General features: G+C 63.5%; 113 protein-coding genes, 1 tRNA gene and 1 pseudogene (2 of these 115 cut by a window edge). 11 read left to right on the top strand and 104 right to left on the bottom strand.

Annotation, left to right across the window (positions count from 1 at the left end):
* On the top strand, positions 1–16 hold the final stretch of the coding sequence (locus GX515_10035; protein HHY33328.1) for a hypothetical protein. 353 nt of this gene lie to the left of the window's left edge; 16 of the gene's 369 nt are visible here — the last part of the coding sequence; its start codon lies off the left edge, out of view; it ends in the stop codon at positions 14–16.
* A 241-nt stretch (positions 17–257) separates the two neighbouring features.
* Here GX515_10035 and lexA read toward each other — a convergent pair whose 3' ends face one another.
* Positions 258–884: a transcriptional repressor LexA gene (gene lexA, locus GX515_10040; protein ID HHY33329.1), complete on the bottom strand. Its 627-nt coding sequence runs from the start codon at positions 882–884 to the stop codon at positions 258–260.
* A gap of 297 nt (positions 885–1,181) precedes the next feature.
* Between lexA and GX515_10045 the strand changes: the two genes are divergently transcribed.
* Positions 1,182–1,598, top strand: coding sequence for a LysM peptidoglycan-binding domain-containing protein (locus tag GX515_10045; GenBank protein ID HHY33330.1), 417 nt, complete (start codon positions 1,182–1,184; stop codon positions 1,596–1,598).
* A 273-nt stretch (positions 1,599–1,871) separates the two neighbouring features.
* On the opposite strand, the gene GX515_10050 is transcribed toward GX515_10045, so the two are convergent.
* The 7 genes from GX515_10050 to GX515_10080 all read right to left on the bottom strand — a co-directional run bounded on the left by GX515_10050 (position 1,872) and on the right by GX515_10080 (position 10,077).
* On the bottom strand, positions 1,872–3,122 hold the full coding sequence (locus GX515_10050) for a hypothetical protein (protein ID HHY33331.1): 1,251 nt from the start codon (positions 3,120–3,122) through the stop codon (positions 1,872–1,874).
* The gene (locus tag GX515_10055) at positions 3,113–3,340 is read right to left on the bottom strand and encodes a zinc ribbon domain-containing protein (protein HHY33332.1); all 228 of its coding nucleotides are present in this window, start codon (positions 3,338–3,340) and stop codon (positions 3,113–3,115) included. Before GX515_10055 ends, GX515_10050 begins: the two co-directional genes overlap by 10 nt.
* A gap of 224 nt (positions 3,341–3,564) precedes the next feature.
* Complete coding sequence (locus GX515_10060; GenBank protein HHY33333.1) at positions 3,565–4,929, bottom strand: tetratricopeptide repeat protein; 1,365 nt, start codon at positions 4,927–4,929, stop codon at positions 3,565–3,567.
* 222 nt (positions 4,930–5,151) lie between these two features.
* Positions 5,152–5,964: a DUF72 domain-containing protein gene (locus GX515_10065; protein ID HHY33334.1), complete on the bottom strand. Its 813-nt coding sequence runs from the start codon at positions 5,962–5,964 to the stop codon at positions 5,152–5,154.
* 8 nt (positions 5,965–5,972) lie between these two features.
* Complete coding sequence (gene dinB / locus GX515_10070) at positions 5,973–7,208, bottom strand: DNA polymerase IV (GenBank protein HHY33335.1); 1,236 nt, start codon at positions 7,206–7,208, stop codon at positions 5,973–5,975.
* 22 nt (positions 7,209–7,230) lie between these two features.
* The gene (locus tag GX515_10075; protein ID HHY33336.1) at positions 7,231–9,294 is read right to left on the bottom strand and encodes a DUF4910 domain-containing protein; all 2,064 of its coding nucleotides are present in this window, start codon (positions 9,292–9,294) and stop codon (positions 7,231–7,233) included.
* 195 nt (positions 9,295–9,489) lie between these two features.
* The gene (locus tag GX515_10080; GenBank protein HHY33337.1) at positions 9,490–10,077 is read right to left on the bottom strand and encodes a phosphate propanoyltransferase; all 588 of its coding nucleotides are present in this window, start codon (positions 10,075–10,077) and stop codon (positions 9,490–9,492) included.
* A 414-nt stretch (positions 10,078–10,491) separates the two neighbouring features.
* On the opposite strand from GX515_10080, the gene GX515_10085 reads away from it, so the two are divergent.
* Positions 10,492–10,567, top strand: a tRNA-Trp gene (locus GX515_10085).
* A gap of 117 nt (positions 10,568–10,684) precedes the next feature.
* On the opposite strand, the gene GX515_10090 is transcribed toward GX515_10085, so the two are convergent.
* From GX515_10090 to GX515_10135, 10 genes are all read right to left on the bottom strand, one after another.
* On the bottom strand, positions 10,685–11,947 hold the full coding sequence (locus GX515_10090) for a phage major capsid protein (protein HHY33338.1): 1,263 nt from the start codon (positions 11,945–11,947) through the stop codon (positions 10,685–10,687).
* The gene (locus tag GX515_10095; protein ID HHY33339.1) at positions 11,940–12,107 is read right to left on the bottom strand and encodes a hypothetical protein; all 168 of its coding nucleotides are present in this window, start codon (positions 12,105–12,107) and stop codon (positions 11,940–11,942) included. Before GX515_10095 ends, GX515_10090 begins: the two co-directional genes overlap by 8 nt.
* Positions 12,108–12,283: 176 nt before the next feature.
* Positions 12,284–12,472, bottom strand: coding sequence for a hypothetical protein (locus tag GX515_10100; protein ID HHY33340.1), 189 nt, complete (start codon positions 12,470–12,472; stop codon positions 12,284–12,286).
* Positions 12,469–12,717 (bottom strand): hypothetical protein, encoded by a 249-nt coding sequence (locus GX515_10105; GenBank protein HHY33341.1) that lies wholly within the window; start codon positions 12,715–12,717, stop codon positions 12,469–12,471. The genes GX515_10100 and GX515_10105 overlap by 4 nt, the downstream gene beginning before the upstream one ends.
* Positions 12,718–12,944: 227 nt before the next feature.
* On the bottom strand, positions 12,945–13,187 hold the full coding sequence (locus tag GX515_10110; protein HHY33342.1) for a hypothetical protein: 243 nt from the start codon (positions 13,185–13,187) through the stop codon (positions 12,945–12,947).
* 276 nt (positions 13,188–13,463) lie between these two features.
* A complete protein-coding gene (locus tag GX515_10115; protein ID HHY33343.1) occupies positions 13,464–13,670 on the bottom strand; it encodes a hypothetical protein in 207 nt (68 codons plus the stop codon).
* Between the two features lie 100 nt (positions 13,671–13,770).
* Positions 13,771–14,121, bottom strand: coding sequence for a hypothetical protein (locus GX515_10120; protein HHY33344.1), 351 nt, complete (start codon positions 14,119–14,121; stop codon positions 13,771–13,773).
* On the bottom strand, positions 14,118–15,641 hold the full coding sequence (locus GX515_10125) for a hypothetical protein (GenBank protein HHY33345.1): 1,524 nt from the start codon (positions 15,639–15,641) through the stop codon (positions 14,118–14,120). Before GX515_10125 ends, GX515_10120 begins: the two co-directional genes overlap by 4 nt.
* Positions 15,642–15,683: 42 nt before the next feature.
* On the bottom strand, positions 15,684–15,887 hold the full coding sequence (locus tag GX515_10130; protein HHY33346.1) for a helix-turn-helix domain-containing protein: 204 nt from the start codon (positions 15,885–15,887) through the stop codon (positions 15,684–15,686).
* Positions 15,880–16,086, bottom strand: coding sequence for a helix-turn-helix transcriptional regulator (locus GX515_10135; protein ID HHY33347.1), 207 nt, complete (start codon positions 16,084–16,086; stop codon positions 15,880–15,882). The genes GX515_10130 and GX515_10135 overlap by 8 nt, the downstream gene beginning before the upstream one ends.
* A gap of 115 nt (positions 16,087–16,201) precedes the next feature.
* On the opposite strand from GX515_10135, the gene GX515_10140 reads away from it, so the two are divergent.
* From GX515_10140 to GX515_10150, 3 genes are read left to right on the top strand one after another with little or no spacing between them, the layout of a single operon-like run.
* The gene (locus GX515_10140) at positions 16,202–17,134 is read left to right on the top strand and encodes a hypothetical protein (protein HHY33348.1); all 933 of its coding nucleotides are present in this window, start codon (positions 16,202–16,204) and stop codon (positions 17,132–17,134) included.
* Between the two features lie 44 nt (positions 17,135–17,178).
* On the top strand, positions 17,179–17,445 hold the full coding sequence (locus GX515_10145) for a hypothetical protein (protein ID HHY33349.1): 267 nt from the start codon (positions 17,179–17,181) through the stop codon (positions 17,443–17,445).
* Positions 17,432–18,619 (top strand): site-specific integrase, encoded by a 1,188-nt coding sequence (locus GX515_10150; GenBank protein HHY33350.1) that lies wholly within the window; start codon positions 17,432–17,434, stop codon positions 18,617–18,619. Before GX515_10145 ends, GX515_10150 begins: the two co-directional genes overlap by 14 nt.
* A gap of 227 nt (positions 18,620–18,846) precedes the next feature.
* On the opposite strand, the gene GX515_10155 is transcribed toward GX515_10150, so the two are convergent.
* Complete coding sequence (locus tag GX515_10155) at positions 18,847–19,425, bottom strand: DUF3006 domain-containing protein (GenBank protein HHY33351.1); 579 nt, start codon at positions 19,423–19,425, stop codon at positions 18,847–18,849.
* A gap of 277 nt (positions 19,426–19,702) precedes the next feature.
* Here GX515_10155 and GX515_10160 point away from each other — a divergent pair, with 277 nt between their 5' ends.
* Positions 19,703–20,341, top strand: a complete 639-nt coding sequence (locus tag GX515_10160) for a histidine phosphatase family protein (protein ID HHY33352.1) — start codon at positions 19,703–19,705, stop codon at positions 20,339–20,341.
* 47 nt (positions 20,342–20,388) lie between these two features.
* On the opposite strand, the gene GX515_10165 is transcribed toward GX515_10160, so the two are convergent.
* From GX515_10165 to nrdR, 34 genes and pseudogenes are all read right to left on the bottom strand, one after another.
* Positions 20,389–21,045: an HAD-IA family hydrolase gene (locus GX515_10165; GenBank protein HHY33353.1), complete on the bottom strand. Its 657-nt coding sequence runs from the start codon at positions 21,043–21,045 to the stop codon at positions 20,389–20,391.
* Positions 21,046–21,094: 49 nt separating this feature from the next.
* On the bottom strand, positions 21,095–22,267 hold the full coding sequence (locus GX515_10170; GenBank protein ID HHY33354.1) for a class I SAM-dependent rRNA methyltransferase: 1,173 nt from the start codon (positions 22,265–22,267) through the stop codon (positions 21,095–21,097).
* 40 nt (positions 22,268–22,307) lie between these two features.
* Entirely contained in the window at positions 22,308–23,135 is an 828-nt protein-coding gene (locus GX515_10175; protein ID HHY33355.1) for a 3-keto-5-aminohexanoate cleavage protein, read from the bottom strand.
* Positions 23,122–23,523 carry a 3-aminobutyryl-CoA ammonia lyase gene (locus tag GX515_10180; GenBank protein ID HHY33356.1) on the bottom strand — a complete coding sequence of 134 codons (402 nt, stop codon included), beginning with the start codon at positions 23,521–23,523 and terminating at the stop codon, positions 23,122–23,124. The genes GX515_10175 and GX515_10180 overlap by 14 nt, the downstream gene beginning before the upstream one ends.
* A gap of 92 nt (positions 23,524–23,615) precedes the next feature.
* Positions 23,616–24,518: a hypothetical protein gene (locus tag GX515_10185; protein HHY33357.1), complete on the bottom strand. Its 903-nt coding sequence runs from the start codon at positions 24,516–24,518 to the stop codon at positions 23,616–23,618.
* A complete protein-coding gene (locus tag GX515_10190; protein HHY33358.1) occupies positions 24,428–26,110 on the bottom strand; it encodes a D-lysine 5,6-aminomutase subunit alpha in 1,683 nt (560 codons plus the stop codon). Before GX515_10190 ends, GX515_10185 begins: the two co-directional genes overlap by 91 nt.
* Positions 26,110–27,255, bottom strand: a complete 1,146-nt coding sequence (locus tag GX515_10195; GenBank protein HHY33359.1) for a hypothetical protein — start codon at positions 27,253–27,255, stop codon at positions 26,110–26,112. The genes GX515_10190 and GX515_10195 overlap by 1 nt, the downstream gene beginning before the upstream one ends.
* A gap of 5 nt (positions 27,256–27,260) precedes the next feature.
* A complete protein-coding gene (gene ablA / locus GX515_10200; protein ID HHY33360.1) occupies positions 27,261–28,532 on the bottom strand; it encodes a lysine 2,3-aminomutase in 1,272 nt (423 codons plus the stop codon).
* A 27-nt stretch (positions 28,533–28,559) separates the two neighbouring features.
* Positions 28,560–29,600: an L-erythro-3,5-diaminohexanoate dehydrogenase gene (locus GX515_10205; GenBank protein ID HHY33361.1), complete on the bottom strand. Its 1,041-nt coding sequence runs from the start codon at positions 29,598–29,600 to the stop codon at positions 28,560–28,562.
* A gap of 899 nt (positions 29,601–30,499) precedes the next feature.
* Entirely contained in the window at positions 30,500–31,786 is a 1,287-nt protein-coding gene (purD, locus tag GX515_10210; protein ID HHY33362.1) for a phosphoribosylamine--glycine ligase, read from the bottom strand.
* Positions 31,787–32,188: 402 nt separating this feature from the next.
* Positions 32,189–33,838 (bottom strand): bifunctional phosphoribosylaminoimidazolecarboxamide formyltransferase/IMP cyclohydrolase, encoded by a 1,650-nt coding sequence (gene purH, locus GX515_10215; protein HHY33363.1) that lies wholly within the window; start codon positions 33,836–33,838, stop codon positions 32,189–32,191.
* Positions 33,839–33,949: 111 nt separating this feature from the next.
* The gene (locus GX515_10220) at positions 33,950–34,540 is read right to left on the bottom strand and encodes a phosphoribosylglycinamide formyltransferase (GenBank protein HHY33364.1); all 591 of its coding nucleotides are present in this window, start codon (positions 34,538–34,540) and stop codon (positions 33,950–33,952) included.
* A gap of 19 nt (positions 34,541–34,559) precedes the next feature.
* Positions 34,560–35,600, bottom strand: a complete 1,041-nt coding sequence (locus GX515_10225) for a phosphoribosylformylglycinamidine cyclo-ligase (protein ID HHY33365.1) — start codon at positions 35,598–35,600, stop codon at positions 34,560–34,562.
* A gap of 96 nt (positions 35,601–35,696) precedes the next feature.
* Positions 35,697–37,100: pseudogene (locus tag GX515_10230) on the bottom strand (amidophosphoribosyltransferase).
* Between the two features lie 32 nt (positions 37,101–37,132).
* Positions 37,133–39,439, bottom strand: coding sequence for a phosphoribosylformylglycinamidine synthase subunit PurL (gene purL / locus GX515_10235; protein HHY33366.1), 2,307 nt, complete (start codon positions 39,437–39,439; stop codon positions 37,133–37,135).
* A complete protein-coding gene (gene purQ, locus GX515_10240; protein HHY33367.1) occupies positions 39,432–40,136 on the bottom strand; it encodes a phosphoribosylformylglycinamidine synthase subunit PurQ in 705 nt (234 codons plus the stop codon). The genes purL and purQ overlap by 8 nt, the downstream gene beginning before the upstream one ends.
* Complete coding sequence (purS, locus tag GX515_10245) at positions 40,133–40,441, bottom strand: phosphoribosylformylglycinamidine synthase subunit PurS (protein HHY33368.1); 309 nt, start codon at positions 40,439–40,441, stop codon at positions 40,133–40,135. Before purS ends, purQ begins: the two co-directional genes overlap by 4 nt.
* Positions 40,405–41,172 carry a phosphoribosylaminoimidazolesuccinocarboxamide synthase gene (locus tag GX515_10250; GenBank protein ID HHY33369.1) on the bottom strand — a complete coding sequence of 256 codons (768 nt, stop codon included), beginning with the start codon at positions 41,170–41,172 and terminating at the stop codon, positions 40,405–40,407. Before GX515_10250 ends, purS begins: the two co-directional genes overlap by 37 nt.
* Before the next feature lie 112 nt (positions 41,173–41,284).
* On the bottom strand, positions 41,285–41,833 hold the full coding sequence (gene purE, locus GX515_10255) for a 5-(carboxyamino)imidazole ribonucleotide mutase (protein HHY33370.1): 549 nt from the start codon (positions 41,831–41,833) through the stop codon (positions 41,285–41,287).
* Positions 41,834–42,152: 319 nt separating this feature from the next.
* Positions 42,153–43,103 (bottom strand): RluA family pseudouridine synthase, encoded by a 951-nt coding sequence (locus GX515_10260; GenBank protein HHY33371.1) that lies wholly within the window; start codon positions 43,101–43,103, stop codon positions 42,153–42,155.
* Position 43,104: 1 nt separating this feature from the next.
* Positions 43,105–43,884: a prolipoprotein diacylglyceryl transferase gene (lgt, locus tag GX515_10265; protein HHY33372.1), complete on the bottom strand. Its 780-nt coding sequence runs from the start codon at positions 43,882–43,884 to the stop codon at positions 43,105–43,107.
* Positions 43,881–44,357 carry a signal peptidase II gene (lspA, locus tag GX515_10270; GenBank protein HHY33373.1) on the bottom strand — a complete coding sequence of 159 codons (477 nt, stop codon included), beginning with the start codon at positions 44,355–44,357 and terminating at the stop codon, positions 43,881–43,883. The genes lgt and lspA overlap by 4 nt, the downstream gene beginning before the upstream one ends.
* 87 nt (positions 44,358–44,444) lie before the next feature.
* Positions 44,445–45,116 (bottom strand): conjugal transfer protein TraR, encoded by a 672-nt coding sequence (locus GX515_10275; GenBank protein HHY33374.1) that lies wholly within the window; start codon positions 45,114–45,116, stop codon positions 44,445–44,447.
* Positions 45,117–45,205: 89 nt separating this feature from the next.
* Positions 45,206–45,532 carry a hypothetical protein gene (locus tag GX515_10280; protein HHY33375.1) on the bottom strand — a complete coding sequence of 109 codons (327 nt, stop codon included), beginning with the start codon at positions 45,530–45,532 and terminating at the stop codon, positions 45,206–45,208.
* 75 nt (positions 45,533–45,607) lie between these two features.
* Positions 45,608–45,889, bottom strand: a complete 282-nt coding sequence (locus tag GX515_10285) for a DUF167 domain-containing protein (protein ID HHY33376.1) — start codon at positions 45,887–45,889, stop codon at positions 45,608–45,610.
* Positions 45,890–45,940: 51 nt separating this feature from the next.
* Entirely contained in the window at positions 45,941–46,264 is a 324-nt protein-coding gene (locus tag GX515_10290) for a CopG family transcriptional regulator (GenBank protein ID HHY33377.1), read from the bottom strand.
* Positions 46,265–46,278: 14 nt separating this feature from the next.
* Positions 46,279–46,620, bottom strand: a complete 342-nt coding sequence (locus GX515_10295) for a hypothetical protein (GenBank protein ID HHY33378.1) — start codon at positions 46,618–46,620, stop codon at positions 46,279–46,281.
* A 32-nt stretch (positions 46,621–46,652) separates the two neighbouring features.
* Positions 46,653–47,123 carry a cell division protein SepF gene (locus GX515_10300; protein HHY33379.1) on the bottom strand — a complete coding sequence of 157 codons (471 nt, stop codon included), beginning with the start codon at positions 47,121–47,123 and terminating at the stop codon, positions 46,653–46,655.
* Complete coding sequence (locus GX515_10305) at positions 47,120–47,821, bottom strand: YggS family pyridoxal phosphate-dependent enzyme (protein ID HHY33380.1); 702 nt, start codon at positions 47,819–47,821, stop codon at positions 47,120–47,122. The genes GX515_10300 and GX515_10305 overlap by 4 nt, the downstream gene beginning before the upstream one ends.
* Before the next feature lie 90 nt (positions 47,822–47,911).
* The gene (locus GX515_10310) at positions 47,912–49,210 is read right to left on the bottom strand and encodes a hypothetical protein (protein HHY33381.1); all 1,299 of its coding nucleotides are present in this window, start codon (positions 49,208–49,210) and stop codon (positions 47,912–47,914) included.
* A gap of 314 nt (positions 49,211–49,524) precedes the next feature.
* Entirely contained in the window at positions 49,525–50,334 is an 810-nt protein-coding gene (pgeF, locus tag GX515_10315) for a peptidoglycan editing factor PgeF (GenBank protein ID HHY33382.1), read from the bottom strand.
* A 346-nt stretch (positions 50,335–50,680) separates the two neighbouring features.
* A complete protein-coding gene (nrdG, locus tag GX515_10320; protein HHY33383.1) occupies positions 50,681–51,220 on the bottom strand; it encodes an anaerobic ribonucleoside-triphosphate reductase activating protein in 540 nt (179 codons plus the stop codon).
* A gap of 327 nt (positions 51,221–51,547) precedes the next feature.
* Positions 51,548–53,563, bottom strand: a complete 2,016-nt coding sequence (nrdD, locus tag GX515_10325) for an anaerobic ribonucleoside-triphosphate reductase (protein ID HHY33384.1) — start codon at positions 53,561–53,563, stop codon at positions 51,548–51,550.
* A 177-nt stretch (positions 53,564–53,740) separates the two neighbouring features.
* Complete coding sequence (gene nrdR / locus GX515_10330; GenBank protein HHY33385.1) at positions 53,741–54,196, bottom strand: transcriptional repressor NrdR; 456 nt, start codon at positions 54,194–54,196, stop codon at positions 53,741–53,743.
* Between the two features lie 446 nt (positions 54,197–54,642).
* Between nrdR and sigG the strand changes: the two genes are divergently transcribed.
* From sigG to GX515_10345, 3 genes are all read left to right on the top strand, one after another.
* Positions 54,643–55,413, top strand: a complete 771-nt coding sequence (sigG, locus tag GX515_10335; GenBank protein HHY33386.1) for an RNA polymerase sporulation sigma factor SigG — start codon at positions 54,643–54,645, stop codon at positions 55,411–55,413.
* A 60-nt stretch (positions 55,414–55,473) separates the two neighbouring features.
* Positions 55,474–56,319, top strand: coding sequence for a stage II sporulation protein R (gene spoIIR / locus GX515_10340; protein HHY33387.1), 846 nt, complete (start codon positions 55,474–55,476; stop codon positions 56,317–56,319).
* Positions 56,320–56,541: 222 nt separating this feature from the next.
* Positions 56,542–56,802, top strand: a complete 261-nt coding sequence (locus tag GX515_10345) for a YlmC/YmxH family sporulation protein (protein HHY33388.1) — start codon at positions 56,542–56,544, stop codon at positions 56,800–56,802.
* Between the two features lie 196 nt (positions 56,803–56,998).
* Here the strand turns inward: GX515_10345 and GX515_10350 are convergent, their stop codons facing one another.
* From GX515_10350 to corA, 43 genes are all read right to left on the bottom strand, one after another.
* Complete coding sequence (locus tag GX515_10350; GenBank protein ID HHY33389.1) at positions 56,999–58,390, bottom strand: radical SAM protein; 1,392 nt, start codon at positions 58,388–58,390, stop codon at positions 56,999–57,001.
* A 238-nt stretch (positions 58,391–58,628) separates the two neighbouring features.
* A complete protein-coding gene (locus tag GX515_10355; GenBank protein ID HHY33390.1) occupies positions 58,629–59,333 on the bottom strand; it encodes a hypothetical protein in 705 nt (234 codons plus the stop codon).
* A 218-nt stretch (positions 59,334–59,551) separates the two neighbouring features.
* Positions 59,552–60,280: an RNA polymerase sporulation sigma factor SigE gene (gene sigE, locus GX515_10360; protein ID HHY33391.1), complete on the bottom strand. Its 729-nt coding sequence runs from the start codon at positions 60,278–60,280 to the stop codon at positions 59,552–59,554.
* A 93-nt stretch (positions 60,281–60,373) separates the two neighbouring features.
* A complete protein-coding gene (locus GX515_10365; protein HHY33392.1) occupies positions 60,374–61,252 on the bottom strand; it encodes a sigma-E processing peptidase SpoIIGA in 879 nt (292 codons plus the stop codon).
* Positions 61,253–61,826: 574 nt separating this feature from the next.
* Complete coding sequence (gene ftsZ / locus GX515_10370) at positions 61,827–62,888, bottom strand: cell division protein FtsZ (GenBank protein ID HHY33393.1); 1,062 nt, start codon at positions 62,886–62,888, stop codon at positions 61,827–61,829.
* 329 nt (positions 62,889–63,217) lie between these two features.
* Positions 63,218–64,528 (bottom strand): cell division protein FtsA, encoded by a 1,311-nt coding sequence (gene ftsA / locus GX515_10375; GenBank protein ID HHY33394.1) that lies wholly within the window; start codon positions 64,526–64,528, stop codon positions 63,218–63,220.
* Positions 64,529–64,771: 243 nt separating this feature from the next.
* Complete coding sequence (locus tag GX515_10380; protein HHY33395.1) at positions 64,772–65,143, bottom strand: small basic family protein; 372 nt, start codon at positions 65,141–65,143, stop codon at positions 64,772–64,774.
* Positions 65,140–65,862: a DUF881 domain-containing protein gene (locus tag GX515_10385; protein HHY33396.1), complete on the bottom strand. Its 723-nt coding sequence runs from the start codon at positions 65,860–65,862 to the stop codon at positions 65,140–65,142. The genes GX515_10380 and GX515_10385 overlap by 4 nt, the downstream gene beginning before the upstream one ends.
* A gap of 79 nt (positions 65,863–65,941) precedes the next feature.
* Positions 65,942–66,748 carry an FtsQ-type POTRA domain-containing protein gene (locus GX515_10390; GenBank protein HHY33397.1) on the bottom strand — a complete coding sequence of 269 codons (807 nt, stop codon included), beginning with the start codon at positions 66,746–66,748 and terminating at the stop codon, positions 65,942–65,944.
* A 27-nt stretch (positions 66,749–66,775) separates the two neighbouring features.
* Positions 66,776–68,134 carry a UDP-N-acetylglucosamine 1-carboxyvinyltransferase gene (gene murA / locus GX515_10395; GenBank protein ID HHY33398.1) on the bottom strand — a complete coding sequence of 453 codons (1,359 nt, stop codon included), beginning with the start codon at positions 68,132–68,134 and terminating at the stop codon, positions 66,776–66,778.
* Positions 68,073–68,984, bottom strand: a complete 912-nt coding sequence (murB, locus tag GX515_10400) for a UDP-N-acetylmuramate dehydrogenase (GenBank protein ID HHY33399.1) — start codon at positions 68,982–68,984, stop codon at positions 68,073–68,075. Before murB ends, murA begins: the two co-directional genes overlap by 62 nt.
* Positions 68,981–70,372, bottom strand: coding sequence for a UDP-N-acetylmuramate--L-alanine ligase (locus GX515_10405; protein HHY33400.1), 1,392 nt, complete (start codon positions 70,370–70,372; stop codon positions 68,981–68,983). Before GX515_10405 ends, murB begins: the two co-directional genes overlap by 4 nt.
* Before the next feature lie 334 nt (positions 70,373–70,706).
* A complete protein-coding gene (gene murG, locus GX515_10410) occupies positions 70,707–71,849 on the bottom strand; it encodes an undecaprenyldiphospho-muramoylpentapeptide beta-N-acetylglucosaminyltransferase (protein ID HHY33401.1) in 1,143 nt (380 codons plus the stop codon).
* A 5-nt stretch (positions 71,850–71,854) separates the two neighbouring features.
* Positions 71,855–72,973 (bottom strand): stage V sporulation protein E, encoded by a 1,119-nt coding sequence (spoVE, locus tag GX515_10415; GenBank protein HHY33402.1) that lies wholly within the window; start codon positions 72,971–72,973, stop codon positions 71,855–71,857.
* Positions 72,974–73,039: 66 nt separating this feature from the next.
* The gene (locus GX515_10420) at positions 73,040–73,993 is read right to left on the bottom strand and encodes a phospho-N-acetylmuramoyl-pentapeptide-transferase (GenBank protein ID HHY33403.1); all 954 of its coding nucleotides are present in this window, start codon (positions 73,991–73,993) and stop codon (positions 73,040–73,042) included.
* Position 73,994: 1 nt separating this feature from the next.
* On the bottom strand, positions 73,995–75,446 hold the full coding sequence (locus GX515_10425; GenBank protein ID HHY33404.1) for a UDP-N-acetylmuramoyl-tripeptide--D-alanyl-D-alanine ligase: 1,452 nt from the start codon (positions 75,444–75,446) through the stop codon (positions 73,995–73,997).
* A complete protein-coding gene (locus GX515_10430) occupies positions 75,427–76,938 on the bottom strand; it encodes a UDP-N-acetylmuramoyl-L-alanyl-D-glutamate--2,6-diaminopimelate ligase (GenBank protein HHY33405.1) in 1,512 nt (503 codons plus the stop codon). The genes GX515_10425 and GX515_10430 overlap by 20 nt, the downstream gene beginning before the upstream one ends.
* 96 nt (positions 76,939–77,034) lie before the next feature.
* Positions 77,035–79,134, bottom strand: a complete 2,100-nt coding sequence (locus tag GX515_10435) for a stage V sporulation protein D (protein HHY33406.1) — start codon at positions 79,132–79,134, stop codon at positions 77,035–77,037.
* 264 nt (positions 79,135–79,398) lie between these two features.
* The gene (locus GX515_10440) at positions 79,399–80,004 is read right to left on the bottom strand and encodes a hypothetical protein (GenBank protein HHY33407.1); all 606 of its coding nucleotides are present in this window, start codon (positions 80,002–80,004) and stop codon (positions 79,399–79,401) included.
* Between the two features lie 22 nt (positions 80,005–80,026).
* Positions 80,027–80,893: a 16S rRNA (cytosine(1402)-N(4))-methyltransferase RsmH gene (rsmH, locus tag GX515_10445; protein HHY33408.1), complete on the bottom strand. Its 867-nt coding sequence runs from the start codon at positions 80,891–80,893 to the stop codon at positions 80,027–80,029.
* A 59-nt stretch (positions 80,894–80,952) separates the two neighbouring features.
* Complete coding sequence (gene mraZ, locus GX515_10450; GenBank protein HHY33409.1) at positions 80,953–81,387, bottom strand: division/cell wall cluster transcriptional repressor MraZ; 435 nt, start codon at positions 81,385–81,387, stop codon at positions 80,953–80,955.
* Positions 81,388–81,825: 438 nt separating this feature from the next.
* Positions 81,826–82,371, bottom strand: a complete 546-nt coding sequence (locus GX515_10455) for a GNAT family N-acetyltransferase (protein ID HHY33410.1) — start codon at positions 82,369–82,371, stop codon at positions 81,826–81,828.
* Between the two features lie 192 nt (positions 82,372–82,563).
* A complete protein-coding gene (locus GX515_10460) occupies positions 82,564–82,824 on the bottom strand; it encodes a stage V sporulation protein S (protein ID HHY33411.1) in 261 nt (86 codons plus the stop codon).
* 145 nt (positions 82,825–82,969) lie between these two features.
* Positions 82,970–83,761, bottom strand: a complete 792-nt coding sequence (locus tag GX515_10465; GenBank protein ID HHY33412.1) for a TIGR00282 family metallophosphoesterase — start codon at positions 83,759–83,761, stop codon at positions 82,970–82,972.
* Complete coding sequence (locus GX515_10470) at positions 83,758–84,327, bottom strand: hypothetical protein (GenBank protein HHY33413.1); 570 nt, start codon at positions 84,325–84,327, stop codon at positions 83,758–83,760. Before GX515_10470 ends, GX515_10465 begins: the two co-directional genes overlap by 4 nt.
* Before the next feature lie 130 nt (positions 84,328–84,457).
* Positions 84,458–85,993 (bottom strand): ribonuclease Y, encoded by a 1,536-nt coding sequence (gene rny / locus GX515_10475; GenBank protein HHY33414.1) that lies wholly within the window; start codon positions 85,991–85,993, stop codon positions 84,458–84,460.
* A gap of 235 nt (positions 85,994–86,228) precedes the next feature.
* Positions 86,229–86,789: a regulatory protein RecX gene (locus tag GX515_10480; protein HHY33415.1), complete on the bottom strand. Its 561-nt coding sequence runs from the start codon at positions 86,787–86,789 to the stop codon at positions 86,229–86,231.
* 455 nt (positions 86,790–87,244) lie between these two features.
* Positions 87,245–88,276, bottom strand: a complete 1,032-nt coding sequence (recA, locus tag GX515_10485) for a recombinase RecA (GenBank protein HHY33416.1) — start codon at positions 88,274–88,276, stop codon at positions 87,245–87,247.
* A gap of 633 nt (positions 88,277–88,909) precedes the next feature.
* Entirely contained in the window at positions 88,910–89,476 is a 567-nt protein-coding gene (gene thpR / locus GX515_10490; protein HHY33417.1) for an RNA 2',3'-cyclic phosphodiesterase, read from the bottom strand.
* A gap of 85 nt (positions 89,477–89,561) precedes the next feature.
* Entirely contained in the window at positions 89,562–91,013 is a 1,452-nt protein-coding gene (locus GX515_10495; protein HHY33418.1) for a metallophosphoesterase, read from the bottom strand.
* Between the two features lie 119 nt (positions 91,014–91,132).
* Positions 91,133–92,383: a competence/damage-inducible protein A gene (locus tag GX515_10500; protein ID HHY33419.1), complete on the bottom strand. Its 1,251-nt coding sequence runs from the start codon at positions 92,381–92,383 to the stop codon at positions 91,133–91,135.
* 254 nt (positions 92,384–92,637) lie between these two features.
* Complete coding sequence (locus tag GX515_10505) at positions 92,638–94,164, bottom strand: AAA family ATPase (GenBank protein HHY33420.1); 1,527 nt, start codon at positions 94,162–94,164, stop codon at positions 92,638–92,640.
* A gap of 194 nt (positions 94,165–94,358) precedes the next feature.
* Positions 94,359–94,967 (bottom strand): hypothetical protein, encoded by a 609-nt coding sequence (locus GX515_10510; GenBank protein ID HHY33421.1) that lies wholly within the window; start codon positions 94,965–94,967, stop codon positions 94,359–94,361.
* A gap of 310 nt (positions 94,968–95,277) precedes the next feature.
* Positions 95,278–95,946, bottom strand: a complete 669-nt coding sequence (locus tag GX515_10515) for a ribulose-phosphate 3-epimerase (protein ID HHY33422.1) — start codon at positions 95,944–95,946, stop codon at positions 95,278–95,280.
* Complete coding sequence (gene rsgA, locus GX515_10520) at positions 95,940–96,830, bottom strand: ribosome small subunit-dependent GTPase A (protein ID HHY33423.1); 891 nt, start codon at positions 96,828–96,830, stop codon at positions 95,940–95,942. The genes GX515_10515 and rsgA overlap by 7 nt, the downstream gene beginning before the upstream one ends.
* 14 nt (positions 96,831–96,844) lie before the next feature.
* Positions 96,845–98,797, bottom strand: a complete 1,953-nt coding sequence (gene pknB / locus GX515_10525; protein HHY33424.1) for a Stk1 family PASTA domain-containing Ser/Thr kinase — start codon at positions 98,795–98,797, stop codon at positions 96,845–96,847.
* Positions 98,798–98,816: 19 nt separating this feature from the next.
* Positions 98,817–100,241, bottom strand: coding sequence for a hypothetical protein (locus GX515_10530; GenBank protein HHY33425.1), 1,425 nt, complete (start codon positions 100,239–100,241; stop codon positions 98,817–98,819).
* Positions 100,231–101,559 (bottom strand): FtsW/RodA/SpoVE family cell cycle protein, encoded by a 1,329-nt coding sequence (locus GX515_10535; GenBank protein HHY33426.1) that lies wholly within the window; start codon positions 101,557–101,559, stop codon positions 100,231–100,233. The genes GX515_10530 and GX515_10535 overlap by 11 nt, the downstream gene beginning before the upstream one ends.
* On the bottom strand, positions 101,556–102,272 hold the full coding sequence (locus tag GX515_10540) for a Stp1/IreP family PP2C-type Ser/Thr phosphatase (protein HHY33427.1): 717 nt from the start codon (positions 102,270–102,272) through the stop codon (positions 101,556–101,558). The genes GX515_10535 and GX515_10540 overlap by 4 nt, the downstream gene beginning before the upstream one ends.
* On the bottom strand, positions 102,269–102,706 hold the full coding sequence (locus GX515_10545; protein HHY33428.1) for an FHA domain-containing protein: 438 nt from the start codon (positions 102,704–102,706) through the stop codon (positions 102,269–102,271). Before GX515_10545 ends, GX515_10540 begins: the two co-directional genes overlap by 4 nt.
* 5 nt (positions 102,707–102,711) lie before the next feature.
* Positions 102,712–103,482: a DUF3662 domain-containing protein gene (locus GX515_10550; GenBank protein ID HHY33429.1), complete on the bottom strand. Its 771-nt coding sequence runs from the start codon at positions 103,480–103,482 to the stop codon at positions 102,712–102,714.
* A gap of 103 nt (positions 103,483–103,585) precedes the next feature.
* On the bottom strand, positions 103,586–104,671 hold the full coding sequence (rlmN, locus tag GX515_10555; protein ID HHY33430.1) for a 23S rRNA (adenine(2503)-C(2))-methyltransferase RlmN: 1,086 nt from the start codon (positions 104,669–104,671) through the stop codon (positions 103,586–103,588).
* Positions 104,646–105,626, bottom strand: coding sequence for a magnesium/cobalt transporter CorA (gene corA, locus GX515_10560; GenBank protein ID HHY33431.1), 981 nt, complete (start codon positions 105,624–105,626; stop codon positions 104,646–104,648). Before corA ends, rlmN begins: the two co-directional genes overlap by 26 nt.
* 373 nt (positions 105,627–105,999) lie before the next feature.
* Between corA and GX515_10565 the strand changes: the two genes are divergently transcribed.
* Positions 106,000–106,617 carry a histidine phosphatase family protein gene (locus tag GX515_10565; GenBank protein ID HHY33432.1) on the top strand — a complete coding sequence of 206 codons (618 nt, stop codon included), beginning with the start codon at positions 106,000–106,002 and terminating at the stop codon, positions 106,615–106,617.
* 5 nt (positions 106,618–106,622) lie between these two features.
* Here GX515_10565 and GX515_10570 read toward each other — a convergent pair whose 3' ends face one another.
* The 8 genes from GX515_10570 to GX515_10605 form a co-directional block, all read right to left on the bottom strand.
* Positions 106,623–107,822, bottom strand: coding sequence for a hypothetical protein (locus GX515_10570; GenBank protein HHY33433.1), 1,200 nt, complete (start codon positions 107,820–107,822; stop codon positions 106,623–106,625).
* Positions 107,823–107,893: 71 nt separating this feature from the next.
* Positions 107,894–109,945: a cellulosome anchor protein gene (locus GX515_10575; GenBank protein ID HHY33434.1), complete on the bottom strand. Its 2,052-nt coding sequence runs from the start codon at positions 109,943–109,945 to the stop codon at positions 107,894–107,896.
* Between the two features lie 18 nt (positions 109,946–109,963).
* On the bottom strand, positions 109,964–111,052 hold the full coding sequence (locus tag GX515_10580; GenBank protein HHY33435.1) for a TonB family protein: 1,089 nt from the start codon (positions 111,050–111,052) through the stop codon (positions 109,964–109,966).
* Positions 111,053–111,107: 55 nt separating this feature from the next.
* Positions 111,108–111,521 carry a biopolymer transporter ExbD gene (locus GX515_10585; GenBank protein HHY33436.1) on the bottom strand — a complete coding sequence of 138 codons (414 nt, stop codon included), beginning with the start codon at positions 111,519–111,521 and terminating at the stop codon, positions 111,108–111,110.
* Positions 111,496–112,134 (bottom strand): MotA/TolQ/ExbB proton channel family protein, encoded by a 639-nt coding sequence (locus GX515_10590; protein HHY33437.1) that lies wholly within the window; start codon positions 112,132–112,134, stop codon positions 111,496–111,498. The genes GX515_10585 and GX515_10590 overlap by 26 nt, the downstream gene beginning before the upstream one ends.
* A 223-nt stretch (positions 112,135–112,357) precedes the next feature.
* A complete protein-coding gene (locus GX515_10595) occupies positions 112,358–113,302 on the bottom strand; it encodes an ABC transporter permease (GenBank protein HHY33438.1) in 945 nt (314 codons plus the stop codon).
* Positions 113,292–114,428: an ABC transporter permease gene (locus tag GX515_10600; GenBank protein HHY33439.1), complete on the bottom strand. Its 1,137-nt coding sequence runs from the start codon at positions 114,426–114,428 to the stop codon at positions 113,292–113,294. The genes GX515_10595 and GX515_10600 overlap by 11 nt, the downstream gene beginning before the upstream one ends.
* Positions 114,379–115,343, bottom strand: partial view of an ABC transporter ATP-binding protein gene (locus tag GX515_10605; protein HHY33440.1) — the 3' portion only. 652 nt of this gene lie beyond the right edge of the window; only the last 965 of its 1,617 coding nucleotides appear in the window; its start codon lies beyond the right edge, outside the window; the stop codon is at positions 114,379–114,381. The genes GX515_10600 and GX515_10605 overlap by 50 nt, the downstream gene beginning before the upstream one ends.

Genomic DNA, 115,343 nt, shown 5'->3' on the forward strand with positions numbered 1-115,343 from the left:
CGGAGGAACCTTGTGATCACGGCGGGGTCACGACCGGCCATCTACGGCGTCTGCACTATAAGGCAGTGTAAGTGCGTGTCGGAGCCGGGCCCGAAGGTGGGAGCGAACCGGAGGACCGCAGAGGACCGCACCGGATTCCGAAGCCGAAAGCGGCACACGCCAGGCACACACCGGGCACAACCCGCCGGACGGCCCGCTGGTCGGCACGCACTGGGCCTTCTTGACGAATGTTCTTGGCGAATCTTCATGAGGATCAATCAGTGTATCCGCCTCACAAGCCCGACTACCTTGCCGAGGATCGCCACATCCCTGACTATGATCGGATCCATGAACCTATTCTCCGGCTGCAAGCGAACCCTGCCTGCTTCCTTGAAAAACCTCTTGACCGTGGCCTCGTCGTCTAGGAGAGCGACGACTATGTCGCCGTTTTCGGCCGTGTCCTGCTGCCTCACGATGACGAGGTCATCGTTTAGGATCCCGGCTTCGATCATGCTCTCTCCGCGCACCTTCAACATGAACAGGCTGCCTTGCTCGCCGAAGTCTTTGGGAAGAGGGAAGTAGTCTTCGATGTTCTGCACTGCCAGTATGGGTTGGCCGGCCGTCACTCGACCAACGACTGGCACCGCGAGAGCCGACCCGCGGTGCAGGGCGCCCGACGCGGGCAGGACTTCGATGGCCCGAGGCTTGGTTGGATCTCGCCGTATGTAGCCCTTTTTCTCCAACTGCGACAGATGGCCGTGAACCGTGGACGTGGACTTAAGCCCCACTGCCTGCCCTATCTCGCGGACCGACGGCGGGTACCCACGGAGCTCCATCTGCTTGGTGATGAAGTCGAGGATCTGCTGCTGCCGACGGGAGATTGCCACGGATTTCCTGCGCGGCATCGTCCAAAACACCTCGCTCTCGGGTCCAAGCCCTCACGCTTTCCGAGTCGGATTATACCATACGCTACCTCCATCCGCAAACGGTTGTTCGTTGTTCGACGTCGCCCATGCCGACTTACTCCGCCGTGTCGCGGGCTGTCCCAGGTAACAAGCCCAAGCGGGGTGCTGCCCGCCATCCCGTGGGATGCGCCCCGCTTGGCCCTCTTGACACAAACATATGTTCGTGCTATGATGACGCTGCCAGTACGAACATATGTTTCCCTAATATGCGAAACGTGAGGCCAGGGGGGACTATTCATGAGGAGAGCCGACGTGTCATCGTGGAGAGCGTCGTCGAGGGCGCACGCAAATGCGGAAATCGGCATCGTGCTTGCGTGTATGGTGGCAATGGTCTGCGCCGTGGGCATCACTTTCGGTGCCGGCCGACCCGCCCGCGTAGCGTCGTCGGTACCGTCGCGCGAGGTCGTTGAAGTGGTGGTCGCCCCGGGTGATACCCTTTGGAGCATCGCCAGAGACCACGTGGGAAAGGAAGTCGATATCCGCGCCGCCGTAAGTGACATCATGGCTCGGAACCACCTGTCAAGCGCGACGCTTCGGCCCGGCCAGGTGCTCATGGTCCAGGTGGACGTGGTGGCGGATGGTGATGGCAAGCGTCCAGGTGATGACTGGGCCTCACGTGACGAAACGGTCGCCACGGCGGGATACGCAAGGTAACCGAGGCAGCCTCGATCTCGACTCGAGGTCGGGGCTGCACCTTTCACGGCGTCCCGGTAGTACCCTCGCAGTACCTCGACACCTCATCGGACCGTTCTCGCCCGCCAAAACCTTTGGATCGCATAATATATCTTATGTCAACTAGCTAGGGAAGAAAGCACTGACTGACGCATGTCACGGCCAGACTCCCCACCCCCGCCCTTCAGCCGCAAACAGTATACCCCCCTGCCGCCCTCTTCCGGAAACGATTCGGGAACGAGACTAAGGCTCAGATCACCGCGCCAATTGTCCCGTACTTTCCGTAATCCTAGGACTCCTAGGCCCCGGCTCAGTTCCGCCTGCGAGCGCCTTCTCTAGGGCCATCTTGGCCTCGCGCCGGACGAGGTCGTCCGTTTCCGCGGCCAGAGCCTTCTCCAGAAGACGCGCCGCGGCCCTTCCGCCGATCTCGCCGATGGCCCACGCCGCATGCGCTCGGACAGGCACGTGCGGATGTTGGAGCGCGAGCCCGAGCGGCGCGAGGAGCACAGGGTCCTTTGTATTGCCCGCTGCGATGGCCGCGTCGGCCACGATGCGGTTTTCCCTGGAGTAATTGGGACCAATGACCTCCGCCATCCGTGCAAGCCTCGCCCTACGCCCGCCAGCGTCGTCCCCCAGGATGCCCGCAAGGGAGAATATCTCGGCGTCCTCATCCGGCGGGGCCACGGCGTTCTTTACAGCCACCGCGTTCCGCGGGCAACAGCGCTGGCAAGCATCACAGCCCAGGATGCTGGTTCCGTACGCCCTGCGGAGCTCGATCGGAACGACCCGACCGGAGTTCATGTACGCACGGACGCACCGCGAAACGTCCAGTGCTCCGCCCGGTTGTATCGCGCCCGTGGGACAAGCCCGCACGCACGCAACGCAGCCACCGCACTCGCATGTTGTCGCCGGCGTCAACGCCTCCTGCTCTGCGTCGCTTGCGAGAGGCACATCTATGACGATCACCTGAAGGCTTATGAAAGAGCCCGATTCCTGGCGGTAAATGAGGGAGTTCTTTCCGTACGACCCAAGCCCCGCCCGCACTGCAAGGGCCTTGCTCGGAAGCCGAGGCTGGAGGACCGCACGCACCCCGGCCCGTTCTAGTGCGGCTGCAAGATGCTGTGCGGCCTCACGCGCCTCCGGATAGGCGCGGTAGTAGGCCGAGTACCCCGCCATGCCGTTCGGCAGAGGAAGCGCGTAAGGCTTGAACGGCCGCGCCAAGACCAGAATCGAGGCGGCCGAAGGCATGATACCTTTCGGCTCCCCTACGAGGCTCCTGAAGTATCTTTCATACTGCTCAGGCGAGATCATACCCGCGCGGACGCGCCGCCGGACCTCGCTATCCCATTCCGGCAGTGGGCTCGCGCCCGTCACGCCCAACCCAGTGAAACCGAGCTCAGCGGCCTTTTCCACTAAAGCGCAGCGGAGCCGGCGCTCCCGGCCACCAGCAGCGGGCTGGCCCAGCGGGCCACCGGCCACCCTGCCGCCGACCGCGGTCAGTGACATGTGCTACACGTCCCGCCGCTGCATGAGGAACAGCCGCCGCCCGACGACGAAGCTGTGCTCTTGAAGCCAGATCCCCCATTATACCCGAACGTCGACATGAGCCTCTTGACATTGCCGGCGCCGCAGTTCGGGCACTTCACCTCAGCGTGCGCGCTGCCCATGATGAGCTCCTCAAACTTGGTGCCGCATTTCGTGCACACGAACTCATAGATAGCCACAGCGTGAACTCCTCCGTTCTTGACGAGACTCAAGGGAACTCCAAGGTTTGAAGCTTCCCCTCTCCCCTTCCCTCCCCCGTTGGAAGGGATACTCCCAGGGGTATTATACAACCCCGCCCTCCTGACGTCAAAGCCTTTCGCGCGACGGCCTCGCCGCGCAAGCAAGGACCGCACGAGGCGCGCAACTCGAAACAAGCGGGCCCGCACGCCCACGGGATCGGGACCTAGCCCCGTCTGAGCCTCGCAAGTTCCTGACGCAGCATGGAGTTGAATGGGTCTATCTCCAAGGCCTTCTGCACCTCCTGTATAGCCTCAGCTTTCATGCCCTTGGCCTCGTACACCATCGCAAGATGGTAGTGCGCCGTTGCAAGGCTCTTCTCTGGGAAGTCCGACGGGAACAGCAGCGCCCGGCGGATGGTCCTCTCGGCATCGTCCAGACGCTCCTGCTTGAAATACGCCCATCCCAAGCTGTCCATGTATACCGGATTCGCAGGCTCCCCATCTACGGCCTTTTCTAGGAGAGCGACGGCGCGCTTAAGGTCCCTCTTCGTGTCCGCCAGGATGAAGCCCAAGTTGTTGCAGGCTGGAAGGTAGTTCGGGTTCTGCGCAAGCACCTTCTCCAACTCTTGGATGGCCTTGTCTGCGTTCCCGGAGAGCCAGTACGACAGCCCCAGGTCGCACCTGGCCTCGGTGTTCTCCGGATCGAGCTCGAGCACCCTCTCGTACGCCCGAATGGCCTGCTCATACTTCCTGCGATCGAACGCCGATTGCGCCTCTTTCAGCTTCGCGCGCATCTCCTCCGCTTCCTTCAGCACGAACAGGTCGTCCTTCACGCCTGTGTTGAGCTTGATGTCGCGGAGCACCTGGTCTACGCGCCCACGCGCCGACGAAAGCTCTACCTTGGTCGGGAGGAACACGCCCTTGTCCACCTGGGTCATGGTGATCTCCCCCCGCCTATCCCCGCGGAGGTCGGTAACGGTGAGTGTGTACGACTTCCAGTCGCCCTTCTCACCTTCTTGGATCGTTCCGAGGCGCAGGAGAGTCGGCTCTCCCAAGATAGCGCTGGTCTGGGCCTGAAGGATGAGGAATTTCATGTTGTCGATCCACACGGTGTCGGGCTCCGCCCCCGGGGACTTCCGATCCTGCACGCTGAGGACGTACGCCACCCTGTCGCGTATGTTCGCCCTTTCGGACACTCGCACGTCGTACGCATCAGCGATGCTATCCCTCGTGAACCTCAGCATGTAGCTGAGGGTCTCCAGGCCAGCCACGGACATCGAGTCGTATGCCTTCCAATGCCCATCTTTCGGCACCACGACGCCTGCGCCTTTCGCAAGGATCACGCGCGTCCCCTCGTTGGAGGACGGCGCAAGATACGTGATGTGATACTTGTCCGGCCTCTTGAACACGACCTGCATGGTGACGGTTTCCTCAACGCCGCCCCGGTTGTACACAGACTCCAGAACGCACGTGAGGTCTCGCACCCTAGCGTTCGCGCTCTGAATCTGCTTGAGCACATCCTGGGTGTTGATGGACTCGTCTGCAGCGTGCCCCGCGCCCGAGATCGCGAGGACGAAGAGAGCGAGCACACCAACCGTCCTTGCCAACCGCCTACAACAAACAAGCGCATCCGACACAGCTTCCCATCCCCCAACTCCGTCGACTTGTGACTTGTTCCCGTGCGGACCCTGCTTCGGTTTTCACCACGGCACCACTTCGCCAGGCTGCACGCCCGTCCTCTAGAAACGAGCGAGCGTGCCACCTTGTTCCGTCCGGACGTCCGCGCCAGGACGACGGGCCCGGAGCTGGCCTTAGCCTTCAGCGGGACGCCCGAAATCCAGCTTCATCATGCCTTGGAGCATCCGCGCATTCTCAGCGGCCTGCCCGGCATGGCAATTGTTGAAAAGCACGTAGGTCTTCGCGGCCCGCGCGTCCAAGGCTTTGATCCTCGGCACCCATTCCGCCAGTTCAGCCTCGGTGTACAAGTAATTGTAACGCTCCCACCCCTGCGTGTGGTTCCACCATTTTTCGGCGTTCCTTCCATGGAATCTCACATAAGCGATATCCGCGGTCACCTCGGCGACCGGGGGCACCAGTCCCCGCAGCCTCGGTTCGTCCACACAACAGAACCCGAGCCCTTCAGCGCGAAGGAGTTCGAAGGTCTCGGGTCTCACCCACTCGCTGTTGCGAAACTCCACGACTACGGCTATGTCTTTCAGGCGCTCCCTGAAGCGTCTGACATAGTCAGCGTTTTCCGGAGTCCTTTTGAAACCCCACGGGAATTGCGCCAAAACACACCCGAGGTTGCCACGGGTCGTCATGGGCTTGATTGCCTCCATGAACGCCCGGAAGACGTCGCTCTTGTCTTCCCCGGCCGCAGGCTCCTTGAACTCGTGAGTCATCCCCTTGTGAGCTTTCACACAGAACTCAAATCCCTCGGGGACCTTGCGCGCGAGCCCTTCCATGGTCCGGACCGACGGCATCTGGTAATACGTGAAATCCAACTCGACGCAGGGGAAAAGCCCCGCATAGAATTTGAGCATTTCGCCGTCCTTGATATCATCCGGGTAGAAGACACCTTTCCAGTCCTTGTAGCTGAACCCGGCCGTGCCGATGAGCACCATAAGCCGACTCACCCTCCCTGTTTTGACCCGTCAGCGTCGACTTGCCCCGACCGCCTCCTGGACGTGGGGTTCCCGCGCACACGCGCAGGCCTCGTGACGTCAATGAGGCTCGCCCTGGTGATGGCATGCTCGCCGAACCTATCCCTCACCCTGTCCAGGGCGCAAACGAGGCTTCTCCGTCGCTCCCCTCTCGACGGAGGCTCGAAGAGCGCGAGCTGACACGTATAATCGCTCGCCGCTGCAAGCCCCGACGCCGACACGCCTATGAGGCGGACTTTCCTTGATCGTGCCCAGTTGTCGCGGAGAAGCTCGACGGCTGCCATGTAGATGTCCTGGTCATAGCAGGTGAATCCGCTCAACGTGCGCGACCTCGTGATGGTGGTGAAGTCCGAATACCTCAGCTTGAGAGTGACGGTCCTCGCCACAAGCTCATGCTTGCGCAGCCTCCTCGCGACCTGGTCTGCTAGGGAGAGAAGGTGTCTCACTAGTGCCTCCTCGTCAGCGCAGTCCTCGACAAGAGTCACCTCTCGACCAAGGGACTTCGGCCTTTCGTTGATACCGGGGTCCACGGGGCTGTCGTCGATTCCGTTCGCCACGTCATGGAGGACGCGCCCCATGACGCCGAACCTCGCGACAAGCACGTCCACGGGCGACTGCGCAAGGGCGCCTGCCGTGGTGATCCCCATGGACTCCAAAGCCGCCGCGGTCCTCTCGCCCACCCCGTACAGCCTGCCGACAGGCAGGGGCCAGATGACCCTCGGCACGTCCGCGGCCGTGATGACCGTGAGCCCATCCGGTTTACGCATGTCCGAGGCCATCTTCGCAAGGAACTTGTTGGGCGCCACGCCCACGGAGCACGTGAGCCCGAACTCCTGCCGGACCTCCTGCTTGATCTTGCGCGCTATGACGCGCGCGTCGCCGTGCAGCCGTTCGCACCCTCTCACGTCGAGAAATGCCTCGTCGATGGAAAACGGCTCAACAACCGGGGTGTACCGCCGATACACCTCGAGCAGGCGCCGCGAGACGGCCGCGTAGTCTTGCAGACGGCTTGACAGGAACACCCCGTGAGGACAGAGTCGCTTTGCTTCCGCGACAGGCATGGCCGACCGCACACCGAACGAACGGGCCTCGTACGACGCCGTGGACACCACCCCTCTGCCGTCAGGGTCCCCGCACACGATGACGGGCTTCCCGCGAAGCTCGGGGTGGGCTTGCTGCTCAACCGCGGCGAAGAACGCGTCCATGTCTATGTGGATGACCCTCAGATCACTTCCTGCGTACGAGCCCTGCTCTCTCAAGGTCGTCCACGAATCCCTTCAGGTCGTCGAGGGTGAACCCCGCGAACTCCGCGGACACCAAGGCCGCGATCCTCCCCAGAGTTCGCTTGCCGTCCATGTAGTTCACGGCCTCGATGAGCTTGAGCTGGAAATCCGGGTCCTCCCTCTGCCTTTCTTCATACTGCTTGCGACGCTTCTCACCAACCCTGTCGTACAGGTACGCCGGGTCCAGCGGGCCTTTGAAGAGTCGCACGTACACAGCCCCGCTCGCTGCCTCATCGTCATCCGTGCGAGCTAGCTGCTCGCGGCGACCGCTCTGCCAGCCTGTGAGCTTGCCTTCCTCGGAAGCTTCGCGGAAAGCTCCGGCGAAGAGCTCGACCTTTGCGCGAGCCGCCCTCGCCGTCGCGCGAATGCCGCTCTTCAGAGTCCGCGCCATCTCGCGCACGCGCGAGGCGTCCCCGGCCGGCACCAGCTTCACCACGCCGTCAACTGCCGCGAGCTCTCTGTCGACCATGACCTCAAGACGCTGCTCGAGAGCCTTCGCGATATCAACCCGCCTCGCCGGCTCGCGGCACATCGCAGCAGCCTCGCATGATGCCCTGGCGGCGCTGGCGATCCTGTCCCTCGCACCCGCATCAACCAGGTTCAGGGCGAATTGTGCGGCCGCGGCGTCGGCCGCCGCAAACGTCAGCGCGATCGACGATGCCACGAGTCCGATGCGCAGAAGCTCCTCAGGGTCGAGTCGCTCGACCGTATCCATATTCGAGTGGTAATACCGGTCCGGCCAATGCCCCAGATACACGCACGGCACCTTGAACGACGAGTCAACGAGGATGTAATGGTCTGACCCAGCCGTGAACCCAGTCACGTTGTAGTGCCAGTCGCGAGTCACCTGGCTCCCCTCATACATCTTGCCGCGCAAGGCCACCATCTCCATGTAGAACGCCGCCACGTCGTTCACGGCCGACGGGAGGCTCCAGGGCGTCGGCACGAGGTTGGCGCAGGACATGGTATCGCGGGACTCGCCCACCATGTCGAGGTTCACACCCGCCTTGACCTTCCTCGCCCAGCCCGGATGGCGGTCCAGATACGCCATCGTTCCGAACATCTCTGGGACGAACATGAACCTCACGCCGAGACGAGGCCGAGCCAGTCTCCCTTCTGCGATCCCTTGAGACAGCGCCCTTGCTATCTCCATGGCCAGCCCGCAGCCGCTGGCGTTGTCGTTCGCGCCCGGCTTGGGGTGGCAGAGGTGGGCGATGATGAGGACCTCACCGTCGTCAGTGCCTTCGCCGGCCTCACCTGGGATAAGCCCGGTTACGACATGCATCTCGCCGGGGAAGAGCCGCGCCTCGACGCTTGCCTTGACCCGCACAGGCCCGCTTTTCAAGAGCGACCTCAGCTCCTCGGCCTGTCGATGCGACAGCGAAAACCCCAATGCCATCCTGCCGATGTCCTCGTGCGTCACTGGAAAGCTTGCATAGTTCACAGCGTCAGGAAGGTCATACCGCGTCCTGCCGATGGACGAGTCTTCGTGCACCATGTGGTCGCTGAGCACGCCCACGGCACCCCGGCGCCTGACAGCGTTCAGGAACGCCGACCGAGCGGCCCCAGAGGTAAGGACGAGTTTCCTCGCGACGCTGCGGGTTACATACACGTCCTCGGACTCCCCGTCGCCGATATCTACGACGTCAAGCACAACTCCCTCTGGGGGCGTGGAAGTGCTGCCGAATATCAGGCACATTGGCTCCGTTTCAAAATCACAGATGGGGCGTTCCTCGGGATACACGAGGGAGAGCGTGGCGCGGACAGGTTCCCACGCCGGGGGTGGCGTCCAGGTTCCGTATGTCTTCTTCCCATCGATGGGGTACCTTTCGATGGTGACACGGTCGATCCCCCAGCTCATAAGCTTCTCCCGGATGTACTGGGCAGCCCGCAAGTAGTCAGACGAGCCCTTTGCCCTGTGAAACCTCGCGATCTCAGATGCATAGACAAGCGCGCGCTTTCCTGACAGCTCGCGCCTCAATGATCGAACGAGCTCAGAACCAACCATGGCACGTTTGCTGCCCGTCTCATGACCTGGGGAGACCAGCTCAGCACTCCGCGCTAGCGCCGCGCGGAGCCGCCCATCGACGGGCATCCCCCTTTCATTGGGACTTTACAATGAGCGCGCGGAACGACCTGACGCGCCCGGATCGACCATCCCGAAAAGCCAGGTATCAAAGGCCGGAAGCGCCCCGGGCGCCATTCACTGCGTAGCCTTGAGGAGCGTTACGAAATCGCCCTGTTTCAAGCCTGCCGCGTTTGCTTCGTCGGTATCAATGTGCATGTCGAGGGCGAAGTCCCCTCTCACGCGCACGACGACTTCATCGAAAACGAGCGCCCTCGGGCCTTCCGTGCGGACCGCCACGATCTCGCCGTCGCTCACGCCATACTCCTTCGCAAGGTCCGGCGTGAAGTGAATGTGCCGCTTAGCGACTATGACGCCCTCGTCCACCTTGACCGGGCCGTTGGGGCCGACTATCACGATGCCGGGGGTGCCCGCAAGATCTCCCGACTCCCTCACAGGGGCATCTATGCCCAGGGCGTAACAGTCGGTGCGAGAGATCTCGACCTGGGTCGCCTTCCGCACGGGACCGAGAATGCGGACTTTCTGGATGACTCCCTTCGGCCCGACAAGCGTCACGGTCTCGTTTGCCGCGAACTGCCCGGGCTGGGAGAGTTCCTTAAAACACGTGAGACTATACCCGGATCCGAAAAGGGCCTCAAGGTCCTTCTGGCTGACATGCACGTGTCTTCCTGAAACGCCAACTGGGATCTTTCTAGCTTCGCTCATAGCGCCAACCCCTCCAAGAATGTCGGATTACAGCCTGTTGCGCCCACGTGGGTGATTCTGAGTGCATCGCCACAAGTTCACGCTACCTGGTCAAGACGCAAGCCCTGTCCGGGATTGCAGCCCTTGCCTTCCGGTGCGTTCGTGCCTTCGTTCGACCTCGCGAGCCTGTCCAGGCCGTATGCGTACTCGCCAATACGTTCTCCGAATACGCGTGATTTCCTCCTGCTAAGAAGGGAGCGGCTCGCCGCGTTCCGCTGGCACGGCGAGCTGTACCACCACGCCAGCACGCCTGGTGCCGATGAATGTGCGCGGACAGATGAACCGGGCCGGGCCGGCCGGCATCGTTGACAAAGCCGCAAGCGTCTGATAGAATCGACTTGGGCGAAAGCCTGAACTGAACACTGTGAGGCGCGCAGGGGAGTAGCTCAATGGGTAGAGCGGCGGTCTCCAAAACCGTAGGTTGCGGGTTCAAGTCCTGTCTCCCCTGCCAGTATTCTCAAGGGTTTCAGGGTTCACGAGGAGACAGCAAAAAGCGGTTTGACAGCAAAATGACAGCAAAACGAGAAGGGGGCCCGGCAACCGCCGAGCCCCCCGATGCTCTCCCGCCTTAGACGCCCGGCACGATGCCGGTCACCTTCACGATATGGGTTGGCCGTCCCACCGCCACATCTGCCCGGAAGCGCGCGCGGATCAGCACTTGCCCGCGCGCCCAGGCGTCGCCAGCCTCGTAGCTCGCCTGAATGGTCACAGGCAGGCGCAGCCCCAGGAAGACATTCGAGAAGTCGCCCACCAGCGCCAGGGAAGCATTGGTGGCGGTCCCCACCGTCAGGTTCGTCGGCAGGGCGCTCGTCGTCAGCTTGCGGAGGTTCTGCCACGAGACAGGCGGCGTCAAGGGTTGGCCTGTTGTGTCGGTCAGCCGGTCAATGGCGCCCATGTCCCGAGGGTGCAGGATGGCCGCAACCGCCTGCCCGTTGTTCTCAGCAATCTTCTGCACGGCCTCGGAGAACGGTGCGTAGGACGTGATGGCGCCGCCGTTCGCGCCGAGACTTACCTCCAGAACGCCCGGCGTGCTGGCAACGCCCAAGGGCTCTTCTCCAGCGCCACTGCCCAACAGAATCGCCTTGTCCAGCGCGAGCCCGGCGGCGGCGGCGATGGCGTTTTCAACGGCCTGTCCCGCGAGGGTCGAATCTTCCAGGAGCTCCAGCGACATCCGCACGAGCACCATCCACGTCTTAGCCGTGAGTACCCGGGCACCGAAGGCCGTGGTGCTGTCCTCGCCTATCGCCTCGTTCTCGGCCTTCCAGCCGCCGGTCGGGTCGGCCTCTAGCGAGGGAATAGTCAGCGTCTTTGACTCCATCGGGACGGTCCTGACGCCCGCTTGAATCGCGACGGCGTTCGCCCGCGCCAGGTCAAGCACGAAAGCCGCGAGCTCGTCTGGGACGGTGAACCCGCCGGCAGAATCCGGCGTCGTCCCGAGGGCCGCCCGCACGTCGCGGGGGATGGTGCGCCAGTCACCTACAGCCATGGCGCGCACCAGTTGCCCGAAGGCATGCCGCTGTTCGTCCAGGCTCGCGCCAATCTCGGTCCGCCCAGTCGCCCGCACCCAAGCGGTCAGCTTATCCTGGGGAGCGAGCACCGCCACGCGAGCCCCGTCCCCGAAGTCAGCGCCCCCGGCGATACGGTAGCCAGTCAGGGGCTTCTGCTTCTCCTTGGCCACCTCGGCCTCAAGGTCGGCAATCTGCTTGCGAAGGTTCCGAACGTCGGCCATAATCGCCTCGGCCGTCTCCACGTCTCGAAGCTCCAGGGCCGCCTTGGCAGCCCGCTCGGCCTCGGCAAGTCTGGCGTGCAAGTCCCGCAGTTCTCTAGTCATCTTCGTATCCCTCCATGAATTCTTCGGCCAGGCGGCGCAGGCGCTTGAGTTTCAGGTATTCCTGCTCCTCCTCGGGAGTAATGTTGCGCCGCTCCGCCTGAGCACGGTCAAGTATTGCTTCCTGCTCGGCGGCTATCGCCGCCGGTGTCCACTTCGGCATGTCTGTCCTCCTAGAACGACAAAAACCCGGCCTGCCCGCGTCTACCGCGAGCTGGTCCGGGCCTCCACCGGCCTTGGGACCTGAGAACGCCTCCACCGGCGCTCCCGGCCTGTTCGCTTTTTCAACATGGGCCGCTCCACCGCTAGCCCGTGAATATTCTACCATGCCTGCCATCGCTATTCAACCTCCACCCACTCGCCGCCGCGCGCGAGGCGCTTCTGCTTTCGCCGCTCCCGGCGCTCCTCGGCCTTCGCCTGCTTCACCAGCTCGTCAGCTTGCCTGCGTTCATCCTCTGTCATAGGACGCCCCGAGTCTAGGACGCCCTTCACGAAACGCCGCCACTGAGTCCACGCGCCCCCGGTCATAGCCCGATGCCCTCCTCCGGCGGCAAGAATGCGTTCTCCGGGAGCCCGAGCCGCCGCGCACGCTCCTTGGCCTCCTCCCGGGCGGCCACGCGCCGCTCCATCTCATCCGCGAGCTCCCTGGCGAGACGGAACAGCACCTTGGCCGTGCTGGGTTCCTCCCGCGAGAGATAGCCCGGCGCGAGCAGGCGGACAATCTGATTACCTACTGCGTTGAGCTCATCGAAGCTCAGATCATCGAGTCGCATTTTAAGCCCTCCTCTTCTCGGTTTGTTCAAAAAGGGAAATTTGCGCGCGCGGGGGCGCGCGCCCGGTCCAGGGAAACGGCCTAGAATATTTTTGAAATACCCCCTAGCGAAAACCTACGACGTCACGTAGCACCCGGCAAAGTGGGGTAAAACATCCGATTTTGCCCCATTTTTGCCGCGTAAGTGGGGACAAGCGAGGTTCCTTGCCCCATCTGTGCTACGCGCCGTCAGTGAAGAAGGTCCAGCGCCGCAAGGACGTCCGCGAGAATCGCCCGGGCCGTCTCCGCGTCCTCGCTCTCGCGCATGGCCTCGACGTCCAGGGTGACGGTCTTCCCGGGGCGGGTCCTCCCCTCGCCGTCCTCCCAGTCCGGGAGGCTCACCTGCAACCTCCCGGCCTTCGGGAACCACCTCAGCACGTTCTTGCCGCTCGCCGCCACGATAGGCTTCTCATTCTCCCAGTACCGATTCATGCTTACCGCCTCCTATCTCCCGGCCTCGGCGCCCTCGGGCCGGGTGAACGCCGCCACGGGCTTCTGTGGGGCGCTCGCCACGCGGCGGCGGGTCCTCCTGTCGCGCCAGGATGCCCTGCAAGCTCGGGTCACCCCCTCGCGCGCGATCCCGTTCCGGGGTTTTCGGAGGCGCGCGCCCGGTCCCGGCGGCCTGCGTCGGCTTGCGCGGTAGGGGGGTGCAAGCGTTACCTCAATCTGCCGCGCCAGGATGCCCTACAAGGGGGCTTTCGCACCTGCTCAGGTATCATCCCCTGTCCCGCCCGTTTCTCGCGGCTCCCGGGGCCTCCTGCGGGCCTCCTCGCGGGCTTCCCGCACCCGGGCTCTCAGCACAGCCTTCCCCCGCTCAAGCGCCCGCGTCCAAATCTCGCGGTCGTGGGCAAGCAGGCTCAGAAACTCGGCCTCCGTCAGGACCATAACGCACCTCGGCAAGCGAACCTCGATCATGCGCTCACCCCCAGACAACCGGGATTCCACCAGCACCGCCAGCGCCTGCCGCAGGCCGGACAGCGATACAGCGCGAGGAGGCAGCGAGGACAGGCGTCGGCTAGTTGGCGTCGCATACGCAATGCACCTCCTCGAACGCGCGTCCGGCCTCCTGCGAGGACCACCTTGCCACGATGCGCCCAGTGTCGGGCGGGCAGCACCTCGCGCACGTCCACGGACCGTAAGCGATGCTCTGCCAGAACAGGGTCCCGCCGCACCGGTCGCACACCGGAGGCGGGAGGTCCGGCGCAGGCCGCAACAGGCGCACCAGCTCAGTCTTGCGCCCGATTAGCGCGGCCTTCAGCTCAGGCCTGAGCACTCCTGCTGGAGCCTCCACGCGGAGCTTGTCCCCGACGAGGGATACACGAGCACCTAGGGAACGGAGGCGGTCGAGGACGGCCTCGGGAGTCATACCTCGAACACCTCCCGGTCGCCGGTCTTGCGGTCGGAGTGAAGGAAGTGAACCTTAGTGAACCTTTTTTCCGGTTTTTCTTCTTGTACTGTACTCTCGCGAGAAATATGGGAAATTGGTTCACTATCGTTCACTTGGTTCACTAACCCGATGCCGTACCACCAGAAGGGTCCCCCTGTGCTCCTGCGCCGCTCGAACCCGCGTTCCGCTAATCGCATGCCGAAGTTGCGCTGTGCTAACGGCCTTTCACCGTTCGCCTCGCACCACTCCACGTATGCCCTGTAGAGGTCCCCCGCTCTGGCCTTCGCGAGAGGGTTCACGGTGCAGCATTCCTCCAGGAAGTGCGCGAGAACGTCCATTTCGGCGCGATATGCCCCGGTCGCCTCGCGTACCTCGTCCGGCACTCCAAGACCGTGTTTCTGCCAGTCTAGGCACCCGCGCACAGCCCAGGCGAGAATGCCGGACAGCTCGGCCTCAAAACGGGCCATAAGTTCCCGCCTCGGGAGGCGTTCACCCTCGGGTATCCGCACGTCGAACGGGATAAGGCGAATGCGGTCCCAGATCGCGGCGTCCGTCCCTCGGATAACCGGCCTGTGATTCGTCCCAAGCCATAGCTTGAATTCCGGCTTGAATTCGAACCACTCGGCGCGCATGAACCGCGCCGTGATGGTGTCGCCTCCCGTGAGGTCCTTAATCTTCGCCTCAGCGAGCCTCCGGCCTTCCTCGGCCTCGGAGGCGTAGACGAACCGCGCACCCCTGAGCCTCGCTACGTCGTTCGGCACACCGTCCCGGTCACGCGCAAGGAGTGTGTCGGTTGTGGTCCTCGCTGCATAGTCGCCGAGGAGCAGTGCCACAGTCTCAAGGAACGTCGTCTTGCCATTTGCGCCGGTCCCGTAGAGGATGAAGCAAACCCGCTCGTCTGTGCAGCCGGTCAGGGAATACCCCACGGCGCGCTGGAGGAACGTCACCAGGTCCACGCGGCCTGCCATGATCCGGTCGAGGAAGGCGCACCATTGCGGGCAGGTGGCATTCGGGTCATAGACGACCGGCGCGAGCCTCGTGAGCAGGTCTCGCGGGTCATGCGGCCTCAACTCGCCTGTGCGCAGGTCAAGAGTCCCGTTCTGGCAGTTGAGCAGCCACGGGTCCCTATCCAGCTCCTCCGGGAGGACGGGAATCCCCGGCTCGGTCTTGAGGAGTTCCACCATCGCACGGATTTTCTGCGCCGCCTCGCTCCTCAATGCATGTTTCGCGAGGTCCTTTCGGCGCCGGTCGTCTTCCTCTGAAGCGGCCTCAAGGTACATGCGCCTAACAGTATCCTTCGCACGAGCCTGCACTTCGCCGGCCAGATCCTCCTTCCACCGCCTTCCATCCCAGACGAACCAACGCTGGAAGGGATGGCAGTAGCGCAGGTCGGGGCCGTGAGCTATCAGGAAGCGCCGCGCGTTTCCGAGGTCCGTCGTGTGCAAGTCCTCAAAAGGGTTGTGGAAACCTTCCTGCTGTGCTAACCTGGAAGTGGCCATGCTGAACCTCCTTCCGGAACCCCGGCGCGAGCCGGGCCTTTTCTACGCCTCGCCGTTCCGCGCCCGCTCCCACCGGGCCGTCTGCTCCTCGATCCAGCGCCGCAACCACGACGCCGGAATGCGGCAGGTCCGCCCCAAGCGAATGGTCGGGATCTCCCCACGGTTAATGGCCTCATAAAGGAAACTCCGGCTGTACCCGCACATTTGGGCCGCCTCGGTGACGGTCAAAAGCAACTTCTCAGGCATGGTCCCGCTCATCGTCGTCGCCCTCCAAATCCTCCACGGCGACGCCCAGGGCCGCCGCAAGCCTCTCCAACTGCGAGTGATACGGTTTCGCATACCCGCGCTCGAAAGCACTTATCAGCTGAGGATGCAGCCCCGCCAGGTACGCCAACTGCGTCTGCGTCATGCGGCGCGCCTGCCGCAGCTCACGCAACTTCCGCATGTTCTGTCGCCCCCCTTGACGGAATTTGCTTCTCGCGTTAAGTTTAAATCAGGGACACACGGGGTCCGAGTATCTTAGCGCGTGATTATCGCGTGATGCGTGGAGGCGTACCAGATTGGAGCTGATTCCTGGGCAATTTGAGTTCTTGTGGGACGTTCCGGACCGAGGCTTCGTGTGGGATGACGCCGCCGAGCTGCTTCCGGGCACCACGGGGAAGCCAGCGCCCGGCCAGCGCCGCCTTGCACCGCCGTATCTCGTCCAGCACCCAGAGACAACTTCCCGCCTGCGCCGTCGGCCGCTAGAGGATGGAACACTATTCTTGGAGTTTGCGTCTCTCGAACCCACTCCGGAGGCTATTCTCAAGTTCGCCAACAAGCATGGCTTCTTGGGCCTCACGGTTGCGCTTATGCCTGCAAACGGACGATCCGAGTTACGCTTAGGAGAAAGTCTCGCGGCCTGGGTTGCAGCGATAGAGGACATGCACGCCTACGTTCAGGTATGGGAAATGCTACAGCGTCGCGATGCGGGAGGGCTCGGGCAGTTTATCGTGTGGAGCCCCGACGGTAGCGGGGTCACGTTCTATGCAGGCGGTCTCGAAGACGTTCCGAGGGACCGTGGGGGCCTGCCCAGACACCCGTTCTACCATATCGCGCACAAGTATGAGTTCGCGGATCATCTCGCGAAGTGGAGGCTCGGAGACGTAATAGAACCCGCGCGGCTCCTGCTTGTGCGTGTGGTCAGCGAACGCCTCAACGGGCAAGCCTCGCCGCGCCTGCTCCTCAGCCGAAAAGGGAACGGGTTCGCGGGCTTCGTCATGCCAACGAACCTCTACAGTGCTATGTGGGTCCAGTTCTACCGTGCCATTTTGGGTGAAGCGCGGTATCGCCGATGCGAGATTTGCGGCCAATGGATGGACGTTACGTACTCCCGGCGGGATAAACGGCAACACACGGAATGCGGGTGGCGGGTGCGAGGACGACGGCGCAACGAAAAGAAACGCAAAGCACGGCAAGCATTGCAAGACACGGGAGGCACAGACAGGCCATAGCGCCGCGGGCCACGATAGGGGGCCGGGCGAAAGGAGAATGAACAGTGGGAGAGGCGATGGTTCTGGCACTGAGTCTGAACGATTCTAACCCTGGAATGCGGAGACTAATCATTGTCCGAGAGGGGGCAAACGGGCTCGAAATTCATGAGCGGCGCGTGTCTCGCGATAGCGATCCGCTACGGAGGCAGAGGGAAGAGGCGAGGGTCGCCTGTAAGCGCCATGACGATCCACTGTGGGGCGAGCTTGAAGACATATTCAGGGACGTTCCCGCAGCCCTAAGCCTGGAGGCGAAAGCCAATGTCGAAGCGTAGGGGTCACGGGGAGGGTTCCATCTACCAGCGTAAGGACGGGCGATGGTGCGCCACCGTCACCGTGGGCAGGGATGCCACCGGCAAGCCTAAGCGGAGGTACATTTACGGGCGCACAAGGAAGGAGGTCCAGGAACAGCTAACGAAGCTCCTTGCCGACGCGCAAGGCGGCCTGCCGATTGACGTGACAAAGCAGACGGTCGGGCAGTTCCTGCTGCACTGGCTGAATGACACCGTCCGGGGCTCTCGGGCGCCGAAGACGTACCTTCGGTACGAAAGCACGATCAATACCCACCTCATCCCCGCCCTGAGCAACATCCCCCTGGCGAAGCTCGCTCCACAACACCTTCTGCGCCTCTACAGGGAGCTACAGGACGCCGGCGGGCACGACAAGGCGCACAAGTGCCATGCGACCTTGCACTGTGCCCTGAGCACAGCCGTCAAGTTGGGGCTTATTCCTCGCAACCCTGCCGACCTTGTTGACGCCCCGAGGGTCGAGCGAAAGGAAATGCGGGTCCTCACACCCGAGGAGACCGCCAGGCTCTTTGATGCCGCCCGGGGCGATAGATACTATGCCTTATACGTCCTCGCGGCCACATGCGGCCTGCGCCTGGGTGAATTGCTCGGCCTGAAATGGCAGGACATCGACTTCGACGCAGGAACCCTCCAGGTGCAGAGGCAGCTTCAGTGGATTACGGGAGCAGGGCCGACGTTTAAGGAGCCGAAAACCAAAGGCTCCCGCCGCACAATCTACCTCCCCCGTCTCGCGATTGACGCCCTGAAGGAGCACCGCAAGCGGCAGGCCGCCGAAAGGCTCAAACTGGGCGAAGTATGGCAGGCTCAGGACCTCGTGTTCCCCTCCGAGATAGGAACGCCCGCTAATCCATCAAACATCTATAAGTGGTCCTGGCACCCGATTCTTGAGAAGGCAGGATTGCCCCGAATCAGAATTCACGATCTGAGGCATACCGCCGCGAGCCTCCTGCTCCTCGCGAACGAGAATCCCCGCGTGGTGCAGGAGCTACTTGGGCACTCGGATATATCGACCACGCTCGGGATATATAGCCATATCCTGCCCTCGATGAAGCAACGGGTCGCGGCCACGATGGACAGAATCCTTTCCCCTCAGCCCGAACAGCGCAGGGTCCGAGGGTCGGATGAACCTACGGTTATTTGACCAATGCTCGTTTCTGACAGCAAAACTGACAGCAATCGGAGAAGAAAAACGTGCATCTGGGTGGAAATGGTAGACATAACGCCCAGCTAGAAGGACGGTAAGGACGACTATGGACGGTTCGGAATGGTCTCCAAAACCGTAGGTTGCGGGTTCAAGTCCTGTCTCCCCTGCCAGAAAAGGTTTAGCCCCGCGAGAATTCGCGGGGTTTTTCTATTATGCCGCTGCTCCTAAGGTCGCGTCGCGGCTTCAAGGCTTGCGACGTTCCTTGCGCGGGCATCTTTGAGTCTACGGATGAGCGCCTCCGTGCGAGCGATCCGCGCGCGCGTTTCGCCGGGGCGGACGGTCGTCGCGAAGTAGAGCACCGCACCCTCGTTGCTTCCGCGAGGAAGCAGGTACAGGGGCATTACTACCTCCGAAAGGCTCTCCGCGTCACCGCCCGGAGTGGAAGCACCCTGCGTTTCATCAAAGGGGATCACCACGGCTTTATCCGCCTCCACACGATCAACGACACCAGTCCAGCACGCGCGCAGATCCTCGCTTCCATCATCCGCCGCGCCATGGATAATCCTCTCAAGGAGAACGCCGAGGCTGCCCACCACCAGCGTGACGACTATGGCTGTCGCCACGAGCCCCAGCCAAGCCCCTGGAGGGATCGTTTCCTGCTGCCGTGCCTGCCATGCGGGACCTCGGCCGGCCCGGGCACGCCTGCGCTTCATGAGCTCATCGCGTTCGTTCGGCATGTTCTCCACCCCAGTCGTCGCGGGCGCTCGCGCTCCAGCCCGCTCGCATGCCTTTGTTTTCTCCATGCGCCACCAGCGATCCTACGATGTAGTCCCATGTTCATCCTTTAGTTGGAGCACAACAAGTTGGAGCGTACGGGACACGCCCCCGGCCCGGGGACGAGCCAAGCCGCACGGCGCCGTCCAGCTAGGTCGTTGGCCCGGTTAGCGTAAGGTCTCTGTTGGTAAGTATAGGATGAATGAAGAAGAGAGGCCTCAGGCAGTTGGCTGGATGCCTGTTGCCTTGCCGCGCAGTCCTTGGTAGAATGAATGAGGCTACGGCTGGGAAGGAGACCGTCACGGCGTGAATATCATCCTCATCCGTCATGGCCAAACGAGGTGGAACAAAGAGGAAGTATTCCGGGGCAGGGCTGACATCCCCCTCGACAAGACCGGACTCGCTCAGGCTGAGGCGACCGCCAGAGCCCTGGCGCGGGTTGAGATCGCGGCGGTCTACTCGAGTCCTCTCGCAAGGGCGCACGAGACGGCTCGCATCATAGCAGGCCCCCACGGGCTTGACGTGCAGCTCGTCGACGGATTCACTGATATCGACTGCGGCGCGTGGGAGGGGCTACCCGTGCAAGAGGCCCGATCCCGCTATCCGCGCATGTTTGAGGCGTGGCAAAAGGCCCCTCACACCGTCACTTTCCCGGGAGGCGAAAGCCTCGACATCGTCTCGGCGAGAGCCTGGACGGCTCTCGAGCAGATCGCAGCCGACAGGACAAATGACGAGGCTGTCGTCGTCGTATCCCACCGAGTCGTCAACAAGCTCATCCTTCTTAAGGCGCTGGGCCTCGCGAGCTCGGCCTTCTGGAAGATCCGCCAAGACACCTGTTGCTTGAATATCATCGAGCACGGGCCGGGCGGGTACGTGCTTCGGCTGCTCAACGACAGGTGCCATCTCGTCGGGGGCCCGATCCCTGGCCCGACCCTGGATTTCTGAACCTGCTCAAGCAAGACCTCGCCGCCGTCATCACTCGCCATTCAGTTCTACGCCGTGCGCTTCGCAACCACCGGCAGTATCCCACGCAAATCCTCCACGATTGCGACGGGGCCGAAAGGCGCGAACTCCTCACGGCGGGTCAAGCCGTGGAGCACTGCGCAGAAGCGAACGCCCGCACGCCGCGCAGCCTCAGCGTCAACGAGGCTGTCGCCTGCGAAGAGCGTCTCGCCCGGTTCCACGTGGAGCACGGACATCGCCCTGAGAAGCGAATCAGGCGCAGGTTTGTGACGGGCCACGTCCTCCGCGCCGATTATGACGTCAAACGCCTCAAGCATGGCCTCCTTCTCGAGGATCCGCTCTATCCTGCGTCGGAGCTTGGTTGATACTATTCCCGTCACCACGCCCGCAGCCTTCAGGGTTTCGACGGTCCCCGCCACTTCGCCGTACATCTTGGTGCCTTCCACCATGACGTCCTCGGCCTTCTCCATGAAGAGAGCGGCAAGCGCAGCCTGGTCATAGCCCGGCGCGAGGATTCGGAACATCTCGGGAAGCGTCAGGCCCACGGTTCGCAGGACCTCGCGTTCGCCGCGCAACGGAGCGCCGACCGCACTCAACGCGTAGCGGACGCACTTCACGACCGGGTCCGACGAATCCGCAAGCGTGAAGTCAAAATCGAAAAGAACGCACCGGAACCTGGGAGACAAAGCCACACCTCCATAGCGGTCGCCCTCAACGCGACGCCCCACCTCGGGACTAGCTCACCCTGACGATCGCGCACTTGAGGTAATGGGTTTCCTCTACGCCCAGCATGATCGGGTGGTCCCTGGCCTGAGCCCGCAGCTCCACTAGCCTCGCCTCCCTGCCCGCGTCGGCCGCGGCGTCAGCGAGCATCGCGACAAACGCCTCCGGCCTCATATGGTATGAACACGAGCACGTCACGAGGATGCCCGAGGGCGCGAGGATCTTCATGGCGCGGAGGTTTACTTCCTTGTAGCCCCTGTATGCAGCCTCTACCGCGTGCTTGCCGGGTGCAAAGGCAGGAGGATCGACGATGACAAGGTCGAAGCGTTCGCCCTCGCTATCGAGCCGCCTCAGCACGTCGAAGGCGTTTCCCTCCACAAAAGAGACCCTGTCGGCGAATCCGTTCTTCTCGGCGTTCAGTCTCGCCACCTCGAGTGCGGACGCCGACGAATCAACCCCTACCACTTCACGCGCGCCGAAGGCCGCGGCATGAAGGGCGAAGCCCCCGGTGTAGCAGAATGCATCCAGCACTCGAGCACCGTCGCACCATGGCGCGATGGCCCTGTGGTTTTCCCGCTGGTCAAGGAAAAGGCCGGTCTTCTGCCCCAGTGCGACGTCCACCCAGAAACTCAGGCCGTTTTCCTGAGCCCAGAACGCCGTCGGAAACTGCCCGCTGACGAACCCCGACCTTTGACCGAGGCCTTCGAGCTCCCTCACTCGGGAGTCGTTGCGCTCGTATATCTTGCTCGTTCCCAGCAGGTCGCGGAGCGCGGCCACGATCATGTCCATCCTGACATCCATGCCAAGCGCGAGGGTCTGAACCACGCACACGTCTTCATACCTGTCCACGATGAGGGACGATAACATGTCCCCGTCGCTGAACACCACGCGATGGCACGGCGCCTCCGCGCCTATGGCCCTTCGGTAGTCGCGTGCAGCCGCAATTCGCCTGTAGAAAAACGTCTCATCGATGTTCTGCTCTTCCCAGGACAACACCCTCACGGTGATGCTGGATGCGGGGTTTATGAAGCCCCGGCCGAGGAACCTCTTCTTGTAGTCGACCACGTCCACTATGTCGCCTGGCGCCTGCTCTCCAACGATCGCATCGATCTCGCCAGCGTAAACCCACGGGTGCCGCGCCCGAGCGCGGCCGTCCCTTCCCCGTTTCAACACCACGTACGCCATCTGAGGTTGTCATCTCTTTCGCCTCGGGCCGGGCAGAGGATCATCCCCCCGGCGCGATTCCCAACATTTCTCTAGTTTCGGCAGGGGTCGCGATTTCCCTTCCGACCTCGCGTGCGATGCGGGCCACGCGCGCCACGAGTTGCGCGTTGCTTTGCGCCAGGACCCCCCTGGAATAGTATACATTGTCCTCGAACCCAACCCTCACGTGGCCGCCCATCACAATGGCCAGCACCGCGAGAGGGAGCTCGGCCTTGCCCACGCCCGCAACCTGCCACATGGCCCCTGGAGGTATCTGCCGCACGAGGTGCATCAGGTTATCCACGGTTCCCGGGATGCCTCCAGGCACCCCCATGACGAAATCGAAATAGAAGGGCTCCTTGAGAAGCCCTCGCCTCGCAAGCCTGAGGGCGTTGGCCACCATTCCGACGTCGAATACCTCGAGCTCCGGCTTTATGCCGAGCTCGGCCATTTTCACGGCAAACGCCTCTATGAGGGCGGGCGGGTTCTCGAAAACCCCGTCCCCGAAGTTCACCGTGCCGCACGTGAGCGTCGCCATCTCCGGGACCAGGGCCAGCGGGCGGAGCCTCTCTTCAGGCGGGGTGCCCACTGCGCCGCCAGTTGACACCTGCACTATGCAATCGCATCTCTCATGGATGAGGCGAATGGTCTCGCGGAACACCTGAACGTCCTGGGTAGGCCTCCCCTCACCGTCCCGCACGTGGAGGTGGATGATGGACGCCCCCGCCTCACGCGCCTCGGCCGCCGCCCGGGCGATCTCATCGGGCGTGAGCGGAAGGTTGGGATTGTCCTCCCTGGTGGTCTCGGCACCCGTGAGCGCCGCTGTTATTATGAGCTTATCGGCCGCCATTCCCGCCCCTCCTGCGCTGTCTGTCCTTCGGGACGACGCACGTCCCGCTCGCGCGCAGCACCAGCACCGGCTCGGAGAGAACCTCCGCGGCTGACGAATCCTGCGCAAGCGACGCGATGACCTTGTGGATCGTGAACTCCATCTTGCGCGAGGTGTTTCCAACGGCCGTTATGCGTCCTCTCGCCTCGAGGTAATCGCCGGCGTACACAGGCACGAGAAACTCAACGTTGTCGTATGCACGAAACAGCCCTTCATCACCGTCGTGCCGGATCAGGAGCTCTGTCGCCACATCGCCCAGGAGCTGCATGAGTCGCCCACCATCAACTATTCCCCCACCGTAGTGGCTGTCTTGTTGGCTCATCCTTACTCTTATTAGGGACTCCTCCATCCCGATCCCCCCAACCCCTCTAAGTGGTCGCCTCGCGAGCACGCCGGGCCCGCACATCGCACCTCCCCCCGGCCGGGGCACGCACCTGTTCGTCATGTTCCTTCGGAGCATGGCCCTTCGGAGGGCGTCCACGTGCCCATGCGTCTCGCGAGCTCCTGAGCTATGAACGCACCGACGTGCGACGGGACCGTGCCCGGTCCGAACCCCGCGTCGTATCCAAGCTCCACAGCGAGCTCGTGGCTTATCCGCGGGCCTCCCACTATGAGCAACACCCTGCCGCGCAGGCCCTCGGCCTCGACAAGCTCGGCCAGGTGTGTCAAGTTGTCTATGTGAATGTTCCTCTGGGTCACCACCTGCGAGACCAGGATCGCGTCCGCGCCAACCTCGATAGCCTTGGCGACCAGCGCCTCGTTGGGTACCTGACTGCCGAGGTTGTACGCCTCGAACCACGGGTAACGCTCCAGCCCGTACTCGCCCGCATATCCCTTCATGTTGATGATCGCATCGATGCCCACAGTGTGGGCGTCGGTGCCAGTGCACGCCGCAACAACGACGATCTTTCTGCCAATGCGTGTCTTTATGAAGTCGTTTATCTCGTCGAAGGTCATGTGTTTCATGTTCACCTTCGGAACCTCGATCGTGGTGAGGTCCACCGAATGAACGCATCTGCCGTATATCACGAAGAACGTGAAGCTGCCGGCGATGTCGTGGCTGTACACAACCCGGACGTCGTCAAGGCCCATCTTCTCGCACAGCAATTGGGCTGCCCTGGTGGCCTCGGGCCCGCACGAGACCGGCAACGTGAAGCTCATCTGAATCCACCCGTCGTCGATGGTATCGCCGTACGGCCGAACCCTGCTCCGATCCACCTTAACCGTCGACACCGCCACCCAGACCTCCCTTCTCACAGAGTAAGAGCGCCAGGCCCAGACGCCATTCTTGCAGCAACTCCCGCCCCCGCCTCGGGGTCGAAGGCGCCACCAGACGCCGGGCATGCGGCGGCACGCCAAAGTTTGGGCGCGAAGCTCGGGGACGACAGCTCCTTCATGAAAAGGTCTGGGAACGGGTTATAGTAGCCATCTCGCTTTCTCACGACCCCGTCGAGGCCACGCCCACCGTGCGGATCCCTCTTCACTCCCGCGAACATGCCTTGCGATATGGCGGACATGAGGCCGATCTCCGCAACTTGCTCCAGCATGGCCACGGCCTTTGTCAACACCTCGTTGGCACGCTGCTCCATCTTCCCGCCCGGCCTATAGGAGATCTCATGCCCGAGATGCCGGGCGTTGTTCATGACGTATCTCGCGTTCTCGATAGCAAGGTACCTGTCCTGCAGAAACGGGGTGTGTATGTGCTCGGTCAAGACGCCCACAAGCTGGATGGTCTGGCCCGAGATGACGCCCGCCAGGTTGAACATGGCGTCCATGAGGTGTCCTTTGAAGATGTTCCCAGTCATGTGCTTGGTGGGCGGCATGTACTTCAGGGGTGCATGGGGGAAAATGGCTCGCGCCATCTCAGCCTGGGCGAGCTCATAGAGGAACCCATCCTGCATATCGGGGTTCATCTGGAAGGCGTGTCCTAGCCCAATCTGCCCGGGCCGGAGGCCGGACCGCAACGCAAGCTCCTCGTTGATGAACTGCGACGCGAGGACCGTGTGAGCGTGCTCGTAAGCGTCCGCCGTCGTGAGGTAGTTGTCCTCGCCGGTGTTGATCACCACCCCGGCATACGCGTTTATCATCCTCGAGAATCGCTGATCAATGAAGGTGCGGCGCATGTTGATGTCGCGAAAGAGTATCCCGTACATCGCGTCGTTGAGCATCATGTCGAGGCGCTCCATGGCCCCGATGGCGGCTATCTCGGGCATGCACAGCCCGGAGCAGTAGTTCACCAGGCGTATGTACCTGCCACATTCGCGGCTTACCTCGTCGAGAGCCTCACGCATTATCCGGAAGTTTGCCTGCGTTGCGTACGTTCCGCCGTAACCCTCCGTGGTTGGCCCATAGGGCACGTAGTCGAGCAGGCTCTGAGCCGTGCTACGGATCACCGCGATTATGTCCGCACCGCACTTCGCGGCGGCGGTCGCCTGTGTTACGTCCTCGTATATGTTGCCGGTAGCGACGATCACGTATATGTACGGAGGCTCGGCCGTATCGAGCTCCTCTATCAGGCGCTCGCGCTCGAGACGCCTGCCCTTGATGTACGCGCACATCCGCGAGGCCTCGGTCTCCACCGCCTCTCGCACGGCGCTTTCGTCGGCGGCGTGGATCCGCTCCAACTCAAGCTCTCCGCGGGCGATCCTATGCGCGATCGCGGCGGCGGACTGGCCCTCGTGCACCATCGCCGACCCGATCCAGTACGCGATCCCATCGCCAAGGAGCCCGGCCGCCTGGGCGCGTTCCACTATCACATTGGGAAGCGGGACCCCTGCCTCGTCCACGCCGTTCAGCCCGAGCAGCCGGAGAACGGTCCTCTCGATTGTCGTGGTGGTGTTGGCCGCGATCTCGGGCTCTATGCCGTCCGCGATCTGCCTCGCGGCCCGTCTTGCGCGTTCGACGAGGGATGTATCCACGTTGATCCTGGTGGCGATCACGCTACTCCCCCCTCACCTGGCAACTTCACGTCCTCGCTCGCCCTGGCCAGCTCTACGCGACTTCTGCTGGCCGCGACGGCGGTTTGAGGAAGGTTCCGCGAAATCCCTGCCACAACGTCGAAGACCGGCACAGGCGCGACGGCAAGTGCCGTGCCGTCCACGAAACCCTCGGGGTCGAAAAGGCGGCCGTCGGGCGCAGCGGGGTTCGTGGTCACCGCCACAAGCTTGATAGGATGAATCACGGCGAGCCTTCCCCCGGCGGACCTGAAACGCTCGATGTCCCCGGGCTCGGCAAGGATCTTCGTGGCATCGCGGACCACCACAGTGAGCCGGGTCGCACGGTGCCCTCTTAGAAGCGCTCTCAGGAGTCCGCCTGCGAGCGCGCCGCCTATCACGATCGCGTCGTGGTCCTGCGTGACCATGCCAGCCACCTCATGCGCCCGGAGAAGCACGCTCGGCACGCGCAAACGGGTGAGCGAGCCATCCCGGCGGACCAGCACCACGTCGGCCCGGGAGAGGGAGTCGCGGAGCACGCGCGCGGCCGCTTCGCTGCTCCAAGCCGGCGTCATAAGCACCCGCGCCGCTACGGCCGTACGGCGGACCACCTTGGGCATGGTCTCGGCGGCTGCGGCGCCAGTGGCAAGCACCGTCGCCTCAACCAGCGAAGGCGCGCACGAGAACCTCCTCCCAGCAGCGCCATCCAGCGCGACGAAACTCGCGCCGAGCTCGCGCATGAGAGCAACGGCCTCTCGCGCCGCCGCTGCGCTGTTTCCACCGCCCACCTCGACAGTGCCCGGCGCAAGGGTCCTGTACACGACCAGCCGGCCCAGTGCCGATGAATGACGGGTCACACCAACACGCTCTATCGGCGTCCGTGTCTTCGCCGCAAGGCGCTCGGCGGTTGCGAAGAGCGCTCCCGCTGGTAGTCGTATCGGCGGCTTCGGCTGCATCGTCACGGCATCCACGTCCTCGCCGTCCCGACCTGCGGAAGCCACCCCCACGGGTATCCCCCTCGCGGCGAGCCCGTCGAGTATCGCCCCGAGCGTCACGGTCTTGCCGCAGTTCTTCGCCATGCCAACCACGGCCACGCTCCTGCCCGCTGCAAGGACGACATCGGCAATGCCGGGATTCGGCCCTGCCACGACATTCACCTCCCCTTGTCGGTCTCTCGCGCTCTCTTCCGCGCGTGTCTCTCAAGGTCTTTCGGCTCCATGCTCACGGCCTTGCTTTCGAGGAGCCCCGCGACCCCGACGGGCCTCCGCTCCACCTCCTTGCAGAGCGAGCATGTGCCGCACGAGCTTTCGTAGCTTTCCGGCTCGTTGTACACGCTGATGACGCCCTCGTAATTGCGAAGCACGACCTTGTGTTCGCCCTGTGAGATAAGGTACTGAGGCCCGACGGGGATCTTGCCCCCGCCGCCCGGCGCGTCCACGACGAAGGTGGGCACCGCGAATCCCGATGTATGGCCCCGAAGGTACTCGATGATCTCGATGCCCTTCGCCACCGGCGTCCTGAAATGACCCAGCCCCATCGAGAGATCGCACTGGTAAATGTAGTAGGGACGGACCCTCATCTTCACAAGCTCGTGCACAAGCTTCTTCATTACGTAAGGGCAGTCGTTCACCCCGCGGAGCAACACCGACTGGTTGCCCAGGGGAATCCCCGCGTCCGCCAGCATCTCGCACGCCTTTCTTGACTCAGGCGTGATCTCTTTCGGGTGGTTGAAGTGAGTGTTCACCCATAGGGGGTGGTACTTCCTCAACATGGCGCAAAGCTCAGGCGTGATCCGTTGCGGGAGGACCACAGGGGTCCTCGTTCCGATACGGATCACCTCCACGTGCTCGATGGATCTCAACGCCTTGAGCACATATTCGAGGGCGTCGTCGTCAAGCACCAGCGGGTCGCCGCCCGACACCAACACGTCCCGCACCTCCGGGGTCCTCCGGATGTAATCGATGGCCCGGTCGATGTCGTCCCTCGTCACGTGGGCATCGGCGTGCCCGGCCAGCCGGCGCCTGGTGCAGTGCCGGCAGTACATGGAGCAGAAATTCGTCACCAAGAAAAGCACCCTGTCCGGGTACCTGTGCGTGAGGTACGGCACAGGCGAGTCCACATCCTCGTGCAATGGGTCAACCATGTCGTACGGCGTGGTGCGCAGCTCTAGCGCAGTCGGCACCCCCTGTCTCCTCACGGGGCAATGTGGATCGTCGGGCGACATCAGGCTCACGTAGTACGGTGTGATCGCCATGCGAAAGCGTTCCAGACACCGTGTCGCGCCCTCTTCTTCCTCGGGGGTGAGGTTTAGGGCTTTTTTGAGGGTCTCCACGTCGGTGACCCTGTTTCTTACCTGCCAGCGCCAGTCGTTCCAATCGGCGCTGCTGACATCCTTCCATAGCGGGATGTCGCGGAAGTGTCTCATCTGCGCCGCCATCTCCTTCGGCGGCCGTCAACCGGCCGCCCATCTTTTCAGGAACATCTCCATCAGGACCGGGCACTCACGGAGCGTGGCCAGGGCTATCTCAGCGTGTCCCTCCGTGTACCCGTTTCCAATGATCATCGTCACGTCCTTGCCGATCCCTTCGGCACCGAGCGCGGCAGCGGTAAAACTCGTCGCCATGCTGAAGAAATACACGATCCCCTTGTCGCGCGTCGCCATGATGGACGCCATCTCGGTGCCCGGGATGTTCACGCAGTTGATCGTAATGTCGGCAAGCCTGCCCGAGGTGAGCTCGCTCACCTTCTCGAACACTTCCAACGGGCGCGTCGCGTCCGCCGCAAAAGCATGGTCCGCGAGGCCCGATTCGACCACGCGATCGAGGCTCTTTTGACTGTGAGCAAGCCCAAGGACCCTCCCCGTCACCCCCGCACGCTTCCTCGCCTCGAAAAGGCATAGTAGACCCGACTTCCCGCCCGCACCGACGACCAGCACCGTGTCCCCAGGCTTCACGAGCTTCGCGGTTTGAGCTGGTGCCCCGGCAACGTCGAGCACCGCGAGGGCAAGAGAAGGGGGCATGTCGGACGGGAGCACCGTCCAGACGCCGCTCTCAAACAGAATGGCCTGACCCCGGATCCTCACTTGATCCGTGTCCTTGCGTATCTCGAGGATCTCCTCGATCACAAGAGGTGTCAGCGAGAGCGAAACCAGGCTAGCTATACGTTCGCCGGGTTTCAAGTCAACCCTTCCCACAAGCTCCCGGCCGACCTCGCGGACGGTGCCGGTGAACATCCCGCCTGAGCCGGTCGCGGGATTGTGGTGTTTCCCCCGCTCCCTCACGATGTCCAGCATGATTCGCTTCATCTCGTCCTCGTCGCCCCCGGCCTGTTGCTGGATCTGTGTAAAGCTGGCCGCATCTATGTTCAGCATGTCGACGTCGACGAGGATCTCATTGTCGTAGAGCACCATTGTGTTGTCGATCTTCCAGGCCGCCTGTGGCAGCACCCCTTTCGGCTCGATCACGCGATGGGTCCCGTATTTGCATCCCTTCACGACGTTCACCCCCGCACATCACGGCTTCCGCGCGCGACCGGACGAATCGGAGGGGCGAACTGGAGCCTGCCCTCCGCGACGCCCCGAGGCCGTGTCGCGACCTTCCTCGCGCCCTGAGCACGCGGCCCCCAGGTGCTGGCAACGGCCGGCACCCAACAACTCACTATTATAAGCAAAGTGCGTGCCGTACGCACGCACGAACTGCGGGAGAAAACCGTATTGGGGGCGTGGTTTCCCACACGGTGCACGTGGATTGTGAAGGGTGCAGGGCGCCCATGTTTCGGCACCCGCCCGGTATTCAGCGGCCGCACGCGCTGTCATGGAGGGCTGGTGAGCGCCCCGAGGTGCCGTCGCCACGAGGCGCGAAGCGAATTCACGAGATTCTGGGGATAGACATGGCACACCAGTTATGGTAAAATGCAGCTATCATGGCCGCGACGCTCCCTCGGTTCTCCGGCGGTGCAGGTGTGCGGCCTAGAGGTAGAGAGGCCCGGTTCGGGCCGGGCCGGCCGATGTGGCTGCCTGGTGCCCGGCAGCGATATCAACGGGTTTTGTGGGTCATCTCAGTCTTGCGGGCCTTGGATGTTCCGTGCGCGTGAACGCCCTTCACCTGGGCTTTTTGAGACGAGGATTCCCGCCCGCGTGGAGTGCCCCGGGGTTTGGTGGCTTCGACAGCTAAAACCTCCCTGGCTTCCTCTGTTTCCTTCGCCGCGCGGGCGGGTTTGACTGGTTCTTGCGCTTGCCAAGTGTCGCCAACCATGATCTAACCATCTCCGTGCATGACATTCCCGCGTCTATCATGCCCGCCGGAGACTGCGACAATCCGTGCTCGGCGGCAGGCCGCTGTCGGCGCCAAGTCGCAGCGCGAAAGCCCAGGATTCCCACGTCCACGCGGTTCGTCAGGCCAGGCCGATGTCCCTGCGGTACCACATCCCACGGAACTTCACATGCCGCACGCCTTCGTACGCGCGAGCGCTGGCCTCCCGAACGGTCCCGGCGGTGGCCACGACGTTCATCACGCGTCCACCTGAGCTCACCAAGCGGCCATCGGCGTCGTATTTCGTGCCGGCGTGAAACAGAAGGAGTCCCTCGGCCCAGGCGGCCTCCTCATCCATGTAGATCCGGTCGCCCACAGCCGGCTGGGCCGGATACCCTTCGGATGCCACGACTAGGCACACGCTCGCCCCTTCACGCCATCGCACCGCCACCGACGCCGGCCCGAACCCGAAAGCATCTCCCTCAACGGCGGCTTCTATGATGTCCACGAGGTCGGATTCCATCATGGGAAGAACGGCTTGGGTCTCCGGGTCCCCAAGCCTCGCGTTGAACTCGAGCACCTTCGGCCCAGACGACGTAAGCATGAGCCCGGCGTAGAGGACTCCTACGTATCTGCGGCCTTCCTCAGCCAGGCCCCGCACAGCTGGCTCGATGATCTCCGCCATGATCCTTGACTCCAGGGGCCCGCTGGACTCCGGAGCAGGGGCTATTGCCCCCATTCCACCCGTGTTGGGGCCGACGTCGCCGTCGCCGGCGCGTTTGTGATCCCTCGCGGGCATGAGCGGGACCGCGGTCCTGCCGTCCGTGACCGCGAAGAAGCTCATCTCTCGCCCGGTGAGGAGTTCTTCCACCACGATGCCCCGACCCGACTTCAGCGATGCCACGGCTCGGACGGCATGTTCGGCCTCATCAGGCGTTGTTCCGACGATGACCCCTTTGCCGGCCGCGAGCCCGTCCGCCTTCACGACAACGGGCGCACCGTGCCGCCGGACGAAGTCGACGGCCGCGTCCTCGTCGAGGAAGATGCGGTAGTCTGCGGTGGGGATCCCATTCCTCTTCATGAACTCCTTCGCCCAGGCTTTGCTGGACTCAATCTCAGCGGCTAGGCGCGTGGGCCCGAATACGGCCAGCCCAAGCCGGGTGAACTCGTCCGCGAGCCCCATTGCGAGAGGAGCCTCCGGCCCAACCACGGTGATGTCCACGCGCCTGTCCAGGGCGAATCTCGAAAGCTCCGCGACGTCGGTCGCGGCTATGGGCACGCACGAGGCGAGCCTCGCTATCCCGGGGTTGCCAGGCGCGGCGTAAACCTCCGCGACCCGGGGGCTTGAGGCGAGTTTCCACACGAGCGCGTGCTCCCTTCCTCCCTGCCCGACAACGAGCACGCGAAGACCATCACGCTTCAATTCCATCACCCCATTGATGAGTCTTGCGGGCGCCGAGACCAGAATGCCTACCCGTAAGCCAGGATGCGCCGCATATCGCTCCTGCGGGGCCTGGGTTGCCGCACGGCAGGCGCCGGTGATGGGCCGCTTTCGGCGCCTAGCGCGCCTCGGGCCCTCGCCCCTCTCACACACAGGAGCGGCAACCATTCGCGCATCCCTGGCTAAGTATGTCGCCAAAAGTTCGCGCTACTTTTCGGCGGAGGGGTCTTGCCCAGGGTTGCCGGTGCTTGCACAACGGGGCATGGAGAATTCGGCTCTCTTAAGCGCCGAATTCGAACGAGGCGCGCCGCAAGCGCGCCGTCCCCGGAGGGCAACACCGGCAACCCTCGCGCCGTCAAGAAAGGAGACGAAAACTTATGGCGCCGCACATTAGTGCCTGAAATGCCGGACGCCGGTGAATACCATGGCGATCCCGTGCTCGTTGGCGGCAGCTATGCACTCCTCGTCCCTGACAGACCCGCCGGGCTGGACGATGGCCGTCACGCCAGCCTTCGCAGCCTCGTCGATGCCGTCCCGGAACGGGAAGAAGGCATCGGACGCCAGAACAGCGCCTCGGGCGTTCGGCCCGGCATGCTCCGCAGCTATCCTCACGGAGCCGACGCGGTTCATCTGGCCCGCCCCGACCCCGACCGTGGCATCGTCCTTCCACAGCACGATGGCATTGGATTTGACGTGCTTCGCGACGCGCATTGCGTGGAGGAGCCATCTTGCCTCTTGAACGCTTGGCCTTCTCGCCGTCACCACGCGAACATCGCGGTCCGCGTCGCCGTCGGCACCGTCCGCCTCCTGGGCGAGGAAGCCTCCGTCCACCCAGCGCACGTCCATTCCCTTCGCGGCGACGCTCAAGGGATCATCCCCCGCGGGATCATCCCTCGGGATCACGAGCACCCGCATGTTGCGCTTCGTGGCGAGGATGCGGAGCGCATCGTCCTCCACGCCCCAGGCGAGAACGACCTCCACGAACGTCTCCACGAGCTTGCTGGCCACTTCCTCGGTGAGGGTCCCGCCGAGGCCCACCACGCTCCCGAAGGCGGATACGCTGTCAGCCTCGCGAGCCTTCACGTACGCGGTTGCGAGGTCATCCCCCACCGCCACGCCGCAAGGATTGGTGTGCTTTATGACCACGGCGACTGGTTCCTTGAATTCCTTCATGATCCTGAGCGCCGCGTCGGCGTCGAGGATGTTGTTGAACGAAAGCGGTTTGCCCTGCACCTGTCGGGCGCCGGCAAGGCCTCTCCTCCCCCACCTCGCCGTCCCCAGGCCCTCGACAGCATAGAAAGCCGCCCTCTGATGAGGGTTCTCACCGTAACGCAGATCGAGCACTTTCGTGCCCCGCACCCACAAGCGCTCGCCGAACGGGCCGTCGTCCGAACCGGCCGCCCGGCTCAGGAACTCCGCTATGGCGTGGTCGTACTCAGCCGTGTGCCGGAAGGCCTCAGCAGCGAGGCGCGTCCGTGTGGCATGCGATACCTCCCCAAGACGCTCGAGTTCGGATATGACCTCCGCATACCTCGCGGGGTTGGTCACGACCGTGACGCGCTCGAAGTTCTTGGCTGCCGCCCTCACCATGGTCGGGCCACCGATATCGATGTTCTCAACGGCCTCCTCGAGGGTGACACCCGGCCTTGCCACAGTCTGCGTGAACGGGTAAAGGTTCACCGCCACGAGGTCGATGAACGCGATGCCCAGTTGCCGGAGTTCCTCCTCGTGCTGGGGCGTCCGCCGCGCGAGGATCCCGGCGTGCACCGCGGGGTGAAGGGTCTTCACACGGCCTCCGAGGATCTCAGGGAAGCCTGTCAGGTCCGACACCTTCCTTACGGGGACTCCGGCCTCTTGCAGAACGGCCGCGGTGCCCCCAGTGGACACGATCTCGTAGCCGAGCCGCGAGAGCGCGCCCGCGAACTCTACCACGCCTGTCTTGTCGTAAACGCTGATGATCGCCCTACGCACTTCCAATTCGTCCACCTCCTTGTGATGCAGGACCGGTGTTGAGGACGCATCAGAGATTGCCCGCCCCATTTCCACTTTCCGTTACTTGCCAGGCAGCCGGTGTTGCACTCGGAGACGACGCCCGAGGCGGCGCGTCCCGGCAGAAGCCGGACCAGACGCACGGGGTGAGCCCGCGCAGGCTCACCGCTCTTCCACCAAGACCCTCCTCCCCTCAAGTCTCACCCGCCCCTCTGCAAGAGCCCGAATGCACTCCACGAGGAGGTCGTGCTCTTGCTCAAGGATTCGGGCGGAGAGCGACTCGGGAGTGTCGTCTGGCATCACCGGGACAACTCGTTGGCCCAGTATCGGCCCTGTATCCACGCCTTCATCCACGAAGTGCACCGTGCAACCGCTGTATTTCACCCCATACTCCAGCGCCTGGCGTTGAGCTTCCAGGCCGCGGAACGCTGGGAGCAACGACGGGTGTATGTTGATCACCCGGCCCGGAAACGCTTCGAGAAACGTCCTGCCGAGGACCCTCATGAAACCCGCCAGGACCACCAGGTCCGGTCCGAACTCGGCTACCGCACGGACGAGAGCCTCCTCGAACGCCGCACGCGAGGCAAAGGCGTCGCGCTTGACGACCGCGGCCGGTATCCCGTGGGAGGCTGCCCTCCCGAGGACAGGCGCGTCGGGATTGTCGCACACGACGCCCACCACTCGGGCGTTCAACCTCCCGCGTTCGGCGGCGTCCACTATGGCCTGAAAGTTGGATCCCCGGCCTGAAGCCATCACTACGACGCTGAACCCGTCACGCGTCAACGAAAGTCACCTCCCCGTTCCCCGGAACGACCTCTCCCACGACATAACACCGCTCGCCCGCCGCCTCCAGGATCTGCACAGCCCGCGCGACGTCCCCTGGCTTCACGGCGACGATGAACCCGATGCCCATGTTGAACGTCCTCGCCATCTCTCGCTCTTCCACATTCCCGAGCCTCTGGATCAATCTGAAAACGGGCGGAACGGGCCACGACCCGCGCCTGAGCCTCAGGCCCAGGCCGGGCGGGAGCATGCGCGGAGGATTGTCGATGAGTCCCCCTCCGGTTATGTGAGCCATGCCGCATATACGAACCTTGGCTGCAAGGTCCAATATGGACCGCACGTAAATCCTGGTTGGCTCGAGGAGCTCCTCCCAGAGCCGACGTCTCACGCCTTCCGGCTCGTCATTGAGACCGAGCCCGGCGATGTCGAAGAGGACGTGCCGCGCGAGGGAGAACCCGTTGCTGTGGAGGCCAGACGAGGCAAGGCCTATAAGGGCGTCCCCGGGCTCGATTCGCGTGCCGTCCACGAGCTGGCTTCGACTCACAAGTCCCACCGCGAATCCCGCCACGTCGAAATCGCCTTCACCGTAAAACCCAGGCATCTCGGCGGTCTCCCCTCCGAGCAACGCGCATCCCGCTTGCCTGCACCCCTCCGCCATCCCGGACACTATGGTCGCGACCTTCTCCGGGTCTATTCTGGACTGGGCGAGGTAATCAAGGAAAAAGAGCGGCCTCGCCCCGCACGTGAGCACGTCGTTCACGCACATGGCCACAGCGTCGATGCCTATCGTATCGAGCTTCCCGGCCTCGATCGCGACGCGCAGCTTCGTCCCAACTCCGTCGGCGCCCGCCACGAGCAGGAGGTCCCCTGCGGGCGAGCCAGCCTCACCCAGCTTGTACACCCCGCCGAACCCACCGATTCCGCCGACCACACCCTCATCGAATGTGGAGGCAACCGCATCCCGGATGAGCTCCACAGCCCTCGCGCCCCGGTCAATGTCAACGCCCGCGCCCGCGTATGTTGCACGCAGGACAGGGCCCGCACTCGCTGCAGCGACGGGGCGTGCAGCCTCACCCCACGCGCCAGCGCCCGTCTCAAGCGTAGTCGCAGTGACACCAGGCGCACCCCTTTCGACAGGCACCGGGTAATCGCCGTCGAAGCACGCGAGGCACAGTCCCAGCTCTTCCCGGCGCGTCGCGCCCGCAGCACGCTTCATGGCCTCCAGCAGCCCCTCGCGGCTCAGGTAATGTAAGGTGTCAGCCCCCGTCAAGGCCAGCACGAACTCCTCACCACCCGACGCCGCAAGCCGATCGCCACGCCTGGACGTATCGATGCCGTAGAAACAGGGATACATCACGGGGGGCGAGGCCACGAGCAGGCCCACGCTCCTCGCACCGGCTTCGCGCAGGAGCCTCACCAGCCGCGCGCTGGTGGTGCCCCGAACGATCGAGTCGTCCACCAGCACGACACGCTTGCCCTCCACGAGCCGGCGCACGGCGTTGAGCTTGAGCCGCACGCCAAGGCTCCTCTCGCCCTGGGTTGGTTGGATGAACGTGCGGCCCAGGTATCTGTTCTTGACGAGGCCGTACTCAAACGGTATGCCGCTTTCCCTAGCGAACCCCAGTCCAGCCGCAACTCCAGACTCGGGCACGGGCACCACCACGTCAGCGTCCAGCCTGTGTTCCTCTGCAAGCACGCGTCCCATCTCGTACCTGGCCTCATTCACGTTCACGCCATCGATCACGCTGTCTGGCCTTGCGAAGTAGATGTACTCGAACACGCACGTGGTGCGCCTCGTTATCACCGGGCCGTGCACCGATCTCACGCCGTTCGCGTCGATGAGCACGATCTCCCCCGGTTCCACCTCGCGCATGAGGTCGGCTCCGATCACATCTAAGGCGCACGACTCCGACGCGAGCGCAAAGCCGCCCGAGGGCAGCACGCCCAGGCAAAGCGGTCTGAACCCGTGCGGATCGCGCATCCCCATGAGCATCGTCTCCGTCATCAACACGACTGAATAGGCGCCCTCCAAGTCGATCATGCACTTGAGGAGGGCGTCCGCCAGGTCGTTCTGGGAGTATCTGGCTAGGAGACACCCGATGACCTCAGTGTCCACGGTGGTCTGGAAGACCGACCCCGACATGCCGAGGGTCTTCCTCAGCGCGTCCGCGTTGACCACGTTTCCGTTGTGCGCGAGGGCCAGGTCCCCCCAGGGATAGTGGAACACGAGCGGTTGAGCGTCGGTTATGCCGGCCGAACCGGCAGTTGAGTAGCGCACGTGTCCGATGGCGAGGGTGCCCTTCATACGTTCGCCGACCCCACCTCCGAAGACCTCGGACACGAGCCCCATGGCTTTGTGGAGACGTATGCCCGTCCCCGCCCCGGACGACACCGCCATTCCCGCGCTTTCCTGCCCTCTGTGCTGAAGCGCCTGCAGCCCGTAGTACACAAACTCCGAGGCACTTAGCCCCCCCGCCGTCATCACGCCGATGACGCCGCACTTCTCCCGCCACCCAAAAGGCCGACCCATCGGATCCGGACCCATCGGACCCGGCACGAGATCTAGGATCCCATGGCCCATGCTATCGCCCCCCGGTACACTCTCGCGAGCTCTTGTACTGGGATGTCCACGAGCGTGCGGGCCCCTCGCCTTGCGCGGCTCGACTGAGGGCCCGTGCACTCGTCCCGCCCCCCGTCCCGCCCCTCGTCCCGCCGATCATCCTCGATGACAAGACGCGTTCCGCCTACCTCGCCGAGCACCGTCACAGGCACGTCGCGGCTATCCGCCATCGCGAGCACGTCGGTCAGCGCAGCCGGCGGAAAGGATACCAACATCCTGGCCCCGGACTCGCTGAAGAGGAACCGGTCCGCACGCAGACTGCCAGGCAGCCTCACGCGCGCTCCGATCCCGTCACCATCGCGCCCCAGGATGCACGCCTCGGAGAGCGCGACGGCGAGACCGCCCTCGGACAGGTCATGGCACGAGGAAAGGAGGCCTCTGCGGATGAGGGAGATCGATAGCTGAATCAGGGCGCGCTCCGCATCGAGGCGCACGGCGGGCACAGGCCCTCCCTCGATCCCGTGTACCTCGGCTAGGTACGCGGTCGCTCCGATCTCGTCGTACGTCAGCCCGAGAACCGCCACGGTGTCTCCCTCGTGCTTGAAGCCGGGGGTCGTCAGGTAAGCCAGGTCCTCGATGAGGCCGACCATCCCGACTACGGGCGTCGGGTAAACCGCCACCGCGGGCGACCCGGGCTTCGCCGACTCGTTGTAAAAGCTCACGTTTCCGCCGGTCACCGGGATCTCAAGCGCCCGCGCCGCCTCCGCCATGCCTTCGACCGCCCTCTTGAACTGCCAGAAGACCTCGGGCTTCTCGGGGTTGCCGAAATTCAGGCAGTCGGTGATCCCCACAGGCTCCGCCCCCATTGCGGCGACGTTTCGCGCGGCCTCAGCCACGGCGTGGGCGGCACCCGCCCAAGGGTCGAGGTAGCAGAAAACCGAGTTCGCGTCGCACGTGAGTGCAAGGCCTTTCCTCGTGCCGGTCACTCTCACCACTGAGGTGCCCTTCCCCGGGAGCACGACAGTGTTGGTCCCGACTTGGTGGTCGTATTGGCTGTACACCCATTCCTTGCTTGCGATACCGGGCGACGCCAGGAGACTCGAGATAGCGGCACCATAGTCGTCCGGCTCGGGCACGCTCGCAAGGTCGCGCGCCCTCTCTCGCCTGAAGTACTCCGGCTCCACGGCCTCCCTGATGTAGCACGGAGCCATGTCTGTGAGCGCCTTCGCAGGCACTTCCGCCACGATGGCGGCTCCGTCTCTCACCCGCAGGACACCGTCGCTGGTGACGCGGCCGACCACAGTCGCCTCGAGCCCCCACTTCTTGAAAACCCGTTCCACCTGGGGCTCGCTGCCAGCCTTCACCGTCACGAGCATCCTCTCCTGGGACTCCGAGAGCATGACCTCGTACGGGGTCATGCCCTCCTCGCGCCTCGGCACCTTGGCGATGTCGATCTCCATGCCCACGCCCCCGTGGGAAGCCATCTCACACGACGAGCACGTCAGCCCTGCCGCGCCCATATCCTGGATTCCGACGACCACGTCCTCCCCGAGAGCGTATAGCTCCAGGCACGCCTCGACCAGGAGCTTCTCCATGAACGGGTCTCCAACCTGAACCGCGGACCGCTTGGCCATAGCCTCGGGAGATAGCTCCGCCGATGCAAATGTCGCGCCGTGCATCCCGTCCCGTCCCGTGCGTGCGCCCACCACCATGACCGGATTTCCTGCACCGCGGGCCGCGGACTTCTTGACTGCGGATGCCGGGGCCACGCCCACGCACATCACGTTCACAAGAGGGCTTTCCCTAAAGCTCTCGTGCGTCGCGACCTCCCCCCCCACCGTGGGTATGCCGATGGAGTTTCCGTACCCAGCTATGCCCGCCACCACCTGGCCAAAGAGGTGCCGCGAGTGGGGATCCGAGAGCGGTCCGAACCTCAGGGAGTCGAGGAGCGCGATAGGGCGGGCGCCCATCGTGAAGATGTCGCGAATGATGCCGCCGACCCCTGTTGCCGCGCCTTGGTACGGCTCGACAGCGGAGGGATGGTTGTGGCTTTCGATCTTGAATACCACGGCCAGGCCGTCCCCGATGTCCACCACGCCCGCGTTCTCGCCCGGTCCCTGAATCACGCGCTTGCCGGCTGTTGGCAGGAGGGCGAGCAAGGCCTTGGAGTTCTTGTAGCTGCAGTGCTCCGACCACATGACAGCGAACATGCCGAGTTCTACAAGGTTGGGCTCGCGTCCGAGGATGTCCAGGACGCGTTGATACTCCTCATCAGAGAGGCCCATCTCCCGCCACGGCTTCTCACCCAAGCTTCCCACCTCCCGAAAGGAAATCGAAGGCCGAGGCAAAGACCAGTCTGCCGTCGGTGCCCCCCAAGACGGCCTCGCATGCCCGCTCGGGGTGGGGCATCATACCGAGCACGTTCCCACGTTCGTTGGTTATCCCCGCGATGGAGCGGCACGAACCGTTGGGATTCGCCTCCGGCGCGGCTACGCCTTCCCTGTTGACGTACCGGAACACCACCCGGCCGCTCCGCTCGAGATGGTCCAGGGTTGCGTCATCCGCGTAGTAGTTGCCCGTGGCGTGAGCTATCGGCATCGAGAGCACCTGTCCGGGCCGGCAGAGACGGGTGAAGGGGGTGAGGGCATTCTCCACACGCAGGTGCACGCGCTCGCACCTGAATCTCGGGACCGCGTTCGTCAACATGGCGCCAGGCAGCAGACCGCACTCGAGGAGTATTTGAAAGCCGTTGCATATTCCGAGGACAAGCCCGCCCGCCTCGGCGAACTCCACCACCTCGTCCATTATCGGCGAGAATCTCGCGATCGCCCCGGCGCGGAGGTAATCCCCATACGAGAAGCCCCCGGGGAGGATCACGAGATCGTGCCCGCCAAGGTCGCGGTCTTGATACCAGACGTACCTCACGTCTACGCCGAACGATTCAACCGCCCGGTAGCAGTCGGCGTCGCAGTTGGATCCCGGGAACACCACCACCCCGACCCTCATCCCGCCCCGCCTCCAGCCTCGCCGAGCTCCGTCACGTCAAGCGAGAAGTTCTCGATGACGGGGTTTGCCAGGAGCTTGTCAGCGATGTCCTGTATCTCGCGCCTGGCGGATTCCCGATCGCTCGACTCCAGGACGAGTTCGATGTGCTTGCCAATGCGCACGTCCAGGACGTTATCGTGGCTCATAGCGTGGAGCGCCCTCTTCACCGCAGACCCCTGGGGGTCCAGTATGGACTGTTTCAAAGTCACGGTGACCTGAGCCTTGAATCTCACGGCCTGCTGCCCTCCCCTTCTCCGGACGTCCATCGTGTGGGCTCGCCCACCACGCGCCGCAGGACCTCCGCGTATGCCTCCTCGACGCCCCCCATGTCTCGCCTGAAGCGGTCCTTGTCGAGCCGCTCGCCGCTGGCGACGTCCCAGAGCCTGCACGTGTCCGGCGAGATCTCGTCCCCGAGCAGGAGCACGCCGTCGGACCATCCGAACTCCAGCTTGAAGTCAACCAGAACGAGCCCCCTCTCGGCAAGGAACGGCGCGAGTTCCCGGTTTACAGCGCCCGCAGCTTCCCGCAGGCTTGAGACGACGTCGCGCGAGGCGAGTCCCAGCCCAACGATATGGTCCTCCACGACGAGGGGGTCGCCGAGGGCGTCGCTCTTGTAGTAGAACTCGATGATGGGGAATGCGGGCCGCGTGCCTTCCGCAATGCCGAGCCTCCTTGAGAGGCTGCCCGCAACGATGTTCCTCACAACGACCTCCAGCGGAAGCATGGAAAGCCTCCGCACGACCATGGTGTTCTCACTCTCGAGCCTCACGAAGTGGGTCCGTATGGAGCGGGACTCAAGGTGGGTGAAAAGCGCCGCCGAAACCTGGCAGTTCACTGTGCCCTTGCCCGCGATCTTTCCCCTCTTTCGACCGTCCAGAGCGGTTGCATCATCCTTGAACTCAACGAGATAGCAGTCGGGGTCATTCATGCGATAGACTCGCTTCGCCTTTCCCTCGTATACGAGCTCGTTGGGTCTTGCCACGTCAGACAGGGTCATCTCAGCTGCGCCTCCCTCTCCGGCATCGTGTTTTCGCCGATTGCGAGTCCGTCTGGAGCCTGAAGCCTGGGTAAAGCCTGAAGCCAAAAGCCTTCAACTTCAACGACGTACCTCATCCCTGTCTCCCGAGCGTCTCGATCACCCGGGCGTGTTTCGCCTCCACCTGCTGCGCGAGTTGGTCCCGGTACCGGGTCAGGCTCGCCGAAAGATTCGGGTCCGACGTCGCGAGGATCGAGATCGCGAGAAGTGCTGCATTCAGCGCTGCGCCTATCCCCACACACGCGACAGGCACCCCGGGCGGCATCTGGACCGTGGAATAGAGCGCGTCCACACCGGCGAGCGCCGACCCGCCACACGGCACTCCGATAACCGGGAGCACCGTTGCGGCAGCCACGACGCCGGCAAGGTGCGCAGCCCCGCCAGCGGCGGCGACGATGACCCGAATGCCGCGCCCCGCCGCCTCGCGTGCGATGCTGATCGTCCGGTCGAGCGACCGGTGGGCGGACGTCACAACGACCTCGCATTCAACTCCGAACGCCCTGAGCGTGTCGATACACTCCCGCATGACCGGGAGGTCGGAATCGCTCCCCATCATCACCATGACCCTCGCGCCCGCGCCGCCAGCGGTCTTGAGGCTATCTCGCCTGTGTTCGCCGCTCATTTCAGCCGCCTCCAATGCCCAGGAAATACCAAAGCCCCGGCGGATAGGCTTCGAGTGAAACCTATCCGCCGGGGCTTTTATCCCTCAAGGTGTAGCACCGCGACGCCTCGCCGCGGGCCTGCGTCGCTCGGACCGAGCCCCGTCACTGCGCCGCGCGCCTGGCGGGTGGAACCCTAGACGCACTTTCCCTCGCGCGCCGGCCGACCAGCCACCTCGCCGTTCACGGATCCATCAGCTGGCAACACCGGCGCAACGTGTTATTCGTCTGTCGTCGCCTCGACCATACCACACTCCTCGGTTGAATGTCAAGAGCCCTCTGTCACAACTTTTCACGCGCCTCCGAGCGCAAGCGGGCGAGAAGCCGGCGCATGTCATCAGGAAGTGGCGCGGTGAACGTCATTCTCTCACCGGTGCGCGGATGGTTGAAGCTCACGGCCGCTGCGTGCAAGGCTTGGCCCGAGATCTCCGGAGCCCTCCTGGCCGTCCGCTCCCTGCGTCCCCCGTAGACGGGATCGCCCACGATAGGGTGGCCGATGTGGGCGAGGTGAACCCTGATCTGATGAGTCCTGCCCGTCACGGGATGGAGCTTCAGCAGCGCGTACCCATCTAGGTCTTCGAGCACTTCGTACTCGGTGAGAGCGGCCCTGCCTTGTCCCTCCGGAACCACCGCCATCCTCTTTCTCTGGACCGGGTGCCGGCCAATGGGAGCGTCTATGACGCCGCGCGCCGCCCGCGGCACGCCGTGCACTACAGCGAGATATGTCTTCTCGATCGCTCGCTCCTTGAGAGCCCTTGAGAGGGCCAGGTGGGTCGCGTCGTTCTTCGCAGCTACGATCACGCCCGAGGTGTCTTTGTCGAGCCGATGGACTATTCCCGGCCGGATCTTCCCGCCTATGCCCGAAAGGTCGCGACAATGGGCAAGGAGCGCGTTTACCAACGTCCCCGACCAGTTCCCCGCGGCCGGGTGAACCACAAGGCCCCGTGGCTTGTTGATGACGATGATGTCGCTGTCCTCATATAGGATGTCCAAGGGCAGATCTTCCGGCGCCACATCAAGCGGCTGGGGCTCGGGCAGCTCCACGGTCACGAGATCACCAGCCCGCACCCGCCTGGCCGCCTTCGCGCGCGCGCCGTCCACGAGTGCGCGGCCCTCATCGATGAGTCTCTGCGCCGCGGAACGTGAGAGGGCAAGGCGCCCCGCGATATAAACGTCGAGACGCTTGCCCTCATCGTTCTCGTCCACTCGGTTTTCAACCGGTGGCAGGCCCATGTTACTCGCGCCCCACCGCCTGTGCCTGGCTCGACCGCTGCTCCTCGGCGTGCTCGCTCGACAGGATGGAGATGCACGCAAACGCGCCGAACGCTAACACTATGCTGGCTAGCTGTGCCAAGGAGAGCGGGCCCAGCATTCTCGGCACGTCGCGGAAGATCTCCACTATGAACCTGGACACCGAGTACAGCCCGACGTACAGGAACATAAGGTATCCTGGGAATCGCTTGTGGTTCCTCAGTCGGTAGAGGATGAAGAAGATGACGAGGCTGAGGACTGCCGCGTAGATCTGCGTCGGATGACGAAGCGTCTGGTCACCAGCCTTGCACGCAAGCGCCCACGGCAGGCTAGCGGGAAGACCGTAGCAGCACCCGTTCAGAAGGCATCCCACTCGCACCAGAGCGTACGCAAGAGGAATAATGGGTGCGGCCACGTCAGCCAAGACCCATGGATTCAGCTTCTCGTGCCGCGCGAACCAGATGCCCACTAGTATCGCGAGAGCAAGGCCACCCTGAAAGGAAAGGCCACCGTCCCTCAAATTGATGATCTTGACCGGGTCCTGAAAGTAGGTTGGGATGTCAAGCAGGATGAACAAGACCCTCGCGCCAACGATCCCGGCGATGCACGTATACAGGGCGAGGTCGATGATCTTGTCGGGGTTTATGCCCCTGCGCTTCGCCTCTCTCATCCCGAGGATGGTGCCAATGACGAATGCGACCGCCAGAAGGAAACCATAGGAAAAGACCGGTATGCGCCATATCTGGAACAGTATTGGCCTCACTCGCAACTCCTCCCCCCGGTTCTCCCCAGAACCAATGCGTATACCAACAAGAGCGCTCCTGCAGTAATGGCAACGTCCGCAAGATTGAACACCGGCCAGAAGCGGAGGTCGATGAAATCTACGACGTACCCGACCCGGACCCGGTCGATGAGGTTGCCAACGGCGCCCCCAAGCACAAGCGCTGACCCTGCCTCGAAGGGCCGGCCATGCTTGTGAACCGTCCCGGTCGCGTTCGCCACCACCCACCAGGCCACCACGAGAACGGACACGACCACCGGGATCGTTGCTGTGCTAAAGATACCGAAAGCGGCCCCGGGGTTGCGCACATGGGTGATCCGCGCGAATCCCCAAAGAACAGGGAAACCACCGCCCTGGGGCATGGTCATCTCAATGACGGCCTTGGTCATCTGGTCCGCCGCGGCAACGGCGGCGGCAGCGAGCCCCTGCCGAACCCATGTGCGCGCTCCAAACATGTTTCGCCCGCTCGAGCGGCGACCGGCTGAGCGCCAGTGCCGAAGAATCATACGCCGTGGGTATTGTACCACATACACAGGGGGCTTTCAAGAACGCTCGCGCGGCGCGTCAGGGTCGGGCGGGATTTCATCTGGATTCTCTGCCATGATGAGGTCAACCTGCTCCACTGCGCCTTCGACCTCGTCCGCGTCCTCGAACGCCTCCCCATACTCCTCCGCGCCGGGCACGTCCTGAGGCGTGCTGGACGTGCCGTAGCGCGCTACGTCTTGCCATACGTCCTCGCCGTCTATGCCGGGGGTCCTGCCATCGAGGATGTGAACACCGAAAGGCCTCCCGATGGCCTCCTCTTCGATCGGACGCACCCGCCTTGTGGGGATCTCGCGCTCGACGTCCTCTTGGCAGCGGGAGCAGAGCGCTGCGTAAGGTATCATCTCAAGCCTGCGCGGGTCGATCTCACGCCCGCAACGTTCGCACGTGCCGTAGGCTCCGCTCCTCGCTCTCTCGATGGCCTCATCGATGAGTTTGAGGAGCACCCGTGCGTCGTCGCGGAACTTGACGTCTTTCGCCCTCTCGAAGAGCTCGGTCCCGACGTCAGCCGGGTGATTGTCATACATCGAGAACTCCCCGATGGAGTCCTGCATCGACGCGTCGAGCCCCCCTTGGCCGCCGCGCCCTTCGAGGATATCGATCCTGTGCCTCAACCGTACTCTCTCTTGCAAGAGCCTCTGAAGGAACTTCTCCTGGGTTCGCCGTTCCACTCGTCTCATCTCCACTGATTACCGCACACGGGCCCCGCGGCCCGCAGCCACGCCTTCCACGCCGCGCTCTCGCGCCTGACCACCATCTCTCAGCGAACTTGGAGGTGGTCTGAGACTATCCTCACGATCTCTGCTATGAAACGTCCGATGACCGGAAGGTTGAGCTGCACTAGGCGGGAGAGAATCAGAAGAAAGACTGCGGCAAGGACGGTCGCCCCTATGCCGATGCCGAAACCCCGCGCAAGACCGCCCAGGAAGTTGACGTAGATGATCCGCCGGGGATTCCGGAGGAACTCCACATACTCCGCAATATTCATCTTGTCCATGGCGAGCGACAGTTCAGCGATGCGACGTATGAGCGTGTTCGCCGTATCCTGGTCGATGGTCGCCCTGGCTTCTCCCCGTTTCTTCTCCATCGCCCTAAGGAGATCACCGCACGGCCGCGCTGCCCGAGCGTCGGTGCCAGCCCTCGTCCGCTACCCCTTCCGCCGCTACTTAGGGTGCCCCGGTCGTTCGTTCTTTAGTTTAGTGAGTAACTCGTCGACCCGTTCCTGGGGGACGCCCTCGATGGCGATGACCTTGTCCCGCCCCTTCTCACCGTTTTCGACGGTCACGGACGACCTTCCCACCCCGACCAAGTCCGCAATCAGCTCGCATACGGCACGATTGGCAAGTCCTTCCACAGGGGGCGCGCTCACCCTCACCACAAGGACGCCGTCCTCGAGCCCGACCACTTCCGAAACGGAAGAGCGGGGCTTCACTCTCACGCTCAGCCTCGCTCTTCCACCTGGTGTCCTTGGATGCGCCGTCTCCACCGCCTCCCCTCAAGTGGTCACCGCGGACCTCACCTTCACTCCGTCCAGGCTCCCGAGCTTCCCGGTGAGGCTTCCTATCTCGTCGGTCGTGCCGTCAACGATCAGCGCTATAACAGCAACGTCCTTCTCTCTGTACGGCACGCCCATCCGTCCGACGATCATGCTTGCATGGAGGCTCAGGATCTCGTTCACCTTGGGCGCCGCCTTCAACCTGTCCTCGACGAGGATGCCCACGACCGCTATCCTTCTCTCTTTGCCCGGGCTCTCCTTGCCCTTTCCTTTGCCGCCTTCGGCCTGGCCTCGTAGTGTGCCTCGACCCGGGCTCCCATCGATCTCACATCCGCCGCTCACAGGTCGTCCCGCACCTCCCGTTCGAGGCTGACAACGGTCCGGCCCTTGCGGGTCTCACCGCCCACTTCCACAAGCCTCACGCTCCCCCTGCCCTCGAGCGACATCACGTCCGATGGCCTCACCGCGAACGACGGGTCAAGCCTCTGGACGCCGTTCACCTTCACGCGACCCCGCCGGATCTCCTCGGCCATCGCCGTGCGGGACGTGCCGAATCCCAGGCTGGCCACGGCATCCAACCGCAGGCTCGCGACCGTGCCCTTCACGGCCTTCCCACGCCGCAGCGCCCTGGGGTCATCCCGTCCGCCCGCGCCGTGCCCGCTCGCGTCCTCCCCGATCAACGAGACACCGCCCCCCTCCATCTCGCGACCATTCATCGACCCTCGAAGATGGTGGACGAGGTCGCGGCCACCTCCCCTTTCGAAGGGAGGTCAAGGCCTATCTCGAAATTGCTCGGGGTGAAGAGGAATATACCGTCCCCCACCTTCTGCATGCTTCCGTCGAGCGCGTAGGCCGCTCCACCGGCGAAATCAAGCACTCGTCGCGCCAGATCGCGGTCGAGCTCCGACACGCTGATTATCACGGGACGCCGCTTCTTGAGGTGGTCGAGGATCCCGGGGATATCATCGAAGGCGCGGGGCTCGGTCACCACCAGCTTCGCCTTGGGCGGTTGCGGCAACGCAACCACCCCGCGGCCGCGGCCACGCCTTGGCTGCGTCGCTGCGCGCTCCGTTTCGAGAAGGCGCTGGTCGTAGAGGACTTCGCTCTCGTCCTCGGACTCTTCCTCCTGGACCTCGCCGAAGCCCATGAAGTCCAGGATCCTGTCGATAAAGCCCTTCCTCACAACACCGCCTCCCCCCGCCTTGGCCCGAAGATGCCCGTGCCGATCCGCACCATGGTAGAGCCTTCCTCCACCGCAACCTCAAAGTCCTGCGTCATTCCCATGGACAAGCACACTCTGTCGGCTTTGAAAAGGCCCTCGTCTTGTATTCTCCCGCAGATCTCCTTCGCCATGCGGAAGTACGGCCGCGCGCCCTCGGTCGTCTCGACCACGGGTGCGATGGCCATCACCCCCGCGAGGCGCACTCTATCGAGGGCCGCCACTTGTCTCGCCAAGTCAACGGCGGCGTCGGGGTCCACACCGAACCTGGACGGCAAGCCGGACACATTGATCTCGAGCAAGCATTCCACGACCTTGTCCAGTCTCTCCGCAACCCGCTGGATCTCGCACGCGAGCCTCCAAGAGTCCAGCGACTGGATGAGGTTGAAGATCTCGAGGGCCGTCTTGACCTTGTTGGTCTGAAGGTGACCGATGAGGTGCCACGCGACGGGTTTCCCATCCACGCACGCCCCGAGAAGCGCGAACTTCCGGCTCGCTTCCTGAACGCGGTTCTCTCCGATGATGGATATCCCGGCGCGGACCGCCTCGCGTATCGCCTCGGGACCAACGGTCTTCGTGACCGCGACGATCTGCACGTCACGCGGATCTCGACCGGCCCTTGCAGCGGCCTCGGATATCCTCCGCCGCACGGACTCGATCATGAAAGCAATGTCAGCCAATCGCCTTTCGCCTCCAGGGAGCCTTTCGTCTCCGGGGAGCTATGAAGGGGGCGCGCAGGAACCAGGTCCCACCTAGCGCCAGACCGTGATGCGCGCCTCGTGAACCACCGACGGGTTCGTGAGAACGCGCTCGCCTTCCTTGAGGCCGCGGACCACGACGGTATCCTGGTCGCCTCCCACGATCTCCACAGGTTTCCTCACGACACCGAGGTTCACCGGAACGTAAACCAAGTAGCCCTCGCCGCTCCGCACGATCGCCCGCCGCGGGATCGTAAGCCCCGAGCATGTCCTCGTGACGAACCTCACGCGAATCCGTCGCGCAGCGCAGAGCTCCTGAGGAAACCCAGAGACCTCCACCAACACTGCCCGGTCTCCCGAAGGTGTGGGATCGCCTCTGGATACGACGCGTGCGGGGAAGAGGCCCATGTCGGACGCGGAACCGCATGCCACCCGAACCCGCGACGACGCCAGGACTTGGTCGTCTTCGTTGGAAAGGACCGCCAACACCAACAGACGGTAGTTGTTGATGAGACGGAAGACCGGCTCCCCCTCGGCGACCTCCGAACCATCGCTCACGGAAACAGGCGACGTCACCAGCGACCGAACGCGGTCTGGGGTCAAGTCCTTGGCGGACGACGGCGTGAGCGAGTTCTCCATGCCGTCGAACTCGAAGCTGACCACCCCGGGCTCCTTCGCACGCAGCTCACACACGGCCTGCCGGTATGACCTCTCCCGCTCTTGGACCTTGGCGGCGAGAGCCTGTCCACGCACCTTGAGGGCTTTCTCTTCCTCGGCGAGGCGCCGAGACGCAGCGGCAAGCGCCGTGTCCGCACGCCCGAGCGCCGCCTTGTGCTTTTCCTCGCCAGACGCGTCACGGGATGCCCTTGCACGGTCCAGCGCGCGTCTCTCGTTCTCAACATCCAATCTGCATGAATCAACCTGGTTCTTCAGCTCAGTGAGCCTTGCGCGAGCATACGCATCGAACTTGGCGAGCTCTTCCTTGGCCTCCGCAAGCGGTGGCTCGAGCTGCTGCCTGGCCTCTTCCCTGCAGATCTCGGCAACGACCGTCCCGGCCTTCACGCGCTCGCCCTCGGCCACCAGCAAGCGCACCTTGCCTTCAATCGGCGCCACGATCACCGTCTCGTCGCGCACGACCACCGCCTCGGTATCGAAGCCTTCCTGAACCGATCCCCAGGCTGCCTGGGCGCACTCCAGCCGGCTCTCGAACGCCGATATGGCCGTGGCCCTTCGAAGCGACCACACGGTAAGGCTTGTGACGGCAAGCACGAGCACAGCCCCGCCCATGACAAACGACCTCAGCCTGCGCCGCCTCGCCCGGTCGCCGTCCGGTGCAGACCGCTCGGAAGGCACCTTGCACGCCTCCGGGTCTGCGTCGTCGAAACCCCCTACGACCCTCAGATGTGAGCGGGGCACGCCCCGCGTTGCGGGCCTTCGCCTTCCCCGCCCGCGGGCGGTGCCGCGCTCTTCGTCGCGAGCCCTGGCGCGACGCACAATCCGATACCCCCCATACCCTACACAGCCATACAGTTTTTCTACAGCCCAAGCTCAAGTCCTGCCTCGACGAAGATGCCGCCGCCAACTTGTGTTCGTCGCGGTCCGAAGCTGTACGACAGCGCTAGACCGGGCCTTTCAGGTTTCGACAGGCTGCGAGGATCGTCTCAGGGTTACCCACGGATGAAGAGCAGAGCGGCCATCCGCCCGGTTACGCCCCGGGCGCCCCTGTAGGAGAAGAATAGGTCTTGCCTGCAGGACGTGCAGAAGGTTGAGGTGAAGATGCTGCCGGGCGAAAGCCCAGCCATCTCTAGCTCTCTTCGGCAGGCTTCCTTAAGGTCCAACCGGAAGCGATCCTGACCCACCTGGCGGACGACATCATGGCTGCATGCCGCAGCACTACACGCCTCCGCGACCTCTCTTCCGACCTCGTAGCAACACGCGCCTATGGACGGGCCGATGCCTGCCAGCAAATCGCGGGGGCGCAGGTCGAACGCCCGGCACATCACCTCCACGGCCTTCGCTGGAGCCCGGCGCGCAATACCACGCCATCCGGCGTGAACGAGCCCCACGGCGCGCCCGGAGCGGTGCACCAAGAACACAGGCACGCAGTCCGCCACATAGGAGGAGATCACAGTGCCCGGTGACGCCGTCACAAGGCAATCAGTCAATGGAATGCCTGGAGCCCACGGCGACCAGTCCCGCCCGCGGTCCTCCGGACCCACCACTGCCACCGCATCCCCGTGGACTTGCTCGCCCGCCACAAGCGAGCCGTCGGGTGCCCTGATCGCCGAAAGAGCCAGTCGCCGGTTTTCGCGCACCCGGCCCGGGTCATCGCCAACGTGAAAGCCCATGTTGAGCGTGGCAAACGGCCCCTCGCTCCGCCCACCAAGCCTGGTGGTGAAGGCGTGAGACACCGTCCCGAGCGCCTCGATCTCCGGAAACACCAAGTACTCCACGCCGTTCGAACAACGCGCCTCCAACTCGCGTGCAACCTCCGTCGAATCATACGACCCTTTGCTGGACTAACCGCATCTCTAGCGGATCTCTACAGGTTCCCGGTGCTCGTCAGCGCCCAGGTTCCGTTCATGGTTGCCGGGTTGCCCCCCGGCGAGGGCGAGAGCGCGCTTGCAGCACGAGGATTTCGCATTTGCCGGGCGAGAAGAGCCAAGCGAGAGCAGCCAAGGCCGTCACGCCCCGTCGTACATCGCACGCAGCGGCGACCCTGGTGCCCTCAACAACACAGATGAAAACCTGTGCCATCGCTCCTGGCGCGAGGCTCCGGCGTCGTCGCAAGCCGGCGATAACGGCCGCGGCCCCGACCTGCCTCTACCCTCCGCAAACCGCGACCCCGTCATACCTTGGGCTGAGATCCACGACGGTGCCGAGCATGAGCGAGCCCTTCACGTCTATGATACGCTGGTTCCGTGACCCCCGAAACGCTATCGACGTGTCTCTCTCGCGCTCCACGTATGGGCCGTCCACCAGGATGTCGGTGACATCGAGGAGGTCGCGCCAGGCCCTCGGCGAGTCAGGACGTGTCAGGGCTTCCCACGTGTACCCGGTGTACGTGACGATGTTCAGCCCAAGAAGCTTCAAGCGCCAGCCCAGAAGCGCGAACCCCTCAGCTTGCGCAAAAGGCTCCCCGCCGCTGAACGTCACCCCACGGATTATAGGCGTGAGCCTCATCCGCTCTATCACCTCATCCAGGCTGAACGCGCGCCCTCCTGCAGGATCGTGAGTCTCTGGGTTGTGGCATCCCTTGCACCCGTGCGGGCATCCCTGGGCGAAGACAACCGCACGTATCCCGGGCCCGTCGACTACGCTTTCCCTTGTGATGCCAGCAAGCCTGAGCGTCAAGTCTGCCATGGTGGTCCCTCCGCCCTCCCGCCACGCGCGGCCACCCGCCTAAGTGCGGGGTCATTGGCTTTCTCTCGCTCTCTGGGCGCGGATCGGCTTTGTGGCTGTCGCACAAAGCGTATCAACACCTCGCCCTTCTGCAAGACGGACCGGATTCCGTCGAAACATGTCCCGCGTGGCGCCTCGTTCGAATCAGTCTGGCGCGCGATGCAGTAAAACCTTTCCAGACCTGCTCGTGCAAACCCCGGCAACCCGGCGCCCCTAAGAAACGAGACGGAGACCCTGGCCCCCTGCTCAATGGGAACGCCGACATATGGGCGGCACGCCTCAAAGGCCTCAAAACGTGAGATGGGGCTTGCGCGCAGCGAGCTCAGCGCGCTTGGCGTCGTTGAACCTGTCGATGGTGGACAGGTACCCGGTTATGCGCCTCACCCTTCTTATGTCGGACGATCCGCACTTGGGGCACGTGTCCTCGATGATCCCAGAGTAAGAGCACGACCTGCACTCGTCTATCGGAAAGTTGATTCCACCGTATCCCACATCGCAGCTGGCCATGTGCTGCACGATGGCCTCGACAGCATCGGGGTTGTGAATGGGCGGGGATGAGAGTTCCACGTACGAGATATGTCCGGCGTTGGTGTACTTGTGGTACTGGCCCTCGATCCTTATCTTCTCGTACATGCTTATCTCGAAATCCACAGGCACGTGAAAGCTGTTCGTGTAGAATTCCTTGTCGGTAACCCCAGGCACGACGCCAAACCGCTTGCGGTCGAGAGCCACGAACCTCCCAGAAAGGCCCTCGGCAGGGGTCGCAAGGAGCGTGTAATTGAGGTCGTGGATCTCAGCTGCCTCATCCACCCGTTCCCGCATGAACGCCACGATCTCGAGGCCGAGCCTCTGAGCCTCGTCACTTTCGCCGTGATGCGCTCCAATCAAGACCTTGAGAGCCTCCGCAAGCCCGATGAACCCTATCGACAGCGTACCGTGTTTGATGGCCGGCTCGATGCAATCGTCCGGGCCAAGGTCTTTAGAGCCCAGGTAGAGACCCTGTCCCATCAGGAACGGCATGTCCTTCACTTTGAGCTTGCGTTGCACGTTGTACCGGTGATAGAGCTGCCTCGCAGCGAGCCGCATGACCTCCGACAGCCCGGTGAAGAACCTGTCTATGTCGCCCCGCGACTGGAGAGCCACCCGGGGCAGGTTGACCGACGTGAACGAAAGGTTGCCCCGGCCTGTCGTCACCTCGGGACCATGCCGGTTGCCTATGACTCTCGTGCGGCATCCCATGTACGCCACTTCCGAGCCATATTTCCGGTTGAACGACGAATCCATGAACGAAAACGTCGGGTTCATCCGGCGGCTCGCCACCCGCACCGCTAGCTTGAAGAGATCGTAGTTCGGGTCGCCGGGCTTCATGTTCACGCCATCCTTCACCCTGAAGATGATGTTGGGGAATATCGGATTCTCCCCACGCCCGAGGCCTTTCTCGAAAGCCAGCAGCAGGCAGCGGGTGACCATTCTGCCGGCCTCGCTTTGATCGCACCCGAGATTGATCGAGGAGAACGGCACCTGCGACCCAGCCCGGCTATGCATGGAGTTGAGGTTGTACACCAGGGCCTCCATGGCCTGAAAAACCTCTTCCTCGGAATGACCCTCCATGAATGGAGCAAGATCACGGTCAAAGAAGCCGAACGACTGCCCGCCATGCATGTCGTTCTGGGAGCTCTGGAGGATGATGGCCGCGAGGGCCGCCGCGGACGCAGGCCGCTTCGGTGGCCGTATGTACCCGTGACCCGTGCTGAAGCCGTTTGACAGGAGCTCGTACAAGGGTATTTGCACGCACGTCAGCGTCTTGCCGTACCAGTCGAGGTCGTGGATGTGGATGTCCCCTTCCAGGTGCGCCCGGGCGATGTCCTCTGGGATGAGCCTGTGCAGGTAGTAGTGACGGCTCGCTGCGGACGCGATCTGCAGCATCTTCGCGGAGGGCGAATTCCCCACGTTGGCGTTCTCGCGGTTCGTTTCCACCAGGATGTCGGCCACTACGTCCATGAGCTCGGCCTTCGCTTCACGGATCCGCGTGCGCTTGTCGCGATATAGAATGTAAGCTTTGGCCACCTTCGCATGGCCAGCTTCGATCAGGACGCGCTCCACGATGTCCTGGACGCCCTCGACAGTCGGAATGGCGCCCACGCACTCGTCAGCCACGTGCGAGAGCACCCTTGCCGTGAGCTCCTCCGCAAGCCTCGGGTTCTCCTCGTCAACTGCGCGCATGGCTTTGCTGATCGCGTTCAGTATCTTCGCTTCGTCGAACGGCACTATCCTGCCGTCCCGTTTCTGGATGCTCGTAAACACCCTGGACGGCCTGGCGAATCTGCCCTTCTCGCCGCCATCCGCGGCATCTACGCCCTGGAGATCCTCTCCCGCTACAGTAGCCCTTACTGCCACTCGAAGCTCACCCCTCCACTGAAACACAGCCGGGCCCCCGCGGCCCGGAGCCGAAACCCGCGCTCCCGCGCCGCGCCGGGCTCTTCACTCCTCGTTCAGGAGCTTCTTCAGCTCGTCCATGAACGTGTCTATGTCCTTGAATTCGCGATACACCGAGGCGAAGCGCACGTAGGCGACTTTGTCGAGGTCCCGCAGCCTCCGGATGACCATTTCGCCGATCTCCCGGCTTGACACCTCGCGTTCCAGACGGCCGCGCAACTCGCGCTCGACGTCGCTCGTTACCTCTTCCAGCACACTCATGGGAACGGGTCGTTTCTGGCACGCTTTCATGAGGCCGGTCAGGATCTTGTTGCGATTGAATGGTTCGCGCCTGCCGTCTTTTTTCACCACCATCAGCGGTACCTCGTCAACGACCTCGTAAGTCGTAAACCTGCGCCCGCACGACATGCATTCGCGCCGACGTCTGATCGCCGCTCCTTCCTCGGTCGCACGCGAATCTATCACCCTGCTGTCGGGATGGCCGCAGTACGGGCACTTCATCACTATCCCCCTAAGTGCGGGAAGCGCGCGTGTCGCTCACTCGTCCGGCACCCCGGTCGTCGCCCGGTAGTCACCGTCCGGCCGTTCCACGAGCATCAGGCTCGCACGCCATCGCCGAAGGCCTTGACTCCCGCTGCGCCTCGGTGCTGCCACGCACAACGTCCCTGCCAGGATCTATATATTGTGGCTGATTGTTATTATATTGCCCAACATATTGTATGTCCAACCCGGTTTCGCCACCGCTCCGCGGGGAAAGGCGCGATGCCACGATCCTGCTCCTCGGGGCGGTCGTTATCTCATTCTTACTTACCGCGTGAGTGCACCGCACGCGCAGAGAAAGGCCAGTAGTCGTACTTTCCCATCCTTGCCCAGAATAAAAGCATGTACCCGAGGCAATACTTGTATTGAACCTGAGATATTCTGGAAACGCGGGGGAACCCCCTACGATGACGAACAAGGTCGAGATATGCGGAGTCAATACGTCGAAGCTGCCAGTTTTGAGCAACCAGAAGATGCGTGAGCTTCTAGACCTCGTCAGGCGCGGGGATAAGGACGCGCGGGACAAGCTCATATACGGAAACCTCCGCCTAGTGCTCAGCGTCATACAGCGTTTCAATAACAGGGGAGAGTATGTGGACGACCTTTTCCAGGTCGGGTGCATAGGCCTGATGAAGGCAATCGACAATTTTGATCTCACGCAGAACGTGAAGTTCTCGACCTACGCAGTTCCCATGATAGTCGGGGAGATCCGTCGCTATCTCAGGGACAACAACCCGATCAGGGTATCCCGCTCGCTGCGGGACGTGGCGTACAAAGCGCTACAGGTAAGGGACGCCCTCGTCAGCAGGAACTCCAGGGAGCCCTCCATCACAGAGATCGCGGACGAGCTCAAGCTGCCTCGCGAGGAAGTGGTGTACGCTCTTGACGCCATTCAGGATCCCGTGTCGCTCTTCGAGCCCATTTACCACGACGGCGGCGACCCGATCTACGTGATGGACCAGGTGAGCGACGAGAAGAACCAGGATTCAACGTGGTTGGAGGGCATATCCATACGCGAGGCCATGGAGAAGCTGAATGAACGGGAACGGCTCATACTGAAGCTGCGCTTCTTCGAAGGCAAAACCCAGATGGAGGTCGCCGAGGAGATCGGCATCTCTCAAGCGCAGGTGTCGCGCCTCGAAAAGGCGGCTCTCAAACACATGAGACGGTTCATGTAGGCGGCTGGGCGGGCTCGGCCCGGTCGTTTCGCCAGGCACGAAGAATCGGAGGTGACCGTGTTGCGGGTCAGGATAGCAGTGAGCGCGCTGATACTAATTGCCACCGTCGCTGGCGTCGCCTTGTCGGCGGCGGTTTTCGATACTAGGATACTGCCATCGTCTCCCAGCCTAACCGCGGAAAACGCGTTTAACACGAGAAACCTCATACGGCTGCACGTGGTCGCAAACAGTGACAGCGAGGATGACCAGGCCTTGAAACTCCGGGTGCGCGACGCGATCCTGGCCCGAGCCAGAACGCTGCTTGGGTCGGTGAAGACCAAGGAGGAGGCGTGGCAGGTTCTGCTCGAGAAAGCCAGCGAGCTTCAAGCGGCCGCGACGGAGCGGATCCGGGCCTCGGGAGAGTCGTATGGGGCTCGCGTGGAGATGGGCACCTTCGCGTTCCCTGAACGGACGTACGGACCGATAACCATCCCCAGTGGAGACTATGACGCTGTGAGGGTGGTGCTCGGAGAAGGCAAGGGCCAGAACTGGTGGTGCGTGCTGTTCCCGCCACTCTGCTTCATACAGGTGGACAAGGAAGGCAGACTGGAAGGTCTCACGCTCGACCTCTCACCAGGAGAAACCCTCGCGAAGCTGCGCCTCGACCTCGCAGGGCCCCCTCGCGCCGGCTACCCCGCAGCCGTGCCGCAGACCGGGACGCGGACCCGGACCGGAGGCGCATTCCAGCGGACCGTCACGGCGTCTGCCCCGCCGATTCTCACGCCCGTGCCCGCGGCTACGAGGCTGTGCCTGTCCGCGGCACTCCCAACTTACTCGCCAGCCACGCATTTCGTGCGGCCTTTCCTTTCCTATGATGGCCGCGTCGAAGGCTTGACTCGCCTCTTTCTACCCGTGTCGACGGGCTGAAGCGCAGCGACAGTGCCGCGCCAGGGTCTGCGTCCGTGCTACATGGGTGGGCCGTGGGCCGTCGGCCGCCCTCCAATACAGACCGACTCCTGACGAACGCCCCTACGGCCGCGCCCCGCACAACACTTGCCAGCGTAGGCGCGGAGACGCCTGAAGAGGGACGCGCACACGCCGCCACTTACTCGAATATAGTACCTTATGCAAGTCTTGGGGGTGGTGGCGATGCTGGTCCGGATCTCGGACCTTCGAACGCGCGAGGTTGTAAACGTCGTCGATGGCCGGAGGCTCGGACCGATATGCGACATGGAGATCGACCTTGCCACGGGGCAAGTGAGGTCCATAATGGTCCCCGGCCCCGCTAGGCTCATGGGAATCCTCGGGCGGTACAACGATTACGTCATCCCATGGGAAAAGATCCGCAGGATCGGGCTGGATGTCATCCTCGTCGAGGCAAGCGAGTACGCCGAATCGTCCAAGCAATGACTGGCCCCGCACGCGGGCGGGCCAATGAGACGTGAGCCGGGGGAGGCGGCCCGCGGTGGAAGGCGTCCTGTCCTCCGCAGCTCCGCTCGGATGCTGACCGCTCTGGACAGGCCCGCGGCCGCCCGCCGACCGCCTCCGCCGAACGCTTGAACCGAAGGCTCCAGGATGGGGCCGAGCCCTAGCCCGGCCCAAGCGCTCATTCTCCGGCCGCGGCTGCGGCCTTCGCCCTCGCCCTTGCCTTCGGGTATTCCTTTTCCCAGGCAACCTCGGCGATCCTGCCGTAGGCCTCGGCGTATTCGTCGAGCGCCCTCGCAAGCACCGTGATAACGCAGTCCGCCCCCTCGTGGGTCGGGTGCGCCCCGTGCCTCGCCACGACCTCTCGGAGGACCCACGGGTTGTCTATTATCATGCAAGGCCGGAGATGGTTTTGGTTCAAAGGCATCCTCGACTTGATGTCCATGAAGAACGGGGACTTCAGCACATCCGCTATCGTGGTGTTCTTGATGTTGTCCACAGCGAAATGGACGAACACGCACGGTTCGATGTCCCCTCTGGCGTTTATATGCAGGTAAGAGCGGCCGCCGGCAAGGCATCCCGCCACCAGCGGGCCATCGTTCCAGAAGTCTGCCACGAAGATGGGGCGCGTCTCGCGTATGTGAAGGACGTGCCTGCGCATCCGGTCCCGCTGCTCGGGAGTGCACATGAGACCCATGTCAGCGTCCTTTCCGACCGGCACGAACGTGAAGAACCACCCGTACATCGCGCCCTTGTCGATCAACATGTCTATGAACTCGTCGCTCGCGACGACATCGGTGTTGAACCTTGTATACGTGGCCGAGAAGCCGAACACGGCGCCTGCCTGCCTCAGATTGTCCATGGCCTGCATGACCTTGGCGAACGTACCCGCCCCCCGGCGCGCGTCGGTCGCCTCCTCGAAGCCTTCGAGGCTTATGGCTGGGGACATGTTCCCGAGCTCGGCGAGACGCCGTGCCGTGCGCTCGTCGATGAGGGTACCGTTAGTGTACACCATGAAGACCACGCCGTCGTGCTTCTCCGCCATGTCCAACAGGTCTTCCCGGGTGAAAGGCTCGCCTCCGGACACGACGATGAAGTGGATCCCCAGCTCCTTGGCCTCAGTGATGATCCTGTCAAAGGTGGCAGTATCGATCTCGTCCCGTTTCGTGTACCTGCCAGCGTAGCACCCTGTGCACGCGAGGTTGCACCGCATCGTGGGGCTTATGACGAGGAGCGCGGGGATGTTGGTGCCGAGTCTCTCCGCGTGCCTCTTGCGTTCCTGCCAACCTAGGTAGACTTCGTTCACGAACAGGTTGACCAAGCCCCTGGTGCGGAAGTTCGGGTGGAGAGAAGAGAACGCTCTTTGCGCAAGCCGGGTCCAGACGTGATCGGGATTCTCAAAGGCCCGCCTCGCCATCTGCAGCTGAGCTTTATGCTCAGGCGTGGCAGCCAGGGATTCAAGGATCTTCGCGAACGTCACCAGATGACGCTGAGGGTCCTTCGCGAGAAGCGAGAACATGTAATCAACCACCTGGGTAGCCGCATACTTCTTCATTAGATCGTACGCTCTCACCGTTTGGCCTCCTTTCCGAAACGTTATCGAGTCACTCGGCCAGCGTCCGACATCCCGACATACCCCCGCAACCCAGTGAAGCTTGGCACCGCCCTCTCCGTTACGCCGCTCGCCTGCTGCGCCCTCGAAGAACCGCCAGCGTTCCACAGCCCATCGCTTCCCCACCCTACGCCGCACGCCACCCCCCGCTCGCCACCTGAGCCACGCGCCAGCGCGACTTGCAATCCCCCCTTTCGTCTCACACAGGCCTCGCTATCTCCCTCACGAAGTCGAGCAACAGGCTTCTCTCCTGTCCGCTCAGTCTGTCGACCTGCTCCTGAAACCTCCTCATGTAGGCTGCCATCCTCCCCGTGGTTTCACCGGAAACTGCGGGATGTACAAGCAGCATGCCCATGATCGCGCCGGAAAAGACCAGGAGAGCGCTGTGAGCGTCCGCGCCCGCTTGCACGAGCCGTGCAAGGACGTCCACGCTGTTCCCGCCAAGAAGACGCGTGCACGCCACCAGGAGGACAGCCATGTACCCGCAGAACGCCGCAGGCCCGTTAGCGCGATCCAGATCCTCCATGAATCCCTGCCATATGCCTTGGGATGTCGACCCTCGCAGCTCGGACAGGGAGGCCACCAGATTCTTCTTGATGAGAGCGAGCTCGTCACCGAAGGCCAGGCGCCCGGCGGGCTTGGGTCGACGCTCGCCTGCCCCCTCGCCGGGGTCGTTCGGACGGAACATGATCATCGACCTTCCCGGCATTCTTACGTTCCTGTTGAGGACGTATTCCACCCCTACCAGTCCGTCTGCGGCGAGTTCCCGAAGCATGTCGTACGCGGTCCACTTGCTTACCCCGACCGCTCTCGCGACGTCCTCGTAGTGCACAGCATGCCCCTGTTCTTGGTACAGTCTGCGCAGGGCCTCGAGGAACTCCCTCTTCCGTTCAGTCAAGCCCACGAACATTCCCCCAAAAGACCCAAAAGCTGCGCCTTGAGAAGCGCCGACGCACGAAGCGCGAACCCCGGCGCCAGCGCCCTTTCCGCTTCCTCCTTGCTCACCTGTTACTATTACTGCAAGTATACGGCTCCGCTCCACGCCACGTCAAACCCGTAGGATCGGCTGGATCACGGAAATGCGCCGATCTTCCCGGGCGCGCCGCGCCCGTGCTGCTGTTCCTATTCCACTTTCCTCATCTCCCTGCGAAGCTTCCTGATGATCCTCTTTTCGAGGCGAGAGATGTACGATTGCGAGATGCCCAACATATCCGCCACCTCTTTCTGCGTCTTCTCGGTCCCGTCACGTAGCCCAAACCTGAGCTCCATTATGCGCTTCTCCCTCGCGGAAAGGCGTTGCATGGCGTCATCCAGAAGGGATCTATCGACTTTCTCTTCTATACATTTGTACACCACGTCGGTGTCGGTTCCCATAACGTCCGAGAGCAGGAGCTCGTTGCCATCCCAGTCAACGTTGAGAGGCTCGTCGAAGGACACCTCTGCCCTGGACTTGCTCGTGCGCCGGAGGTACATGAGGATCTCGTTTTCAATGCACCGCGACGCGTACGTTGCCAGCTTGATCCTCTTCGACGGATCGAACGTGTTGACCGCTTTGATGAGGCCTATCGTGCCGATGGAGACAAGATCCTCTACGCCGATTCCCGTGTTCTCGAATTTCCGGGCTATGTACACCACGAGCCTCAGGTTCCTCTCGATAAGCTCCCCCTTGACCTGGGAGTCGCCCCGCTCGAGGCGCGCGAGAAGCGCCGTCTCCTCATCGCTCGAGAGCGGAGGAGGAAGAACCTCGCCGTTTCCGACGTAAAGAACGGCGCGGCCCGGGACGAGCCCGCGCCTTATGGCATAAAGCACGAGGCGAATCCGCAAGGCGGATAGCCAGTGCTCCAGACTCATGCCAACGCTCATCCTGGTCCCCTCCCGGACAGTACTGGACTGGCATCACCGCGGGTTGCTCCACCCGCGCGGCCGCCGCGCGGCCGGCCAAGCTCAGGATGCCTCGGCCAGGATATCGGGATGAAGAAGCGCCGCGAAAGCCCCCTCGGGCGAGAAGCGCTTCATCAGCACTCCGACCACGGCGTTCCGGCTCGAAGTCGCTCGCGGCCCGCCGAGAACCCTGACCTCGTCCACGCGGAACCCGGCGAGCAAACCCCTCTCTTCTCCTACCGACACGAACGGGATCACACGAAACCTCGAAAGCCACGCGGAGTCTGCCAGGAGCTCGGAAACCAGGCCGAAGTCTCCGGCGTCGAAGGCCATAAACGCTCGCCTCACGCGCTCGGGCAACGCGTCCGCCACGGCACTGTATTCCAGCAAGATCACGGGGGACCCGCTTATCGGGTCTCTGAGGCGGTTCCCCGTGTCGATAAGGGCGTTGAGTCTCAAGGTCACCTCGCCGAGACACACTTCTATCGGCACAAAGAACAACCAGTCTCGAATCCGACGGTGGACGAGACCCCAACCGATCTCCGTAGTCAGGAGGATGGTCCCCACGAGCCCGACGATGGTTGGCACGAGCCGCCACCCGGTCAGGTACGCGGTCGCAAGCGCCCCTCCGAAAGCGAGCACGCTGATGCCCAACACATGGGCGCAGACGAGGAGGAATCTATGAGCCGGGAGACGTCCGAATCCCAGCCTCGCCGCGGGGAGGATCGAAAGGATCGCGAGGGGGACCGCTGCGCCAGCAGGAATGCGGTCTGCGAAGAACATGGCCACGATCGCGGCGTCGATGCCCCCCGCAAGCACCGAGCCAGCCAGAAGCCTCAATGGCCGCGTCTTATACCCGAGCACCGCCCCGGTCGCCCAGAGCGTCAGCCATTGCATGACGAGTGTCATCACACACGCATTCACGATAGCTTGGCCGTTCATCTCGTCCGCCTCCCGGAGCCCGTGCAACCGCGCACGGCGCGTAGCCGTCCCCCGTGCGCCCGCGGCTCGGTGCGTCCTCTTGAGTTCGAGCCCTCGCGGCGTATCCTTCCTCCGCCGGCGGTCGCTTCCTCTCTAAAAGTATACAGCCATGCCCGGCAGAAATATGTCAGACCATGACGAGCGTCCGCTTCGGCGAGGTCATCGACCGCGGGCCGAGGATCGGGCACGCCGCACAGAACTGCACAGAATCGGGCTGCCTTGGACGCGTATACGGGTCCTGCGAAGCGAAGACGAGAATACGTGGGGAAGGTGCCGTTGAAGTTGAAGATCAACAGGGGCCCGGCGGCACACCTGCGGTCCGCGGGAGATGCGGGGTCAACCGGCGGGCGAGGCACGACAACAAGCTGATGAACACGGCGGGAACCATACCAGGAGGCGAGGCCCGCCCCGCACACGCTGGTGTCGGCGTGCCACCTTCCGTGAGGGTACGACGGTACGGCAAAGCGCGCGCCGCCCAGGAACGGCGCGCTAGGAATCAAGCGGTCCTCTGAGGCGGCACGCGGGACCGGCAGCGTTACCTTCTCTGGCCACGTCTCAGGAAGGCGGGAATGTCCAGGTCGTCGCTGGTCGTCGCGAAATCGCTTATCTCGACGGCCTCCAGGCCGACCTTTTCCCGGCGTGCCTTCCCTTCGAAGCCGGTGGCGATGACCGTGATCCTGATCTCGTCCTTCAGCGACTCATCGATCATCGCGCCGAAAATGATGTTCGCGTCAGGGTCCGCGGCCTGAGCGATGATCTCCGCTGCCTCATTCACCTCGAACAACCCCAACGTGCTGTTGCCGGTGATGTTCATTAGAACGCCTTTTGCACCCTCGATGGACGTCTCCAGGAGCGGGCTTTCTATGGCAGCCCTGGCGGCTTCCTGGGCGCGATTCTCGCCGGACGCGATCCCGATCCCCATGAGGGCTGAACCTGCGTCGCTCATGATGGTCCGCACGTCCGCGAAATCCACGTTTATGAGCCCCGGCACTGTGATGAGATCCGATATGCCTTGAACCCCGTGCCTCAAGACATCATCCGCCAAGCGGAACGCCTCGAGGATCGATGTTTTCTTTTCGCTCACCTGAAGCAACCTGTCGTTGGGGATGACTATGAGCGCATCCACTTTGGACTTGAGGTTATCGAGGCCCGCGAGAGCCTGGGTCATGCGTCTGCGCCCTTCAAAAGAGAAAGGTTTCGTCACCACTCCGACGGTGAGCGCACCGAGCTCCTTTGCTATGCCGGCGACTACGGGCGCGCCGCCAGTGCCGGTGCCCCCTCCCATGCCGGCGGTGATGAACACCATGTCCGCCCCCTCCAGAGCTCGGCGAAGCACCTCGTAACTTTCCTGGGCCGCCTGCGCGCCTATCTCGGGGTTTGACCCAGCCCCGAGGCCCCTCGTCAGCTTCTCGCCGACCTGGATCTTCACGTTCGCGTCGGACGCGGCCAGGGCCTGAGCGTCGGTGTTGATGGCCACGAATTCAACGCCTGAGAGACCAGACGCGATCATGCGGTTCACCGCGTTCGACCCCCCGCCGCCGACGCCCACCACCTTGATGTTGGTAAACTGCTCCATCTCGAGTTCAAGGTTGAACACGAATCATCCCTCCTGCGCTTCGCCGCAGCGCCCGGGGCCCTCCTCCCGCCTGCGGCAGATCCCGGAGAGCTACAATCCCATGGGTCGAACAGGCCTCCCCCGGCCCACACCTAGAACACAGCCAAGTGTATCGCCAGAAGCTCGCCTACCTTTCGGCGCCGCAGTCCTGCCCGGGGTTGCCGCTGTTGCGCTCCCGGGTTCGGCGCGCCCGCGGCCCGCCTCGTTCGAATCCGGTGCGCGAGATAGCCGAATTCCCCACGCCCCGTCATGCACGCGCCGGCAATCCTGGCGCCGTCGAAAGAGAAGACGAATGCTTGCGGCGTCACAAGCTAGAAGAAGTCCTTAACGAAATCCCTGAACCACCCGCGCACTCCCGCGATGAGTTCCATGAGAGGCGACGACCTCGTATCCCTCGTGAGCCTGAACGCCGAATCGTTCACGACGCACGCCACAATGCCCAGCGATGCGCAAGACACCTCCACAGGATCCTTCCCGCCACGCCACTTGATCTCGAATGGCACGCCCATCCTGACTGGCACCCCCAGGACGTCCGCGGCAAGGTCTAGGATACCGGAAGCGAGCGAACCACCACCGCTCAAGACGACCCCGCATGGGGCGAGGCCCCTCGCCCTGACCTGTCTTGTTTCCCCGTCCACAAGCTCGAGGATCTCCCTCAGCCTGGCCTCGACGATCCTTGCAAGAAACTCCTCCTGATTCGCCGCGGGAGGCGACACAGCCTCGTCTGGCACACGCTTGGCCTCGCCTCTCGGCCCAATGACGCCGGCCCGCGGCCCGGAAACACCCACGGGCGCGGTGCGTCCTGTTGCCGGGCGCGGTGCCCGCGCAGCTCCTCTCTGGCCCATCTGCCTCTTGAGGCCCTCCGCCTCCTCAAGAGAGACCTTCATTCCGACGGCGATATCGTTCGTCACGTGCGCGCCGCCTGCGGGCACCCACGAAAACAGGATCGGCGCGCCCTCATAAAACGCGGAGACCTGCGTGATCTGGCCTCCGACGTCGACGAGGATGACGCCTCGCTCGCGTTCCTCCGGGTCCAGAACCGCCTCGGCCACGGCCATCGGCTCAAGCACCCACCCGGCCACGGAAAGCCCTGCCTTCTCCACGCTGGCCTCGATGTTCGCGAGCAGGGCCGTCTGCCCCAAGATAACTCGGGCGTCAACCTCCAGGCGAACTCCGGCCATGCCCTCCGGGTTCCTTATGCCTCCGACACCGTCTACGATGTACTCCTTCGGAAGGACGGAGATCATCCGACGTTCAGGAGGGATGGCCAGCACCCTCGCGGCATCGAGGGCGCGTCGCATGTCATCTGCGGTGATTGTGCCATCCTCCCCGCTCACAGCCGTAACCCCGCGTGTCTCCTGACACACCGTATGAACGGCCGGGACCCCTACATACGCCTCTCGAACGTTCAACCCCGCCATGTGGCACGCGCGCTTGTTCGCGGCCTTGATCGCGGCTGCCACGGCCTCGATGTCTACCACTAAACCTCGGCGAACGCCCTGACAAGGAGAGACGCCTGCGCCCAGGATCTCTACATCCCAGTCTGGCCCGACCGCCGCAATGACCTCGGATACTCTGGTGCTGCCGATGTCAAGCCCGGCAACCACGCTTTTAACAGGCATATGTTACCTCCCCGAGCACACCTGCCGTCCGGCGGAGCCGCGCGGCGCGCCCGGGCCCGATGAGCCCGCGCGTTCACCGTTGCCTCCCTGCCCCGCTGGCTGCCGACCGCGCCTAGAGCTCTGGAGCCCCGTCTTGCCCATGCTTAACCCGGTGGCCTCCGGCAGCCCGCCGACAGACCGCTGTTAATCTGCCAACTTATAGTAAGTACTAACTTCAACACTTCCCCAGTTTATCCTCTTTTGCTAAGCCTGGGTGCCACGCGACCGGGTCCCGGAAGACCTGGATGGACGCTGAAGGAGATAACGGCGGATCATCCCCACGTTGGTGAAAATGCGTATGCTGAACGCCACCGTCGCACCCAGGAAAAGGTCCACGCCGAGCTTGTCCCCTACCAGGGTCAGACACGCGGCCAGCGCCATGTTGGTCACGAAACCGGATATGAACACGACCTTATCAAACTTGTCCTCAAGGCCGGCCCGGATACCACCGCACACGCTGTCCAGGGCCGCCAGGATGCCGACGGCCATGTAGTCTGAGTAGACGGCCGGAAACCTTATAGGTGTGAGCAAGGCAATAACGATCCCGAGAACGAGGCCTATGATCGGCAGCATCATTGTTGCGCCCCTTCCCCCACGGGCTTCGCGTATTGGAAGTATAGACTACCCTTGTACGCTGGCACGCGGACGCTGGTCACCTTCGTCACCTTAGCCTCGATGCCCCAAGCCCTGAGCGTATCGAGGATGCCGTCCCGCATATGGAGCGCAGCATCGAGCGTGGAGGGCTCGCCGATGGCCACTATCTCGTATGGGGGCCCGATTCTCACGTTGTTCACGGATATCACCGGGCCAGCGCACCTTATCTCCGTCGTTGCGATCACCCGCTGGCCGTTGATGGAGATGGCCTCGGCGCCCGCTGCGAAGAGCTCGTTTACGATCTTGAGGATGTCCTCGTCGTGAACAAGGAAAAGCTCAGGGCTCTCCCCCGGCGCCGCTTGACGCTTGCTGTCATCGACCGTGACAACGACGCCAGGCCCCTGGACCTCAACGAGCCCCGCTGCCATCCGCGCCTTTGCGAGCTCAAGCTTGAGGGCCTCGGCCGCCCGCTCGCCTTCCCCAACCGTGGCAAGCTGCTTGCGCAGCGCATCGACTTCTTTCTCCAGGAGACTGCGCTCTGCGTCCGACCTCCGCAACATGTCGCTGAGATCTTCCAGTCTCCTGGACGGGATCTGGGCGCGGCCGATATACTCCTGTGTTCGGAACTGAGCCACGAGCAAGACGCCAAGGACCACGCAGACCCCAGCCACGTAAACCTCGAAGTCTCGCACTCTCCTCAAGCTCTCTCCCCCTGGAAAACACGGATGCGCTCCCGCCGGGAAGCCTACGTCAATTATACACCTCCCCAAACGCTTGTCACTATCTCCCGGTCCTCACGACCGGCCGTTTTTCGAACCTAACGTCGATGTACGTCGCATGAGCGCCTTCCTGCTCCAGCCTCGCGAGAAGGGCGTCCAGCACGGTCGCGCGGGATCGGAGCTCTTCCTCCGTCCCCTCGCCGATGATGACCTGGGTGCCTGACTGCATGTACAAACAGAACCCGCGCGACGAGCTGAAATTGACCTCCGAGACCTGTTGGAGCACGGACGCTGGCAAAACAGCGATGAGCGTGAGCGCGGATGAGATCTCTGGTGCGTCCACGGGGTGGCCGACCTTCACCGACCGAAGCGTAAGCCCGGTCACAAGCGGCAGCTCTCTGCCGCGATAGGCCTCCTCGAGGCCTATCGCGAGGCCCGTGGCGTCAACCTCGACGAAATACCCAGCGTAGGGAATCACGGCGACCGGCACGCGTTCCCGTACGTCGATGACAATGGTGCACGGAAGCCGCCGAGACACCTGCACCTTGTCCACCCTGGGGATGGCCTTCAACCTCGCGGTAATCGCGCGAAGGTCTACATCGAAGATGTTCTCATCCTGGGCGAGGCCGCACGCCACCACGACCTCCTCCGTCGAGAGATTCGTGAGCCCTCGGACATCGATGTGCTGGACTTGGAAGTACGGCGACCTCAGAAACGTGAACGCCGCGCTCGCCACAAGAAGCACGACGAACGCCAGCGGCACGAGCCTGCGCGTCGGCTGCCGGCGTCTTCCTGGACGCGTCGCGCCCCGCCCGTCAATGTCCTCCATGGATATGCCCTCGACCGGGCCCGGTCTTCTGGGTCTCATCCCCACCGACTCGCCCCCGCCGTCCACTCAACTCACCTGGCGCTCCAAAACGCCGACCCTCTCGATGGCCGCACCGAGCTTCGCAAGCTTGCCCGGAAGGTCTTCGTATCCTCTGTCCACATGATGCACCCCCGAGAGCACCGTGGGACCGCTTGAGACGAGCGCCGCCAGGATCAAAGCAGCCCCTCCGCGAAGGTCGGGCGCCTCAACGCTCCCCCCGGCAAGGCTCGCAACCCCCTGCACTATCGCCACACGGCCTTCCACCCTGACGGTGGCCCCCATGCGGCTTAGCTCCTCAACGTACTTGAACCTGTTCGGGAATATCGTTTCGGTGACGATGCTCGTCCCGTCGGCGACGCTCATCGCCGCAACGAACTGCGGTTGCATGTCCGTAGGGAACCCCGGGTAGGGGGATGTTCGCACGCTTGCCGCGCGGAGCCGTTCGGGCCCCTTGACAACCACGAACGAATCGCCTTCGACTATCTCCGCACCTGCTTCGCGCAGCTTGCCAATGAGGGCTTGGAGGTGCTCGACGACGACGTTCTCCACGCGCACGGTGCCCCTCGTCATCGCAGAGGCCACCATGAAAGTGCCCGCCTCGATCCTATCTGGTATGACCGCGTAATCCGCCGCCCCGAGAGACTTCACCCCCTCGATTCTGATCGTATCGGTGCCGGCTCCCGACACCTTCGCGCCGAGCCGGTTGAGAAATCTCTGCTGGTCCACTATCTCGGGCTCACGGGCGGCGTTCTTGATGATTGTCGTTCCCTCGGCCAGGCACGCAGCCATCATGATGTTCTCGGTCGCGCCGACGCTTGGGATGTCGAGGAAGACCTCCGCGCCTCTCAGCTTCTCGGCTCTCACCGAGACATACCCACTCTCTTCGTTTATCTTCGCTCCGAGCGCTGCGAAGCCCTTCAGGTGGAGGTCGATGGGGCGCGGCCCGATGTTGCAGCCACCGGGGCGCCGCGCGCGCACATACCCCAGACGGGCGAGGAGGGGCCCCATGACCTGTATGGACGCACGCATCTCCCTCACCTGCTCCTCCGGGGGCTCGCAGCGGTCGACCCCGGATGGGTCGATGCTCATTGTGCTACCGTCGGGTCCCACCTCGACTCTCGCGCCGAGGCCGCGAAGGACCCCCAACATGGTATCGACGTCCGCGATCCGCGGGACGTTTGAGATCCGACACACGCCGCCGGCCAGGATGGAAGCGGCCATGATCTTCAAAGCAGCGTTCTTTGCGCCCGCGACTTTCACCGTCCCAGAAAGCGGTCTTGAGCCGGCGATTACCAGCCTCACAGCGCAAGTCACCTCCGGCCTCTTAGCCTCCGAGGACCCTGATCTCCGGCTCCAGCACCACCCCGAACCTCTTGTACACGACATCCCGGACCTTCTCCATCAGCGTAAGGACGTCACGAGCGGTGGCACCCCCGGTGTTGATTATGAAGTTCGCATGGACCGTGGAAACCTGCGCTCCGCCCACGCGCTCGCCTTTCAGGCCGGCGGCGTCTATGAACCTCCCGGCCCCGCCGCCTGCGGGGTTCTTGAAGGCGCAGCCCGCGCTCGGAACCGAAAGCGGCTGCTTCTTCGACCGATCCTTGAGATGCTCCTGCATACGCCGGACGATTGCCCCGGGTTCATCTTCGCGAAGGAGGAATCGCGTCTCAACCAGGATTAACGGCTCCTGAAGGACCCTCGTGGTCTTCACGCCCGCATCGAGGTCCTCGCGCCCCAAGGCCACGCGTTCCCCCTCGTATGTCAGGGCCGCAACGGTGTGCACCACGTCGTACATGGTGCGCCCATACGCGGCCGCGTTCATCGCCACCGCGCCCCCCGCCGTGCCCGGGATGCCGCTCGCGAATTCGAGCCCCGCCAAGCCCCACGACGCCACGGTCCTGCAAAGGGCCGGAAGATGAGTCCCGGCACCGCACCGCACGATGCAGCCGTCCTCTCTCCCAACGTCGTCCAGGGTCCCGGCTAGCTTGATAACCACGCCCCTCACGCCCTCGTCCGCGACGAGGAGGTTCGTTCCTGCGCCGATCACGTAAAACGGCGCCTGCACGTCCCCAAGCGCCTGCAAGAGGACGACCAGGTCATCCACGTCCTTCGGCACCACAAGCACATCGGCCGGACCGCCGATGCGAAACGAGGTGTGACGCCACATCGGCTCGTCGGCACAGACTTCGCCGCGTACGACCTCTTTGAGCCGCAAGGCTAGACTCGTGCCTCTCAATCGGTCCTCATCCTCTTCACGAGTTCTCGCGCGCAAGAGTCGACGTCCCCCGCCCCCATTGTCACGACCAGGTCGCCCGAACGCACTTCAGAGAGAAGCCACGACACTATCTCCTGCAGCGTGCCTATGAACTCCACCCGCGGCCCGCCCGGGCCCTCGTGCGCCCTGATGGCGTCGGCCAGCCTCTCTCCGGTCACGCCGGCGATGGGCTCCTCACCTGTGCCGCGGTGGTATATCTCGGTGATCACCACGACGTCCGCGGAGGAAAACGACCGCGCGAACTCGTCGAAGAGGAGCTTCGTCCTGGTGAACCGCTGAGGCTGAAACACCACCACGAGCCGCCCGCCGTGACTTTCCTTCAGAGCAGCGAGGGTCGCCCTGATCTCCGTCGGGTGGTGAGCATAGTCGTCCACCACCGTGACCCCCCCGACCTCGCCGATGACCTCTTGTCGCCTCCTCGCGCCTCGGAACAACGCAAGCCCGCGCCGGACGACGTCGAATGGAACGCCGAGTTCGAGCCCCACGCCGACGCAGGCGAGGGCATTAGCTATATTATGCCGCCCCGGCACCCCGAGTTCCAATTGGCCGAGGAGCCGCCCGCGGTACAGGACTCCGAACCGGTAGCCTCTCCCCACGCGCACCGGATCTAGACACGAGATGTCCCCCGAGGACAGTCCGTACAAGACCTTCCTGCACTTCAGGTGCTTCTGGTGCTTCTCTATGGCCATGAGGCGGGCGTTCTCGCATGAGAGGACCGCAAGACCTTCTTCGGGGACGTGCCCCAGGAACTCGACGAAGGCCTCGTCGATTGCACGAGAGGTCCCGTAGTAGTCCAGATGATCATCGTCTATGTTGGTCACCACCGCAATCTTGGGCCAGAGCTTGAGAAACGAGCCATACGCTTCATCCGCCTCAACGACGACCACCTCGCCCCGGCCAGACCTCCCGCCGCCCGGGACCGCGTCAACTTCCTCGCCCAGCACGCACGTGGGGTCGAGGCCCGCCTCAATGAGCACGGTCGCGATCATGGACGACGTCGTGGTCTTACCGTGGGTCCCGGATATGGCTACTCCTACTCTCGGGTTCATGAGCTCGCCCAGCATTTCAGCGCGGCTTGCGACCGGTATGCCGAGGCGCACGGCAGCGAGGACCTCGACGTTGTTGCGGGGGACCGCCGCGCTTACCACGACCCGGCTCGCCCCTTCGACGAGGATCTCGGAATGCCCGATGTGGACATCCGCCCCTGCCGCGCGAAGCGCCCGGACCCTAGGAGAGTCCGCCACGTCGCTCCCGCTTATCTCATATCCCATCTGTAGAAGCACTCGGGCGATCGAGCTCATCCCGTGGCCGCCTATGCCCACGAAGTGGATCCGGCCCTGCTTCTTCATACCGTCCTCTCCCTTTCTCGTGCCCGCCGCGCGTCGGAAGATCCCCTCGAACTCATCCGGGATTCCTCCGTGACCGCCCCGCGTGACGTACAAATGCTATGCTGGATCCCGCGCGCCTGCCACTCGCGCAAACGAGTGCGCCGGGCAGGCGGGCCTCCGCGCCCGCTACAGAGCCCGGTTTCTGGCGCACGCTGCTTGTCCAAGCGGTCTTTCGCCTGATGCCGTTGCGGTCTCCCTCGAGCCGGCCTTGGGCACAGTCCCCTCCCGTCGCCGCCGCTCCTTCCAGTTCCATTGAAAGCCCCGTCTCAGCCACGTTCCCTGCTCTCTTTGCTCGTTACAGCCGCGGACTGGGCTGTCTCCTGCGCCGTGCCGCCACTCCGACCACTAGGTCCGCCAGAGAATCGGCCGCGTCCGGTCTTCCCAAGCCCCGCGAGCTCCGTGCCATCCGTGCCAGCTGGTCCCGGTCGTGAATGAGTCGCTCGACGGTCTCACGCAGGACGTCGCCTGCGAGCTCGCTCTGGAGGATCACCACGGCGGCGCCCGCAGCCTCCAGCGCCCGGGCGTTCTTCTCTTGGTGGCCCTCGGCGGCCCCCGGGTACGGAACGAGCACGGCGGGAATGCCTCTCGCAGTGATCTCGGCGATGGATATGGCGCCCGCGCGGCTCACCACCAGGTCGGCGCAGGCCATGGCCATGTCCATCTCATAGAGGTATGGCTCAACAACGAGGCGCGACCGCCTCGCCACGTCGATTCCCCTCGCCGCAAGCTCGGCAACAACCCACGCGTGGTCGCGGCGACCTGTCTGGTGGATCACCTGCAGCTCCGGGTGCCGGGCGAGGAGATCCGGCAATGCGTCAACCATGGCCTGGTTTATCGCTCGCGCGCCCTGGCTTCCCCCGAACACGAGGAGTGTGGGGCGCATGGGGTCGAGCCCGAATGCCCTTGCCCCCGCGCCTCTCTCAGCCTTGAGGATCGACTTCCTCACCGGGTTTCCGGTCACCACGACCCTGGACTTACGCGCAAGGTACCGCGCAGACTCTGGGTAGGTCACCGCCGTTGCGCTCGCGACCCGCGAGAGGGCGCGCGTGGTCACGCCGGGCAGGGCGTTCTGCTCGTGAATGACCGTGGGAATCCCGAGAACCCACGCGGCCAGGACGACAGGGCCCGATACATACCCCCCCGTGCCCACGACCACGTCGGGCTTCTCGCGCCGCAGTATGGCAACGGACTGGACGAATCCCTTGCAGGCCCGGAGCGCCGTCAAAACCGTGTCCGGCGACAGCCTGCGACGGAACCCTGCCACATCGATGGTGCAGAGGGGAAAGCCCTCCCTGGGGACGACGTCCGCCTCAAGGCCCTTTCGAGTGCCGATGAAAACCACCTTCGTCGCAGGGTCTCTTTCAACCAGAGCCCGGGCCACAGTCACGCCGGGGTAGACGTGTCCCCCTGTGCCTCCCCCGGCAAACACCACCTTCATCGCGCTCACCCTATGGACGAGTATTTCGAGATGTTGAGGAGCACGCCGATCGACGCGAGCGTCGTCACCAGGGAGGACCCCCCGGAGCTGATCAACGGCAAGGTTATCCCCGTGATCGGAAACGTGCCGGTTACGACGCCGATGTTCACAGCCGCTTGGAACACGATCATGGTAGTTATGCCCACCGCCAACAAGCTGCCGAAGGAGTCCGGCGCGCCGATGGCCACTCGCAGCCCGCGCCACGCGAAAAGGAAATACAATAACACAACGGCGGTGGCGCCTACAAACCCGAGCTCTTCGCCGATTATGGCGAATATGAAGTCCGTATGCTGCATGGGAAGGTACAGGAACTTCTGACGGCTCCTTCCCAGACCAACCCCGAATATGCCCCCGGACCCGATAGCAAGCAGCGACTGGATGATGTGAAAGCCGGAGCCAAGCGGGTCCTCCCACGGGTGCAGGAAGGCGAGGAACCTCTGGACCCTATAAGGTGCGGCCATGGCCACCGCGACAAGGGCGGGGACTCCCATTGCCCCGAGGGCCGCCAGGTGGGAGATGCTCGCACCCGCCGCGAAAAGCATGAGCACCGTGATGCCGACGATGGTGCCGCCCGTGCCGAGGTCAGGCTCCAGCATTATGAGGCCGAACACGATCCCAAGGACCACAAGGGGCGGCAAGAGCCCGGTCACGAACCGGTGAATCCTCCCGGAGCGTTCCGAGAGGAAGCTCGCCATGAAGAAAACCGTGACAACCTTGGCCAGCTCTGAGGGCTGAAACGTCAGGGAGCCAACGCCCAGCCATCTTCTGGACCCACGGATCATCACGCCGACCCCGGGGATGAGGACTACCACCAGAAACAAGAGGCTCACAAGCAGCGCAGGCCAAGTAAACTTCTTCCAGACCCTGTAATCGATCTCCATGGCTACGCACATCGCGGCGAGACCAACCGCCGCCCACGCCAGCTGGCGCTTGAGGAAATAGTACGTGTCCCTGAAGATCTCGTATGCGCTCACCGAGCTCGCGCTGAATACCATCACCACACCCAAGCTCAGGAGCGCGAAGGTTATGAGGAAGATCACGACGTCAGGGGCGTGTTTCTCATTGGCTTTTCGTCGCACCGCCATGTCTCTCACCTCTCGACGAGGCGTTCGCAGGTTGGGCCTGGACGACCGCGCCGACACGCGTGGCCGCTATAGCCATGGAAGGCACAGCATCCCGAGGATCGCGAACACTAGGCCCAATATCCAGAACCTCGTCACCACCTTGGGCTCACGCCAGCCGGATAGCTCGAAGTGATGGTGAAGGGGGGCCATCCGGAACACACGCCGCCCATGCGTCGCTCGAAAGTACGTTACCTGGATGATGTCAGACAGAGCCTCGATCACGAAAACCCCGCCTATCACCACCAGGAGGAGCTCTGTTTTCGTTAGTATCGCGAGGCATCCGAGCGCCGCGCCAAGCGCGAGAGACCCCGTGTCGCCCATGATGACCTGTGCAGGGTGGCAGTTGAACCACGCAAACCCGACGCACGCTCCCGCGAGAGCGAACGCAAAGATCCCGAGGTCGTGCGCGCCTTTATATGCGGCGATGACACCGTACGCGAGAGCCGCGATGGTCACCGTTCCCGCCGCGAGGCCGTCCAGGCCGTCCGTAAGGTTCACGGCATTGGACGCGCCCACCACAACGATGATCGCGAAGGCCACGTAGCCCAACCCCAGGTCAACGCTCTGCCGCAGGAAAGGAACGCTCACCGCCGTGCCGAGCTCGGGCCTGGTGGCCGCGAACACCCCAACGAGACCCGCGAGGATGATCTGCGCTACAAGCTTGTATCTCGCGCGCAGCCCAAGGGAACGCTTGGCCACGACGATGATGAAGTCGTCGGCCAGGCCGATGGCCCCGAATCCGAGCGTCATAAACATGGCCCACGCAGACCCAAGCGCGCGCGGGCTGAAAAGCAACGTGGCCGCGAAGACGCCTATGAGTATCATGATCCCGCCCATCGTGGGCGTGCCTGCCTTCACGAGATGGGTGGCGGGGCCGTCCGAGCGGATCGACTGCCCGAACTTCATCTTCCGCAGGATCCTTATGGACACGGGACCTATCGCGAGAACGATCGCCATGGCAACCAGGGCCGCATAATACATCTCACGGTTCACTGAGCCTGCCTCCAGTATCTCCCACAAGCGCCCGCACGACCTCCTCCATCCTCATGGCCCTCGACCCTTTCACCAGTATCACGTCACCGGGTTCCACGAGTCCGTCGAGCGCGTTCACGGCTTGGGCGTTCGTGCTGCACATGACGACGTGGCGCGGGCTCTTGCCCAGCCTGAGAGCCTCCTCGCCTGCCAGGCGTGCGAGGTCGCCGACGGTCACGAGCACGTCACACCCGTGCGCCACCGCGGCCCGCCCGAGCTCCCGGTGAGCCTCGGCTGAGATCTCGCCGAGCTCGAGCATGTTTCCGAGAACGGCGATCTTCCTCCTGCCGCCAGCCACATCCCGTAGAGCAGCGAGCGCGGCCTTCATCGACGCAGGGTTCGCGTTGTACGTGTCGTCGATCACCGTGAAGCCACGGGGGGTCTCCACCATGCCCGACCGCCCGTGCGATGGCTCAAAATGCGCAAGCCCCTGCGCCACGGCAAACGAATCGAGCCCCATGACGAGCGCCGCTGCACCGGCCGCAAGGGCGTCATACACGTGGTGAACACCTGGCACCGGCACGTGAACCCGAAAGGACCTCTGGCCGTACGACATCGTGAACCTCGTGCCAGCCTCCCCGAGTACCTCGATGTCGCTCGCTCTCACGTCGGCATCGTGGTCTATCCCAAAGAACACCGCTTTCGCGCAGGTCTTGTCCTTCATCGCCGCGGTGTACTCGCAGTCGGCGTTTAGCACGGCGACCCCGTCCGGGCCGAGCGCCTCGACGAGCTCAGCCTTGGCAAGGGCCACGTTCTCAACGGACCCAAGAAGCTCCACGTGGCTAGGCCCCACGTTCGTAACGACACCCACGTCGGGCCGCACTATCTCCGCAAGCTCGCGGATCTGCCCCTTTCCCCGCATCCCGATCTCGACGACGCATATCTCATGGCGGGGGTCGAGCGCCAGGAGCGTGAGGGGCACGCCTACCTCGTTGTTGAAGTTCTCTTCGGTCCTGGCCGACCTCATCCTCTCCATGAAAATGCTATGCGCCATGTCCTTGGTGGTAGTCTTGCCGGTGCTCCCTGTGACGGCCACCACGGGGATCCCCAGGCGGCACCGGTGATACCTCGCGAGCCTCTGGAGAGCCTTGAGCGGATCGTCCACGACAACTACGGGCACCGACGCCGCGAGGCCTGCGACCTTATCGAAGCGCGACGCGACTATCCCCCTGGCCCCTTTCGCAACGGCTTGTGCCGCGAAATCGTGACCGTCGAACTTCGCGCCCGTCAATGCGAAGAAGATCTCCCCGCCGACCACATTCCGGGAGTCGGTGCATACCGCGGAGAACACGGGCGCGCCCGGTGGCCCGCCGCACGGCTCCCCCTCTTGCGGGCCGGCGGGCACCCACTCGCAGCGTCCCCCGGTCGCGGCTATGATCTCGTCAAGACTGAACTTTGCCACCTGCGAAGCGCTCCCTGAGACAATTCCTCGCGACCTCGCGATCATCAAAGTGGATGGTTCGGTCACGGAATATCTGGTAGGTTTCGTGCCCCTTGCCTGCGATCACGACCACGTCTCCCTCTCGCGCGAGCGCGAGCGCCCTGCTGATGGCATCGGCCCGGTTCACGATCACCTCATATCCATCCCGCGGGCCGCCCGCTTTCAGCACGCCCCCTTCGATCTCGCGGCATATCGCCTCAGGATCCTCAGACCTGGGATTATCCGAGGTGATTATCACGCGGTCCGCGAGCCTCGCTGCGACCTCCCCCATCACCGGGCGCTTCGTGCGGTCGCGATCCCCCCCGCACCCGAAGACGACCGTCATGTCGCCCTTTCCAAGACTCCGTGCCGCCCTGAGGATGTTCTCAAGGCTATCCGGCGTATGCGCAAAATCCACGACCACCGCGAATGGCTGGCCCTCGTCTATCGCCTCGAACCGGCCTGGCACGCCCGTGACTTGCTCCACCCCCGACTTTGCATCCTCGAGACTAGCGCCAGACGCGATGCCGCATGCGATGGCCGCCAGCGCGTTATACACGTTGAAGACGCCCGTCAGTCTGAGCCGGACCTCCGCCTGCCCCGATGGCACGCGGACCACGAACGAGGCCCCGTGCGGGAACAGCTCCACGTTATGGGCCCTCACGTCGGCCTCGCTCGTTATGCCGTAGGTCAACACCCGAGCACGGGTCCTTGAGATGATGTATCCCGCTTGCGGCTGGTCGAGGTTGACGACCGCCGTCCGCAGAAGGCCCTTGGGCGATCTCCCCGTGCCGAGCGCCTCGAAGAAGGACGCCTTGGCAGCGAGGTAGTTCTCGAACGTCCCGTGAAAGTCCAGGTGATCGTGGCCGATGTTCGTAAAAACCCCTATATCGAAATCTACCCCCAGCACGCGGCGCTGCACCACGGCATGGGACGACACCTCCATTGCTGCGGCGGTCTGCCCCCTTGCCCGCATGTCGTTGAGCATCCGCTGGATGTCGAGGGCCTCGGGCGTCGTGTGCTTCGCCTGGACGACCTCGTTGCCGATGACGTGCCCGACTGTCCCGATTATCCCGCACCAGCGGCCGGACGCATCGAGCACGGCTTTGACCAGGTGGGTCGTGGTGGTCTTTCCTTTGGTGCCGGTCACTCCGACGCATACCAGCGAACGCGACGGGTCCCCGTAAAAGACCTGTGCAATGCGGGCAAGCGCCTCGCGGGAGTCCGAGACAAGCGCCACGGCCACGCCCTCTGGAGGCGCGACCTCCCTCTCGGCAACGATCGCCACCGCCCCACGCCGGACGGCGTCCCCAACGAACTCGTGGCCGTCGTGCTTCTCTCCCTTTATACAGACAAAGACGTACCCCGGCTCGACTAAACGCGAGTCGTAGGCCACGCCTGTCACGACAGCATCGCTGCTGCCTGAAAACCCTTTGACGCCAGCATCCTTGAGAAGCTCTTTGAATTGCGGCATCTGCGCTCCCGGCACCTCCCGCTCCCCACCACCGGCCTGCTGCCAGTGCTGGCGGCCAGTACCATTATGTCACCTGCAACTGGGTGTTATGACAGATTAAGGCTGGGGCTGTGGCTGGCTGCCCTGCGAGCCGGATGTTGGCGGCTCGAACCTCACGATCACGACGGAGCCCTTGGGCGCCCGCGTCCCTGGCTTGGGGTCCTGCGCCGTAGCGATGCCGGTGCCCTCAACCTGCAGCCTCAGACCGACCTGGCTCAAAAGGAGCGCCGCATCCTTCATGGTCTTGCCTTCAAGATCCGGGACAACCGCGTCCGTGCCCACTTCATTATAGAGTTCACCCATATCCAAGTAAAGCACGACAGTGGTTCCGCGCGGCACCCGCGCCCCGGGCCTTGGGGTCTGGTCGCGGACCACGTCGCCCGACCCCTTCGTGCGCGCCTGAAGCCCGAACTCCGACACAAGCGACTTCTCTGCGTCGGCCGCCTGTCGCCCAACGAGGTCGGGCACCGCGACGAGCTGGGCCTGCCCCGTGCCCTCCGCGGCCGTGCCCGACTCCACCGGTGATGTCGGCGGTACGTCCATGTACCTCAGCACATCACGCACGATAGCCTGGAACGTAGGTGCCGCGAGCACACCGCCGTAGCTGGTGCCGGCGTTGGGCTCGTCCCACACCACCAGAACTGATATCTTTGGGTCTTCCACCGGCGCAAAGCCAAGGAAAGAGGCGACTCGCTTTTCTCCGTACCTGCCTGCCTCCGGCTTCTCAGCCGTGCCGGTCTTGCCTGCGACGCGGTACCCCGGGATCCTCGCTCTGAAGCCGGACCCGTTGACCACAACCGACTCCAGGATGAGCGAAAGCTCCCTCGAGGTCTCCTTGCTGATGACCTGCCGGATGGGCTCGGGCCCGAACTCTTTCACCAGGCTCCCGTCGGGTGCCACGACTTTCGACGCAAGCCGCGGCCGCATGAGTGTGCCCCCGTTTGCTATCGCGTTCAACGCCGAGAGAAGCTGCAGGGGCGTGACGGACACTCCCTGGCCGAAGGATATGTTCGCTATCTCCACGAGCCCGACGTTTTTCTCCGGCTGAAGGATTCCCGCGGCCTCCCCCGGATAGTCGATGCCGAGCGGGCTGCCGAACCCGAACGCCTTGATATACTTGTAGAACCGCTCGGTTCCAAGGCGCATGCCCAAAGTGGCGTACACGACGTTGCAAGAGTTCTCGGTTGCCTCTGTAAATGTCTGGCTTCCATGGCCGCCAGCGAGCCAACACCTGACGTACCTATCTTCCACACGGATAAATCCTGGGTCAAAGAACGTGTCAGAGGGCTTCACGATCCCTTCCTCGAGCGCGGCAGCGGCGGTCACTATCTTGAAGGTCGAGCCGGGCTCGTATGAGTCGGATACCACGATGTTGCGCCGCGCGGCTTCCGGATACTCGTAGTAGCGGTTCGGGTTGTATGTGGGCCGCGCCGCCATCGCGAGCACCGCACCGGTCTTCGGGTCCATCGCCAGGATCATCCCGCGTTTCGCCTTCGTCTCGGCCATGCCGCGATCGAGCTCCCGCTCAACTATGTACTGGATGACCTCGTCAATCGTAAGATAGAGGTCATTGCCGTCGATGGGCGGGATGAACTTACTCACGCCACCGGGGATCTCTTTCCCCGTGGCGTCGCGCTCCGCGACGATCTGGCCGCGCGTGCCCCGGAGGTACGAATCGTATTGGACCTCGATCCCCTCAAGGCCTTGGTTGTCGATGCCCGCTATCCCTAGGACCTGCGCTGCGAGCTTGTCTTTGGGGTAGAACCTCTGCCCACGCTCGGTGAAACCGATGCCAGGCAGGTTGAGCTTCTTCACAGCAGCGGCCTTGTCCGGGTCGACCTTCCGGTCGATCCACACCGTTGCAGCCTTTTGCGTCAGCTTGTTCCTAATGGCTGCCGGGTCTTGCCCCAGAATGCGCGCGAGGGCATCGGCTGTCCCCGCCGGGTCCTTGACCTCCACGGGCACCGCGTAGATGGAGTCGGCGCTCACGCTTACAGCGAGCTCGCGCCCGTTTCGGTCACGTATGGTCCCCCTCCTTGCGTCAACTGGAACAGGGTACAGCCTCTGGTCTAGGGCAAGCTTGCGGAACCGGTCACCTTGGACGATCTGGAGCCAGGAAAGACGCAGCATGAGGAGAAGGCTCACAACGCCCCACATAATAAAAAGCCAGGCTACCCTCTTCTTGATGGTGACGCCCGAGTACACCGACACACACTCCTACCTCGCCCTACGCTGGCTTGTCGTGGCCTGTGCCCGCGTGCGTTCACGACTTGCCCGAGGCTAAGCTTCCCTGTCTCTGCCGCTCCCGCCGTCAGACCGTCCAACCGATCGTTCCACCGGGCGCTCGCCGCCCTGGGACCAGCCTGAGGCGCGGGACCGCGTGAAGGCGCGCCCGCGCGAACCCGGCCCGCGTCATCCGCGTCATCTCGCCACTACGTGCACCCTTGGGTGCTCCTGGCTGGGAACGTCATAGAACCACCGCGCCACAAACGGCGATACCAGCCCTATGAGGACGTTGCCCACGCGAGTCGCGACGTCCCTCTCAAACCGAGCCGCATCACTGGACGGCCCGCCGGCCGCCACGCTTGCCCCCCCGGCTCGACCTGACGGACCGGGCGCAACCACGACAAACTCGGCGGATGTCGGGTCGACCATGCCCAGCCTCATCCTGGCGGTCTCCTCGATTCTGTCAAGCGACTGGAGATTCGCTATGGCGAGATTGAGCCTGTCGTACTCCGCCTGCGTCGCCGCGAGCGTTTCCTCAAGCTTGCTCAATCTGTATCCGGAGTCCATGACTGTGGCGCGCAAGGCAAGGTTCCCGAGGAGAAGCCCCGTCGCTATGACGGCCACCAATGTGATTCTGCCGAGATTTGCCTTTTTCCCAGCCACGGCCCTCGGAGTGGAGATCGTGTCCGCAGCGCCCGCTCGCCGGGACCGCCGGACGGCCGCCGTCCGCCGCCTAGCGGCGGCCAGCGCAGAGCGGTGGCTTTCGCCGCGCACCATGGGCCTAGCTTCAGCCGGTACCATCTCTATTCCCCCTCCGGTTCTCCTAGAACCTCTCCGCCGCGCGCAGCTTGGCACTGCGCGACCTCGGGTTTGCGAGCACTTCTTCGTCCGATGGAACAACTGGCCGCGCGGTGACGGTTCGGACGCGCCGCCTCTCTTCGGCGAACTTCCTCTTGACCACACGGTCCTCAAGGGAATGAAAGGTTATCGCGACGATCCTTCCTCCCGGCCGGACCGACTCCACTGCCTGCTCGAGCCCTCGCGCGAGGCTCCCGAGCTCATCGTTGACCGCGATCCGCAGGGCCTGGAAGGTCCGCTTCGCCGGGTGGGGCCCGGACCGCCTCGCGGACGCCGGTATCGCCTGCTTCACTACATCCACGAGCTCAGATGTAGTCATGATAGGGCGGCGCTCGCGACGTTCCACGATGAAACGGGCTATCCGCGACGCCCACTGTTCCTCTCCATAGTCCCTGAGGATCCTCGAAAGCTCCTCGGCCGATAAGGTGTTCACGAGGTCCGCGGCGGATGGACCCGGCTCCGCGCCCATGTCCATCCGCATGTCGAGCGGGCCCTCGGCCATGTACGAGAAACCCCGCCTCGGGTCATCGAACTGGTGACTCGAGACTCCGAGGTCGAATAGGACCCCGTCAACCTGTTCTGTGCCGAGGTCCCTCAGAACGCGCGAGAGGTCGGCAAAGTTGCCGCGCACGAGCCTGAATGACCCAGGGTACCTTGCCAGCCTTGCCCGGGCGGACTCGATTGCGTCAGGATCCCTGTCGATGCCGATAACGAGGACGCTTGGTCCGGCGTGCTCCAGAAGAGCCTCGGCGTGTCCTCCGCCGCCCACCGTGCAGTCGACGTACGTGCCGCCCGGCCTGGGTCTAAGCATCCATACAACCTCGTCCCTCATGACCGGAACATGGTAGGGCTCGCGCCCATCCACTCCGCCGCGCGTCGCCGATACCATCTTCAAGCGCCACCACCGGAGATGAGCTTCTCTGCTATCTCTTCATAGGATTCCTCGGCTCTAGCGGAGTACTCCAGCCACACCTCCCGGCTCCAGACCTCTACGCGGCTCATGACGCCGATCACGACTACGTCCTTCGAGATGCCTGCGTACTCCCGCAGATACTGAGGGATATTCACCCGCCCCTGTTTGTCAAGCTCACACTCGCAAGCCCCTGCGAAGAACAGCCTGCTGTATGCCCTGGCGTCTCGCATGGTAAGAGGCAGTGAGGCGAGCTGTGCCTGCTGCTTCTGCCACTCAGCCTCGGGGAAAAGGAACAGACACTTGTCCAAACCCTTGGTCGCATAGAATCGCGCGCCAAGGCCGTCGCGGAACTTCGCCGGGATCGCAAGCCGGCCCTTGTCATCCACGGCGTGGTCGTAAGTTCCAATGAACACGGGGCTCGCTGCTTCCACCACTTCTCCCCACTTTTCCCCACATTGGCAACTTCTTTCTTCTATGCCTTGCCTGGAATTCCTTCTGCTCGAAGTAACTTTTTTCTCGAATCTGCGAGGTTCGCGCGCCCTCCGGTTGCCCCCCAGCGAGGATCCTTCTATCTATGCTGCCAACGGATCTGGCCGATGCCCCGCTCGTCAGCTGAGCAACGCCCGCTTGGCCGGCTGTGTTGAGGACGCGTTGGTCCTTGCCTTGCCTCCCTGCCTGCTTCCTGATTCCCCCAATTGCGAGGTGTCTGGCCTTGTCTCCCGAGACGGTAAGGCCCGCAGCGCGTAGACACGCAGAGATTCAGGCTGGACCACCTCGATGCGCAAAGTGGCCCTGGCATCATATGCCAGGGCCACTGCACTTAACTCGAACCCACGCCCGTGCTTTAGGCCTTAGGAGGCCGCGCGACACCGGGCGCTTCTTACGAAGTCGTCCCGCTCCAGCACCATCAGAATGATTCTCCTGGAGGGCTCCCCCGCGCGGTCCGCCCGGGGCGTCATCACCCACCGCTTCTGAAAGCCGCACTTCAGAAAGCATTTGATGGCGCGGGCATTGTCGCTGAATACACGCAGGTAAACCCGGTCCAGCTTGGTGTTGATGAAGACATGCCGAAGAAGGGCGTTTATGGCCTCCTGACCATAGCCCTTGCCCCGGTACCGGACGTCGCCAATCCTCACAACCAACTCCGCTTCACGTTTACGCCAGCTTATCTCCACCACGCCGATGTCACCGATAAGCGTGCCATCGCGGGTCTCAATCGCGAACATCCTCGCCGTCCGGGAACGCAGGATCCTCTCGTAGTCACTCCGGGTATCGAGGTGCCGGTCGTCGCTAGGTCCGGCCGCTGCTGCAATGTAGTAGTCCGTGTCCCACTTACAGACGGTCTCAAGGTCTGTCTCGTTCAGCGGGCGAAGCACAACCCTTGCTCCTTCGATCACTTGCGCGACACCTCTCGTTCTGTTCTTCACCTCCCCACCTGTCGTAAAGAGAGTTCGACCGCACGACCGCGATACCTTCATGTAATTATATCCGCTTCTAGCAGCCAGGGCCATGAGCGCGCAGGGCCGCCGCCCTGGTGCTGCAACGCCCGCTTGCGCGACGTTGCGCGCGCCGAAGCACCCGCTCCGCGTTCATCTGGGTTGCACTATGAGTTTGATGGCGGTCCGCTCCTCGCCATCGATCTCCACATCAGCAAACGCCGGTATCATCACCAGGTCCATCCCGCTTGGAGCCACGAAACCTCTTGCGATCGCGACGGCCTTCACAGCTTGATTGAGCGCTGCAGCGCCTATGGCCTGTACCTCCGCGAAACCACGTTCCCTCAGCACACCAGCGAGAGCGCCAGCAACAGAGTTGGGGTTGGATTTGGAAGACACCTTGAGGACATCCATGTATAATTCCTCCTAACATGGTTGAGACTACCTGCTGCCACCTTCGATAATTATATGTTGACGGCCAAAATCCTGCTAACTCCATGTTCACCTCGTGAAAAAAGCTGGGCCGCGCGCACGCGCGGCCCACACCCTTCCCCCGAGATCAGGCGCCCTCCACTCGAAGAACCCTCTCGATGCTTTTCGCTTTGCCCGTCGAGGCGTCAACCGTCACCACAGCGCCGGAGAGCTGTGCGACACCCGACGCGGTCTCGAACTTCGCAGGTAACCCCGTAAGAAAACGCTCCACGATGATGTCCTTCCGTACCCCGATCACCGAGTCAACAGGCCCCGTCATCCCCAGGTCCGTGATGTAGGCGGTTCCACTGGGCAGGACCCTCTCGTCAGCCGTTTGGACGTGCGTATGTGTGCCGACCACACAAGCGACCCGACCGTCCAAGTACCACCCCAAGGCAACCTTCTCCGAGGTCGCCTCCGCGTGAAAGTCAACGACGATCACATCACACTTCGAGGTCTGTTCTTCGAGGATCCGATCCGCCGCGCGAAACGGACAATCGACAGGCCCCATGAAGACGCGGCCGGCAAGGTTCACTACACAGAGGCGGAGCCCGCTCGCGAGCTGAACAACGGTCACGCCCCTCCCGGGCGCACCCGGGGGATAATTGGCCGGTCTCAAGACCCGCTCGTTCGCTGCGAGCACGGGATAGAATTCCCTCTTGTTCCACACGTGGTTGCCGGTGGTGATAACGTTGACGCCGGAGCGAAAGATCTCGTCCGCCGTCTCCGCGGTGAGCCCGAAGCCGCCAGCTGCGTTTTCGCCGTTGGCGATGACGGCGTCGGCCCCAAGTTCCTGTACAAGATCAGGGAGCAGAGCCTGGCAGACCCTGCGCCCTGGCTTCCCCACGATATCGCCGATGAAGAGAATTCGTGCGGTCATGACCTTGTGCGCTCGCTCCGCTTCTCACCCTGCTTGTTGAAAACAAGCACCCGACCGTCGTCGCGGAAACCGATGAGCTTTCTGTGTTGTATGGTCTCCTTCAAGTCTTCCAGCATATTCTCGATCATTTCATCCTGGAAGACGAGGTCGTCGTCAAGCGCCCCTTCATCGGTGACGCCCTCTGTGACGAGCGAAGACCCCAGTTTCTCCCTGGCAAACTCGATTATGAGCGATATCTCCTCCTGAGTCAGAGTGGCGGCGTCCCTGGAGATCTCGACCAATGAGACCCCGTCGTAATCGCGCCGGTCCACGGAAAGCGTCGGCGACATGCCATGGACGAGCGCCGCGTACCCCTGCACGCTCTCGCGCAACCCTTCGCGGAAGGCCTTCCATTGGTCGTCGGGAATAGGCTTTGATACCATGAATGTGAACTTGAGGACCTTCCCCTGGGGGACGAAGTTTACCGTAGCTATCTCAGGGTATCGAACAAGTATGGAAATGAGAAGGCTCACGCTGTTCGCGGTGCTGTCGTCGACCGTGTTGGACTCACCGGCGCGCCGTGCCACCTTGACCACCCTCCCTCAACACACGTACAACAGGATTCTGTGCCCGGGCCCAAACTCCTGCTTGGGGCTGTTTCGGAATGATGTGGCAGGGTGGGATGCTCCCGCCCTGCCACGCTGCCGAGAGCCTTCGTCACTTGGCGTAATCGACGACCCGGGTCTCGCGGATAACCGTGACCTTGATCTGGCCTGGGTACTCGAGCTCCTCCTCGATCTTCTTAACGATGTCCCGCGCAAGCCGAACGGCTGCCAGGTCGTCGACCTTCTCGGGCTTCACCATTATCCTGATCTCTCGCCCCGCCTGAATGGCATAGGCCTTCTCAACGCCCTCGAAGGAATCGGCGACTTCCTCGAGCTTCGTGAGACGCTTTATATAAGCCTCCAGCGTCTCGCGTCTCGCGCCCGGCCGCGCCGCCGAAATCGCGTCCGCCGCCTGAACAAGGACCGCCTCGATAGTCTTCGGCTCCTCGTCCCCGTGGTGAGCTGCAATGGCGTGAATCACCTCGGGCGACTCCTTGTACTTGCGCGCCAGATCCACTCCTATCTGGACATGAGGGCCCTCGACCTCATGATCGACGGCCTTGCCTATGTCGTGGAGCAAGCCCGCCCGCTTCGCGACCGCGATGTTGGCACCGAGCTCGGCTGCCATGCCCGCTGCGAGATGGGCGACCTCAAGCGAGTGCTTGAGCACGTTCTGACCGAAGCTCGACCTGAACTTCAACCGCCCGAGGAGGCGTATGAGCTCCGGATGCAAACCGTGCACTCCCGCCTCAATTGCGGCGCTCTCGCCCTCTTCTTTGATGATGGCTTCCACTTCCTTCTGGGCCTTCTCCACCATCTCCTCTATGCGTGCGGGATGGATCCTCCCGTCGGAGATAAGCTTCTCCAGGGCTACCTTGGCGATCTCCCGACGCACGGGGTCAAAGCCGGAAAGGATGACTGCTTCCGGAGTATCATCGATTATGAGGTCAATCCCTGTGAGCGTCTCGAGCGCCCTGATGTTCCTGCCCTCCCGTCCGATGATCCTCCCCTTCATCTCGTCGTTCGGAAGAGACACCACGGACACGCTCGTCTCGGCCACGTGGTCCGCAGCGCACCTTTGGATGGCCGCTGCTACGATCTCCCTGGCGCGCCTGTCGGCCTCCTCCTTCGCCTGAGCTTCGATGTCTCTTATCATCACCGCGGCCTCGTGGCGGATCTCGTTTTCGATGTCTTTCAGGAGAAGCGCCTTCGCCTCCTCAGACGAAAGTCCGGATATCCGCTGAAGCTCAGCCCTCTGCTCCGCGTGCAGCTTTGCGAGCTCCTCCTTGGCCGCCTCGAGCTCCCTTTCCTTCCTCGCTATAGACTCCTCTTTGCGTTCGAGCGCTTCTAGTTTGCGGTCGAGGCTTTCTTCCTTCTGAAGGAGCCGTCTCTCGGTCCTCTGGAGCTCGGCGCGGCGCGTCCGCTCCTCCTGCTCGATATCGTTGCGAAGCCGGTGGGCCTCCTCCTTGGCTTCCAAAAGGATCTCCCTTTTAGCAGCCTCGGCCTCCTTCTCGGCCTCTTCCACTATCCTCTTTGCGGCAAGCTCCGCCGACTCGATCTTCGCCTCCGCCAGCGTCTTTCTGGCCAGGTAACCGAGAGCAGCCCCAACTAGGACGGAAAGAACAACTGCTAGTATGATTCCAATAATATCGGATTCACCTCCCTTTCACGAACAAGGCCGAGCGTGAACTCGGCCACTAGATGAAAGACACATTATATGCCGTCATAATGTCTAGTGCCGGAGCGCCATCTCCGGCCAGAACCGGAATTCACGCATATTGTACCTTTTCAGCTTCCAGGTGTCAAGGCAAGCACTGGCCCTGCGCCCGCCTGTGCCCGCGAAGCGCCAGCCAGGGGAACGCCAGGAAGCCAGTCTCCCTCCCCTAACCCAACACGCGTCGGAGCGCCCTTTCGATGGCTTCAGAAGAGAACCCCCGCCGGGCGAGAAAGCCGTACAATCTTCGCCTGGCCGCGCAGCGCTCATCGCTGCGCAGCAACTCGGCCACACCGTGCCGCTCGGCCCAGGTGCGCGCCACGACGAGAGCCACCTCGCTTTCCTTCTCGCCCTCGAACGCGTGGCTCAGGACTTGGTCCACAACGGACCCTGCCACGCCCCGGCGTAAGAGCTCCGCGCGGATCCGAGTGGGGCCGATCCCCCTTTCCTCGGCGCACTTCTCTGCAAACCTCGCCGCGAGCTTTGCGTCGTCGAGATACCCCAGGGACACCATCTCAGCTACGGTCGCGTCCACGACGTCCTCAGAAAAGCCCTTGCCCTCGAGTTTCGATCGGACCTCCTTTACAGTGCGATCCGCCATGGCAAGCAGCTTGAAAGCATAGGTTCTCGCCTTCCGCCTCGCGTCCGCGGGGCTACTGCCCAGTGCCTCCCCCTCCGTTGCACCCATCATCCTTTCTTCATAGATGTTTACTCCGGACCCCCACCTCATTTCACCCCTACCCACCCATCGTTGCGGTTCCATCGAGCCACAACCCGCCCGCATTGCGGCGCCGGGCCGGACCCCAACCCCAGAAGGGGGGCGACCCGTCCGCCGCGCCTAGTTACACTCTCGGATACATTATTGGCCTCGCCGTACCCGGACATGCCCAGCCGGACGTGGACGGTGCCCGTCCATCGCCCGCACTTGCGGCCGCCCTTCAACTAAACGTTCTCGTCTTCGCGGAAAACTCCTTCTGGCAACCTCGTGACCCGACGCATCAAGCAGCGGCTTGCCGGCCCATCCCTCGGGTGGCGACCCCAGTGGGCTGTGAGGATAGCATACTACCGTCGCGTACGACAGAACGGGGAAGGCCGCAGCCTTCCCCCGGCTTTCGTGCCCGCCCTGGGAGTTCCCCCGCCGGACCGAGCCATCGCAGCCATTGCAGCCGTTGCAGGCCACCGGCGTCAACTCGTCTCTTCCTCGCTCGAATCGGCGGGTTTCGACGACGGCAGCTTGAGGCCGGCGAGGTGGCGGATCTTGTCCTCGATCTCGGCCGCGAGGTCCGGATTATCCCGCAGGAACTCGCGGGCGTTCTCTCTGCCTTGCCCGAGCTTGATGTCGCCGTACGAGTACCAGGTGCCGCTCCGGGTTATTATGTCGTTGGCCTCACCCAAGTCGAGTATGCTGCCCTCGCGCGAGATACCCTGGCCGTAGATGATGTCGAACTCCGCCTCGCGGAACGGAGGAGCGATCTTGTTCTTGACCACTCTCGCCCGGGTGCGGCTCCCGATCATCTGCTGCCCCTGCTTTAGCACCTCGACCCTCTTGACCTCAAGGCGTATCGTCGCGTAGAACTTGAGCGCCCGCCCCCCAGGAGTGACCTCAGGATTCCCGAACATCACCCCGACCTTCTCGCGAATCTGGTTGATGAATATGGCACACGTGCGTGACTTACCGATCGCGGCTGTGAGCTTTCGGAGCGCCTGCGACATGAGCCTGGCCTGCAGCCCCACATGAGCGTCGCCCATCTCGCCCTCGATCTCAGCGCGAGGCGTCAGCGCCGCGACGGAGTCGATGACAACCACATCCACGGCACCGCTGCGTACAAGCGCTTCAGCTATCTCGAGCGCCTGTTCCCCCGTATCGGGCTGGGAGATGAGGAGGTTGTCCACGTCTACCCCGAGCTTCTTCGCGTACACCGGGTCGAGGGCGTGCTCGGCGTCGATGAACGCCGCGATTCCGCCAGCCTTCTGCGCCTCGGCTATGACGTGGAGAGCCACCGTGGTCTTGCCGGACGACTCCGGGCCGAATATCTCTATCACCCTCCCGCGAGGCATCCCGCCTATCCCCAGAGCGATGTCGAGCGAAAGCGCGCCCGTGGGGATCGCCTCCACCGCGAGACGGGCATCGGCCTCACCCAACCTCATGATCGAGCCCTTCCCGAACTGCTTCTCTATCTGCGACAAGGCCATCTCGAGAGCCTTTTCCTTCTCCATTGTCCTCCTCCTTCTCGGGCATGCGTCCTACGCCAGGATTCGCACCGCAACCGCATCCGAAGGCGCATCTGACGCCGTTCCTCCCCCTGCAACCGGTCTCCCGGAGCGCCGCCGCGCTCGCGCGCTTGCCATGCGAGCCGCCGAAAACGCATCCCGTCTGCCGGTGGGGTCGGACCCCCCGGGTCACCCGGTCGAGCGCCCCGCAGCGCTCGGGGTCTGTCCCTTCACATCAATTCTATCTCATTCTCCCAACTCCCACAACGGGCGATGCCCACGGCGGACCGCGCTCGCCCCGCGGCCAGCGCGGCAAGCCGTCCGGCGGAACGGGCAGTCCAGCTGTGTCGCCAGAAGCTCGCGCTCCCTCTCCGCGAAGGGTCCTCCGCCGGGGGGCCCGGTGCCGTCCCTCTGGGACGGCGCGCTTGCGACGCGCCTCATTCGAACTTGGCGCACGAGATAGCCGAATTCTCAACGCCCCGTCGCTGCACGCGCCGGCGTCCCTAGCGGCGTCGGGAACGCGGGCGAAAACTCATGGCGCCGGCCCACCTGGTTGCTGCGCCCCGAACTAAGCCGGGAACGCCCTTCCGCGGCGCTGGAAAACCCCTTGAGTCAGGCCACGCGTGGGAGGGTCAGGGGTCACGGGGAAAGCGGGACTGCAGCGATCGGCCTATAGATCGGCCCGCGGGCCGTGAGCTCGCTTGCCACCAAGTAAACCGTGTCGACCTTCATGCCGCCCTGGAGGGGCGCGCTCGACGAGAGCCTCTCCGCAAGTGCCCGCACGTTTCGACTGGACCTCACCCTGCCTATAGTGAGGTGAGGTGAGATCTCCCTTCTCTCACCCGTGAAGCCTTCTGCCTTCATCGCTTCCTCCACAAGCGAGGCAAGCGCCGTAAACTCCTCCCGTCCAGCGCTGACCCCGACCCAGATCACGCGCGCGTCCTGGAGCCGCGGGAAGGCCCCCACCGGCCCTACTGCGAGCTCGAACCCGCGCACGCCCTCAACGCACGCTTTGAGTCTGCCCGTCAAAGCCTCGAGCCTCGACGACTCTACATCGCCGAGGAATTTCAGGGTGAAATGAAGGTTCTCAGGCTCGACCCATTTCACATCGGCTCCGCTCTGGGCGAGTCGCCTCTGCAATTCCACAACCTGGGGCCTAAGTGCTGGGTCGAGAAAGATGGCGATGAAAGACCGAACCGCTTTCAAATCGAGACCTCCCTGGGATTGATAGACCATCTGCTTCGATCTCTTCGACGCCCGAGTCGTATTTCCTGCTTTTGCCATGTCGTTGTCAGGGATTTTCCTTTGCCTGAGGTGTACCCGACGGAGCTGTGAAAGAGGGGCTCACCACCCTCCGCTCCAGGTCGAACCCTTGTTTTCCACCCAGAATGCGGATGGTATCGACCGCGAGGAGCTCCGCCGTCCGGGTGGTGTCACCCGCGCGCCCCACCCGGGACGTGCCGTCAACAGTGAAATGAAGCAGAGCCACGCTCATAGGGACACCGCCATCCACCTGCAGGCCCCTCGCTCCCGCACCTCCCGTGGTCCCAGCATCCACCATCACCGTCCCGTCGCGCACGGCCACGGAGACATGGTGGTCGTGGCCGCTCAACACAACCGGCACCTTTCCCACGGCCACCTCGGCGACCCGCACGTCATGAACGGCTAGGATGTCAGGGGCTCCCGAATCCCTGTTGCCATCCGCGGAATCACCTCCCGGTGCGGCGATGGCGGCCGCACGCGTCGCCGCCAAGTCCAATTCCTCCTGACTCGCCGCGGCCATGTCATTTCGCAAGGCCCCCGGGTCTCCCAGACCAGCGACGCGCAAGCCTTGGAGGTCGACTGAGCCATCCGTGAGAACGATCGCGCCTCCCTCGCTGGACATCACCCTCGACACCTCGGGAGAATCGTGGTTACCCGGGACGAAGACGTAGGGGGCACCGAGCTTCCGCACTCTCTCGGCGGCCATTCTCGCCTCGGCGGCCGTTCCGAAGTCGGTTATGTCGCCCGTGTCGATGATGAAATCCGGCGTGAAGCTCTTCACAACCTGCTCCAGGAAGTCAAAGGCCTGAGGGTTATTGTGGATGTCCGACACATGCAAGACCCTTACGAAAGGCCTGTCGCTCTCAAGCTTGTGGAAAGCCTCCGCCTTGTCGAAGAACGTGCGGATGTTCGACGCTATGGTCTCCATGCTGCCGGCCACCTCGCCGGCCTTGAGAAGGCTTCCGTCCAACAGCCCGAGCATCCACGGCGCAGCCTCTATCACACCCTCGTAACGCGGATTCGCAAGCTTGCGCTCATCGAAGGTGACATACGTGAGGATGAGGAGGGTACAGCCTGCCAAGAGGCCTGCGGCCGCGCCCGCCAGGATCCGCCGTGGCCTCCAGCCCGCCACGGCAGCGCTCCCGAAAGCCCCTCCGGCGATCGCCAGGAGGGCCATGCGAAGCGCGATGATAGCCACAAGCCGGCCCGAATCGTTCTTAAACTGACTGCTGATGCTGGAGGGCGCCTCCCCGCGGGATATGGCGTCCTGCAGCATGCCCGGGTCAATGTCCTCGAGAGTGGCTTCCAACCGGATGGGTGTGGGATGGGTTCTCGCCTCGATCCGGCCGATGGGGGGAATCGCAAGCACGCTTGCGCCCGGAACCCCAATGCGCACAGATATGCGGATATCGAGGCCAGCGAGGCGATATGACATGGACCCGAAAAGATTGATGGCTGCGCATGCGCACGCGAGCGTCACCAGGATCCTCCACCAGGGGGAAGCGCCGGTCTCCCCGGCCCCGCCGGGTGTACGCCGCATGCGCGCGCCAACGCCCCAGGTGCCTGGAAAACCGTGAGCCCCCCGGCGTGGCACCACGCCTAGCATTTCGACAAGACATGCCGGCGCAGGAGGTCCAATGCTCTCCTGGCGGCCCTCTCTTTGATCTCGTGCCGCGTGCCTCCGAGATTGAGCCTCGCGCACGCGATCCCGTGCCGCGACGCAATGCCGACGAAGACAAGCCCCACGGGTTTCCCTGCGGTTCCCCCGGACGGCCCGGCGATGCCGGTGGTTGAGACGGCTACGTCCGCATGTCCCTTCAGGAGTGCGCCCTTCGCCATGGCTATCGCCACCTCACGGCTCACGGCGCCGTGCGTCTCCAAAGCCTCGGCCGGGACCCCGAGGATCTCGCGCTTAGCCTCGTTACTGTAGCTCGTCACGCCGAGCCCCAACACCGCGGAGCTGCCGGGCACCTGCGTGAGCTTGTGCGCGATGAGCCCGCCGGTGACCGACTCCGCGACCGCGCACCTGAGGCCCTTCGCAGTCAAGAGCCTGACCACGGCATCCTGGAGCTCGTCGTCGCCCGTCCCGTACACGTCGTCGCCCAGCCTCGCGCGGATCTCCGCCTCAACCGGCGCGATCATGGCCTCCGCCTCCTGCGGGGACCTTGCCTTCGCTGCGATACGAAGGGCCACCTCTCCAAGCGACACCAGCGGGGCCACAGTCGGGTTGCTCCTTCCGTGAAGGAGGTCACGCACCTCCTCCTCAACCGACGCCTCGCCCCTGCCGCAGATCTTGAGAACTTTCCATACGATGACGCTCGAGGCGTCGCCCATCCTGCCTTGCAAGTAGGGGAGGACGGTGCTCTCCATCATGCCCTCCATCTCGCCTGGAACACCCGGCATCGAGATGACCACCTTGCCGTCCGTTGACGCGATGAATCCGCAGGCCGTTCCCCGGTCGTTGTCAATGACCTGGGCGCCTTCGGGGACCATCGCCTGGCGCACGGCGCTTTCCAACCCGATCTCGTGCCCCGCCCTTGCCAGCCGAGACTCGGCGCGGCGGCGTGCACGCTCTGAGACCACGAGCGGCACGCCCAGGGCCTTCGCCACGGCCTCCCTGGTGGGATCGTCCTCGGTCGGCCCGAGGCCGCCCGTGGTGATAACGACATCCGCCCTCTCGAGGGCCTCGTTGATGGCGGCGACGACCCTGTCGGGGTTGTCCCCCACCGTGACCCTGTGAAAGACGTCCACGCCGATCTCCGCAAGCTTGCGAGAGATGTAAGCGGCGTTGGTATCCACGATCTGTCCGAGCAGCAGCTCGGTTCCAATGGAGACTATCTCGGCCTTCACGGCGATCACCTTCCGCACCGCAGCTTAACGCACGTCGCCACAGGTTCCCGTAGTCCGCGCTCCCTTCAAGCCCGAAAGTCCCGCCCCACGGTCGCCGGTGCTTGCACGATGCACGACAGAGCACGGACGATTCGCTTGGCCTCGCGCACAGAGGCCGAACGGAGCGCACCGCAAGTGCGCCGTCCCCGGAGGGCAAGGCCGGCGACCCGAGCCGGGGCCCTCAAGAAAAGAGACGAGGAGTCACGGCGCCGTACCTAAACCGAAGCCCGTTCGCGGGCGAGACTCGTTTTCACGCTCCTCCCGAGCATCTCTCTGAACTCATCGCCCTCTATCTTCTCCCTCTCGAGCAGCGTCACGCTGGCCTCCACGAGGACGTCCTTTCGGGATTCGAGGATCTGCCGGACCCTGCGTTCCTGCCCCCTCAGGATCGACGTCATGGTCTCGTGGTAGAGCTGTCTCGGGAGCTCATCCACGTTCACCACGCCAAGCTGCGACATCCCAGAGCCGATGAGACGCCTTGCGATGTCCAGGGCCTGTTCGAAGTCGTTCGCCGCACCCGTGGACCGCGTCCCGAAGCGGATCTCCTCGGCCACGGCACCCCCCAGGAGCACCGCGAGCTGGTCCTCAAGCCACTCACGCGTGTACAGGCACAGGTCCTCCTCCTGAGTCTGCCTGGTATAGCCCAGCGCCTTTCCCCGTGACGTAACGGTGATCGTTGAAACCGAGCCCGGGCGGAGCACTTCGCTTGCAAGCGCGTGCCCGACTTCGTGGAACGCGATCCTCTCAAGGTCCGCACGGCTCGGCCGACGGTCGAGCCTCTCTCCCATCATGACCTTGTCTATGGCGTCCCTGAATTCCCTCGCTCCGATCGTGCCCTTCCCTTGCCGCATCGCGAGAATGGCCGCCTCGTTCACGAGGTTCTCAAGGTGGGCACCGGAGAACCCGAACGTCTGCTGCGCGATGTCTTCGAGATCGACGTCCTCGCCAAGTGGCTTGCCTTTCGTGTGGATTCGAAGGATATGGAGCCGCCCCTCGCGATCAGGAAGGTTCACCTGGACGATGCGGTCGAATCTACCAGGCCGAAGGAGCGCGGGGTCGAGCAGGTCGGCCCTGTTCGTGGCGCCTATCACCAGTAGCCTGACGTCGTCGTACGGGTTTATGCCGTCCATCTCTACGAGCAGCTGGTTGAGCGTCTGATCATACTCCAAATGGCTCGTGTGCTTGCCGCGCTTGCCGCCCAGCACCTCGATCTCGTCTATGAATATCATGGCGCTGCCGCGCTTCTCGCGGACCGCGCGCGTCCTCGCCGTATTGAAGAGCTGGCGGACCCGTTGCGCCCCCACCCCAGCGTACATCTCGACGAATTCGGACCCGCTCGCTGCCAGGAACACGCTGCCGGTGTAGCTCGCGGCGGCTTTGGCGAGCAACGTCTTGCCGGTGCCCGGAGGGCCCGTAAGGAGGATGCCCCGCAAGGGCCGAATGCCCAGGGCCTTGACCTTGTCCGCGTTCACCACGAATTCGAGCGCCTCCAGGAGCTCTCGCTTGGCGACTTCCTGGCCCCCAATGTCGTTGAACGAGACATGCGGCACCCCCGGGTCCTGCCGCCCTCCGCTCAGCACGTGAAAGCGCTTGCCAACCCCGACCCCCGGGCCGGCGGCCTGGAGGTACCATAAGGCAACCGCGATTCCCATGAGAAGAACGAGCGGCATTATGTTGTATCCGGAGACGGCGAGGAAGGTTGCCGCGGCGAGCGACGCCCCCACGCCGATTTCCTTGAGCATCTCTGGTTTCCCTCTCCCTCCCCCGCAAGGCAAAGCAGCTCCCGGTCTCGCTTCAGGTTGAGGAACGGGCCTCGTCTCCGCGCGTCCGGGACGAGACCAGGGCTTCTCGGCCTCCCGCGGCGAAAAGTCCCACGACGAGTCCCGCCGCCCAAACTCGACCTCGACACGCGAGCGTCGGCGGGCGGTCCCGTGTATCAACGCAGACCACAGCCGGTGAAGGGCGACTGCCAAGGGACGGACGCTGCGCGCTGGTCGCCGCCCACCACACCACCCGACGCCGTCGCATCCTTCCTCGGGATCACCTCGTAAAGATAGTGCGCGCCTTCATGCAGTTGCAGGTACACGTTGCGGGAGTCGACGTAAACGTTCCACCTCTCCAGCCCCGCTTCTGCGGCAAGGGCATCGATTGCCTTCGCCATGTCCCGGAACGTGCCACGCGCCATCGCTTCTTCCACGGCAAAGCGCATTCGCCGGTACGCGTCGGAGAGCTGGCCGGTTCTGGTGTCTTCGATGATGAGGCGAGAGACCCTCCCGGTCGCCCGCGTGATCCCGTCTTGGATTTGCAGGTATGCGGCCTGAAGGTCCCGAACGTCCTTCAGCTTGACCCGCACCTCGAGGTCAGACGCCGACCCCGTGGCTGGCATGATCTGCCAGGCAGCCACATCAGCGCGGCTTCGGAGGAACGCTTCCATGGGCCGTTCCACCTGAACGTGGTACGCGGCGATCCGCCCACCGGTGAGGATGGCGAATGTCACGAGGAACGCTACTATGACCTTCCTGATATCGAGCCCGAATACCTTCACCTGCTCTCCCTCCCACGGGCTAGCAGCAATTATAGCACAACGCCCCCGCCTTGCGCGAGGGCAAACTTGAGGCAAACATGGCAATCGGGTCGTCGAGCCCGCTCCCGTACATCTTTGCCTCTGCATTCGGGTCCAAGGCTCGTCGCGACCTTCCAGGCATCGCAGGACGTAGGAACGCGCGCCCGTGTGTGCTTAGTGGTGCGGGGCAACCCGTGTCTTGTCGAGGAAACACGCGCCACCCACATCGCGTCACGGCGGAACCGCGGAACCGGACACGGGCCACATCCGGCGTCCGGTCACAGCCCTGCCATCAACAGGACGGGAGCGCCGAAAACGCGCTCCTCCTCAAGCGCTCCACGTTCGCGCAAGGGTCTAGCCCGTCGAACACGAAATTCCCGGCAACGAGAACATTGGCCCCAGCCTCCACCGCGAGAGGCGCCGTAGTGTCTCGTATGCCGCCGTCCACCTCGATGTCGATGCATCTGTGAGCGCGCTCGATCATCTCCCTTGCCTGCCGTATCTTCGGCAGCGTCGCGCGGATGAACTCCTGCCCCCCGAATCCCGGGTTGACCGTCATGACGAGGATGAGGTCCACGAGATCGAGCACGTGTTCGAGCCAGCACGTAGGAGTAGCGGGGCAAATGGCCAGGCCAGCCTTCACGCCAGCGCCCTTCACTGCTTGGAGGGTCCTATGGACGTGAGGGGTCGCCTCGGCATGGACCGTGATGATCGACGCTCCCGCCTCCGCAAAGCGGCCGATGTAAGCGTCGGGGTCGTCGATCATGAGATGCACGTCAAGGGGCAAGCTGGTCACTGCCCTCAAAGAGGCCACCACGGGCGGCCCCACGGTGATGTTCGGCACGAAGTGGCCGTCCATCACGTCCACGTGCAAGAGGTCCGCACACCGCTCCACACGGGCTACCTCATCCGCGAGGTGCGCGAAATCCGCTGAGAGTATGGATGGCGCTATCTTTACCAAAACTTCCCTTTCCTTTCTGCCTCTATGATCTCCTCGAGGAATTTCACGTAGTGCGTGTACCGCGACTCGGACACTTCGCCCGCCTCTACCGCGGCCTTAACAGCGCACCCAGGCTCCTTGTGGTGCAGGCACCCGGTGAACCTGCAGCGATCGCGCACCGCGGCAAACTCGGGAAAGAGGTCCCCCAGGTTCTCCCTTCGCAGCCCCGTGAGATCGAGGTCAAGCTTGGAGAACCCTGGGGTGTCCGCGACGAACCCGTCCGGCTGGACGCTGAGCAGCATCGAGTGCCGCGTTGTGTGCCTGCCACGCCCGGTCTTCGCGCTTATCTCCCCGCAGCGGAGCCGTAGGCCCGGCTCGAGAGCGTTGAGGAGCGCGGACTTGCCCACGCCCGAGGGCCCCGAGAAGACGGAGATCTTGCCAGCAAGAGCCCTCCTGAGCGCCCGCAAGCCCCACCGGGCCCTTGCACTCGCCCGCACGACCGTATAGCCTGCGCGCTTGTAAATCCTCGCGAGCTTCCTCGAGGCGTAGTCGCTCACGAGATCCATCTTGTTGAAGCATACCACGGCGCCAAGCCCGGCGGCCCCTACCGCGACGAGCATGCGGTCGAGAAGCTCGAGGTCGGGCTCGGGGTCATCGCATGCCATCACGACGACCGCTTGGTCCACGTTCGCCACGGGGGGCCTGACGAGGCGCGACTTCCTCGGGAGGATGTCCTCGATGGCGCCGCTTCCGGGCCCGGTTACGCTGAAGGAGACCATGTCCCCCACGAGCACCTCCTTGCGTTCCTTCCGGAGCCTGCCCCGGGCCACGCAATCGAAGGTCTCGCCTCCTGACTCCACGTAGTAATGACCGGAGTATGCCCTCGTAACCCGCCCTTCCGGCACTTGCGGCCCTCCCGTTACTCCTTCGGCACCCACTCGTCTTTGTACAAGATCCCGGCGATGTACACCCTGATCCTGACCTTCCGGCCCCACGCATTCACCTGTTTCTCAATGCGCTCGCCCGGCGCGTGCATCCCCACGTAGTAGTCGCGCTCGCCATAATAGTCGTTGATTTTGATCCTCACTTCCTGTTGGTCCGCGCCCGGCGGAACGAGGATCGTGACCAGCGTTGAGACGGGTGTTATAGCGTCCAGTATCGACGATGAACCTTCGGTCCCGGCGGATATCACCAGGTCCACGGCTGTGCCTCGCTGCACTTCCTGCCCGGCGGGCGGGACTTGACTCAAGACAACTCCGGGGGTCTCCCCTTCTCGAGCCTCCTCCGTGACGTTGCCCTTCACGAGGCCTGCCAGCGCAAGCCGGGACTCGGCATCGGAAAGCGTCGCGCCCACAACGTCGGGCACGGCCACTACGTTGGGCTCGGGCCCGGCCGAAACCACTATGTCAATTGGAATGCCCTTTTCCACACGCGTTCCGGCCTCGGGCGACTGCGACAACACCCGCCCGCGCGCCACATCAGAGCTGTATTCCTCGGTCTGGATCCCTTCCTTAAGCTCCAGGCGCTCAAGTTCCAGGACGGCTTGGCGGACGTCCAGGCCCTTCAAGTCGGGGACCTCGACCATTTCCTTGCCCATGCTCACCACGAGCAGCACCCTGCTGTTGAGCTTCACTTTCTCATATGGGGCGGGTCGCTGGGAAATCACGGCGTTCGGCGGGACAGAGTCGTCGTAACGCCTGTCAGGCTCGTCCAGGCGCAGGCCAGCCTCTTCAGCCATGAGCTTCGCCTCGTCCAAGGTCTTGCCGGTGAAATCGGGAACGCGAACCTCTTCCACATACAGCCATTCAGGCAGCTTGATGACCGCCACGGCGGCGAGGCTGAAGAGGGCCAGCGTGACCATGACTAGCATCGCGACAGCTTTCCCCACGCCGCGCGAGCTCTTGCGGGGTTTCGCCAGGGTATCATCCACTCCTTTCGGGCCCGCCGCTCGAGGCATCGCCGGTGGCCGGAAGACCTCGGTGGGCGCGTCCGCGGCCCTGTTCTCGCCACCACCATCTCCGGTGCTAGGCGCGGCGTCGATGCGCACGCCCCCCGGCACAGGAACGTACTTCTCCAGAGCACGCACCATGTCGCGGGCGTTCTGATAGCGCTTGGAGGGGTCCTTCTCAAGGGCTTTCATGACGATCCTGCCGAGCTCGCGTGGCACTCTGGGGTTGAGCTCGGAGGGGGATATCGCGGTGTTCTGCAAGTGTTGCAGCGCAATCGCAATCGGGGTGTCCCCCTTGAACGGCACCCTGCCCGTGAGCATCTCGTAAAGCACAACTCCAAGGGAGTAGATGTCCGACCCGATGCCGACGGTCTCTCCCCTGGCCTGCTCTGGCGAAAAGTAATTCACCGTTCCGATGATCGTGCCTGTCTCGGTGAGTGCTGAGGTGCTCGTGGCGCGGGCTATGCCGAAGTCGGTCACCTTGACCGCACCCTCGGGGGTCACCAGGATGTTGTGCGGCTTTATGTCCCTGTGGACGATGTTGTTCTTGTGAGCATGATCGAGGGCCGCCAGGATCTGGCACGCGATCCCCGCCGCCTTCTCGGGCGCGAGCGGACCCTCCTCGCGGATGAGGTCCTTCAGGCTCTTGCCGCTGACGTATTCCATCACTATATAGTAACGGTCGCCGTCCTGGCCCACGTCGTAGATGCTGACGATGTTCGGGTGGGACAGGCTCGCAGCCGCCTGGGCTTCTCTGCGGAACCTCTCCACAAATTCCTCGTCGGACGCGAACTGAGGCCGAAGGACTTTTACGGCGACGATCCTGTTTAGGACCGAGTCGCGGGCCCTGTAGACCTCGGCCATGCCGCCCTCGCCCACCCTCGACAGGATCCTATACCTTGTCCCCAGGACCTCCTCTGTCATGGTCTCACCTCGCCCGGCATCACCGCGAGGCGGCCCGAAGCGCGGCGCGCAGGATCTCGCGCGCCACGGGCGCGGAGACCGCCCCGCCGGACCCCCCGTTCTCGAGCACAACCGCCACCGCGCAGCGCGGGTCATCCGCCGGAGCGAACCCCACGAACCACGCGTGGGGAGCCCCGTGTGGGTTCTGGGCGGTGCCCGTTTTGCCAGCGACTCTGACCCCCGGAAGCCCCGCGGCGCGCGCTGTGCCTCGCGCGACCGCCCCGACCATCATATCCTTCACGAGGCCGGCCTCTTCAGCCGGGACCGGCACGCACAGGATCACGCTGGGAGTCCTGCGGAGCACGGCCCCGTCGGGATCGCGCACTTCGCGTACCACGTACGGGCGGCGCATCACCCCACCGTTCCCGATCGCTCCGACGGCGCATGCCATCTCAAGTGGGCTCGCGAGGAGCGTGCCCTGGCCGATAGATATCTGCGCGACCGTGGCTCTGTCAAGCCCCGCATCAGCGACTGTGATGACACCCGCCGCAGTCGGGACATCAAAAGGCAAGGCCGCGCCGAAATGGAAGCTCCGAAGACCATTATACAGCTTTTCGCCGCCCACGCGCCACCCGATCTGGGCAAACGCCACGTTGCACGAATAGGCGAGAGCAGACGAGAGGTTCACGTTCCCATGCGCCTTGCCTCCGGGGCACGAGATCTCACGGTCATCGCCGGCGCGCGTTCCGACCCTTATGGCGCCCTCACACCGGAACGTCTCGTCCACGCTTACAGCGCCCGAAGACAGAGCTATGGCCGCTATCATCGGCTTTACCGCCGAGCCGGGCGGGTAGAGGCCGAGCGTCGCCCTATTGAACAGCGGGCTTGCCTCGTCTTCGACAAGCCGCTCCCAAGCGGACGAGATCTGCGATGGCGAGAAGCCCGGGTTGCTCACCATCGCGAGAACAGCGCCGGTCCTCGGGTCAAGCGCCACCGCAGCGCCGCGGCGCCCCGCCATCGCCCGTTCCGCCGCCTGCTGGACCTCTAGATCAATAGTGAGGACTATGTCGTTACCGCGCGCGTGGCCGTGGCCCGCTGAGAAAACGCTCCTAACGAAGCTTTCGAGCCAGCTCCGCCCGTCGAGCCCGAGGAGCTCCGAGTTGTAGCTCGCTTCGAGCCCGGCCACGCCGTACCTCGCGTCCTCGTAGCCCACAAGGTGTGCCAGGCTGAGCGGGCCCACGTAAAGCCTGGGCCCACCGGGTGCAACATCCCTTGCGACGGGCTCCCCGCCCGAGAGGAATATGGAGCCTCGTACGATCTCGCGCCTTGCCGCCGTCACCCTGGGGTTTCGCGGATGGGCCGAAAGACTCGGCGCGCGGACGACGCCCACATAGGCGAGCCTGGCTGCCACAGCGATGAACGCAACTAGAAACGCGGCCGTGACCCGGCGGATGCTATCCTTCAACCTCGACCCTAGCCTCCTCCTTGCCGCGCTCCTCCTGTTCCTCGCGGGCCACGCGGAGCACGAATCCCACCGCGGCAAAGCTTGCCACCATCGAGCTGCCGCCGTAGCTTACGAACGGCAGAGTAACCCCGGTGAGCGGAACGAGCCCCAGGACTCCACCGGTTATCGCGAGCGCCTGCAGTCCTATGAGGGAAGTCATGCCCGCTGCGAGGAGCCCGCGAAAATCGTCTCTCGCTCGGGTGGCCCACGAAAGCCCCCTCTGCACCAACAGTGCGTAGGCGCCAATCACGGCCAGCCCGCCCACGAGCCCCATCTCTTCGCATATGGCGGAGAAAACGAAATCGGTAGGCGCGGCGGGTATGACGTTGGGCATCCCGCGACCAGGTCCCACGCCGATGATGCCACCCGCCGCCACGGCGAACATGGACTGCACCGCCTGATAGCCGGTGGAATCCATGAACCGCCACGGATCGAGCCACACAGTGAACCTGGCCTTGACGTGCGGGAAAAACCAAGCGCATGCTGCAGCACCCAGCGCCAGGAGAACCGCACCCCCTGCCACATAAGAGGCTCTCCCCGACGCCGCGTACAACATCACGAGGAAGACCCCGAAAAAGAGAACCGCCGCCCCCAAGTCTCTCTGGAAGACCAGAAGCACGAGAGCCAGGCCCCACATCAGGACGAGCGGCCCGGCGTACGAGAGGTCCGGCAGGAGGATCCCAAGGAGCCTCCGGGATGACCTCTTCAGTAGCGCTCTAGTGTCCTTGAGATAGCCTGCGTAGAACATGACCATGAGGACCTTGGCGGCCTCCGACGGCTGCACCGCCACAAATCCAAGGTCAAGCCACGACCTTGCGCCACCGACCTCGACGCCAAAGAAAATGGTGCTCGCGAGAAGGACGCACGACGTCGCCGCGGCAACGAACCTGTATTTCTCAAACACCCGCACCTCCGGGGTGAACGCCACAAGCGCGGACATCGTCGCGACCCCGAGAGCGAGATGGCCCACCTGCCTCGCAGCAAGCCCAGGATCGAGCCTGAGGACCTCTGCGAGGCCGACGCCTGAGAGAAAGGCCACAACCGAGAAGACCACCGGGTCGCCAATGCGGCGTCCCCGCCCGAACGAGATGTGACAGGTGAGGAAGATCCCAGTGAACCCTAGAAGCGCGGGCCACCCCGGCGAGCGCTCCGGCCTCCCGGAAGCAAGGGTCGCCATGACCACGCCGAGCATGCCGGGCAAGAGCGCCGTCGCGAACAGAGTGTCGATTGATGACGGCCCTGGCAGGCCCCGGGCTGCGCCGCGAGCGTCGTATGTCATGGCAGGTCAAGGAACACCGCTACAGCGGTGATGTTGTCGTGGCCCCCTCCGCGCATCGCGAGCTCCACGAGCTGGTCTACTGCGGATCTCGGATCTTGCGCAGAAGCCATAACTCTCAGTATCTCCCCGTCGTCAACGGCACCGGTGAGGCCATCTGTGCAGAGGAGAAACCGGTCGCCCGGTCCGAGCTTGCAGTAGCCCACCTCGATCTCCACATCGGGCTGCGTGCCGATGGCACGGGTGAGGAGATTGCGCTGAGGGTGGGCACGGGCCTCAGGTTCGGAAAGCATGCCCATGCGGATAAGCTCGCCTACGATGGAATGGTCCTCGGTGAGCCTGTGCAGCCTGCCATCCCGCACGAGATACGCCCGGCTGTCGCCCACGTGTCCTATGTAAGCAGTGTCCCCTGTGATCAAGAGCACGGTGAGAGTAGTCCCCATCCCCTCGCAGGACGGATCGGCCACCGAGCGCTTGTACACGGCCCGATTGATCCCCTCCAGGGCTTCCGCCAAGGCCCCAGCCGGGTCGCCGTTCTCCGGAGGCTTGAACTCTTTCAACATGCGGATGGCCATTTGGCTCGCGATCTCACCCGCTTCGTGGCCCCCAAGTCCGTCAGCGACGGCGAAAACGCCGTCACCGATGAGGTAGTCATCCTCGTTCACGGACCTCACGAGGCCCACGTCCGTCCGGGCAGAGGCCTGCATAACCCTCACCCCCGAAACCGAAATATGGTGTCACCGAGCTCCAACCGGTCTCCCTTCCTGAGGCGCCGTTCCCGACCAAGCTTCCTTCCGTTCACGTACGTGCCGTTGACGCTTCCGAGGTCCCGGACGAAGAAACCCGACTTGCCGAAGACGATCTCGGCGTGCCTCGCGGACACGTATGGATCAAGGATAACGATGTCGTTGTCGGGCGCACGCCCGAGAACCGTGACAGCGCCGAGGGTGAACCGCTCGCCGCCCGATGGAACCCCAGGCCCGGACTCCACCTCGAGCTCGCCCCGGCACCGGGCTGGGCATTGCGCGTCCGGCGCTCGAAATCGCTCCTCCGCGAATTCGTAAACCCCTGCCATTCGGGACGCACGGTAGACAAATAGACATATCAGGCTAGCCAGAGCCACGCGCGCGACAAACCATGTAAGCGCCACGTGGGTCATGCCTCCTTGAAGCAGGCAGCCACCTTGCCGAAGTTGACGTGGTCGCCGTCGGCAAGGATCTGTCGCGACACCCTCCTGCCATTGACATACGTCCCGTTGGTGCTTCCCAGGTCCAAGACGTAGAAGCGTCCCGCCTCCCGACCTATCTCGGCGTGACGCCGGGACACCCCGGCGTCCTCCAATACGATGCCACAAGAGCTTGAGCGGCCCACGACCACCCTGTCGCCGCCGAGGGGGAACACGCGCTCCACGCCCCCATTCAGCCGCACTATAAGCCGCGGCCCTGTAGGGAGATCCCGGTTCGACGGGCCCGCGCCGCCGCGACTAGAGATGAGCGTCCGCGACGTCTCCTCCGCCGAGAGCCCCGCACGCGATGCGTCGTCCGGCTCTCCTCCGTCGTCGTCCTCGACGAAGGACCCCTCGACCCTTATGTCTCCCGGCTTCGCGGCCTCATCTGCCACGAACTCCACGTCTACCCGGCCCACGAACGAATAACCCTGCCGACGAGCCCGCGACATCACATGTGCCGCGAGTTCCCGCGACACCGTGCGAGCAAGCGGCCCCAGGTACTCCACGTCCCGTGCGTGCAGCCTTACCTTGTAGTGATTCGGGACGTACGTGCGGGTCACGGAGATCCTTTTCTCATCCTCCATTTCCCGCAGCAGGTACCTCCCTATCTCTACGGGGTGCGTAGCCTCGCGGGCCTTCCGAAAGATGCCCTCCACGATCTCCTCGATCGCCCTTTCCATCCGTGCGAGGAAGTTCATGACACGGTCCCCCGAAACCGCACGCAGCGCGCCGAGCTTGCCGCGTCTCGTGGCCCGCCCGGCCGCTCGGGTGTTCCCAGTCGCAGTATATCTCTACCGTAACTCACCTGCAATATCTACGGCGCAGCTGCCCGCACGCGGCGTCGATGTCAAGCCCGAGCCCCCTCCTTATTGTCACGGGGATGCCCGCCTGCCTCAGAACCGCGAGAAAACGCATGACTCTTTCCCGGGGCGGACGCTCATAGGCCTTCCCGTCTACGGGATTCAATGGAATGAGGTTCACGTGGGCCAGCATGCCGGAAACGAGCTCCGAAAGCCGACGGGCTTCGGCCGGGCTGTCGTTGACGTCGCGGATGAGTGCGTACTCAAAGGTGACCCGGCGGCCTGTGCGGCTTGCATAGAACGAAGCGGCCTCCATCACCTCGGCAATGGGGTAACGCTTGTTGATGGGCATGATCTCGTCGCGCAGGTCGTCGGTGGGAGCATGAAGGGAGATCGAAAGCGTGACAGGGATGCCCTCGCCGGCGAGCCGCCTGATGCCCGGCACGAGCCCGCACGTCGACACGGTCATGCGCCGGAAGCTCAAGTTCAACCCGTCCTTGGCGTTCAATATGCGCAGAGCCTTCGTGGACGCGCTGTAATTGTCGAGAGGCTCGCCCGTCCCCATGAGAACGACCCAGCCCACGCGGGCCGTCCGCGGCCCTTCCCCCTGTCCCTTGGACAGGTCCATGTTCATCTTAAGGACCTGGTCCACTATCTCGCCTGGGCTCAAGTTTCTGGTGAACCCTCCCATTCCCGACGCGCAGAACGCGCAGCCCATCTTGCAGCCCACCTGCGTGGAAACGCACGCCGACACGCCGTAGGCGTACTTCATCCGCACCGCTTCCACCGAGTTTCCGTCGCCCAGGCCCAGAAGGTACTTGACAGTGCCCTGCGTGCCAGACGCACGCGAGATCACCTCCAGGTCGGTCAATCGTGCCGCATCCGCGAGCCTCCTGCGCAGCTCGATCGGGAGGTTCGTCATCTCGTCAAAGCGTACGGCGCCCTTCCGGTGTATCCAAGAGAAGACTTGGGTGCCTCTGTAGGCGGGCTCACCCATGTTCACCATGAACTCTGCGACCTCATCTGGCAGGAAACCCTTGAGGTCCGGCTTGGAGCGAGGCCTAGAACCAACCTCTTCGTTTGAAATAGACAAGGAAACCTCCCCCCACGAGCAACATCACTATCCACACCATGAGATAGCCGTATCTCCATTCCAGTTCAGGCATGTACCTGAAGTTCATGCCGTATACTCCCGCGATGAACGTGAGAGGCAGGAATATCGTCGCAACTATGGTGAGCCTCTGCATCACAACGTTCGCGCGGTGGGACGACATCGACAGATACAGCTCGAAGAGGCTCGCCACCGCGTCCCTGGCAGAGTCGAGCATACCGAGCAGCCTGTGGATGTGGTCAGATGTGTCTCTGAAGTACCAGGCCGCCTGTTCCGAGATGAACCCCACGTCGCGCCCGGCGAGGCTTCCCACAAGGTCTCTCGTGGGCACCACGCTCCTGCGCGCCCTCGCGATGTTCCTCCTGACCGCGGTCAGGCTCTGAAGCGCGTTCTTGGTGCGCTCCAATAGCAGCCCCTCCTCGACCTCGTCCAGCCGGTCACTCCACCGATCCACAAGCGGGAAGAACGAATCGACCAGGGCACTGAGGAGAGCGTGGACCAGATAATCCGGGCCCATCGCTCGCAGCCCCGGGTGTTCCAGGCATCTTTCGATACACCGGTCCACGATGCCCGCCTCACGCATGTGGACCGTCACCACGAACGCGCGTCCGAGGAATATGTCGAGTTCGCCCGTGGACAGCTCGCCGAACGTCGCGTCATCGGCTGTACACACCAGGTGATGGGTGACCAGGAACAAGTACTCCGAGAACTCGTCCACCTTCGGTAGCTCACTGTACGCCCGGCAGTCCTCTATCGACAGAGGATGGAAACGGAAGACGCGCGATAGGATCTCGAATTCGTCCTCAGTCGGCGCCTGGAGATCGACCCAGACAAAGCCTGCCTCGCTCCGTGCAGCGGCCTCTATCTCCGGTTCACCCTCGATCGCCTCAGGGGCATCCCCCGGACTCTTGAAGAAGAACGCACGCATCATGCCGTCCCAGTCCACCTCCCAAGATTCGCTGCGTGCTTTCGACCTTCCTGCCAGAAGTATCCCCCTTGGGCGACCCAGCGTATGCCGGTCATGGAAGCGCGCCTCCATTGGACAGTCTCCGGCATGCGACCGCTGGCCCCGCGGGCCCGGTTCCGGCGCGGTGCGCTCCTCTCGCTCTCAGAACGCCGTCCCTGCGCACACCGTGAGCCGCTCCAAAACCGCCCAAGCAGCAACAACGGCTGCCCCCCGCACGACACGGCACGTAGCGGCGTGGGAACCCGCTTCCCCCTCCCGCAAGGCAGGAGATCGAGGCATCCTTGTCGAAACGCAGGCTGGTCCGCAATTCACGATGACTTGCAGGAGGTTTCCAGAAGTGACTCGCGTGTTTCTCGTGCGACATGGTGAGACGGAGTGGAACACCAGCCGAAGATTCCAAGGCCACCGGGACGTTCCCCTCTCACCCGTCGGAGAACGGCAGGCGGAACGGCTCGCACTGCGGCTCGCGGGAGAGAGCCTCGCCGCCGTATACACGAGCGACCTGGCGCGGGCGGTCATGACGGCCCGCGCGATCGCCAAGCCTCACGGGCTCTGTGTCGTGCAGTTGAAGGAGTTGAGAGAGATCGACGTGGGTGATTGGGAGGGAATGAGCCTCGACGAGCTCCACAATGCGAGAAGGACAGACGTTGCAAAATGGCTCGAGGACACAGTGAACAACCCCATCCCCGGCGGCGAGTCATACGCTGATCTCAGGGACAGGGTTGTTCCCAAGGTGATGGAGCTGGTCCACGCCCACCCCGACGCCTCGATATGTGTCGTCAGCCACGCCGGACCCGTGAAGATGATCCTCTGCCATGCATTGGGGATGACCGTTGACCATCGCCACAGGATAGACCTGGCCAACGCTTCCCTCTGCATGGTCGAGTACTCGCCGGGAAGGGACCCAAGGGTGATTTTTATGAACGATACATGCCACCTTCGCCCGTCGGCCTGACCTCCTCACTTGATCACGATGCCGAGTATGGCCACGGCCGCAAGAAGGATCTTAAGGAGGGCGTTCTCCTTGCGGAGCGAGTCCACGTCCTTTGCGGTCTGCGCCTTCGTAGCGGCGAGCTCCGAGGCGAGGTCCGCAATGGCAGTCTGCAGCGAGGTATCCGTGGACAACCTTGCCGCTCGCTCGGTCGCAAGGCCGTCCTCAAGGGTCAGCGTCTTCCCCGTTACCGCGTCCAACGCCTCTTGCAGTTTCGTGTCGGATGCGTTCAGCTCCGCCACGCTCATGCCGAGCGAGGTATTGAGCGTTCTGACGTCTTCCTGCAGGGTCGCGATGTCGCCCTGAGCCGAGGTGAGGCCCACTTTGAGGGCGTCGATGTTCCCGCCGAGATCCTTTTTCGCGGCGACAAGCCCGTCAGTGACCAACGCGACCTGGGGCTCGAGCGTGCTGAGACGCAGGATCGCCGCGGAGAGGTCCTCGTCAAGCTGCTTGAGCTTGGCATCGTGGGCGTCGAGGCGGCTCGCCAAGCCCTTGTCAGACGCCTCCATCCGTCCCGCGAGATCCTCGAGCGAAGCCTGGGCGTTGCCGAACCCCTTGGCGACATCATCAGCTAGGCTGGCCATCCGGCTTTCGTTCTGGTCTATCCTCGCGGAAAGCTTGCTCTCAGCCTCCCGGGCCCGTTGGTCGGCCGCGGCGACGCTCTTGCCGGTGGAGGTGGTGATATCGGCGATCATCTTCTCAACCTCGGCCCTCAACTGGTTCTGCGTGAAGGTCAGACGGGCAATGTCTTCCTTCATGACCGCCTGGGCCCGGTTCTGCTCATCGACAGACTTTTTGAACACATCTAGCTCGTTTGCGACCTGGACAAGCTCCTGTCGAAACTCCACGGAGAGCTTCCGAAGGAGCTCCACGTCCTCGGGGGTCGCACCAACCTTGCCGCTCTCGATCTCGCTCAAGATCTTCGCTATCACCACGGCAAGCGTGTATCTGTCCACCGGTTTTCCGCCTTGGAAGGTGCCGTCGCCGTACAACGCCAGATAGCCCTTGTCCACAAGCGTCTTAACGGCCTGGTACGCCCAGTGATCCTTGGGGACGTCCTTGATCTCCGCGGCCATGGCGCGCCCGGGCACGGTCAGCAGCGTCGCGCAAAGCAACGCCACACACACTGCCTTTACAGGAACTCCGAAAAGAAGCCTTCTCCTAGTCATAACACTCCCCCCAGCACGGGCAGGGCCCGCTCCGTTCAGCTGACATCTATCTCATTTCACGGTCGTCCTCGCTATTTGACCGTCACGGAGGCGCTTTCGATGGACCCTGGGACGGGCACTCCGTCGTCGCCCACAAGGGACGTGTTCTCGAGCCAGACGCGGGAGGTGCCCGGCGCTTTCGCCCGAAAGCTCACAGTCGCGAGAACGCCCGTCACGTCCCGCGCCTTCGTGAACCGACCCAGGATGCCTTTCACAACGCCCTTCGAGTTGTCGATCACCCCCTCCCTCCAGAAGGCCATCCCGTTGTCCTCCACGAAAGCCGTCCCTCTCGACACGAAAACTGCCTCGAGCACAGCGGGATCGAACCGCACGTCGAATTGCGATTCCATGAGCCCTGGAACGTTCCTCGCGACCACGTCGACGGTAAAGAAGTCGCCCGCAGAGAGCGAGGCAGCCGGCACGTTCACCATAACCCTCGAGGGTAGCTTGGGGACGCGCACGGTCCCCGTGGCGAATCTCTCATCGGTGCTGCGCGACTCGACCTTCACCACATAGTCGGAATCCCCCGCGCCTCCCGACGGGACTATCTGCCAAAGCACTCCGAACGTTTCGCCGGGAGCGAGCGTTCCGGGGAATCTCGACGCCGTCTCGCGCTGGGCAAGCTTGACCCCTTGTCCAAGCGTGAGCGTGGCCTTGACCCCGTAGGCGGGAGCCCCGCCCACGTTTTCAATGACCGCCTTCACCCCGAGAGGATAGGGATCGAATGCGTCATCCTTCACCTCGAAGCCGGGGGGCGCTTCCACTCGCACGAGAAGGTTTGGAGGCGCGAGAACCCTCACCGAGCGCGCCACTCGGTTGGGCTCGGCGTTCTCAGCCTCCACCACCACCGAATACTCGAGCTCGGCCTGGTCCACGACGTCAGGGGTCAGGTCCCACGCTGCCTGCGCTGTCTCGCCAGGCTCCAGGTTCCCGAGGACGCGCCCGCTCTTTTCCCCAGGAGCTAGCCGGAGCCCGGATGGAAGCGCAATGGTTATGCGCACGCCCAAGGCTACGGTGGGGCCAGAGTTTTCTACATAAGCGACCACAGGGAAGGTGATCGGCCTGTCCTTTGCGCATGTAACCTCCGCTGGCGATGTCACGCCCACCGAAAGCACACCGGGCGCAATGCTGATGCCGCCCATCCCGTACAGCGTGGTGTATTCCTTCGAGTCACCTGGAGCCAGTGGCACAGGGTCCCAGAACAGAGCGATGGCACTGTCGAGCTCGTACTCGCCGCTCCTCGTGAAATCGCGGCCTGGCGAGAAGTCCGAGTCCCACACCCCGTCAGCAAGACTTCCCCAGTTGGTGAAGACCACGCGATCTGGCGGGGTTACCTCGGGTCCTGCCACGGTTCCCTGGCTTGTGACGGACGGGCTTGAGAGCGAATCGAACGCCTGCCAGAAATGAGGCATGTCGTTGGGTCCGAACACGGTGTCGGAGACAACGGCCTTGTCCTTGACACGAAACGGGGCGCCGTCGTTCGCCCCCAGCATAGTGTCTAGCATGACGCGCAGCCCGACGTTGTGCGGGGTCAAACCATGATTCGAGACAATGTATGTGATCTTAGCCGTGTCGAAGAGCCCGGTGGTAGTGCTCCTCACGATCGAAAGCACCTGAGAAACCTCGATGTCGCCGAAGTTCCAGGCGGCGATGATGTTTCCGCCGGAAAGCGTCGGCCCAAGCACCTTTGTGCCGTAGTATCCCTCCCTGCCCGCACGCCGCTCCGTCTTTCCGCCGAAAACGTAGTCCACGCCGTCCACCTTCACGGTCGTGTACGAGGTCCACGGGCACGGTCGGCCGTATATGAGAGGCTTGTTGTCGTCCGCCGGGTTGAGCGGATCACCACCCGTGGAATCCACGGCGAACCTCCCGGTGCCGTCGTCGGTCGCGTTGACGAACACCTTTATGTACTGGTTGCTCACCTCAACTAAGTTGGGACTCGCACTGCGGCCCTCCTCCTCGGCGTGCAGCGCCGCGCCCCCTGGCGCGGAGAAGAACCACGCACAGGCCGCGGCTACCACAGCAGACGCGAGGAGATACGCGCATCGCCGAAGCCTACCCCGCCCGGCCTTCCAACAGGTCACTTCGTAGCCCTCCCATGCTCAGTCCCCGAGAACTCTAACGCCCCCGAAGGCAATCTCTACTGTCGTCTTCCGGAACGTCACCCGGACCGCCAATTCATACGGCCACCCGATGGCTTGGAATCGCCAGCCCCTCGATATCGCGCGAATGGCCGCGTCGTCAAGGCGAGCGTCCCCGGATCCCACTGTCACCGCGATCTTGGTCGCGTTGCCGAGCGCGTCAACCGACACGGACAGCTGCACTGAACCCTCTGCCCCTTCGTTCTGGGCGTCCTTCGGATAGACCGGCGGAACGCCCGATAGGACCAACGAACGCCCCGTGCCGAACTCCTCCCCCTTGGGTTTCGCAGGCGTCGCGGGCCCACCGCCCGCATCTGAACCGCCTGTTCCTTCAGCAGTCGCGCCCCCCGCTGTCGTCGATCCCCCTGCCTCCTCACCTCTCGCGGACTCCCCGGCGTTCGTGCCTGCCGCCGCCGTCGTAGGCACGGCATTACTCGCAGAAACGCCCGCACCAGCCGATGCAGACGGCGTGGCCGCGGGGACCGGCACGACCTCGTCGGACTTCCCGGTAAGAACGTTCTCACTGGCGCCCGCGGCCGCCCCGGTGGCACCGGCACTCGTGATCGCGGGCTTCGAAGAAACCGCGGGGACCTGTTCACTCGGAACAGGCTGGCTTCCGGTCGAGCCTGCAGCCGCTTGCTTCGTTTGAGCAGCACCTGTTCGGACCGGCGCGGGCGCTTGCGCCGGCTTTGCTGGCGCCCCGGATGCGGAGCCCGGCTTGGGCTGGACCGCTTGCTTGGGTTTAGGTGCGGACGCCGGCCTCGGCGCCGGTTTGGCCGAGGGCTTCACCGTCACTTGCGTCTCCGTCCCTGCGCCGCTTGCGGGCTCGGAAGGCTGTTGCGCCTCGGGCTGAACAGCCACGGACGCGTCGCCATCGGGGCTTCCCGCCCTCGGAGCCTCGAATGCCTGCTCGATCTCGCCGAACTCCACTGGGTAGATCACAACTTGGTTCAGGCTCGCCACCGGTACCAGGAATATCACGGCAGCGTGGACCAAGAGCGAAGCCAGGATCGCAAATCCCATCCTCGATCTTCCGCTGTCATGCTCCATCTACGCCACCGTCCTTTCTCCGGAGACCGGTCGCACCACCCACCGCTCCCCGGTGCTACTTCGCCGCCGTCTGTTTGTCAGCGGCAAGGGCGAGCCGCGTCGCCCCCGCAAGCCTTGCGGCGTCCATGACCTCCACGAGCTTGGAATACCTTGTTGAGCTATCAGCCCTGATTATCACAAGCTGATTGGGGTTCGCCTGCACGCTCTTCTCGATGTCTGCCCGCAACCCCTCCATAGCGACTCGGCGGTTATTCAAATACACGTCGCCTGCCCTGTCTATGACCACCACGATCGCTGCGGAGTCCTGCGGCGTCGCGGTGGCGGCCCTCGGGAGTTTTACGGAAAGACCCATGGGGTTCGTTCGGAACGTGGTGAACAACATGAAGAACGAGATGAGAAAGGTCATCACGTCCACCATGGGGACGAGCTCAACCCGAGGCCTCTTACGATTGTTTCTGCGAAAGTTCACCCTCGCTCACCCTTTCAGCAAGGAGGTTCACAAGGCTCGACCCGAACTCGCCCATTTCGACAAGTCTCCTGTCTATGAGCCCTGTGATGTACACATGGAGGATAAACGCAGGGACCGCGATGATGAGCCCCGCCGCGGTCGTGATGAGGGCCTCGGCTATGCCGGCCGCCAGTGCCCACGGTTCGAGTACCTGGGGACTTGAAGAAAGGATTCGGAAGTTCTTGATAAGCCCCGTCACGGTGCCGAGCAGCCCCAGGAGCGGGGCCACCGTTACCACCATGTCTAGCACGGGAAGATGGTTCTCCAGGAGAAACGCCTCACGTTCGCCGGCCGCCTTCACTTCTGCCTCGAGCTCGGCCTTGGGACGGTTGGCGTTGGTAAGCGCCGCGGTGGCGAGCGCTCCGATTTGACCGCGTAGCTGCTGCACAGCTGCCACGGCCTCAGCCATGCGGTCACGGTCGACAGCAACCGAGATGAGTCGCAAGGCTCGTTCGGGATCCTGTGATGTCCTGAGCAGGTATAGTATGCGTTCGAACGCTACCGCAAGAGCCAGAACTGAGCAGAGAAGGAGGGGTATCATCACCGGTCCGCCTTTGATGAGAACATCAACCATATCTTGCTCCTCCAATCAGCCATGGATCACATGCTCATTGAGTCCTGTTTCTACACGAACTTCCAAACTTCCTCCCTGCATGCCACAAAGCACCCGGTTTTCCATGCACGACGTGCCTGCCAATTCATGCCATCACAGAACAAGGCCGGGAGGCACACCGCCTTCCGGCCCACTAGCTACGCCCTCACCTGCTCTCATGCCCGCATCCGGCGGGAATGGGCGTTCATCCCTGACGCTCGTATGGAACGCCGTCCGCGGCCGGCGCCACCGCTTTTCCGATGACCCCGGCGAGAGCGGCCATGGTCAAGATGTACGGCGCCATCAGCAGGAACTCCCTCGGGATCACCATGATGCCCAGGGTCTGCGAGAGGATCTGGAGCGCGTCAGCAAACCCGAAGAGAAGGCATGCCGCGAGCGCCCCGTACGGGGTCCACTTCCCGAATATCATCGCAGCAAGGGCGATGAACCCTCTTCCGCCCGTCATGTTCTCCTGGAACTGGCTCAGGAAGCCGACGGACAGCGATGCGCCGCCCAGCCCCGCAAGCACGCCGCTTGCAAGAACGCACAGGTACCTGATTTTGAACACGTTTATCCCGACGGTCTCGGCGGCGCGTGGGTGCTCCCCGACAGCCCTGATCCGCAGGCCGAGCGCGGTCCTGAAAAGCACGAAATGGGACAGTGGGACGGCGAGAAGCGCGATGTACACGAAAGGCGTGTGCTTCCCTATCATCGCCCCAAGGACCGGGACCTTCTCTAGAAGCGGGATGGTCCAGTCCGCCACCTTGGGCACGGGCGGCGATTGGCCCGCGTGCTGAAACACGCTCCGGAGCATGAACCCGGTGAACCCAAGCGCGAAGATGTTTATCGCAGTTCCGCTCACGACCTGATCGGCCCTGTACTTTATGGACACGACGGCGTGTATCGCCGCGACGCCAACACCCGCCATCACCCCGCCAAGCACGCCGAGCCACGGCATTCCGGTGAAGTAGGAGACGAGCATCGCCATGAAGGCTGCAACGAGCATAATGCCCTCGAGAGCGATGTTCACCACACCCGACCTTTCTGAGAACACCCCTCCAAGAGAGGCCAGAATGAGCGGCGTCGCCATCCGCAGCGTAGACACTACAAGCGCTATGTACACGGTGACGTCCGCAAGCCTATGTAGCATCGCCGTCTCCCCCTTCCGCATCGCCCGGAGCCGCCCCCGCAACCGTTGCGACCCTGGCCTTCCGCCTGGGCGCCACAAGGCGCCTTATTATCTCGTCCGCCGCCACGAACAGGACGATGGTCGCCTGCACGATGCCGATGACCTCTTTCGGTATCTTCGCTATGCTCTGCATGAGGATCGCTCCCCTAGCGAGCGTCCCGAAGAGGCACGCTGCGACAAGAACGCCCAGGGGGTGATTCCTACCGAGCAGCGCCACGGCTATGCCGTCGAACCCGTACCCCGTAAAACTGAACACGTCGAGGAACTTGTACTGAAGGCCGAGCACCTGGATGGCGCCCGCCGCCCCTGCGAGCCCGCCGCTTATTATCATGGCGACCAAAATGCTCTTGCGAACGCTGATCCCGCCGTAGCGTGCGGCCTCCGGGTTCTGGCCGACGGCCCGGATCTCGTACCCGAGGGTGGTCCTGAACAGGATGTAATACACAAGCCACACGGCGCCGAGCGCCACGATGATCCCCAGGTGGAGCCTGGTCGGCGGAAGAAACCTCCAGAGCCGGGCGCCAGGCGCGATCGTCGGCGTGACAGGGAGAGGACCGGGCGCCTTGAGCGGCCCGATCACGAGGTAGTGACTAAGGTACAGCGCGATGTAGTTCATCATTATCGTGTTGATTACCTCATGAACGCCCAGCCTCGCCTTGAGGTACCCGGGAAGCGCCGCCCACGCCGCACCTGCGGCCACTCCAGCTCCGAGGGCGAGGGGCATGTGGATGAAGGCCGGCAGGCCGGAAAGGGCGAAACCCGCCCAGGCTGAGGCCACCTGTCCCATGATGAGCTGCCCCTCGGCACCGATATTGAAGAGCCCGCACCTGAAGGAAAACGCCACCGAGAGCCCGGTGAAGATGAGGGGCGTGATATTGATGAGAGTCTCCGCGATGTTCCCGATGCCTCCGAACGCTCCGCGGACGAGAGCACTGTACGCGGCCACGGGGCTCTTGCCGCCCAGCCTCACGAGAACCGCCCCGAGCGCGAGCGCGAGCACTACCGCCACCAGCGGGATCAAAAGCTCCCTTGATTCCTCATGTTGCAGAAAGGTACGCCGCCGCGTGGACGGTTTCCCCCGGCTCATTTCCTGCTCCGGCACCGGCACCGCGCTCACCTCCCACTCCTGTCTCACCTTCTGCCTCCATCCCGGAACCGCGCCCGTGGCGACCGCCGGCCATCAAGAAACCTATCTCCTCCTCTGTAGCCTCCTCGGCCTTCATGCTGCCCACTATGCGTCCCTCGTACAGCACGAGGATCCTGTCGGAGAGCGACATGATCTCCTCAAGATCCAGTGACACGAGGAGAATCGCCTTGCCCGCGTCACGCTGGGACACGAGCCTCTTGTGTACAAACTCTATCGCCCCGACGTCGAGACCTCTCGTCGGCTGTGACGCGATGAGGAGCCGCGGTTCCAAAGAAAGCTCCCGGGCCACCACCACTTTCTGTTGGTTGCCACCGGAGAGAGCTCCGACGCGCACGGTTTCGCTTGGGGTCCTGACATCGAACTCCGAGACAAGCCTGCGCGCGTAATCCTTGACAGCCTGCAGGTCCAGATTGATGCCCCGCGCGAACGGAGGCTTGTGGTATCTCTCGAGGATGAAGTTCTCCGCCACCGAGAAGGAGAGGATCAGGCCGCGACGCTGGCGGTCCTCAGGAATGTGTCCGACACCGTGCGAAATAACCTCGCGGGGAGACTTGTTGGTGATGTCCGCGCCGCCGACCAAGATGCGGCCGGCGCTAACCCTGCGAAGCCCGGTCAGCGCCTCCACCAGCTCACTCTGACCGTTCCCCTCTATGCCGGCAACGCCCACGATCTCGCCCGCCCTCACTTCAAAGGAGACTCCCTTCAAAGCAGGCAGGCCCCGCCCGCTCTTCACGTGGATGTCCTCGACCTTGAGGACGACATCCCCGACCGTTGCCGGCCGTTTTTCCACCGAAAGGACTACCTCGCGACCCACCATCATCCGTGCGAGGTCTTCGGGCGTGGTCTCGCGCGTGG

Source organism: Bacillota bacterium (genome assembly GCA_012842395.1).
Taxonomy (GTDB): domain Bacteria; phylum Bacillota; class SHA-98; order UBA4971; family UBA4971; genus UBA6256.

Bases quoted from the DNA above. Each gene is read 5' to 3' on its own strand.
- GX515_10220 (HHY33364.1), bottom strand. From the start codon at position 34,540: ATGGCTTCAGGCCGGGGATCCAACTTTCAGGCCATAGTGGACGCCGCC.
- GX515_10435 (HHY33406.1), bottom strand. From the start codon at position 79,134: ATGTGGGGCGTTGTGAGCCTTCTCCTCATGCTGCGTCTTTCCTGGCTC.
- GX515_10570 (HHY33433.1), bottom strand. From the start codon at position 107,822: ATGACTAGGAGAAGGCTTCTTTTCGGAGTTCCTGTAAAGGCAGTGTGT.
- GX515_10365 (HHY33392.1), bottom strand. From the start codon at position 61,252: ATGAACGGCCAAGCTATCGTGAATGCGTGTGTGATGACACTCGTCATG.
- purD (HHY33362.1), bottom strand. From the start codon at position 31,786: ATGGAATTGAAGCGTGATGGTCTTCGCGTGCTCGTTGTCGGGCAGGGA.
- GX515_10595 (HHY33438.1), bottom strand. From the start codon at position 113,302: ATGCTACATAGGCTTGCGGACGTCACCGTGTACATAGCGCTTGTAGTG.
- GX515_10115 (HHY33343.1), bottom strand. From the start codon at position 13,670: ATGATCGAGGTTCGCTTGCCGAGGTGCGTTATGGTCCTGACGGAGGCC.
- GX515_10405 (HHY33400.1), bottom strand. From the start codon at position 70,372: ATGAAGAAGCAGGGCCGGATCCACTTCGTGGGCATAGGCGGCCACGGG.
- GX515_10305 (HHY33380.1), bottom strand. From the start codon at position 47,821: ATGATCGAGTCCGTGCGGCGGAGGATATCCGAGGCCGCTGCAAGGGCC.
- GX515_10155 (HHY33351.1), bottom strand. From the start codon at position 19,425: ATGGAGAAAACAAAGGCATGCGAGCGGGCTGGAGCGCGAGCGCCCGCG.
- GX515_10095 (HHY33339.1), bottom strand. From the start codon at position 12,107: ATGCCGAAGTGGACACCGGCGGCGATAGCCGCCGAGCAGGAAGCAATA.
- GX515_10480 (HHY33415.1), bottom strand. From the start codon at position 86,789: ATGAGGTGGGGGTCCGGAGTAAACATCTATGAAGAAAGGATGATGGGT.
- GX515_10185 (HHY33357.1), bottom strand. From the start codon at position 24,518: ATGCCCGGCGTCTGGTGGCGCCTTCGACCCCGAGGCGGGGGCGGGAGT.
- nrdG (HHY33383.1), bottom strand. From the start codon at position 51,220: ATGGCAGACTTGACGCTCAGGCTTGCTGGCATCACAAGGGAAAGCGTA.
- GX515_10050 (HHY33331.1), bottom strand. From the start codon at position 3,122: ATGTCACTGACCGCGGTCGGCGGCAGGGTGGCCGGTGGCCCGCTGGGC.
- dinB (HHY33335.1), bottom strand. From the start codon at position 7,208: ATGGACGCGTTCTTCGCCGCGGTTGAGCAGCAAGCCCACCCCGAGCTT.
- GX515_10125 (HHY33345.1), bottom strand. From the start codon at position 15,641: ATGGCCACTTCCAGGTTAGCACAGCAGGAAGGTTTCCACAACCCTTTT.
- ftsA (HHY33394.1), bottom strand. From the start codon at position 64,528: ATGCCTGTTAAAAGCGTGGTTGCCGGGCTTGACATCGGCAGCACCAGA.
- GX515_10080 (HHY33337.1), bottom strand. From the start codon at position 10,077: ATGAGCGAAGCTAGAAAGATCCCAGTTGGCGTTTCAGGAAGACACGTG.
- GX515_10260 (HHY33371.1), bottom strand. From the start codon at position 43,103: ATGGGCCTGCCACCGGTTGAAAACCGAGTGGACGAGAACGATGAGGGC.
- GX515_10280 (HHY33375.1), bottom strand. From the start codon at position 45,532: ATGGAGAAGAAACGGGGAGAAGCCAGGGCGACCATCGACCAGGATACG.
- GX515_10175 (HHY33355.1), bottom strand. From the start codon at position 23,135: ATGGCGGCCGATAAGCTCATAATAACAGCGGCGCTCACGGGTGCCGAG.
- GX515_10065 (HHY33334.1), bottom strand. From the start codon at position 5,964: ATGGTGCTCATCGGCACGGCCGGGTTCAGCTACAAGGACTGGAAAGGT.
- rsmH (HHY33408.1), bottom strand. From the start codon at position 80,893: ATGAGGGACGAGGTTGTATGGATGCTTAGACCCAGGCCGGGCGGCACG.
- GX515_10460 (HHY33411.1), bottom strand. From the start codon at position 82,824: ATGGATGTCCTCAAGGTGTCTTCCAAATCCAACCCCAACTCTGTTGCT.
- GX515_10590 (HHY33437.1), bottom strand. From the start codon at position 112,134: ATGGTTGATGTTCTCATCAAAGGCGGACCGGTGATGATACCCCTCCTT.
- GX515_10580 (HHY33435.1), bottom strand. From the start codon at position 111,052: ATGGAGCATGACAGCGGAAGATCGAGGATGGGATTTGCGATCCTGGCT.
- GX515_10170 (HHY33354.1), bottom strand. From the start codon at position 22,267: ATGGCGTACGTGGTGTTGAAACGGGGAAGGGACGGCCGCGCTCGGGCG.
- GX515_10250 (HHY33369.1), bottom strand. From the start codon at position 41,172: ATGACCCTGTCTGACGTGGCAAGACCCAACGAGCTCGTATACGAGGGA.
- purH (HHY33363.1), bottom strand. From the start codon at position 33,838: ATGGGGCGGGCAATCTCTGATGCGTCCTCAACACCGGTCCTGCATCAC.
- GX515_10600 (HHY33439.1), bottom strand. From the start codon at position 114,428: ATGAGCCGGGGGAAACCGTCCACGCGGCGGCGTACCTTTCTGCAACAT.
- purQ (HHY33367.1), bottom strand. From the start codon at position 40,136: ATGAGGGTCGGGGTGGTGGTGTTCCCGGGATCCAACTGCGACGCCGAC.
- GX515_10430 (HHY33405.1), bottom strand. From the start codon at position 76,938: ATGCCGCAATTCAAAGAGCTTCTCAAGGATGCTGGCGTCAAAGGGTTT.
- GX515_10345 (HHY33388.1), top strand. From the start codon at position 56,542: ATGCTGGTCCGGATCTCGGACCTTCGAACGCGCGAGGTTGTAAACGTC.
- GX515_10120 (HHY33344.1), bottom strand. From the start codon at position 14,121: ATGACTCCCGAGGCCGTCCTCGACCGCCTCCGTTCCCTAGGTGCTCGT.
- GX515_10135 (HHY33347.1), bottom strand. From the start codon at position 16,086: ATGCGGAAGTTGCGTGAGCTGCGGCAGGCGCGCCGCATGACGCAGACG.
- sigG (HHY33386.1), top strand. From the start codon at position 54,643: ATGACGAACAAGGTCGAGATATGCGGAGTCAATACGTCGAAGCTGCCA.
- GX515_10380 (HHY33395.1), bottom strand. From the start codon at position 65,143: ATGATGCTGCCGATCATAGGCCTCGTTCTCGGGATCGTTATTGCCTTG.
- murG (HHY33401.1), bottom strand. From the start codon at position 71,849: ATGAAGGTGGTGTTTGCCGGGGGAGGCACAGGGGGACACGTCTACCCC.
- purS (HHY33368.1), bottom strand. From the start codon at position 40,441: ATGGACGTCCGGAGAAGGGGAGGGCAGCAGGCCGTGAGATTCAAGGCT.
- GX515_10180 (HHY33356.1), bottom strand. From the start codon at position 23,523: ATGGAGGAGTCCCTAATAAGAGTAAGGATGAGCCAACAAGACAGCCAC.
- GX515_10535 (HHY33426.1), bottom strand. From the start codon at position 101,559: ATGACATACGACGCTCGCGGCGCAGCCCGGGGCCTGCCAGGGCCGTCA.
- GX515_10440 (HHY33407.1), bottom strand. From the start codon at position 80,004: ATGGTACCGGCTGAAGCTAGGCCCATGGTGCGCGGCGAAAGCCACCGC.
- recA (HHY33416.1), bottom strand. From the start codon at position 88,276: ATGGAGAAGGAAAAGGCTCTCGAGATGGCCTTGTCGCAGATAGAGAAG.
- purE (HHY33370.1), bottom strand. From the start codon at position 41,833: ATGAGCGGCGAACACAGGCGAGATAGCCTCAAGACCGCTGGCGGCGCG.
- ablA (HHY33360.1), bottom strand. From the start codon at position 28,532: ATGAGACACTTCCGCGACATCCCGCTATGGAAGGATGTCAGCAGCGCC.
- GX515_10150 (HHY33350.1), top strand. From the start codon at position 17,432: ATGTCGAAGCGTAGGGGTCACGGGGAGGGTTCCATCTACCAGCGTAAG.
- GX515_10420 (HHY33403.1), bottom strand. From the start codon at position 73,993: ATGTATTATGCGGCCCTGGTTGCCATGGCGATCGTTCTCGCGATAGGT.
- GX515_10045 (HHY33330.1), top strand. From the start codon at position 1,182: ATGAGGAGAGCCGACGTGTCATCGTGGAGAGCGTCGTCGAGGGCGCAC.
- GX515_10505 (HHY33420.1), bottom strand. From the start codon at position 94,164: ATGCTCAAGGAAATCGGCGTGGGGGCGTCGCTCGCCGCGGCAACCTTC.
- GX515_10465 (HHY33412.1), bottom strand. From the start codon at position 83,761: ATGACCGCACGAATTCTCTTCATCGGCGATATCGTGGGGAAGCCAGGG.
- GX515_10105 (HHY33341.1), bottom strand. From the start codon at position 12,717: ATGCGACTCGATGATCTGAGCTTCGATGAGCTCAACGCAGTAGGTAAT.
- murA (HHY33398.1), bottom strand. From the start codon at position 68,134: ATGTCGTGTACAAGAGGTTCGGGGTGGTGCTGGAGCCGGAGATCAGGG.
- nrdR (HHY33385.1), bottom strand. From the start codon at position 54,196: ATGAAGTGCCCGTACTGCGGCCATCCCGACAGCAGGGTGATAGATTCG.
- GX515_10075 (HHY33336.1), bottom strand. From the start codon at position 9,294: ATGGTTGGTTCTGAGCTCGTTCGATCATTGAGGCGCGAGCTGTCAGGA.
- GX515_10130 (HHY33346.1), bottom strand. From the start codon at position 15,887: ATGCCTGAGAAGTTGCTTTTGACCGTCACCGAGGCGGCCCAAATGTGC.
- lexA (HHY33329.1), bottom strand. From the start codon at position 884: ATGCCGCGCAGGAAATCCGTGGCAATCTCCCGTCGGCAGCAGCAGATC.
- GX515_10550 (HHY33429.1), bottom strand. From the start codon at position 103,482: ATGAACTTCCTCGCACGGATGGAAAGGGCGATCGAGGAGATCGTGGAG.
- GX515_10390 (HHY33397.1), bottom strand. From the start codon at position 66,748: ATGAGACCCAGAAGACCGGGCCCGGTCGAGGGCATATCCATGGAGGAC.
- GX515_10090 (HHY33338.1), bottom strand. From the start codon at position 11,947: ATGACTAGAGAACTGCGGGACTTGCACGCCAGACTTGCCGAGGCCGAG.
- lspA (HHY33373.1), bottom strand. From the start codon at position 44,357: ATGTTTGGAGCGCGCACATGGGTTCGGCAGGGGCTCGCTGCCGCCGCC.
- GX515_10110 (HHY33342.1), bottom strand. From the start codon at position 13,187: ATGAATCGGTACTGGGAGAATGAGAAGCCTATCGTGGCGGCGAGCGGC.
- pknB (HHY33424.1), bottom strand. From the start codon at position 98,797: ATGACAGAGGAGGTCCTGGGGACAAGGTATAGGATCCTGTCGAGGGTG.
- GX515_10100 (HHY33340.1), bottom strand. From the start codon at position 12,472: ATGACCGGGGGCGCGTGGACTCAGTGGCGGCGTTTCGTGAAGGGCGTC.
- sigE (HHY33391.1), bottom strand. From the start codon at position 60,280: ATGAGTCTGGAGCACTGGCTATCCGCCTTGCGGATTCGCCTCGTGCTT.
- corA (HHY33431.1), bottom strand. From the start codon at position 105,626: ATGATGCGTGCGTTCTTCTTCAAGAGTCCGGGGGATGCCCCTGAGGCG.
- spoVE (HHY33402.1), bottom strand. From the start codon at position 72,973: ATGGCGGTGCGACGAAAAGCCAATGAGAAACACGCCCCTGACGTCGTG.